Genomic DNA, 112,537 nt, shown 5'->3' with positions numbered 1-112,537 from the left:
AGGCGACATCGGTGACAGTGCCTTGGTCGCGAACCTGCTGGCCACGCACAAGCCGCGCGCCATCGTCCATTTCGCGGCCGAATCGCACGTGGACCGGTCCATTTCGGACCCCGAAGCATTCATCCAGACCAATATCGTCGGCACCTTTCGCCTGATCGAGGCCGCGCGCCAGTTCTGGGCCGGCCTGCCGGCCGGCGAGAAAAACGCGTTCCGTTTCCTGCAGGTCTCCACGGATGAGGTCTATGGTTCCTTGCGTCCCACCGACCCGGCATTCAGCGAAACCAAGCGTTATGAGCCGAACAGCCCCTATTCGGCCAGCAAGGCCGCCAGCGACCACCTGACCCGGGCCTACCACCACACCTACGGCCTGCCGGTGCTCACCACCAACTGCTCCAACAATTACGGCCCCTACCATTTTCCGGAAAAACTGATCCCGCTGATGATCGTCAACGCCCTGGCCGGCAAGCCCCTGCCGGTGTATGGCGACGGCCAGCAGGTGCGCGACTGGCTGTACGTCAAGGACCATTGCAGCGGCATTCGCCGCGTGCTGGAGGCCGGCAAACCCGGCGAGGTCTACAACATAGGCGGCAACAACGAAAAACCGAACATCGACATCGTCCATGCGGTGTGCGCGTTGCTCGATGAACTGCGCCCGCGCGCCAGCGGCAGCTACCGCGAGCAGGTGGCTTTCATCAAGGACAGGCCCGGCCATGACCGCCGCTACGCGATTGATGCCCGCAAGATGACGCAGGAGCTGGGATGGACGCCCGCTGAAACCTTTGAAACCGGCATCCGCAAGACCGTGCAGTGGTACCTGGACAACCCCGAATGGGTCACCCATGTGCAAAGCGGCGCCTACCGTGACTGGGTCCAGGCCCAGTATGCGGCGGCGCCCGCGTGATGGCGCCCATGAAAATACTGCTTTTCGGCAAGAACGGCCAGGTGGGCTGGGAGCTGCAGCGCAGCCTGGCGCCGCTGGGTGAGCTGGTGGCGCTGGATCGCCACAGCCGGGAATTTTGCGGCGACCTCGCCAACCTGGACGGTATCCGCCAGACGGTGCGGCAGGTGCGGCCCGACGCCATCGTCAATGCCGCCGCCCATACCGCGGTCGACAAAGCTGAAAGCGATGTGGACAGCGCGCGCAGCATCAATGCCGAGGCACCGGGCGTGCTCGCCGAAGCGGCCCATGCCGCCGGCGCATGGTTGCTTCACTACTCGACGGACTACGTCTTTGACGGCAGCGGCAGCAAGCCCTGGGAAGAGGCCGACCCCACCGGCCCGCTCAGCGTGTACGGCCGCACCAAGCTGGAAGGCGAGCAGCGCATCGCGGCCCGGTGCGCGCAGCACCTGATTTTGCGCACCAGTTGGGTCTATGCGGCGCGCGGCGGCAACTTCGCCAAAACCATGCTGCGCCTGGCCGCGGAACGTGAGCGCCTGACGGTCATCAACGACCAGTTCGGCGCGCCCACGGGCGCCGAACTGCTGGCCGACGTCACGGCCCACATGCTGCGCGGCGCGCTCACGGCGCCCGCCGCGCGCCTGGCCGGAACCTACCACGTGGCGGCCGCGGGCGAGACCACGTGGCACGGTTATGCGCAGTTTGTCCTCGACTGCGCCGCAAAAAGCGGCAAAGTGCTCAAGGCCTCACCGGACACCGTGGACCCTGTCGCCACGTCGGCTTTCCCGACGCCGGCGCAGCGCCCGCATAATTCGCGCTTGAACACCGCTAAACTTCGTGGCGCCTTTGGCCTGCAGCCCCCGGCCTGGCAGCAGGGCGTTGCCCGCATGCTGGCTGAACTCACCTGATCCACCCTCTATGACTCAACGCAAAGGCATCATCCTGGCCGGCGGCTCCGGCACCCGCCTGCACCCCGCCACACTGGCCATCAGCAAGCAATTGCTGCCGGTTTACGACAAACCGATGGTGTACTACCCGCTCAGCACGCTCATGATCGCCGGCATCCGCGAGGTGCTGATCATCAGCACGCCGCAGGACACGCCGCGTTTCGAGCAGCTCCTGGGAGACGGATCGCAGTGGGGTATGAACCTTCAGTACGCGGTGCAGCCCAGCCCCGACGGCCTGGCCCAGGCCTTCATCATCGGGGAGAAGTTCCTGAACGGCGCGCCCAGCGCGCTGGTGCTGGGCGACAACATTTTTTACGGCCATGACCTGCACAGGCTGCTCAGTGAAGCGGATGCCGAAGCGTCGGGGGCGACGGTGTTTGCCTACCACGTCAAGGATCCCGAGCGCTACGGCGTCGTGGCCTTCGATGCGTCCGGCCGGGCTCGCAGCATTGAGGAAAAACCCGCCGCGCCGACAAGCAATTACGCCGTCACGGGCCTGTATTTTTACGATGCCCAGGTCGTCGAGATCGCCAGGTCGATCAAGCCCAGCGCCCGCGGCGAACTTGAAATCACCACGGTCAACCAGCGCTACCTGGAGCAAGGCCAGTTGAAGGTGCAGATCATGCAGCGCGGTTATGCGTGGCTCGATACCGGCACCCACGACAGCCTGCTGGACGCCAGCCAGTTCATCGCGACGCTGGAGCATCGCCAGGGACTCAAGATCGCGTGCCCCGAGGAAATCTCCTGGCGCAACGGGTTTATCGACGACGTCCAGCTCGAGAAGCTTGCGCAGCCGCTCGCCAAAAGCGGCTACGGCCAGTACCTGCAGAACCTTCTGAAGGAGGCCGGCCGGCCATGAAAGTCACACCCACTTCGATCGCGGACGTGCTGATCATCGAGCCGCGTGTTTTCGGCGACCAGCGGGGGTTTTTCCTCGAGAGCTTCAACCAGCGCCAGTTCAATGCCGCGACCGGCACCGATTTCAACTTCGTCCAGGACAACCACAGCCGGTCGGCGAAAAACGTGCTTCGCGGCCTGCACTACCAGGTCGGGCAACCGCAAGGCAAGCTGGTGCGCGTGGTGCGTGGCGCGGTCTTCGACGTGGCGGTTGACATCCGCCCGTCCTCGCCGACTTTCGGCCAATGGTTCGGCCTGGAACTCAGCGAAGAGAACCACCGGCAGCTCTGGGTGCCGCCCGGCTTGGCGCACGGCTTCCTGGTGTTGAGCGACAGTGCCGAATTTTTGTACAAGACGACCGACTATTACGCTCCGGAGCAGGAGCGCTGCATCGTCTGGAATGACCCCACGCTGGGCATCGCCTGGCCCCTGGAGGGCGGCTCGCCCCTGCTCTCGGGCAAGGACGCCGCGGGCCTGGCGTTTGCCGCAGCCGTGTCCCTGCCTTAAAACCTGTTCTTAAAGGCTTGCCGAGCCGACGAGGTCGCTGTCCTGGGCGTCAGGGGTAAATCCGCTGACGTGTTTGAGCAGCAGTGTCCGCAAGGTGGCCGTGTCGTTGGCCTTCACGGCGCGCCGCAGCCGCTCCAGGTCGTCCTGGAACTCCGCCCAGGGCACAAATTCTTCGTGTGCTTTCAGAATGCGCGGGTGAAGCGTTTCGACGGGGTTGTCGCCGATCAGCAGCTCTTCGTATAACTTCTCGCCGGGGCGCAGGCCTGTCACCTCGATGGCGATGTCGCCGTCGGGGCGGTTTTCGTCCCGCACCGTGAAGCCCGAGAGCTTCACCATGCGGCGGGCCAGGTCGATGATGCGCACCGGCTCGCCCATGTCCAGCACATAGACTTCGCCGCCCTCGGCCATGGCGCCCGCCTGCAGCACAAGCTGGGCCGCCTCGGGAATCGTCATGAAATAGCGCGTCACGTCGGCGTGCGTCAGAGTGATGGGGCCGCCGGCTTCGATCTGGCGCCGGAACAGGGGCACGACGCTTCCGCTGCTGCCCAGAACGTTGCCGAAGCGGACCATGGCAAAGCGCGTGCGGTTGTCGACGGCGCTGCCGCCCTGCACGAAGCTGGGGGCCGGCGTGGCCGACAGCGCCTGCAAGACCATTTCGGCCAGGCGCTTGCTGGCGCCCATGACGTTGGTGGGGCGCACGGCTTTGTCGGTGGACACCAGCACGAAGTGGCTGACGCCGGTTTCTATCGCGGCGCGCGCCGTATTGAAGGTTCCCAGCACGTTGTTGGCAATCCCCTCGGCGGGGTTGTTTTCGACCAGCGGGACGTGTTTGTAGGCGGCCGCGTGGTAAATCGTGTGCGGCTGGTAAGCCCTGCAGATTTCCAGCATGCGGCCGTAGTCGCGGACGTTGGCCAGCAGCGGCGCGAGTTCCACGGCGCTTCCGTCGCGCTCGGCCATGCGCCGACAAAGGTGCCCAAGTTCCTGGTGGATGCTGTAGAGGCCGAACTCGCTGTGCTCGACCAGAATCAGGCACGCGGGCCGTTCCTGCAATATCTGGCGGCACAACTCGCTGCCGATGCTGCCGGCGGCGCCGGTGACCAGTACCACCTTGCCTTTGAGGTTGCGCGCCAGCAGGGCGCGGTCGGGCGGCACGGGGTCGCGGCCCAGCAAGTCTTCCACATCAAGGTCCTTGATGTCCGCCAGGGCCACGCGGCCGTGGGCAAGGTCGCTGAAGCCGGGAAGGGAGCGCACGTGGACCGGCAGCGGCTGCAGGTCGTTCAGGATCTCGTTGCGGCGCGCCCGGGTGATGGACGGCAGCGCCAGCAGCATGTCGGTGATGCCGTCTTTTTCAATCAGGTCCGGCAGCTCGGCTGGCGCGTAAACCGGCACATGGTTGATGGTGAGGCCTTGCAGCGCGCGGCTGTCGTCGACAAAGCCGAGCAGCTTGAACTCGTGGGAGGTGGCGATGGCGTTGGCGATCTGCACGCCGGCCGATCCCGCGCCGTAAATCAGCAGGCGGCTGACCGGCATGCCCCGGCGCTGGCCGGCTGAAAGGCTGCTCAGCCATTGCCGCGCGGCGGCCCGGCTTCCCCCCACAAGAAGTATCAATATCAGTGGCTGCAGCAGTCCGAGCGAGCGCGGCACATCGGGCCATGACATGAGCACCAGCAGGCCGAAAAACAGCACGGCGTACAGCGTCACGGCAATCACCAGCGCCCGCATGGCCGCCATGCCGCTGTGCCGGAAAACCGCCCGGTAAAGCCCGGTGCGCCAGAAAATCGGGGCTGCCAATACCGGCGCCAGCGCGTAAGGCCACCACTGGTGGACGCTGTAGGGCCAGTGCAGAGTGTCCAGCCGCAGCGAGTACGCTATCCACACGGCCACAATGCCCATGATGACGTCGGCGAGCGCCACCACGAGTTGCTTGACGCGCCGCGACTGGCCCAGCAGTTGTTGTTTGATCATTGGCTTCGCATCGTAGGTAAGGCCGGCCATGCGGCTCAGTGGGACACGCCGTCGCGGCGCAACACCTTGGCGGCGGTCAGCCACAAAATCCGGATGTCGAACCAGAGCGATCGGCGGCGCAGGTATTCCGCATCCAGCGCCACTTTTTGGGGTATCGGCAGCTCGTCACGGCCGTTGACCTGGGCCCATCCCGTGAGCCCCGGTACCAGCGCATCCACGCCTTGCGCCGTGCGCAGGGCAATCAGGTCATCCTGGTTGAACAGCGCCGGGCGCGGCCCCACAAAGCTCATGTCGCCCACCAGGATGCTCCAGAGCTGCGGGAGTTCGTCGAGGCTGCTTTTGCGCAGAAAGGGGCCGATCGGCGTAAGGTGCGCCGCCGGGTTCGCCAGCAAATGCGTGGCAACGGCCGGCGTGCCCATGCGCATGCTGCGGAACTTGGGCATCCTGAATATCCGGTTCCGGCGGCCGACGCGGTCGGACCAATACAGAGCGGGGCCGGGTGAGGTGAGGCGGACCAGGACCGCTACGATCAGGATGGGGAGAGCCAGGACGACTGACGCCACGATGGCCAGGGCCAAATCGAATAGCCGCTTCAAAGGAATGCCGCCTTTTGCTGTTTTGAACTCTTCATGAATGATCCTTTTAATACCCAGCCTCCCGGGTAGCCCTGTAGTTTCCACGTAACAGCATCTGCGACGCTAGATTCTATGCTGACGTCATTCGGGGCAAGGCAGCCCTTTCAAATAAGGAATGCAGGCTCCGCGCCACCCCGGCAGGGTTGAATATGAAGTTTCATGGAGCTATACTGTTCATCAATTGAACAAGCCCCCCCTCAGAGGGGAATGCCAACGGGTGGCCCCGGAGCGCCCCATCCTGATCCGGCCGGTCAAATCCAATTAAAGATGTCCACTGAAGAGTCCCATTTGCAGGTGCTGCGTTTGCTGCAGACGAATCCGCGGGTTAACCAGCGCGGCTTGGCGGATGCTTTGGGCATCAGCCTCGGCAAAACCAACTATTGCCTCAAGGCATTGATGAGCAAAGGTTTGATCAAGGTACAGAACTTCCGCAGCAGCGATAACAAGCTTGCATACGCCTATCTGCTGACGCCGTCGGGAATGGCGGAGAAATCGAAGCTGACCGCGGAGTTTTTGAAGCGAAAGCTGGCGGAGTATGAGTCGTTGCAAGCTGAAATCGAGCAATTAAAAACCGAGATCGACAACGAATGAACTCATCCACGATTCAAGCGCGGCCTGTAGTTCTCTGTGGCGGGTCTGGAACGAGGCTCTGGCCGCTTTCGCGAACGGGGTTTCCCAAGCAGTTCCTTTGTCTTACGGGTGAAGAGAGCCTGTTTCAACTGGCTACCAAACGATTGATGGGCGTGGGGGACGCGCAAATCAATGTTGCGCCTCTGTACATCGTCACCAATGAGGAGCACCGTTTTCTGGCGCAGGAGCAATTGCGCGAGGCGGGCATTGAGTTGGGGTGTTCGCTTCTTGAGCCCGTGGGGCGCAATACCGCGCCGGCCCTGGCTTTGGCAGCCCTTGCCGCGATGGAAAATGGGGACGATCCTGTCCTGCTGGTGACCCCCGCTGATCAAACCATCGCCGACCAGCCGGCTTTCGCTGCCGCCATGCAAGCGGCGATTCGTGAAGCTGACACCGGTGCCATCGTCATCCTTGGCATTACGCCGGATGGTCCGGAAACCGGTTATGGCTACATCAAGGCGGTACCAAACGCCGTCTCGACAGCGCCGGGTTTTACGGTGGAGCGTTTTGTCGAGAAGCCCGATGCGGCAACGGCTCAGGCTTATCTCGATGAGGGCGGGTATTACTGGAATGCCGGCATGTTCGTGCTCAAGGCCTCAGTGTGGATGGCGGCGCTGGAACGCTTCCGCCCGGATATCGCCCAAGGCAGCCGCGCCGCATGGGAAAAGCGCAGCGTCGACCAGAAATTTGTTCGGCCTGGAAAGCAGGAATTCACCGCCGTTCCGGCCGAATCCGTCGATTACGCCGTGATGGAACGCTGCCGCGGCAGCGATTTCCCGCTCAAAATGGTCGCGCTCGATGCCGGCTGGAGTGACCTGGGCGCCTGGGATGCCGTCTGGAAAGTTCTGGCCAAGGACGACAAGGGCAATGCCTGCTTTGGGGATGTCCTGACCGTCGACAGCCGCAATACCCTGGTTCACGCCACCAGCCGCCTTGTCAGCCTTGTTGGCGTCGACAACCTCATCGTCATCGAAACTCCCGATGCCGTCCTCGTGGCTGACCAATCCCGCAGCCAGGACGTCAAGCACATCGTCGCGCAGCTCACTGCGGGCGGCCGGGAAGAACTGGCGATGCACCGCAAGGTTCATCGCCCCTGGGGCTGGTACGACAGCATCGACGACGGGCAGCGCTTCAAGGTCAAGCGTATCCAGGTCAAACCCAAGGCAAGCCTCAGCCTGCAAAAACACCATCATCGGGCAGAACATTGGGTGGTGGTCAAAGGTACGGCGGAAATCACCTGCGGCGACAAGACGATCATGCTGACCGAAAACCAGTCAACGTATATCCCCTTGGGTGAGGTCCATCGCCTGACCAACCCCGGCACGATCCCGCTGGAGATTATTGAAGTGCAGTCGGGCAGCTATCTGGGTGAAGACGATATCGTCCGTTTTGAAGATCAGTACGGACGGAGTGGCCGATGAGGACCGACGCAAAGATCTATGTCGCCGGCCATCGCGGCATGGTCGGCTCGGCGATTGTCCGCCAGCTGCTGGCGGCGGGCCACCCGGCCGAGCTGTTGCTCACCCGCACCCACGCGGAGCTTGACCTCACGGACCAAGCCGCGGTGCGCCGGTTTTTCGAAACGGAAAAACCCACGCAGGTGTATCTCGCGGCCGCCAAGGTCGGCGGCATCCACGCCAACAATGCCTATCCCGCCGAGTTCATCTATGAAAACCTGATGATCGAGGCCAACGTCATCGACAGCGCTTACCGCAGCGGCGTGCAAAAACTGCTGTTCCTGGGCTCCAGCTGCATCTACCCGCGCCTGGCCGCGCAGCCCATGCGCGAAGATGCCCTGTTGACGGATACGCTGGAGCCGACCAACGAACCCTACGCGATTGCCAAGATCGCAGGCATCAAGCTCTGTGAAAGCTACAACCGCCAGTACGGCGCCAGCCATGGCCTGGATTACCGCAGCGTGATGCCGACCAACCTGTATGGCCCCGGGGACAACTACCACCCCGAGAACTCCCATGTGATTCCGGCGCTCATCCGCCGCATCCATGAGGCCAAGGTGGAAAGCGCGCCGCGGGTGGTCATCTGGGGCAGCGGAACACCGAAGCGGGAATTTCTGTATGTCGATGACATGGCCGCCGCCAGCGTCCATGTGATGAACCTGGACAAGGCGAGCTACGACCGGCACGTGTCGCCCATGCAAAGCCATATCAATGTCGGTGTCGGTAGCGACATCACCATACGTGAACTCGCCGAGTCCGTCGCCCGGGCGGTCGGGTATTCCGGCGAGTTCAGCTTCGATACCAGCAAGCCCGATGGTGCGCCGCGCAAGCTGATGGACAGCGCCAGGCTGAACGCGCTGGGCTGGCGTGCCGAGATCGGCCTTGCGCAGGGATTGGCGGCCGCGTACCAGGATTTCCTGGCGTCGCAATCGACCTCACAACCGCCCTCACATGCGGCCCAAAAATAAAGAAAGCCTCACACGATGTCCTCAAAGCAAAAGGTTGCATTCATCACCGGCGTGACCGGGCAAGACGGCTCGTACCTCGCCGAACTGCTGCTGCAGAAAGGCTATATCGTGCACGGCCTCAAGCGCCGCACGAGCCTGTTCAACACGGACCGCATCGACCACCTGTACCGCGATCGCCACGAGCGCGGCGTGCAGTTTTTCCTCCATCACGGCGACATGACCGATTCGTCCTCGCTGATCCGCATCATCCAGCAGATCCAGCCGGACGAGATCTACAACCTCGCGGCGCAAAGCCACGTGGCGGTCAGTTTCGAGGAGCCCGAGTACACGGCCAACTCGGATGCCTTGGGCGTGCTGCGCCTGCTGGAAGCGATCCGCATTCTCGGCCTGGAGAAGAAGACCCGTTTCTACCAGGCGTCCACCAGCGAGCTGTATGGCCTGGTGCAGGAAACCCCGCAAAAGGAAACGACACCCTTCTATCCGCGCAGCCCCTATGCGGTGGCCAAGCTTTACGGCTACTGGATGGTGGTCAATTACCGCGAGGCCTACGGCATCTACGCATGCAACGGCATCCTGTTCAACCACGAAAGTCCGGTGCGGGGCGAAACCTTTGTGACCCGCAAGATCACGCGCGCGCTGGCGCGCATCAAGCTCAACCTGCAGGACTGCCTCTACCTCGGCAACCTCGACGCCAAGCGCGACTGGGGCCATGCACGCGACTACGTCGAAATGCAGTGGCTGATGATGCAGCAGGAAAAACCCGAAGATTTCGTAATCGCCACCGGCGTGCAATTTTCGGTCAGGGATTTTGTCGATGCCGCGGCCAGGGAGTTGGGCATGAGCATTCGCTGGGAAGGAACAGGCGTCGATGAGAAGGGCTATGACGGCGACGGCAGGTGCATCGTCAGCGTGGACCCGCGCTACTTCCGGCCGACCGAAGTCGAGACCCTGCTGGGTGATCCGACCAAGGCCAGGGAAAAGTTGGGCTGGACGCCCACGACCACGTTCGCGGAACTCGTCGCGGAAATGGTGCGCGAAGACCTCAAGGCCGCCGAGCGTGATGAGCTGATCAAGCAGCATGGCTTCAAGACGATGGATTACCACGAGTGACCGTGCAACTTCATCAGTCGCTAGTGAAACTTTTATGCCGGCTGTGGCCTCACATCAGCCCGCGTCGCCGTATCCAGCTGGGCATCCTGTTCGTGTTGATGGTCCTCGCTTCGCTGGCGGAAGTGATCAGCATCGGGGCGGTGTTGCCGTTCCTGGGCGTGTTGACCAATCCGGAGCCGGTTTTCAGGCAGCCTTACCTGCAAGGCATGATCCAGTCGCTCGGGTTGACAGAGGCCAGGCAATTGCTGTTGCCCTTGACCGTGGTGTTCGCCGTGGCGGCCGTTGTGTCCGGTGTGATGCGTTTTATTCTTCTGTGGGCGCAGACGCGGCTGAGCCATTCCATCGGCGCGGACTTCAGCATCAGCATCTACCGCCGCACGCTCTACCAGCCCTATGCGGTACACCTGGCGCGCAACAGCAGCGAGGTCATTGCGGGCATTTCCGGCAAGGCGAACGGGCTCGTGAACGGCACCATTCTGCCCATCCTCGCCATCGTCAGTTCCCTGCTGATGCTGGGGACCATCGTGGCGGCCCTGACCGTGATCGAGCCGCTGATTCCCTTTGTCGTGCTGGTGGTCTTCGGTACAATTTATGTGTTGATTCTCCTGGCGACCAAGAAGCGGCTTGTCGAAAACAGCATATGCATCAGCCGGGAGCAGAACCAGGTCATCAAGGCGCTGCAGGAAGGCCTCAGCGGGATTCGCGACGTGTTGATCGATGGCGCACAGGCGGCCTACTGCAAGACCTACCTGAATGCAGACCAGCCGCTTCGGCGGGCAATGGCCAACGTCCAGATCACCAACAGCAGCCCGCGCTTCGGCATCGAGGCGCTCGGCATGGTGGTTATCGCCGTGCTGGCCTATGTGTTGGGCAAGCGGCCGGAAGGCATTACCACCGCGATCCCCGTGATCGGCGCCATGGTGCTGGGCGCGCAACGCCTGTTGCCCGTGATGCAACTGGTCTATTCGAGCCTGGCGCACATCCATGCCGGCCGCGCGCCCTTGCAGGACACCCTGGAACTGCTCGACCAGCCCTTGCCGGCTTATGCCAGCGAGCCCCGGCCGGAGCCAATCGCGTTCCGCCACAGCATCGATCTGAAGGGCCTGCGCTTTCGCTATACCCCGGAGGGTCCGCTGGTGTTGAATGAATTGAACCTGACGATACCCAAGGGTGCCCGCGTCGGTTTCATTGGCAAGACGGGCAGCGGCAAAAGCACGCTGCTGGACATCGTGATGGGTCTGTTGCCGCCTACGGAAGGGACCATGCAGGTCGACGGGGTGGCGATCACTCCGCAAAACCACCGTGCCTGGCAGGCGAATATCGCGCATGTGCCGCAAGCGATTTTCCTGTCCGACAGCACGATTGCCGAGAATATCGCTTTCGGGGTGCCCGCGAACCAGATCGATCGCGCTCGCCTGCGCGCGGCCGCCGAGAAGGCGCAGATCGCACAGACGATTGACACTTGGGACAAGCAGTACGAAACCATGGTCGGCGAGCGCGGCGTTCGTTTGTCCGGGGGGCAGCGCCAGCGCATCGGCATCGCCCGGGCGCTGTACAAGCAAGCCAACGTCATCGTGTTCGATGAGGCCACGAGTGCATTGGATAACGACACCGAACAGGCGGTGATGCAGGCGATCGACAGCCTCGGCGGTGAACTGACCATCCTTATCGTGGCCCACCGTTTGACGACCTTGAAGAATTGCTCTCAAATCGTCGAGCTCAGCGCCGGCGCTGTAAAACGGGTGGGCTCCTATGCCGAAATCATCAGCCATCCTTCACAAGGTATTTCCCCATGATTCCCTACGGCCGACAAGATATTTCCCAAGCCGATATCGATGCTGTGCTGGAAGTCCTGAAATCGGACTTCCTCACACAGGGACCGATGGTCCCGTTGTTCGAGCAGACCATAGCCACTCATGTGGGCGCCGGGCACGCTATCGCGGTCAACAGCGCCACCGCGGCACTGCACATCGCCTGCCTGGCGCTCGAAGTGGGAGAGGGCGACTGGTTGTGGACGTCGCCGATCACCTTTGTCGCCAGTGCCAATTGCGGCCTGTACTGCGGAGCGAAGATTGACTTTGTCGACATTGATCCCGCCACCTACAACATGAGCGTGGAAAGGCTGACCGAAAAACTGGCTTTGGCGGAGAAGGAAGGCCGGCTTCCCAAGGTCGTCGTTCCGGTGCACTTCAGCGGCCAGTCCTGCGACATGGCGGGCATTCACAAGCTCAGTCAGCAATATGGCTTCAAGGTCATCGAGGACGCCTCGCATGCCATTGGCGCCAGCTACCAGGGCCAGCCGGTCGGGAACTGCCGCTACAGCGACATCACGGTGTTCAGTTTCCATCCGGTGAAGATCATCACGACTGCCGAAGGCGGCATGGCGCTCACCAATGATCCCGCTTTGGCGAATCTGATGCAGCGCTTTCGAAGCCATGGCATCACCAGTGAGCCCAAAAAAATGCAGCCGCGGCCGGCCGATGAAATCTGGAATTACCAACAGATTTGCCTTGGTTACAACTATCGGATGACCGACATCCAGGCGGCCTTGGGCGTGAGCCAGATGAAGCGGCTGCAGGAGCTGGTTCAAACGCGCCATCGCGTCGCCCAACGCTACGACAGCGAACTGGCCCGCTTGCCCATAACGCTGCCGTGGCAGCATCCGGACTGCTACTCCAGCTATCACCTGTATCCGATTCAGGTCGATCAGCAGGCAAGTGGCATTACCCAGCGACAGGTTTACGACGCGCTGCAGGCTGCCGGAATCAATGTGAACCTGCACTACATCCCTGTCTATCGGCAGCCGTATTACGAGGCCATGGGCTTCCGTGCAGGCTATTGCCCGGCGTCTGAGCGGTACCACAAACACACCTTGAGCATCCCGATGTACCCGACGCTGACCGGCATCGAGCAAGGCAAGGTTATTCAGGTCCTGACCGAGGCATTCGCATGAAGCTTGCGTTGGGAGGGGCCCAGTTCGGCCTCGCATACGGCGTTTCGAATCGAAGTGGGCAGGTTTCCCGCGAGGCGGCGCGCGATATTGTCGGCTTGGCCCGGGCGGGCGGCGTGGATACCATAGACACCGCGATCGCCTATGGCGACAGCGAAGCCTGTCTGGGCGAAGTCGGCGTCGCTGGTTTCAGGGTGGTGACGAAGCTGCCCGCGCTTCCCGAGGATGTAGACAGCGTGGAGGCCTGGGTGCGTGGCCAGATCGAGGCTTCTTTTGCACGCCTGGGCGTGACGCGGATTCATGGCCTGCTGCTGCATCGTGCTGAACAGCTCGAAGGGCCCCATGGGCAGGCGCTTGCTCATGCTTTGCAGGCGCTCAAGCAGGAGGGGCGGGTGGCCAAGGTTGGCGTGTCTATTTACGAACCGGAGCAGTTGGCTTCGATCATGCGGGTCTGCGCGCCTGATCTGGTGCAGGCTCCATTGAACCTGCTCGACCGCCGCCTGGTGACGTCCGGCTGGTTGCAGCGCCTGCATGATGCGGGCGTGGAGGTGCACACCCGCTCCGCTTTTCTCCAGGGGTTGCTGCTCATGCCCAGGGCCGCCATCCCCGCCCGCTTTGAGCGCTGGAACCCTCTATGGGACGCATGGCACGGTTGGCTGAATGCCCATGCCGTGACCGCGACCCGTGCTTGCCTGCAATATCCGCTTTCCTTGCCCCAGGTCGACCGCGTCGTTGTCGGTGTGGCAAGCGCCGAGGAGTTCAAGAGCCTGCTGCGCGATTGCGCAGATGCGGAGGTGGCGGCCCCCCTGCCGCTGCCGGATCTTGCCTGTACCGATGCGGATCTGATCAATCCTTCAAACTGGAATCAGGCCGCATCATGAAAATCGTTGCTATCGTCCAGGCCCGCATGGGCTCGACCCGATTGCCCAATAAAGTCATGAAGACAATCGGCGGCGTGCCGATGATCGCGCTGCTGTTGGCCCGTCTTTCGCGTTCCGTCGAGTTGGACAAGATCATCGTGGCCACGTCGATCGATCCCAGGAATCGCGTCCTGGTCGATCATGTTCAAGGCTTGGGTTATGCCTGTGAACAGGGCAGCGAGAACGACGTCCTGGATCGCTTTGTCAAGGCCGCGAAGGCGCACCAGGCCGATGTGGTCGTGCGCATCACGGGCGACTGCCCGATGGTGGATCCCGCGCTGGTCGATGAATGCATTCGCCAATTCCGGCTGGCCGGGGTCGATTATTTTAATAACACGAGCCCGGCTACCTATCCCGATGGACTGGACATCGAAGTTGTGACCCTGGCCGCGCTCGAGCGGGCGCTACGGGAAAGCGACAGCCAGTTTGATCACGAACACGTGACGCCTTATGTCCGGACGTCCGGGCGTTTCGCGACGGCCGCAATGCAGAACGAACAGGACCGGTCGGGTTTGCGCTGGACCGTCGATGAGCCTGCTGATTTCGAGGTGGCGAGCAATGTCTTTGCGCACTTTGCCCCGGAAATCCATTTCGGCTGGCGCCAGGTGCTTCAACTGCAATCGGATGAACCCGCGCTGTTCGCGGCCAACCACCAGATACAACGAAACGAAGGAGCGACAATGGGTAACGGTCAAAAACTGTGGAAACGAGCCAAGCAGATCATTCCGGGCGGCAACATGCTGCTCTCCAAGCGTGCTGAGATGTTCCTGCCCGAGCAATGGCCGGCTTACTTCAGCAAGGCCAAAGGCTGCAAGGTCTGGGATCTCGACGGCAAGGAATACATCGACATGTGCATCATGGGTGTCGGCACCAACTCGCTCGGATACGGTCATCCCGAGGTGGATGAGGCGGTGCGCAAGACTGTCGACGCCGGCAACATGTCGACGTTCAATTGCCCCGAAGAGGTGTACCTCGCCGAGAAGCTGATCGAACTCCACCCTTGGGCCGACATGGTCCGCCTGGCCCGCTCCGGCGGTGAGGCGAATGCCGTGGCAATCCGCATTGCCCGTGCCGCCTCCGGGCGCGACAAAGTGGCGATCTGCGGCTATCACGGATGGCACGACTGGTATTTGTCCGCCAACCTGGGCGCCGAGAAGGGGCTGGATGGCCACCTGCTGCCGGGCCTTGAGCCGAATGGCGTCCCGCGTAATCTGGCAGGCACGGTCTTTCCGTTCAACTACAACAACTATGCCGAGCTGGAAGCCTTGGTTCAGGCCCACGACATCGGCGTGATCAAGATGGAGGTGGTGCGCAACATGGGGCCGGAAGACAACTTCCTGCAGAAGGTGCGCAAACTGGCCACCGACCGCAACATTGTGCTGATCTTTGACGAATGCACGTCGGGCTTTCGCGAGACCTTCGGCGGCCTGCACAAGAAGTATGGCGTTGAGCCCGATATGGCCATGTTCGGCAAGGCCTTGGGCAACGGTTATGGTATTACCGCAACCATCGGGCGCCGGGACATCATGGAAGCCGCCCAGAGCACCTTCATCAGCAGCACTTTCTGGACCGAACGCATCGGCCCGACGGCCGCCCTGAAGACCCTGGAAGTCATGGAGCGCGTCCAGTCATGGAACACCATTACCCAGACCGGCTTGGGAATTCGTCAGCGCTGGCAGCAACTGGCCGACCAGCATGGGCTTGAAATCTCTCACTGGGGCCTGCCGGCGCTGACCGGGTTTTCGTTCCTCAGTCCGCAGGCGTTGGCCTATAAAACCCTGATCACCCAGGAAATGCTCGACAAGGGCTACCTGGCCAGCAACAGCGTCTATGCCTGCACCGAGCACACTCCCGAGATCGTTGACGGGTATTTCGATGCGCTTGCACCGATCTTCAAATTGATCAGGGAATGTGAAGACGGGCGCGACGTCATGGCTCTGCTGAAGGGGCCGTTGTGTCATGCGGGCTTCAAGCGACTGAACTGAGCGCGATGAGAGTCATTTTCCGCGCGGATGCCTCGCTGGACATCGGCACCGGCCACGTCATGCGTTGCCTGACGCTGGCGGACGCCTTGCGTGTGCAAGGAGCGCAGTGCGTTTTCGTGTGCCGGGAGCATCCGGGGAATTTGCTCGACCTGATCCAGGCTCGCGGCCATGCGACCCACACGTTGCCACTTGTTGCCGAAGTGGGCCGGAGCGTCAGTGCCACGGGCTATGGTGGCTGGCTGGGCGCCGACTGGGCCACGGATGCAGAGCAAACCGTGGCGGCAATAGGAGGGCCTGCAGTCGATTGGCTAATCGTCGATCACTACGCGCTAGATGCGCGCTGGGAAAAATTGGCGGGCACTGCAAGTCGGCATCTGATGGTTATTGACGATCTTGCAAATAGAAGCCATGACTGCGATTTATTGCTAGACCAAAACCTCAATCGTCAGATTGACGATTACGCGGGCCTAATACCTCTGCATAGCAAGATTTTTATAGGCCCGATGTTTGCTCTCTTGCGAGAGAGATTTACGTCACTGCGTGACTACAGTATCGGACGGCGCGAACAGCACAAGCTGGCGCATATATTAGTCAGCATGGGCGGGGTAGATAAAGACAATCTTACCGGCAAAGTGTTAAATGCGCTAAGTCATCTTCCACTGCCTTCGACTTGCCAGATTACCGTTGTGCTTGGAGCAAATGCACCTTGGATATCTACAGTCCAATTGCAAGCGGCAGATATGCCTGCAACCGAAGTTTTGATTAACGTTCAAGACATGGCCCAGCTTATGGCTGACAGTGACTTGGCTATTGGGGCTGCAGGCAGCAGCGCATGGGAAAGATGTTGTCTGGGGTTGCCCACGCTAATGTTGGTCATGGCAGAGAATCAGCGCGAAGCAGCAACTTCGATTGAGAGCGCGGGTGCGGCCTTCGCCATCGACTCAGGGGAGAACTTGCAAAGTGAATTGAGTTCGCAAATTGCGGCGCTGATCAAGGACAAAAATCTGATGAAAAATTTGACAAATAATGCGCTAAACGTAACCTCCGGACACGGATGCGCGATTATGGTCAAAGCACTTATGGAATATCAAAAATGAAGAGTATGGGCCTATTGCGAGCGATCGCAGAAGAAGAGGTTGGCCTCATGCTTGCCTGGCGAAATGCTCCAAGTGTGCGCGCCAATATGTACACGCAACATGAAATTGGTGAAGAAGAGCATCGTCGTTGGTGGGGTGATGTTTCGAAATCAAAAAACCAAAGTTATTTCATGTACGAATTCCACGGCATACCAAGAGGTGTGGTTTCGTTTAGTCTCATCGACGCATTCAACCAGAACGCATTCTGGGCTTTTTACGCCGCGCCGGACTCAGAGAAGGGCACCGGCGGGAGAATGGAGTACTTGGCCTTGGAGTACGCATTTCGAGAGCTTTCACTACATAAATTGCAATGCGAGGTTCTGGCCTTCAATTCCGCGGTGATCAAGATGCACATGAAATTTGGATTTAAATCTGAAGGTGTATTTAGAGAACAGCAAAAAATTGGAGATAGCTTTATATCCGTTCATCGTCTTGGATTGCTTAGATCTGAATGGCTAGAGGCGCAGCCGAAGATGGAGGCCAAAATATCGGCCCTCAACCGAGAAATCACATGATCCAACAAATTGCTATTGATGGCCGTAAGATTGGCGCGGAATATCCCCCTTTCATCATTGCCGAGATGTCGGCCAATCACAACGGCAATCTCGACACCGCATTGCGCATCATCGAGGCCGCCAAGAAGGCCGGCGCCGATGCGGTCAAGCTGCAGACCTATACGCCCGATACCATCACCCTGGACAGCGATGCCCCCGAGTTCCACATAAGGGGTGGGTTATGGGACGGACGCACCCTGTACGACCTGTACCGCGAGGCGCATATGCCTTGGGACTGGCATGCGCCCCTGTTCGCGCACGCCAGAAAAGTCGGTATCACCATCTTCAGTTCGCCGTTCGACACTACCGCCGTCGACCTGCTGGAGGACATGAATGCGCCCGCCTACAAGATCGCTTCGTTCGAGGCTGTCGATCTGCCCTTGATCAAGTATGTCGCCGGTACCGGAAAGCCGATGATCATCTCGACCGGCATGGCGGATGCGGAAGAGATAGGCGAAGCGATAGAGGCCGCACGTGCCGGCGGCTGCCGTGAGCTGGCCATTCTTCATTGCGTCAGCGGCTATCCGGCTCCTGCCGCCGATTACAACCTTGCGACGCTCCCCGAAATGCAGCGGCGCTTCGGACTGGTCACCGGCCTGTCGGACCATACGCTGGACAATACGACTGCGATTTCCAGTGTGGCGCTGGGCGCGTCCATCATCGAGAAGCACTTCACGCTGGATCGCAGCGGCGGCGGGCCGGATGACAGCTTTTCCCTTGAACCGGGCGAACTCGCTGCACTGTGCAAAGATGCGCGCACCGCCTGGAGCGCCCTTGGCAAGGTGGACTTCGGGCGCAAGTCGAGCGAGCAGGGCAATGCGCAGTTCAGGCGCTCCCTGTATTTCGTCAAGGACCTTAAAGCCGGAGACTTGATCACCAGCGATGCGATTCGCAGCGTCAGACCCGGCTTCGGCCTCGCGCCGAAACATCTGGATGACGTGGTCGGCCGTTACCTGGGCAGTGATGTGGCGTTCGGCACTGCCGTGACCTGGGACCATCTGAAGGGGCGCTGAAGTCGCCTCCACCGCATAAGGTTTATTGAAAGAATCCGCATGAGAATCGTTGCAACCATTGAAGCACGCATGACCTCCAGCCGACTGCCGGGCAAACCGCTGCTGACTGCCGCGGGTGCGCCCATGCTTGAGCATCTGGTGCGCAGATTGAAGGCCGTGCCTTCGATCGATGCGATCGTCCTGGCAACGACGGTCAATGCCGCCGACGCGCCGCTGGTTGAACTCGCCGGGCGTCTCGGCATCTCCGTATTTCGGGGGGACGAGCAGGACGTGATGCAGCGCGTCATCGATGCCGCCGACTCGGCCGGTGCCGATGTGGTGGTCGAGATCACGGGGGATTGCCCGATCATCGACCCCGAACTCATCGAGCAGACCATCCGGATGTTCAAGGCCCATCACGCGGACTATGTGAGCAATGCCCATGTGCGAAGCTATCCCGACGGCATGGATACCCAGGTGTTCACGTTGGATACACTCAAGCGGTCAGCGCAGATGACAGACGATCCGCTCGATCATGAACATGTGACGCTGCATATCCGGAATCACCCGGAAATGTTTACACAACTGCATCTGGTCGCGCCGCCCGAGACTCACTGGCCCGAGCTGGGCCTCACGCTCGACGAGCGCAGCGATTACGAGCTACTCAAGAAAATCATCGAACATTTCGATGCGCACAATCCCTTGTTCTCCTGCCTCGATGCGGTACGCTTTCTGCGCCAATTCCCCGAGTTTGCCGAGATCAACAAGGACGTCGCGCGCAAGGGCAATACTTGATGGAACACGTTGCAGTCGTCGGCCATGATGCGGGAGGCGCCGAAATCCTGAGCAGCTGGCTGAATCGCGCGCGTTGCAGTTCCAGCGTTGTCGTTGCCGGGCCTGCTGCGGCGATATTCAGGCGGAAATGTCCCGAGGCCGAATACCTGAGCCTGGATGAGGCACTGGACAAATGCACCTGGGTGCTGTGTGGCACCGGCTGGCAGAGCAGTTTTGAGCGCGAAGCGATTGTGCTTGGCCGGGCAAGGGGAAAGAAAACGGTGGCTTTCCTGGATCACTGGGGCAACTATCGTGAACGTTTCCAGGAGGCCGGACAAAGCGTGTTGCCCGACGAGATATGGGTTGGCGACGAAGATGCGGAGCGCATTGCCCGTCCCCTCTTCCCGGAAATTCCAGTCGTGTTGCAGGCGAATCCGTATGTCGAGGATTTGCTGGCGCAGATCGCCTCGATGAGCGCCGGTAGATCCTCTCCATCGGCGACGAGTGTCTTGTATGTCTGCGAACCTGTTGCCGATCATGCCCTCGCGCAATATGGCGATGAGCGCCACTGGGGCTATACCGAACACGACGCGCTGCGCTTCTTCCTGGAGAACATCGATCGGCTGGGGCAGAAGATCGATGCCATCCACATTCGTCCCCATCCATCGGAGCAGGCGGATAAATACCATTGGGCTCGCGATTTCACGGCGCTGCCGATCAAATTCGGCGGGCAGCGGACCTTGCTTGAGGAGACCATCGAGTCCGACATCGTCGTCGGCTGTGAATCGATGGCGATGGTGGTCGGCCTGTTGGCCGGGAAACGCGTGATCAGCACCATTCCCCCGGCTGGCCGGCCTTGCCAGTTACCCCAGGGCGGGATCGAGCATATGCAAAGGCTGGCCGCAGGGGCCGCGTACCATGTCTGAGTCTTGCGTCATCATCGGTCTCGGCCAGATCGGGGTGGGATACGACCTCGACCTTCCGGCCGACGCCGCCGTTTACACGCATGCCCGCGCGATTGTTGCGCATCCCGCATTTCATCTTGTGGGCGGTGTGGATGTGTCGCCCGAGCAGCGCGCCCGCTTTGAGCAACACTATGCCGTGCCCGCTTTTGATTCTGTCGAGTCCGCACTGCGGCTGCTACAGCCGGATGTGGTGGTGATCGCGACGTCTTCCGCATCCCATGGCGCCATCCTCGCCGAAGTCGTCAGGACCTGCCGGCCCAAACTGATAGTGTGTGAGAAACCCCTGGCATACCAATTGGAGGAGGCCCGGGCCATGGTGCGGATATGCGAAGACGCCGGAATTGGCCTCTTCGTGAACTACATTCGCAGGACCGACCCTGGCGTGATCGAGATCAAGCGGCGGATCGAAAGCGGTGAGATCAGCACTCCGGTCAAGGGAAATGCCTGGTATTCGAAAGGAATACTGAACAACGGCTCGCACTTTCTCAATCTGCTCGAATTCTGGCTGGGCGATATAACAAGTACCACGGTCATAGATTCCGGCCGCCTTTGGGATGATCACGACCCTGAGCCCGACGTGGAAGTCCGTTTCGAGCGCGGTGCCGTGGTTTTCCGCGCGGCCTGGGAGGAAGCCTTTTCCTATTACGGCGTGGAATTGCTGAGCCATTCCGGGCGCCTGAGGTATGAGCGGGGCGGCGAGCTAATCGAGTGGCAGGCAGTGTATTCCGACCCGCGCTTCAAGGGCTATAAAATCCTGGGTGGCGAACGGGAAGAGATTGCCAATGGCATGGCGATCTACCAATGGCACGTTTACGACCAGATCCGCGACTATTTTGCCGGCAAGGCCACCGCGCTATGCACCGGGCTACAGGCCTTGAAGACGCTTGAAGCAATCGAATTGATCATTAAACAGAGAAAATCATGAGCACAGAAAAACTGGCGCTGTTCGGCGGGCCCAAGGCAATCACCGAACCCTTCCAACGATACAACTCGCTCGGCAAGGAAGAGGTCGAAGCGGCCCGCCGCGTGGTCGAGAGTGGCAATCTGTCTCAATTCCTGGGGTGCTGGGAGCCTGACTTTTTCGGCGGCCCCAAGGTCCGGGAATTCGAAAAGCAATGCGCCGAGTATTTCGGCGTGAAACACGCCATCACGGTCAATTCCGCGACTTCCGGCCTCATCGCCGCAATCGGCGCGGTCGGTATCGAGCCGGGCGACGAAGTGATTGTGCCGCCCTGGACGATGTGCGCGAGCGCCACCGCAATCCTGCACTGGAATGCCATCCCCGTTTTTGCCGATATCGACCCGGTGACCTTCTGCCTCGATCCCGCGTCGGTAGAGGCCAACATCACCCCCTATACAAAAGCCATCATGGCGGTCGATATCTTTGGCCACTCGGCGGATATGGATGCGCTGATGGCAATTGCCGAGAACCATGGGTTGAAGGTCATCTCGGACACTGCGCAAGCGCCTGGCGCCCTCTACAAGGGCAAGCTGGCGGGTACGTTGGCGCATGTGGGCAGTTATAGCCTGAACTACCACAAGCACATCCATACCGGCGAAGGCGGCATCCTGGTCACGAATGACGATGCGATTGCCGAAAAGCTGCAATTGATCCGCAACCATGCCGAGGCAGTCGTCGCCGACAAGGGCGTGACCGATCTGCGCAACATGCTTGGCTACAATTTTCGCCTCGGTGAAATCGAGTGCGCCATCGGCATCGAGCAACTCAAGAAGCTCAAAGGTTTTGTCGCCAGCCGGCAGCATGCCGCCGCAGGGCTGGCCGCGGGCCTGGCGGGCCTGGCCGGGCTGCGGACACCGGTTGTCCAGCCCGACTGCACGCATGTTTATTACGGCTACCCCATGCTTCTGGACGTGGCGCAACTCGGCGTGTCGCGTGCGCGCATCATTGAGGCGCTGGAGGCCGAGGGGCTGGTAGGGCTGGGGGGCGGCTACGCAAACGTGCATCTGCTGCCCATGTACCAGCAAAAGATCGCCTACGGCTCGTCGGGCTTTCCGTGGTCGTCCGATATCTGCCGCCGTGACGTGAGCTATGCGAAGGGCATCTGCCCCGTTGCGGAGGCGCTGCACGACACGACTTACCTCGGCTTCGAAATGTGCCTGCACCAGCTTACGGATCCGGAAGTGGAGGCGATGGTGCGGGCATTCAGGAAGGTCTGGGCCAATCTGGATGCACTCAGGTCCGCACTCCCCACCGACAGGGGCCATTGAGTTGATCGACGGTTTCGTCAGTCTGTCGGGACGCAAGGTGTTGCTGCGTCCCTTCGAGCAATCGGACATTACGCCCGAGTACGTCGCGTGGCTGAACGATCCCGAGACCGTGAGATACAGCAATCAGCGATTCATCGTGCACACGGAATCATCGTGCCGTGCATACCGGGAAAGCTTCCTGAATACGCCCAATCTGTTCCTGAGCGTGAGAACGCAAGGTGAGGACCTCGCCATCGGCACCATGACGGCGTATGTCTCCCCGCAGCACGGGGTTGCCGATATCGGCATCATGATAGGGCGCAAATCGGCCCGGGGGCAGGGCACCGGCCAGGATGCCTGGAATACGCTGGTGAGCTGGTTCATCGATGAGCGCCGGATCCGCAAGGTGGCGGCGGGCGCGATGGGCAGCAACAAGGCGATGATCAGGGTAATGGAGCGGTCGGGCATGCACTGCGAGGCAGTGCGCCCGAGGCACGAGCTGCTGGACGGCGAGCCCCAGGACCTGCATTTCTACGGCAAATATGCGCAGGCGGCCGATTGAGCGCGCTGATGGTTGAGGAAGAGGGACGCATGAAGGTTTTGAAGTCTATCTATTCGTGGTTAAGGCAGCGGATTCCGGAAGTCTATTTCCGGATTCGGCATGCCGGTTCGATATTCTCGAAGCGGTTCTTCACGCTGTCTGTCTCCGGCCATATCGAACTGGAGAGCGACTTTGGCCTGGATGAGAGCAAGGCAATAGACCGGGGCAATAAAGCGCCGGACGGGCGCTATTACAGCAGGTACCACACCGTCGACTGGGCCGGCCTGCCGCCCTCTATCAAACAGGCGATCAGGAATTACGACAGCGTGCTGAGGATGTTCCTCGGCGATGGATACCTCGTCAACGACGGGCTGGTGTGGCGCAACTACGCGATTCCGGAGGCGTATCGCAACACCGAACTGTTCAGCCAGAACTGGCACTACGACAAGGTGGTCGATTTCAGGAATGTCCAGCTCTTCGTGCTGGTGAGCGATGTGTCGGTCGACGACGGCCCATTCGAGTTCGTCGCCAACCCGGACGAGCATAAGCTCCTGCCATCGGTCATGGATAGAAACAACAAGGATTTAAACCTGATCGCGCGCAAGCTCACGGGCAAGCGCGGCGACACGCTGCTTTTTTCAACCGGTTCGACGCCGCATCGCGCGGGTATTCCGGCTGAAGGCCGGTATCGGGATATCTTCAGCATCGCCTTCTTTCCCGCTTACACCAACATTGGGCAAAGTTCGATTGCCCTGCTTGCGGGGCCGGATTGAAACGGCGTGACATCGCGCTCCGAAAATGCAGTCCGCAACGGTCATGACATGAGCGAAATCCTGCTTATAGAACCCTATGCATTCTTGTCGAATGAATACAGGGGCAATAACAAATACGCCATCTATGCGGAAAAGTCGATCGCCTATTGGGCGGAGGATACGCGCCTGACCGTGGCCATCGCCTATCCCGACGCGATTCCCGCCGACCTGGACATCGATGACATAAAAGCCAAAATCCACTGGACCATGCCGTTGTGGTTCCGGTGGATGGGACAAGCCGACAGATACGAGGATTTTCAGCACTCCTGCCTGTTGTTCGTCGTCTGCCTTGCGCAGGAGATGCGAGCGCTCGGGGTGAAGTCCGTGGTCTTCTTCACGGGGGTCGCCCATCACATTGAGTATTCCCTGATCGAGGCCGCTTGCCAGATTGCAGGGGCGCAGCAGATCTATCTATATCCGATGCCTTTTTGCGCATCGCCGAGCCGTTTGCTGCCTGTGGTGCAACACGCTTCGATCCGGGACCGGAGCATTCTGGCGCTGAAGGTTTCGGACAAGCAGGTTCGGGACGAGGTGATAGCCTACCGGGACAACCATCTTGCCGCCAAGCCACCGCAGCTGAACGAAAAGATCGACAGGACGGCGACAAGCTACGGTTATGCGCTTGCACGTGTCGCGATTTTCGGCGCCAAGGCCATCGCGAAAGTGATCTTGAGAAGACATGCCGGCGTCGTCCGGCATCCGATCGATGAGCGCAAAGACTACGATGCCTTGTCAATACTGAGAATCGTCCAGCACCAGAAGCGCGCGCTCGACTACTACCTCTCGGGCATGCTGGACGAGGCTGCGGTCGACCGCCTGATCGAAGTGGAAGGGGCGCTGCCCATCCTGTACGCCCACTATCAACCGGAGGCCTCGACCTTTCCGGAGGGGGGCGACTATCCGACCCATCTGGATGTGGTCATTGCCATCCGGAAACTGGGCTATCGTGGGAAAATCCTGTACAAGGAGCATCCCGGCAGCTGGATTTACTATTCCGGTATCGTTGGTTTCTCCAGGGTGGGGCTGTGCCGGTCAATCGAGTATTTCAGGCAGCTTGCGGCCCTGGGTTGCGTCTTCGTGCCGCCGACCTACAAATTGAGCGAGGCCCGGAGCCGGAAGCTGTTTCCGATCACGGTGACGGGCTCCATCGGGATAGAACGCAGCATGGTCGGACTCGCCACCTGTTGTGCGGGGCTCCCCTGGTTCAGGGGGGCGCCGGGAATTTACGATCTTGCCGGGACTTTCGGCGAAGACGGCGTCTTTTACGACCGGCAGCGCTGGCAGTTCGAGCCGATGGAAGGCGTGGAGTGGTTTGACCGGGCCCTGTCTATGAAGACGATCAACAACTACCCGGGCATAGGCACCGGCGTTTCATCGGGTTCGGCGACGGACAAGGCCGAGTTTTTGGGCGAGTTCGGCGAATTGATGAGACAGCTGGACAACCACGTCGCGGCACAGTGATGAGTTACCTTGCAAAAATAAGAAGAAGGTTGTTGGCCGAAACCGGGTCTGTATGGTTTCGCCTCGCGCACGGCTTGATGCGTGGAAAGATAAGGTCGGACTTTCCGTCGATCGCCAGGTGCCGCTTCGGGATCAACACGGTTTTTCGCGGTGCGCTCGCTTTGAGCAATAGCGTATTGATCATGGGCGATCAATGCGCCGTGGCCAACTCGGCGGAACTTGGCGCAGGTGAAAACGGCGTGATCGAGATCGGGGATGGTGTGTCGATCGGCCCCAGAAGCATGATCTCCACGAGCGGCGGGACGGTGAAAATCGGCAGCCGGACATCATTTTTTTCCGACTGCCTTGTGTCCGGCGAGGTCGCCATTGGCGAAGACTGCCTGTTTGCCAACAACGTCACGGTTCTGAGCGGTACGCATCAGATACGCGGCGGCGGCACCATACGTGAAAACGATGCGGCATTCATGAGGTCTCCGGATTACCGTCCGTGCGACCCCATTACCATCGGCGCCGACTCGTGGCTGGGAGCGAATTCGGTGATTCTTCCCGGCGTCAGCCTGGGCAGGGGTACCGTCGTCGGGGCCAACGCCGTGGTGACGAAAAGCTTCCCCGACTACTCGATCCTGGGCGGAGTGCCTGCCAGGATCATCGGGTCCCGGCTTGCCGAGACCTGAGTACCGGCCTGGTTGTCGCCAGGCACGTCGCACTCAACATGCATTGATTGGATCACCAAAGTGAATTTAATTTCCAGAGTCCGCGCCAAAATCAAATCGATCGGTGACCGTAAGCAACAGGCGCGTTACGGCGGTCAGCGCCCCGTCTATCCGAAGAGCGGAGATGGCGGCTTGAAGATACATCTGGGTGCGGGGCCCATCAATATCCAGGGTTGGGTCAGCATCGATGCGCGCCAGGCGCCGCATATCCATTTGAGGTCGGAAGGGTTCGCCCTCAACGAGTTTGCGGATGGCGCCATCAGCGAGATCTACATGTGCCATGTGCTCGAGCATTTTTCGTTCGAGGAAATCGGCGAGATTCTCCGCAATTTCCGCAAGAAGCTGAAAGTCGGCGGCGTGCTGCGGCTGTCCGTGCCCGACTTCGACCGCCTGGTGACCGTCTACCAAGCCAACGGCAACAACCTCGAACTGATCAAGTTCGCCTTGATGGGCGGGCAGGACTACGAGCACAACTTTCACAAGTCGGTGTTCAACCACGCGGCGCTGGCCGGCCTGCTGGCGTCATGCGGGTTCGAACATGCGACGGAATGGAGTACCCTGGAAGAGTTCGGCGCGCACCTCGGTGACTGGTCGGAAACAGGTTTCCAGACCCCCAAGGGAGAGTTCCCCATCAGTCTGAACATGAAGGCGATCAAGGCGCAGGCCTGAGCACGCCAAGCGCGATGCGAAACGTCGATCTACCCAATTCATGCACATAGAAAATCAATCCATCTGCATCGTGGCATCCACGCTGCCCGTCGGCTTCATCGCGGCGCAGATGGATACTTTGAAGGTCAAAAAGATCTATGTGCTGAGCAAGGCGCACGAGCTGTCCTATCAGAGCTTCACGAAAAAGAATCCGCAAGTCGGGATCGTCCGTGTCCCTTCCGGCCTGGTACTGCAATCGCTCTATTTCCTGTTGGTCCTGTTGAAGGCGCGCGCAAGCGGTACGCAGGTCGTTTTTTTTCACGAATGCTGCCTGCCCATACTCGACCTGCTGCTGACGGTCATCAAGCCGCGTGGCTACTACTTTCCGCAGGTGACCATGTCGGGCTTCCAGGAAATCGAGCCAGCGGCGTTCCCGAGAACCAGGCTGTACCGGCTGCTCGGCTTGCTGGGTGTCGTCGACCGCTTCAGGTTCTATCGTTCGCCGGCGGTGGGCGACAACGAGAGTGAATACGTGATGTCGATCCGCGGCTACCCCAGCTCGATAACGAGCAAGGACGTGGGTTTTTCGCGGGAGGTGGTGTCCAGGTGTTATTCGTGCAGCGGCCAGAAAACCAATAAAATCCTTTTTGTTGCAGGGAAAAGTTTTGTTTCCGATGCAAGCCAATCTACACTGTTCCGATCCCTGATTGACGCCGCCCATGGCCGAGGCTACGTGTGCCACGTCAAGGATCACCCCAACCCGGTTTATCGCCTGAATTTGCAGGTCGACGGCGCGGTTGTCATTGACCCCTTGTTGCCCGTCGAATTGATGGACAAGGACTATCATCTCGCCGTCGGGGTTTCATCGTCGGCGCTGCTGGGTTTCAATGAGCGCGCAGTCAGCCTGGTCCATATGTTCGACGACATGTCGCCGGACGACAAACGCTTGTGCGTCCAGCATTTCGAAGAGGCCTTCCCCGGCAACAAAATCAACTATGTCCGCTCCCTGGTGGAGTTTGGAAAACTGTTATGAGAGCCTGACAATGAATGCAGTTCTGGTTACCGGCGCCGACGGCTTTATCGGCTCCCATCTTGTGGAGCGCCTGGTGCAACTGGGCTACAAGGTCCGCGCCTTCGTCCATTACAACTCCTTCAACTCGTGGGGCTGGCTGGACCAGTGCCCGGCCGAGATGAAGGGGCAGTTCGAGGTTTTTTCCGGCGATATCCGCGACCCGCATGGCGTCAAGACCGCGATGCAGGGCTGTGACGCGGTGCTGCACCTGGCCGCCCTCATCGCCATCCCGTATTCCTATCACTCGCCCGACACCTATGTCGACACCAACATCAAGGGCACCTTGAACGTCCTGCAGGCGGCGCGCGAGCTGGGCATCAAGCGGCTGGTCCATACCTCGACCAGCGAGGTCTATGGCACCGCGCGCTTTGTCCCGATCACCGAAGCGCACCCGCTGCAGGGGCAGTCTCCTTACTCGGCGAGCAAGATCGCCGCCGACCAGATGGCGTATTCTTTCTACGCCTCGTTCGGATTGCCTGTCGTCATCGCCCGTCCATTCAATACCTATGGTCCGCGCCAGTCCGCGCGCGCGGTGATCCCAACCATCATTGCGCAGATCGCCAACGGCAAGAAGCAGATCAGTCTGGGCGCTGTATCCCCGACCCGCGACTTCAATTTCGTACAGGACACGGTGAACGGTTTCATCGCTGCCCTGGAGTCCGATCGCGGCATAGGCGAAGTCGTCAATTTCGGCAGCAACTTCGAAGTGTCGATCGGCGACACGGCCCGGCTGATCGCGGAGGCGATGAACGCGGAGGTGGAGATCGTCACGGATGAGAACCGCCTGCGTCCCGCCAATTCCGAAGTCGAGCGGCTGTGGGCTGACAACACCAAGGCGCTGGAATTGTTCGGATGGGCGCCGGCCTATGGCGGCCGCGACGGACTCAAGCGCGGGCTCGCCGAAACGGCGGCATGGTTTCTGCGCCCCGAGAACCTACGCGGTTACAAGGCCGACATTTACAACATCTGATCATTCCCACCAAAATGCAGACACCACACGATATCCCCGCGCAGGTAGTGCAGGCCCTCACGCAGGTGTGCGGCGCGGGCCCGGTCGCCTTGCACGAGCCCCGTTTCGGCGGCCAGGAGTGGACCTATCTCAAGGACTGCCTGGACTCTACCTTTGTCTCATCCGTCGGCGCCTATGTCGACCGTTTCGAGGCGGACCTGGCCAAGTTCACCGGCGCGAAACACGCCGTCGCCGTTGTCAACGGCACCGCCGCCTTGCATGTCGCGTTGCTGCTGGCTGGGGTCGTGCCCGGCGACGAGGTGCTGATCCCCGCGCTGACTTTCATCGCGACGGCTAATGCCGTGCGCTATTGCGGCGCCACGCCACACTTCGTGGACAGCAACATGGAGACCCTCGGTCTCGACCCGGCAGCCCTTCGCGAGTGGCTCAAGCATTGCAGTGAACAGCGCGGGGGCGTCTGCGTGAACAAGCAGACCGGGCGCCCGATCCGTGCCCTGCTGCCCATGCATACCTTGGGGCACCCGTGCGACCTGGCCGGCCTGCTGGCGGTGGCCGGTGAGTTCGGCCTTGCACTGGTCGAGGATGCCGCCGAGTCGCTGGGCAGTTACTACCAGGGTCGCCATACCGGAACCAGCGGCTTGGTTGGAACCCTGAGCTTCAACGGCAACAAGACCATCACCACCGGCGGCGGCGGCGCCATCCTGACCAACGACACGGCCCTGGCGCGTCGTGCGAAGCATGTGACCACTACCGCGAAACGCCCCCATAGCTGGGCGTTTGAGCACGACGAGGTTGGCTACAATTACCGCATGCCGAACATCAATGCCGCCCTCGGCTGCGCCCAGCTGGAGCAATTGCCCGGATTTCTGCAGTCGAAGCGCCGTCTCTATGCCAGGTACCTGGCCGCCTTCGCGGCGACGCCCGAGATCAGCCTGGTGGCCGAGCCCGCCGGCTGCGAAAGCAATTACTGGCTGCAGGCCATCCTGCTGAGCGAGGATGTCGCCGGGCAGCGCGACGAGGTACTGAAAGCAACCAACGATGCCGGGCTGATGACGCGGCCGGTCTGGACCTTGCTGCATCGCCTGACCCCCTATCTCGATGCCCCGCGCGCGCCTCTACCCATCGCCGAGTCACTCGAGCGTCGCCTGATCAACATTCCCAGCAGCGCGGGTTTGGCGTGAAGCCCCTGCTGCTCATCGGCGGCGGCGGCCACTGCCGCTCCTGCATCGATGTGATCGAGAGCCAGGGCCAATACACGGTTGCCGGCATCGTCGACTTCAACGAAACGGATGCGGCGGCCCGCCTGGGCTATCCCTGGTTGGGAAGAGATGACGACTTGCCGGACCTGCTCAAGAAATACCCGTCGGCGCTGGTCACGGTGGGGCAAGTCAAAAGCCCGGATACCCGAATCGCCCTGTTTGAAAAATTGCAAGCCCTGGGCGCTGATTTCCCCACTATCGTCTCGCCGCTCGCACATGTTTCGCGCCATGCCGTGGTGCTGCCGGGTACGATCGTCATGCATGGTGCGATAATCAATGCCCGCGCCAAGGTTGGCGCAAACTGCATCATCAATTCCCAGGCCTTGGTTGAGCACGATTCGGTCGTGGCAGCGCATTGCCATATCTCCACTGGCGCCAGGCTGAACGGGGATGTGCATATCGAAACGGGCTCGTTTATTGGCAGCGGTGCGGTCGTCCACCACGGCGTGCGGATCGCCAGCCGTTGCGTCGTCGGCGCAGGCGCCATAGTGGCGAAAAACTTGACCGAAGGTACTGTCTTTCGGGGTACGCGATGAAGAGTGCTCGCACGTTGATTATTGCCGAAGCCGGGGTAAACCATAACGGCGATATCGCCATGGCCAAGCGTCTCATCGAGGTTGCGGCCGAGGCGGGCGCCGACATGGTCAAGTTCCAGACCTTTTCTGCCGATCGTCTCGCCACCGGCACCGCCGGCAAAGCCGAATACCAGGCCCAATCCACCAGCGCGTCCGAGTCGCAGCACGCCATGCTGAGCCGCCTCGAGCTGAGCGCCGAAATGCACGCAGTGCTGGTCGAACATTGCCGCCAGCACGGCATCGCCTTCTTCAGCACCGGCTTCGATGTCCAGAGCCTGGATTTTCTGGTCGGACTGGGGCTTGACCGGATCAAGATCCCTTCCGGCGAAATCACCAACCTGCCCTATCTGCGCCATGCGGGCGGGCTGGGCAAGCCCTTGATCCTTTCTACGGGCATGGCCTCGCTGGGCGAGATCGAAGGCGCGCTGGCCGTGTTCGAGGCCGCCGGCGTCACTCGCGACCAGGTGACCGTGCTCCACTGCAATACCGAATATCCCACGCCCATGTCCGACGTGAACCTGCGTGCCATGCAGAACATCGGCAAGGCGTTCGACGTCGCCGTCGGCTACTCCGACCATACGCAGGGCATCGAGGTCGCGATTGCCGCGGTTGCCCTGGGCGCTTCTGTGATCGAAAAACATTTCACCCTGGATCGCAGCCTGCCCGGCCCCGATCACGGCGCGAGCCTGGAGCCTGATGAACTCAAGGCGATGGTGAGGGCTATCCGCAATATCGAAGCCGCCATGGGTGACGGCGTCAAGCGTGCCAGCCCCAGCGAAACCAAGAACAAGCCGATTGCCAGAAAGTCCCTGGTCGCCAATGCGCCGATCCGCGCGGGCGAAAAGTTCACGGCCGAAAACATCACCGCCAAGCGCCCTGGCACGGGCATATCGCCGATGCGCTGGGATGAGGTCATCGGTCGCATGGCATCACGCGACTTTGCCGCCGACGAGTTGATTTCACTGTGAAAACGATTTGCGTCGTCACCGGCACCCGGGCCGAATATGGCCTGCTGCGCTGGCTCATGGAAGGCATCCGGCAGTCGCCGAAGCTCGCGCTGCAGGTGATCGCCACCGGTGCGCACCTGTCGCCGGAGTTCGGCCTCACGTATCGCGATATCGAGGCGGATGGTTTCGTCATCGATCGCAAGGTCGAAATGCTGCTCAGTTCGGATACGCCATCCGGTGTGACCAAATCCATGGGTGTGGCGATGATCGGTTTTGCCGATGCATTCGCCGAACTTCGCCCCGATATGGTGTTGGTGCTGGGCGACCGGTACGAGATATTTTCCGCCGCCGCCGCGGCGACGATTGCACGCATTCCGGTCGCGCACCTGCATGGCGGAGAGACGACCGAAGGCGCTTTCGACGAGGCCTTGCGCCACTCCATCACCAAGATGGCTTACCTGCATTTCGTCGCGGCCGAAGCGTACCGCCGCCGCGTCATTCAATTGGGCGAGGATCCCGCTCGCGTCTTCCTGGTGGGTGGCCTGGGCATCGACAATATGCTCAAGCTGGATCTCCTCGATCGCGGGGCGCTGGAGGTGGCGCTGGATTTCAAGCTGGGCCCGAAAAACCTGCTCGTCACCTTCCACCCGGCGACGCTGGAGCCGGGCGCGGCGGCCGGGCAGATGGACGAACTGCTGGCCGCGCTGGATACCTTGCAAGACACTCACCTCATCTTCACCATGCCCAATGCCGATACGGAAGGGCGGGCCTTGAGCCGGCAGTTGGAGGCCTACGCCGCCGGCAGGCCGAATGCGAAGGTCTATGCCTCGCTCGGGCAGCTGCGTTACCTGTCGGCCATCGCCCATGTCGATGCCGTGGTCGGCAATTCCTCGAGCGGGCTCGCGGAAGTCCCCAGCTTCAGGAAGGCGACCATCAATATCGGCGACCGCCAGAAAGGCCGCCTCAAGGCGCAGAGCGTGATCGATTGCGCGCCGGACCGGGAAGGCATCAAGGCGGCGCTGGCGGAAGCTTATTCCGCAAATTTTCAGGCAAGTCTGGGGCAGGTAGTGAGTCCCTATGGAGATGGCGGCGCCAGCCAGAAAATCCTGCATACCCTGGAGAATCACGATTTTTCGGGTTCCCTCAAGAAAACATTCCATGACTTACCCGGCATTGAAGCGGCAGGACCACCATGAGCGCCTCCATTGAACTCTGGCGCCAAGGCATCCTGCCCCTCAGTGCGAATATCCAGCAGGCGATCCTGAATCTCGACGAGGTCGCGATCAAGATCGTGCTGATCGTCAACGAGAGCGGACGGCTGGAAGGCACGATCTCTGATGGCGATATCCGCCGCGGCCTGCTCAGGGGGCTGGATATGAGCAGCCCCTTGTCGGAGATTGTCCATCGCAACGCCCTGGTCGTGCCTCCGGGCTTGGGGCGGGACACTGTTTTGCAACTGATGACGGCCAACAAGATCCAGCAGATTCCCATCGTCGACGACGATCAACGTGTAGTCGGGCTGCATCTCTGGGATGAGGTCACAACTCCGGCCGCGCGTTCCAACCTGATGGTGATCATGGCAGGGGGCAAGGGAACGCGCCTGATGCCGCATACGGAAAACTGTCCCAAGCCCTTGGTGCCGGTGGCCGGCAAGCCCATGCTGGAACACATCATCGAGCGGGCCAAGTCGGAAGGCTTCAACCATTTCGTCCTGGCCATCCATTACCTGGGCCACATGATCGAGGACTATTTCGGCAACGGTGAAGAACTCGGCGTGACCATCGATTACCTGCGCGAGCCTGCGCCGTTGGGCACGGCCGGCGCGCTCGGCCTGCTCAACCCGCGGCCCGATGCGCCCTTTGTGGTGACCAACGGCGACGTGATCACCGACATCCGCTACGGCGAACTGCTCGATTTTCACAACCGCTATTCGGCAGCGGCGACCATGGCTGTGAGGCTGCATGAATGGCAGCATCCGTTTGGCGTTGTGCAGACGAACGGCATCGACATCGTCGGCTTCGAGGAAAAACCGGTTGCGCGCAGCCACATCAATGCGGGCGTGTATGCCCTCATGCCTGAAGCCCTCGACTGTCTTGTGCCTGAGGTGCCATGCGACATGCCCACATTATTCGAACGTCTGCAGGGTAAAACCATGCGCACGGTGGCCTACCCGATGCACGAGCCGTGGCTGGATGTGGGTAGGCCCGACGATTTGAAGTTTGCAGCAGATTCCATTAGCAATAGTTTGGTGAAAGAGTTGAAGCCATGAAGAGAGATTTAATCAAGCAATACAATTTGCCGCCCGAAATCAGGTTCTGCAAGAAATGCACGGTTTCCAACCAGCGTCCGCGCATCACCTTCGATGAACATGGCGTCTGTTCCGCTTGCAATTACGCCGAGTACAAACGCACGCAGATCGATTGGGCGCAGCGTGAGAAGGAACTGGTTGAGCTGTGTGACCGGTATCGCAAGAGCAATGGCGAATACGATGTCGTTGTGCCATGCAGCGGCGGCAAGGACGGCAGCTTTGTGGCTCACCAGTTGAAGTTCAAATACGGCATGAATCCATTGGCGGTGACATGGGCGCCGTTAAAGGCAACCGCCATCGGGCGCCAGAATCTTGATGCATTCATTGCCTCCGGGTTTAACCATATCCTGGGCACGCCGAACCCCCAGGTAACCAAGAAGCTCACGCACTTGTCGTTCAAGCATCTGGGTGACCCGTTTCAGCCGTTCATCTACGGGCAAACCAATTTCCCGCTGCACATGGCGGTCAAACACAACATCCAGCTCATCATGTATGGCGAGAATGGTGAGATCGAGTACGGCGGCGACATGAAGAACGCCTTCCGGCCGACGCGCGACATCCAGGATCACGACAAGCATTACTTCTCGGGCTTGCCGCCGGAATTCTGGGCGGAGCATGGCGTCTCCTTGGCGGATTTGTATCCCTTCATGGCGCCCAGCTATGAGGACACCAAGAAGAACAAGACCGAAATACATTTTCTGGGCTATTACAAATTCTGGGATCCGCAGGAGAACTACTACTACTGCAGGGAACATACTGGGTTTACACCCAACACAGAACGTTCGGAGGGTACGTACTCGAAGTACGCAAGCCTGGATGACCAGATTGACGGATTTCACTACTACCTGTCGTACATCAAGTTTGGTATTGGCCGCACCACCTCCGATGCGGCCCATGAGATTCGTGACGGGAAGATCACGCGGGAAGAGGGCGTCGCGTTGGTCAAGCGCTATGACCACGAGTTTCCGAGGAAGTATTACAAGGAATTTCTGGAGTTTTGTTCGATTACCGATGCTGAAGTGCACGAGGTCATCGACAGCTGGCGCTCGGATCACATCTGGCATCAACAGGATGGTGAGTGGAAGCTGCGCCATGCGGTTTGGCACGAAGGTGCTGAATAAGTGCATGAGCAATACCCGTCTTATTGCCCGGCTCGATATCAAGGGCCCGAACCTGATCAAGGGAGTACACCTTGAAGGCTTGCGTGTTATCGGCGATCCCGGTGAATACGCGAAGAAATACTACGAGCAGGGCGCGGACGAGCTGCTGTATATCGACATCGTCGCCAGCCTGTACGGGCGCAACAAGCTGACGGACATCATCCGCGCGGCCGCCAAGGATGTCTTCATTCCCATCACGGTGGGCGGTGGCATCCGCAGTGTCGAGGATGTCAGCGACCTGCTCGGCGCCGGTGCCGACAAGGTGGCGATCAACACCGCCGCGGTGCTCCGCCCCGAGCTGATCCATGAGGTTTCCCGGCGTTTCGGGTCGCAGTGCATGGTGCTGTCGATCGAGGCGAAACAGCAGTCCCCCGGCCACTGGGAGGTGTACACGGACACCGGGCGCGAAAGAAGCGGCATCGATGTCGTCGAGTGGGCGCGCAAGGGCGAGGCCTTGGGCGCCGGGGAAATCCTGGTGACGTCGATTGATCGCGAAGGTACTCGCCAGGGGTTCGATCTGGCGCTAACGCGGGCGATCACCGATGCTGTCGGCATTCCGGTCATCGCAAGCGGTGGCATGGGCAAGGCTGAGGACCTGGTCGCGGTGGTCAGGCAAAGCGGGGCGAACGCGGTGGCGATGGCGGATATCCTCCATTACGAGCGCGCGACCCTTGGGGAGTTGCGGCAAGCCGCGAAAGCCGGCGGAGTCCAGGTGCGTGCATATGAGCGCTGATGTTGTCGTCATCGATTACGGGGTGGGAAACCTGCTGAGCGTCAGCCGCGGCCTGGAGCATTGCGGCGCTTCTGTGCTGGTGTCAAACGACCCGGAAATCATCCTGGCCGCGCCGCGGATCGTACTGCCGGGTGTCGGTGCCTTTCGCGATGCCATGGCCGAGCTGCAACGCCGCAAACTGGATGACGTGGTGCGTGCTTTTGCCCGCCAGGGGAAACCCCTGCTGGGCATCTGCCTGGGCATGCAGCTGTTGCTCGACGAGAGTGAGGAATTCGGCGTGACCGCCGGCTTGGGACTGATTCCCGGGCGGGTGATTCCCATCCCGACCAGCACCAGCGACGGGCGCGCGCAGAAAGTGCCTCACATCGGCTGGAGCGAACTGTCCCTGCCGCCCGGCAGAAGCAGTTGGGACGGCACGCTGTTGCAGGGCATGGGCGCCAGCGAGGCGTTCTATTTCGTCCACTCCTTCATGGCCGCCCCGCAAGACCCCTCACACCGCGTGGCCGATTGCCAGTACGGCGGTGCCGCCGTGAGTGCGGTGATCGGGCGGGCGAATATTCATGGCTGCCAGTTTCATCCGGAAAAAAGCGGGACCGCCGGCCTGAAGGTGCTCAAGCATTTCCTGTCCCTATGAAGATACTCGCCCTCGTTCCCGCGCGCGGCGGCTCCAAGCGGCTTCCCGGCAAAAACACGCGGGCGTTACAGGGCAAGCCTCTGATCGAATGGAGCATCCAGGCCGCGCAGGGGATTCCCGAAATTGTCGACGTCGTGGTTTCCACGGACGATGAGGGAATTGGCGACATCGCCCGCAAAGCGGGCGCATCGGTGCCGTGGTTGCGGCCGGCGGCGTTGGCAACAGACGAGGCCTCGTCGGTGGACGTGGCCCTGCATGCGCTTGACTACTATGAAGGTCTGCATGGCCCCGTGGATGGCTTGCTGCTGTTGCAGCCGACCTCGCCCTTCCGCAGCCGGGAATCGGTATTGCGGGGGCTGGACATGTTCCGGGCGCATGCGTTCCGCTCGGTCGTCGGCGTATCGCCGGCAAGCACACATCCGCTGTGGTGTTTCCGGATCGACGGCGTGTCGATGAAGCCTTTTGTCGAGCGTAGCCAGGCGGATCTGCGTGCCCAGGCCTTGCCACCTGCCTACGCGCTCAACGGCGCGTTCTACCTTATTTCTCCCGCCGAGCTGCGGGCATCGCGCTCTTTCTGCAATGAAGGAACGGTGCCCCTGGTCATGGATTCGCCCATGGAAGGCGTCGACATCGACACGGAAACGGATTGGCAGTGGGCCGAGTATCTGCTTGGCCTTGCGCTGCCAAAGTAATGCCATGCCGGCATGGCTTTTCCTACCGGGCGGCTCGCCTGTCCCCGCCACCGGCGCTCATGACCACAGCCCTTCGATGACATGAATACAGAAAAGATTCCCGGCCGACTGGCCGTCGTGTTGCTGGTCCTCCTGTTCCTCTATGCCACGACCTACCAGTTGCCGTTCACGGCCGCCATCGATTGGGTCCAGGCAACCGACGTCTACTCTTACCTGCACATCTCGCAATCCGCACCCGGGCTTCCCGCGGAACGTATTGCCTACCACTTCTCGCAGCGGTGGATTCCGCATTACCTGGTGGGCATCGTTTCGGTTTTGTTCTCCGTCGATCTTGGCATGGTCTACACGCTGGCGGCGTTTTTCGTGACCTTCGCCATTGCATGGGTATCCTTCGGCGTCTTGCGGCGAAGTACGCCGCACGCCGGATTCGCATGCCTGCTCTTCCTCATCGTTTCGTTGTCGGCGTTCTCGTACCGGCTGATCATCTTTGTGCCGGGCCTTCTCATCGACCTGGTCTGCGTGCTTGGCCTGGCAATCACCCTGAGTGGCCTGATCGATCGCAAGATCGGCTGGATCCTGTTTGGCATGGTGGTTGCCACCCTGGGCAAGCAGCTGTCGCTGCTGCTCTTGCCCGGCGTGTTGCTCTACACCCTGGCCGTCTTCGGCCGTGCGCAGGGTAAGCGGGCGGCATTGGTGAAGTGTTTCTGGATCGGCGCCGTCACCATAGGCACCTATGCCTTGTTGATCGCGACGTCGGCACATTTTGCGTATCCGAATTCAATTACACGCACGGTCCTGTTTGCCCTTTTCCCCTGGCTGGTATCGGCTCAATTTTCCGTCCCTCGGTTAGCGGAGCATGTTTCCCGTGTCCTGGTGCCGTTGCTCCCTTTCATCGGCATGCTCGCGCTGGCATGTTGGAGGCGGATCACGGCCAGGGAGATGATGCGGCGTTTGGTGGTGCCCGAGAATGCCGCCCTGATTCTGATGGTATTGGGGCCGATGGCGTATGCCTTCCTTCCCGGCCCGCAGGTACAGATGGGCAATCAAAGCCGCTATGTCGCCCTCAGCATGCTTCCGATGGCTCTGCTGACCTTGCGCTGCCTGCCCGATGTCCGGCTCGATTTGTCCTGGGGCGACTATCTCTGGCTGGGCGTCGTCCTGTGCGGCATTTCGTATCACCACCGCTACACCGCCGTGCAGGCAACGCCCGGTATATTCATTGCCGTGCACCTTTTGAGCCTGCTGTGTTTGCTGGGCTGGTTTGCCTGGAAACTTCAGGCGGAGGGAAGGGCTCCCTTGTCCGCGGCTCAGGAAGCCTGACCGGGCTCGATCGAAAAGGGGCGCCCCAACAGCCGGATCGCCCCAAGCAGGGCGCGACCCCTGGCTGTGAGAAGCAGGCCACCATCCTGCGCCACGACCAATCCGCTACCCTGCATCATCTCCAGGCGTGTCAGCAGGCCGTCTTCCGCATTGAAGGCGGTATCGAAGGCCGCAAGCTCGAGCGAGCCTTGCGGCGCCGCGTGAAGGTAGGCCAGCATTTTCAGCGTGACCGAGTTCAGCAGGTTGATCAACACCATCAGGTAGAACAGCCAGGCCGCCGCAAACAGATACAGCTCCACCAGGTCGAGCCGAAGCGCCGAGAGTTGATAAGCCAGGAGCGCCAATGTGGCGGCGCCGCCCAGCACCACCCCCTTGGGCATGAAGCGCGCGCCTCCCGTCACGCGGCAGAGCAGTACATGCAGCATGAGGGTGACGGCAAAGAGCAGGGCGACCGTCTGCAGGACGTGCAAGAGGCTCATAGACGCTTCAAGCCGTAGATTGCCAGCACCCACGCGCCGACGGCATGGACACGCCGGCCGAGCCGGGTGATCGAATAGACCGCCGCCTGCTCCCGGGCAAATCCCAGGTGGACCATCTGCCCGAGCCTGCTGTCCCTCAGGTCCTGGATACCGACGCCACCGGCTTGCATGCGCGATTCCAGGCTTTGCGGCGTAACGGGCTGCTGCTCCGATTCCAGCGTCTGCATGGCGGCCATGATGCCCACCGAGATGCTCTTCCGGCAAATGCCGATCAGGGCGAAAACAAACACGTAGTGCAGGGAAAAGTAGATGAATGCGCCCGTCGCAATGCCCAACAGGGCGTGATGGTCGATGCCGGCGCCGGCCAGCGCGGCCACGATCGTGACGCAGAGGTAGGCAAGGAAAATTCGCGAGTGGACGCGGTTCACCCGTGTGTAGCTGTCGGTGCCGGCGGCCGTCTTGTCGATAACGATATAAACCAGGAACGCCGCAAAAAAGGCGATGGCGCCGTAGATGCTGATATTTTCGATATCGCTCGAATAACTGGGGAAGGGAAACATGCGGGATCCAATAGCCGAAATTGAAACGGTGTCCATAGCTGGTTCCGTCCGGCGCAGGGGGCGTACAGAGGAATTGCTACTTCGGGCGCATGTTAAACTACGAAGGTTTTATCCGCCAATCTTTCCATGGGTACCGCGATGGGTTCGAGTATTCGCCGATCAGTGATGTCACCTGCGTTTGAAACACCTCTTTGTGCGCGCCTCAGGCGGCTGGAACTGACATGAAAGCCGTTATTCTGGCCGGCGGGCTTGGAACACGCATCTCCGAAGAGACCGCCCTCAAGCCCAAACCGATGATCGATATCGGCGGCAAGCCCATCCTCTGGCATATCCTGAAAATCTACTCCCATTTCGGGATCAACGATTTCATCATCTGCTGCGGCTACAAGGGTTATGTCATCAAGGAGTACTTCGCCAACTACTTCCTGCACAGCTCGGATGTCACCTTCGACCTGCAGCGCAACGAAATGGAAGTGCACCACCGCTATGCCGAGCCCTGGCGTGTCACGCTGGTGGACACCGGTGAGGAAACCATGACCGGCGGACGCCTGAAGCGCATCGCCCGCTTCGTTGAGGGCGAGGAAGCATTCTGTTTTACCTATGGCGACGGCGTCAGCAATGTCAATATTGCCCAATTAATCGCCTTTCATCGCGAGCACCAGCGGCTGGCCACCCTGACGGCCGTGTTCCCGCCGGGCAGGTTCGGCGCGCTGAATATCGCGCCCGACCACAACGTCATGTCTTTCAAGGAAAAGCCCAAGGGCGACGGCGGCATGATCAATGGCGGCTTCTTCGTTCTTTCCCCCAAGGTCATAGACCTGATTGCCGGGGACCAGACCAGCTGGGAGCGCGAGCCGCTGGAGATGCTGGCCGCCTCCGCGCAACTGAAGGCCTATCCGCACGAAGGTTTCTGGCAGCCGATGGACACGCTGCGCGACAAGAATCATCTCGATGAATTGTGGGCATCGGGCAAGGCGCCGTGGAAGGTCTGGGGATGAATCCCGGGTTCTGGAAGGGTAAAAAGGTCTTGCTGACCGGCCACACCGGCTTCAAGGGCGCGTGGCTGGCGTTGTGGCTGCAGCGCCTGGGCGCCGTCGTCAGTGGCTATGCGCTGGCACCGCCCAGCTCGCCCAGCCTGTTCGAGCTTGCCGACGTGCGCAGTGGGATGCACTCGCTGGTCGGCGATGTCCGCGATGCCGCCGCTCTGGCGGAGGCCGTCGCCAACGCCGCGCCGGAAATCGTGATCCACATGGCCGCGCAGTCGCTGGTGCGTGTTTCCTACGACGCGCCCGTCGATACCTATGCCGTGAATGTCATGGGCACGGTGCACCTGCTCGAGGCCGTGCGCCAGACGGCCGGCGTCAAGGCGGTTGTGGTGGTGACGACCGACAAGTGTTACGAAAACAGGGAGTGGGCCTGGGGCTACCGTGAAAACGAAGCCATGGGCGGCTACGACCCCTACAGCAGCAGCAAGGGTTGCGCCGAGCTGGTGAGCGCGGCCTACCGGTCCTCCTACTTCAATCCCGATGCCTATGCCGCGCACGGCGTGGCCGTGGCCACCGCACGGGCCGGGAATGTGATCGGCGGAGGCGACTGGGCGCAGGACAGGCTGGTGCCGGATATCCTCGCCGCATTTGCCGGCGGCAAGGCAGTGCAGATACGGCACCCGAATGCGATACGCCCGTGGCAGCACGTGCTGGAGCCGCTATGTGGTTATCTCACCCTGGCGGAGCGCTTGTACACGCAAGGGCCCGCGTACGCGGAAGCCTGGAATTTCGGGCCGAACGATGCCGACGCCCGGCCGGTCAGCTGGGTGGCCGACGAGCTGGCGAAGGCGTGGGGCGGCGGTGCCGGATGGCAGCCCGTCGAAGGCGTGAACCCGCACGAGGCACACTATCTCAAGCTTGACATCTCCAAGGCGCGCAGCCGGCTGGATTGGCATCCGCAGTTGTCGCTCCCCCGGGCCTTGGCGCTGGTGGTGGAGTGGGCAAGGGGTCAGCAAGGCGGCGCGGATGCGCGCGCCCTGACATTGGAACAGATTGCCGCGTATCAATCGCAGGCGCAAAATTGAACAGCATGCAAAACGCAAGAACAGAATCCATACGTGAAGAGATCGCCAGGCTGGTCGACGAGTACGCCTCGATCACGTTCGCGCCCCAGCCCTTCCTTCCGGGCGCCACCGCTGTGCCCCCGTCGGGCAAGTTGCTGGGCGCGGGGGAGCTGAAGAACATGGTGGCCGCCTCGCTGGATGGATGGCTGACCACGGGCCGCTTCAATGCCGAGTTCGAAAAAAAACTGGCCGCGTTCATCGGCATCAAGCACCTGATTACCGTGAACTCCGGGTCTTCGGCGAACCTCGTGGCCTTCAGCACGCTGACCTCCCCCAAACTCGGCGACCGGGCAATCCAGCCCGGCGATGAAGTGATAGGCGTCGCCGCCGGATTCCCCACCACCGTCAATCCGATACTGCAGTTCGGCGCGGTGCCGGTTTTTGTGGATGTCGACCGCCTGACCCACAATATCGACGCGAGCAAGATAGAGGCCGCCATCTCGCCGAAAACCAAGGCCATCATGCTGGCGCATTCGCTCGGCAACCCGTTCAATCTCGACGTGGTCACCGAGCTGTGCAAGCGGCACAATCTTTGGCTGATCGAGGACTGCTGCGATGCGCTGGGTTCGACCTATCGCGGCCAGATGGTCGGTACCTTTGGCGACATCGGAACCCTGAGTTTCTATCCCGCCCACCACATCACCATGGGCGAGGGCGGCGCGGTGTTCACCCGGCACGACGAACTCAAAACCATCGCCGAAAGCTTTCGCGACTGGGGCCGGGATTGTTACTGCCCTCCGGGCAAGGACAACACCTGCGGCAAGCGGTTCTGCTGGAAGCTGGGCGACCTGCCTGAGGGGTACGACCACAAGTACACCTACAGCCACCTGGGGTACAACCTCAAGATCACCGATATGCAGGCCGCGTGCGGACTGGCGCAGCTCGAGAAGGCGCCTGCCTTCATCCAGGCGCGCAAAACGAACTTCGCGTTCCTGCACCAGCGCCTGCAGGATTGCCAGGAGTTCCTGTCCCTGCCGGTGGCGACCGAGCACTCCGACCCGTCCTGGTTCGGCTTCCCCATCACACTCACGGACGAGAGCCCGGTGAGTCGCCTCGACCTGCTGACCTACCTTGATCAGAACAAGGTCGGCACCCGGCTTCTGTTCGCCGGCAACCTGACGCGCCAGCCCTATATGGCGAATGCGAAGTACCGCGTCAGCGGCGACCTCACCAACACGGACAACGTGATGAACAACACATTCTGGATCGGCGTCCAGCCCAGCCTGGGCGAGGAGATGCTCGACTTCGCGGCGCGGAAGATAGAAACCTTCCTGGGCGTCAACTTTTGAACCATGTGACCAGCCCGCAAGAGAACATGGCCATGGACTGCAAAAACTTGCGCAAGACTGTCCTGGACATGGCCTATGCGGGCGCCACCGTGCATATCGGTTGCGCGTTCTCCATCATCGAGTTGCTGGCGGTCCTGTACCGCGATCACCTGCGCTATCCCGGCAACGCGCCCGACGCGGCCGGCCGCGACTACCTGGTCCTGAGCAAGGGGCATGGCGTCATGGCGCAGTACGCCTGCATGTACGAAAAAGGCTGGCTCCAGCAAGAGGCCATCGCCACCTACTTTTCCGACGGCAGCGACTTGAAGGGTTTGTCCGACTCGCGCATTCCAGGCCTGGAGGTCACGTCCGGCTCGCTAGGCCACGGCTTTTCCGTTGGCGTGGGCCTGGCCCTGGGCGCACAGCTCAACGGCACCGGGCAGAAGACCTACGCCATCGTGGGCGATGGCGAATTGAACGAAGGGCCGATCTGGGAGGGCGCCATGTTTGCCGCCCACCATGAGTTGAACAACTTCATGGTGATGGTGGACGAGAACGGCCTCCAGGCCATGGGTGCCACCGACGACGTGATTCGCCTGGGCTCCATCAAGGACAAGTTCCTGAGCTTCGGTTTCGATGCGCTTGAGGTCGATGGCCATGACGAAGCGGCGATCGACGCGGCGATCCGGCAACTCTGGTCGGATCCGTCGCGCCGGCCCAAGGCACTTATAGCCCGGACGGTGAAAGGCAAGGGCGTCAGCTTCATGGAGAACAACAACATCTGGCATTACACGCGGCTCGATGCCGAGACGTATGCCCTGGCCGTCGAAGAAGTGGTGCGGGGCGAATCATGAGAGCGGCGTTCAGCGAAACACTGGTCAGCCTGGCCAAGGCCGACCCGCGCATACTGCTGCTGACCGGTGATCATGGCTATGCCTTGTTCGACAGCTTTCGCAAGGCGTGCCCGCAGCAATACATCAATGCGGGGATCGCCGAGCAGAATATGGTAGGCGTCGCCGCGGGTCTGGCGCGCAGCGGTTTTCATCCCTTTGTGTATGGCCTGAGCGCCTTCATTCCGATACGCGTTGTCGAGCAGATCAAGCTCGATGTGGCGCACGACAATCTCCCTGTGGTGTTTATCGGCGACGGTGCCGGCTTCGTCTACAGCCATCTGGGGACCAGCCACCAGGCGACCGAAGACATCGCGTGCACCAGGTCCATCCCGAACCTCTCGATTTTTTCGCCGGCGGACCGCTTTGAAGTGCCGGTCTGCATGCGTTGGGCCCACGCCTCGAGATCGCCGGTGTATCTCCGCCTTGGCAAGTCCGACCGCGGCGACGTGCATGCGGCGACGCCGGGCATGGACGTGGGCGGCGTCTTTCCCGTCGTCACCGGCGGTCCATTCGCCGAGGTGGCATTGATCGCCACCGGCTCGATGGTCAGCACCGCGAAGAAAATCGCCGCGGATCGTTTTCCCGGCGCCTCGGTCTGGAGCGTGCCCAGCATCAAGCCCATCGATTCGCGGCAGGTCGCCGATATCTGCCGCCGGCATCGTGCGGTGGTCGTTCTGGAAGAGCATTCGGTCCTGGGCGGCCTGGGGGCGGCCATTGCGGAAATCGCCGGTGAATCCGCGCCCGTCCGGATACTGCGGATCGGAACGTCGGATCGCTTTTCGCACCATTGCGGCAGCTACGAATACCTCCTGCGCGAGCACGGGCTCGACCAGGCGGCGATTGAGGTGCGCATGGCCGCCTTCCTTGAGCAGGCCGACTGATGCGCATTGCCATCCTGGGCGCAACCAGCGAGGTCGCAAGAGATCTGGTCGCCCTCCTGCTCGAAACCGGTGGGGATGAGCTCTTCCTCTACGCGCGAAGGCCGGATGCCGTCCAGGCGTGGCTGGCGCCCCGCGATCTCCCTGCCCCGGCCGCGAATGCATCCCTGGATGCATTCCCCGGCGACCAGGCCTTCGATGCCATCATCAACTTCGTGGGCGTCGGAGATCCGGCCAAGGCGCTGGCGCTGGGCTCATCCATTCTCGACGTGACGCAGGCTTATGACGACATGGCGCTGCGCTATCTGAGGAAACATCCGGCCTGCCGGTATATTTTCCTGAGCAGCGGTGCCGTCTATGGCGGCGACTTCGCGGCGCCGGTCACGGGTGAGGAGCCTGCGCAAGTGGCTATCAATCGCCTGTGCCCCGGCGACTGGTACGGCGTGGCCAAGCTTCACGCCGAATGCCGCCATCGCGCCAGGCCGGAAGAGGCCATAATCGACCTGCGCGTCTTCAGCTACTTCAGCCATACTCAGGATATGTCGGCGAGCTACCTGATGGCGGATGCGATACGCGCCATCAAAAGCGGTACGCTGTTGACGGCATCGGGCAACAATATCATGCGCGACTATCTTCATCCGGCCGATTTCATGCAACTGGTCAAGGCGGTGCTGAAAGCGCCGCCGGGCAATGCGGCCGTCGATTGCTACAGCCAGGCTCCGGTAGACAAGCTTTCCCTGTTCGCGGCATTGCAGGAGCGTTTCGGATTGCAGTACAGGATGGCCGCGGACACGCCGGCTTCCGGGCGCGGCGGAAAAATCAACTATTACTCGAAAAGCCGGGCCGCCGAAGGATACGGATATCGCCCCGCTTTCGGCTCGCTGGATTGCATACTCGGAGAGTCCGAAAAAATTCTCAACGGACGCGCGACATGAAAAAACTCATCAGTATTGTGACCCCCGCCTTCAATGAAGAGGGCAATATCGAAGAGCTGATCTCGCGGGTGAGGACGGTCTTCGAGTCCCAGCTTCCCGAGTACGACTACGAGCATATCGTGATCGACAACGCCTCTGGCGACCAGACCGCAGCCATCGTGAAGCGGCTCTGCGCGGCGGACAAGCGCATCAAGCTGATCGTCAACTCACGAAATTTCGGCCATATCCGCTCACCCGTCCATGCCATGAAGCAAGCCAGGGGCGATGCCGTCTTTTCGCTTGTTGCCGACCTCCAGGATCCACCTGAATTGATTGCCGAGTTCGTGCGCATATGGGAGAAGGGCGAACACCAGATGGTGCTGGGCATCAAAAAAACGAGCGCCGAATCGCCAGTCTTCTTCTTTGTGCGGAAGATGTATTACGCGCTCGTCACCAAGCTCTCGGAAGTGCAGCTGGTCAAGAACTTCACGGGCTTTGGGCTCTACGACCGGCGCGTGATCGACGCGATCCGCTCGATCGACGATGCGTATCCCTACTGGCGCGGACTGATCTGCGAAGTCGGTTTCTCCAAGTACCTGTACCCCTACAACCAGCCGGTGCGATCGCGCGGCATTACCAAGAACAATTTCTACACCTTGTACGACATCGGCATGCTCGGGATCACCACGCATTCCAAGCTGCCGCTTCGGATATGCACCATTTTTGGTTTCATGGCATCGCTCCTGAGCCTGCTGATCGCGGTGATGTATCTGATCGTCAAGATCCTTCACTGGGACGAAATGAGCCTGGGGATTGCCCCGCTCGTCATTGGCATGTTCTTCTTCGGGTCCATTCAACTGATGGTCATCGGATTCCTCGGCGAGTATGTGGGCAACATCCATACCCAGGCATTGAAGCGGCCGCTGGTCGTCGAGCTTGAACGGGTAAATTTCGAATGAGACGGCGGCGCTTGCGACGGTCGTGGCAACGATGAACAAGCCGCTGCCGCGCTGGATTGCGTACATTCCGCACGCGGCGATTGCCGCCTTTTTCCTGGTGTGCTTCCTCCTGTTCCAGGGGGACCTGCGGAAGGTCGATCTCCGGGCATTGCCCCAAGCCTACGGGGTGTATGCCTGCGTACTCGCGCTCGCGTTCACCGGCTACGTCGTCCGCGCGGTGCGTTGGCGCATGTACCTGCAGCAGCTGGGTTACGACTTTCCACTGCTTTTCGGCGTGCTGACCTATATCGCCGGGTTTGCGTACACGCTTGCCCCGGGCAAGGTGGGCGAGTTGATGAAGGCGACCTACTATCACCGCTACGGGATTCCATTGAGCGCCGTGGCGGCTGCATTCTTCGTCGAACGCCTCGTCGACCTCGGCGTTGTTGTCTGTCTGGCACTGGTGTTCCTGGGCTTTCAGGCCAAGGGTTACGGCACCTTGCTGGCGATAGCCGGCCTGTGCGTGCCGGTGGTTGTCCTCGCGATTGCCATGCTCGATGCGGAGCAGTTGCGCAGGATAGTCCGGGTCCCCTTCGTCCGCAAGCCGCGCCTGGACGCCATCGGGGATGCAATCTTGAATGCGACGCTGTCGGCGAAGCAGCTCCTGACATTGCGCGGGCTGACCGGCGGTCTGCTGCTGGGCGCTCTCGCCTGGGGCGCGGAATGCACGACGCTTTTTGTTTTGGCACAGATCGTCCCGCAGACCTCCATAGGCTTCGGAGATTCGATCGGGATATACGCTTCCGCCATCGTCGTCGGTGCGCTTTCATTTCTGCCGGGCGGACTGGGCACCACCGAGGTCTTGCTGGTGGCGTTGCTGGTTGGCTACGGGTTCGCGATGCCCGATGCGCTTTTGCTCACGCTCGTATGCCGGTTGTTGACCCTCTGGTTCGCGGTCGGGCTGGGCTGGGCTGCAGTCGGACTGTTGCGGGTTTCGCGGCAGGGAGCCGCGCAATGACGCTGGCAGCGCGCGACATTGCGGGCTCCGCCTGTGGGTTGCCCAAGGTTTCGGTGGTGACCGTCGTCTTCAACGGGGAGATGCACCTCGAGACCACCATTCTCAGCGTGCTGGACCAGGATTATCCGCACCTCGAATACATCGTCATAGACGGTGGTTCCACCGACGGCACCCTGGACATCGTCAGGAAGTATACGCAGAGAATTTCCTGCTGGCGCAGCGAGAAGGATCAGGGTATCTACGATGCCATGAACAAGGGACTGCGGCTGGCGACCGGTGCATGGATCAATTTCATGAACGCCGGGGACGCGTTTCATTCCGCGGACACGCTGACCAGAGTTTTCTCTGTGCCGACCGGAGGCAATACGGTGATTTATGGCGGTGTGGAAATCAGGTATCCGGATTTCAAGCGGATCGAGCAACCCGGCAGGCCGGCCAGGCTCTGGCAGGGCATGCAGTTCTCGCACCAGTCTGCGTTTGCGGAGGTCGGCTACCACCGTGAGCATCCATTCAATGCCGCGAACCGGATTGCCGCCGACCTGGAATTTTTCTACCAGGCCTACCGTGCGGGCGCCGGTTTTCTGAAGACGGAGCAGATTGTCTCGAGCGTGTTGACCGGAGGCCTTTCGGAAGGCAACCGCGTCAGGACCATATTGGCGTCCCGGGATGCCGTGTGCCAGGGGCGCGCGCGCCCCTTGATCCGTCTTTACTTCTGGGGGCGTGTCATCAGTTCGATGTTCAGGTCGGCGATGAAGCGGCTCCTGCCGGCTTCGCTCGTCAAGAAGCTGATAATGCTCAAGTGATTGATGCCCGCCATGAATAACGTATCCCAAGCGGACAGAAGAAGCCAGGAACTGGTTTGTTTGCTGCTGGGTTTTCTGGTCTTCTTCGGTAGCCTGGTCCTATCCGGCCTCTATACACAGGCGGATCAGGCCAACTATCACAGCACTTACAGTATCTTGCCTGGCATGAGCTGGGAGGCAGGTCAGCTTGCCTATCAGTCGAGGATATCCGGCGCCGAGGGTATGCACTACCTGGTTTCCCTGATAGGTAGCACGCTCGAAATCGACAAGGACCTCCTGATGTCGGTATGCAACGGCATCCTGGCTGCTTACTCAATGAGGCTGTTTCTGACCTGGGGTGCCGATATCCGGATTGCCGCCGCCATCGTTGCCACGAACTTCTACGTTCTCGTTCTCTATTTTGCCGCCGAGCGCCTCAAGTTCGGTTTTCTGTTCCTGGTTCTGGCGCTGCTGAGCACCGGAAAGCCCGTCCGCATGTTCGTTTTTTCATTCATGTCGATCTGGTCCCATTTCTCGATGTTCCCCATATGGCTAGGGGTCTGGCTGTCCGGCTTTCTCGCGAAAGTGGAGAAAGGTGAATTGCATCGAAGTACTTGGCTTAAGTTCGCATTGCCCGCTGGGCTGATTGCGGTGGGTCTCGCATTCAAGTCCAACTACCTACTCTGGAAACTCAATACCTACATTGCTACGCGGGAGGCATTCAGCTTCACGTCGCTGGTGCCCGTCCTGATCCTGCTTGGATTTTCGTGTTTCTATGCGAAAAGGTTGATCGGACCGGTGCTGAGCTTCCTGCCGGTGATGATTGGCATCGTCATACTGGGCGGCTCGCGGCTGAACATGCTCGGCTACTTCATCTTCCTGTATTACGGACTGAGGGCGAATGCCGGGCTCAACGTTGGCGTCCTGGCAACCCTTGCCTATCTCGCCTACAAGTCGTTCGGTCTTGTCTCGAACATCATCGTTCACGGCCATGGGTTCCCCTAAAATTGAAATTTCCTGACCTAAAATCACGCTCGTTGGTGGATGTGGTGGCCCTGCTGTCGCTGGCGGTGCTGGTTGTCACCCACCTTCCCGCGGCGCTCGAAAGCTATCGCATACGCCGGCAGGTGGCCGCCCTATTGCCACTGGCGGCCGATGCACAGGCACTGGTGGGCGGCAATGCGCTCAAGGGGGCCGCATTCGACGCGGCATGGGTGCCGGTGGTGCTCAAGAACCAGGCGGCAGTCGAGATTGCCGCGCCGACGGGGATAATTACATTGACCTTTGCAGAGATCGGTGGCGGAGGGAAAAGCCTGAAGCTCATTCCCATGATTGAAGCGGGCGCGGGACTGTTGCCGCTCGCGCAGGCGGCTGAGGCGGGCGCCGTCTCGTCGCGGAAAATCATCTGGGTCTGCACATCGTCCCTTACACGTTCGCGTAACCCCTACGTCATGGCCAACAAGGGCACGCTGGAAAGCAAGTACGCACCTGATGCCTGCCGCCATCGAGCGGCCAGCGCGGACATCCTATGAAGATCGACGGCCGTCGCGTTGCCGAACCACAGCGTCCGCATATCGCAGACGATGCCTGGCTGCGCGCGCGGCCGCGGGAAGCGTGAACGCAGATGGCAAACCGCCTGATCATTCATGGCGCCAATATCCATGGCGGCGGCGGGAAAACGCTGCTGTCCGCGTTGTTGGGCGCTGCCCGGCCTCCGTTGAATGCCGTTGCACAGGTGGATCGCCGTATGGTGCTTCCGCCGGACATGGCCGCCGGCATCGAAGTCCGTAAGGTCCCGCCGACCATCGCCGGCAGGTTCTCCGCCGAGAAATGGCTTCAATCGAATGCGCGCGCGGAGGACGTCGTGCTGTGCTTCGGCAATCTGCCTCCGCTTTTCGCGCTGCGCTGCCCCGTGGTGGTATTTGTGCAGAACCGCTACCTGGTCGAAGCTGTCAGCCTGGGCCGGCTGCCATTTACCACCCGGCTCAGGCTGCAGTTGGAACGGCTGTGGTTCAAAAGCAGACTTGCCAATGCCGATCTGTATGTTGTGCAGACGGCGTCCATGAAGCGACTCCTGGAGCAGAAGACGCGCGGGCGAGTGCCTGTCGAGGTGATTCCGTTCGGTGCGGAGAAATCCCCGTCCCATGTCCCGGCCAGTCCCGGTTCCCAGCCGCCGGTGGATTTCGTCTACGTCGCTTCCGGCGAAGCGCACAAGAACCATGGGCGCCTGCTGGAGGCCTGGCGTCTCCTGGCGGAGGAAGGCCTTTTCCCGACATTGCGCCTGACGCTGGACGATGCCGCGTTCCCCATGCTGTGCCGGGAGCTGCGCGATCTATCCGTCCGGCACGGCTTGCAGATAACCAATATCGGCGCCGTGCCGCTATCTGATACAGGCAATCTCTACGCCGGCGCGCGTGCCCTGATCTACCCGTCGCTGCTGGAGTCTTTCGGGTTGCCCCTGATCGAGGCGGAACAGCGGGGCATGCCTATCGTGGCCGCCGAGCTCGATTACGTGCGTGATGTGGCCGCACCGCAACAGACCTTCGATCCTGCATCGGCAGTGTCGATCGCACGGGCGGTGAAGCGCTTCCTGGCCGTCTCAGACCCCGCTACGCCGCTACGCACGCCAGAGGCCTTCCTGCGGACCATTCTTGAAACGGCGAAGTCTTGAGAATACTGATCGTCAGCCAGTATTTCTGGCCTGAAAATTTCATCATCGGTGATTTCGTCCGCAAGCTTGCGGAACGCGGTCACGAGGTGGTGGTGGCCACGGGCAAACCCAATTACCCCGATGGCCGGGTGTTCCCGGGTTACCGTGCCGGCGGCATGGTGCGGGAGCGCTTCCTGGACAAAGTGGATGTGGTGCGTGTGCCGATCTGGCCCAGGGGGCGGGGCGGCGGCGTCAACCTGGCCCTGAACTACCTGTCTTTTGTCTTTTCCGGCTTGTTGTGTTTCCCCTGGCTGCTGCGCTCGCGTTCCTTTGATGCCATCGTGGTGTTTGCGCCTTCGCCGATCACCCAGGTAATCCCCGCGATCCTGCTGAAATGGCTGAAACGGGCGCACCTTGCCGTGTGGGTGCAGGACATGTGGCCCGAAAGCCTGGCGGCGACGGGGTTTGTCCGTAATGCCGGCTTGCTGAAGGCGGTGGGCGGGATGGTGCGCTGGATCTACGCTCGCTGCGACACGCTGCTGCTGCAATCCAGGGCTTTTCAGGCTCCCACGGCGCGTTATGCCGACCCCGAAAAACTGGTTTATTTCCCCAATTCCGTGGATCCCGACGTGCCGGCGGGGGGGCCGGACGCGTTGCCGGCGGAACTCTCCAGCCTTTTGGCACAGAAATTTTGTGTGGTGTTTGCCGGCAATATAGGCAAGGCACAGGCGGTCGAAACCGTGGTGCAGGCGGCCGTATTGCTGCGGGACGCGCCCGAAATCTGCCTGGTGCTGGTGGGCAGCGGCAGCATGCTGGATTGGGTCCAGGGCCAAAAAAACCTTTTAAAGCTGGATAATCTGGCCTTGCCCGGCCGTTTCCCGGCCGAATCCATGCCGGAGCTGTTCCGCAAGGCTTCGGCCTTGCTGGTGACGCTGAAAAGCGGGGGCGTGCTTGACCACACGGTGCCGAGCAAAATACAGGCTTATCTTGCCGCGGGGCGCCCGATTGTGGCGGCATTGCAGGGGGAGGGCGGCAAAGTGGTGGAAGAGGCCGGTGCGGGCATGGTGTGCGAGCCTGAAAATGCGCAGGCCCTGGCCGATTGCATGCGCAGCATGCACGCCCTGCCGCTTTCCGCGAGGGACGCCATGGGGCAAAAGGGGCGGGCTTGCTTCGATGCAAATTTTGATATGAATCGCCAGGTGGGACGGCTTGTGGACATACTGCAGGCGCGCCGCTCTGGCTTGAAAGGGTGATTACAGATGCGTGTACTGGTACTCGGCGCAAGCGGCATGCTGGGCAGTGCGGTTTTTCGGGAATTTGATGGACACGCGCCGCATGAAGCCTGGGGCCTTGTGCGTAACGAAGCCTTCCTGCACTATTTTTCAGCCGACCAGCAGCGCCGCATCCTGACCGGCGTGGACGTTCTGGATGACGCAGCCCTGCGTGCTGCCTTAGAGCGCGTGCGCCCGGACGTGGTCATCAATTGTGTCGGCCTGATCAAGCAGAAGGAGCACGCGGAAGATCCCCTGGTGGTCCTGCCTATCAACGCGATGCTGCCGCATCGCCTCGCATCGCTGTGCGCCTCCCGCAATGCCCGCTTGTTGCACATCAGCACGGACTGTGTATTTTCCGGCCGCAAGGGCATGTACACGGAGGCCGATACGTCCGATGCCGAGGATTTGTACGGCAAATCCAAATACATCGGTGAACTGCGTGACCTCGGGCATGCGGTGACCTTGAGAACTTCCATCGTCGGGCGCGAGCTCAACTCCAGCCGCGCGCTGGTGGACTGGTTTCTGGCCCAGCAAGGCGCGGTCCATGGTTTCAGGCGCAGCATTTTTTCAGGCATGACCGCGATCGAGCTGGCGCGGGTCATGCGCGATGTTGTATTGCCCGATGCTTTGCTGCATGGCCTCTACCATGTTTCATCCGCGCCCATCAGCAAGTTCGACCTCCTGAAGCTGGTGGCCGCGCAGTATGGGAAAACCATCGACGTGTTGCCGGACGACGCGATGGTGATAGACCGGTCGCTCGACTCATCGCGGTTCCGGCAGGCGACGGGCTACCGGGCGCCGTCGTGGGAAAACATGGTGCGCGTGATGCATGAGGCGGAAAAATGATATTGAAGGTTTGCAATGTTCAAAAATAAAGTACTTCTGATCACCGGCGGGACGGGTTCCTTCGGCAACGCCGTGCTCCAGCGCTTTCTGGATTCCGATTTTTCCGAAATCCGGATATTCAGCCGCGATGAGAAGAAGCAGGAAGACATGCGGATTGCGCTGAACAACGACAAAGTCAAGTTCTACATCGGCGACGTCCGCGAATACCAGAGCGTCAACGACGCCTTGCGCGGTGTGGACTATGTGTTCCACGCGGCGGCGCTCAAGCAGGTGCCATCCTGCGAGTTCTACCCGATGGAAGCGGTGAAAACCAATGTGCTGGGCACCGAAAACGTGCTCAACGCGGCCATTGCCAACAACTGCAAGCGCGTCGTGGTGTTGAGCACGGACAAGGCGGTCTACCCGATCAATGCCATGGGCATCTCCAAAGCCATGGCCGAAAAACTCACCGTGGCCAAGTCGCGCACCATTTCAGCGTCGGGCCCCGTGGTCTGTTCGACGCGCTACGGCAACGTGATGGCGTCCCGTGGGTCCGTGATCCCGCTGTTCATCAACCAGATCAAGGCCGGCAAGGCCCTGACCGTCACCGACCCCAACATGACGCGCTTCCTGATGTCCCTGGAGGATTCGGTCGACCTGGTGCTGCATGCGTTCGAACATGCCCAGCAGGGCGACCTGTTCGTGCAGAAGGCCCCGGCCTCGACGGTGGCCGACCTTGCGGCGGCTTTGCAGCAGCTGTTCGGCGACAGCAAGCCCGTGAAGATCATCGGCACGCGCCACGGCGAAAAGCTCTACGAGTCGCTGATTTCGCGCGAAGAAATGGCGAAGGCCGAGGACATGGGGCGGTATTACCGGATTCCCGCGGACAACCGCGACCTCAATTACGACAAGTATTTCGTCGAGGGCGAGGCGCACATCTCCGAGCTGGACGACTACACCTCGCACAACACGGAACGCCTGGACATCGACGGCGTCAAGGCCACCCTGATGAAGCTTTCGGAAGTGCGTGAGGCGCTTCATGCTTAAGGTCATGACGCTGGTGGGCACCCGGCCCGAGCTCATCAAGATGAGCCGGGTGATCGCCGAGCTGGACGCCCAGGTCGACCACGTGCTGGTGCACTCCGGCCAGAACTACGACTATGAACTGAACCAGGTCTTTTTTGACGACCTCGGCATCCGCAAGCCCGACCACTTCCTCGAAGTGGCCGGCGAGACGGCCGCCAAGACCATCGCTTCCGTCATTGAAAAAGCCGACGACGTGCTGGTCCTTGAGAAGCCGGACGCCATCCTGCTTTACGGTGACACCAATACCTGCCTGGCCGTCATTGCCGCCAAGCGCCGCAAGGTGCCGGTTTTCCACATGGAAGCCGGCAACCGCTGCTTCGACCAGCGTGTTCCGGAAGAGCTCAATCGCAAGGTGCTGGACCATTTAAGCGATATCAACATGGTCCTGACCGAGCATGCCCGCCGCTACCTGATCGCCGAAGGCATACGTCCCGAAACCATCATCAAGACCGGCTCGCACATGTGCGAGGTGCTGGCGCATTACATGCCCCAGATTGAAAAGTCGGACGTGATGGAGCGGCTGGGCCTGAAGGCACGGGAATTCTTTGTCGTCAGTGCGCACCGCGAAGAAAATGTCGATACCCCGGCAAACCTGCAAGACCTGGTGGACACGCTTAATGCGCTGGCCGCCAAATACAGGATGCCGGTCATCGTCTCCACGCATCCGCGCACCCGCAAACGGCTGGACCTGCTTGAAGGCGCGACGTTTGACCCGCTGATCCAGTTTTCCAAGGCCTTCGGATTTTTCGACTACATCAAGCTGCAGATGGGCGCGGCCTGCGTGATTTCCGACAGCGGCACGATCACCGAAGAAGCTTCCCTGCTGAACCTGCCGGCCGTCACCATACGCGACGCGCACGAGCGCCCCGAAGGCATGGACGTGGGCACGCTGGTCATGAGCGGCCTGCGCAAGGAACGCGTGCTTGAGGCGATCCAGGTCGTCATGTCGCAGCATGCGGCTGCCGGCCCCCGTATGCGGGTGGTGGACGACTACCAGACCGGGCCCGTGTCCAAGCAAGTGACGCGCGTCGTGCTCAGTTATGTGGACTACGTCAACCGGACGGTCTGGGGAAAATAAGCCGCAAGATTCCTGCACTAGCCAATACCGCGCGTGCGATTGCTCACGCCGTTGACCTCAAAAAAGCCATGCCATCCAGAAACCACCACCTGACCCTCTGGCTTATCGCCATCGCCTTGCTGTTTCCGCTGTTTTTCCAGCTCTCCGGCGGCATCTACTACAACGTGAACGCCATCACGGATTCAGGCGGCCTGGTCAGCAAACTGCCTTTGCCGATCTCGGTCATCGCCTGCCTGCTCGGGATGCTCGCGCTTGCCAGGAATTACCGGCAGGCCCTGCCGGCCGCAGTGTTCATTGGATCGTTTTCCGCATTGATGCTGGTTTCCCTGTTGTTTGCCGGGGCCGACCAGCCGATGCAACAGAGAAAGGCGCTGATCGCACTGCAATTCCTGTTGCCGACGATGGGGCTGGTTCTCGGCCAGCTGGTGTCCGATAAAGAAAACATCGTTCCGAAAGCCTTCATGTGGGTGCTGTTGCTGCTCGTCCCGGCGCAGCTCCTCGCCGGCTGGTGGCAGAAGACGCTGACCCTGACGCACAACCTGTACCTGTTCAGCATTTACCAGCACTTCCAGTTTGTGCCCGTCATTTTTGTGGCAGCGTTCTGTTTCGTCATGGTGCATTTGTGGGAGCAGCACAGAACGGCATTGCGCTTCCTGACCGTGGTCATGGGCATTTATGCCATTGCCAGCGCATCCTTCCTGGCCATCGGGCTTTACAGCGCGTTTGTCATCGCCTTTTTTGTCCGGAAGATGTGGCAACTGAAGACGGGGCGGCTGATTGGCTTCATCCTGTTTGGCACGGGTATCGTGGCTGCCGGATTGGTCATTGGGCTTTACTACGGCATCGCGAAGACGAACACCAGCATCATTGATGACAATGGGCAGTACCTGGGGAAATTCCAGACATTGGCCGACGGGAAGATGCCTGTCAACCTGGAGCAACGCCTGGGTGACTGGAAGCTTTTTTACGACGGCATCAGCGAGAGCCATCACACCATGCTGCTGGGCCATGCGGAACCGCTGCCGCGCGAAGTCAAAACCAGCGCCCACAACTGGTACCTGGATTTTGTCTACAGCTTCGGGCTGGTGCCCCTGATGCCGCTGTTGGCGCTGATGATGTTTACCGCCGTGCTGTTGTACCGTTCCCGGAAAACGCTGACCGGGCAGACCTGGTGGCTTGCGGCGCTGGTGGCGTTCATGGTGCTGATCGACAGCAATTTCAAGGTGACCTTGCGGCAGCCCTATCCGGGGATTTTTGCGTTCTTCATCTGGGGCCTGCTGCTGACGCGCCTGCGTTTGCCTGAGCCACCACAGCGTGGCGGCTGACGCCGGCCGCGGTCCCATGAGCACGCCTTCTCCAAGCCTGCGGGGCGGGATCCTGGTCAGCACGGCCGGCGTGTTTGGTTCGGCCTTTTTGTGGCTGCTCAGTTTCAAGGCAGTCGCCCTGTGGATGGGTCCGGAAGGCGTGGGGCTTTTCTCGCAAATGAGGCAGATGGCGCAGGCCGCCACGGTGGGGGCGACGTTTGGCGGCACGAATTCCGTGGTCCAGGGCCTGTCGGAGCGCCACGAGGAAGCCGCCCGCAGGCAATTCCGCGCGACGGCGGCGCGCCTTGTCGGCATGTCCGGCCTGATGGTGGTGCTGGCCATACTTGTCGCCGCGCCCGCGCTGACGCAGTTTTTCCTGTCATCCGGCGCGCCGGCGCTTGTGGCCACGGTGCGCTGGCTCGCGCTGGCGGTGCTGCTCAATGTCGCCGGAACCTATGCACTGGCGGTGCTCAACGGCTACCGCTCCTATCCTTATCTGGCCCTGGCGCAGATCGCCGGGCCCGCCGCGCTGGTGATGTTGCTGGCGGGCGCGTGGTGGTGGCGCCTGCCGGCCGATCCGTTTGTGCTGTCCCTGTCCTTTGTGGTGTGCTTCGGCATTACCTGCCTCGCGGGCCTGTTCGGGATGTCGCGTTTGCCCCGGCTTGCCGCCGCATTGCCGGCGCCGCGGCTGGCCAAGGCTGAAAGCCGGGTCTTTTTGCGGTTTGCGCTGTCCAACCTTGCGGCGGCGCTTTCCACCACCCTGGCATTGCTGTTGATCCGCTCCTGGGTGATCGAGGCGCGCGGCCTGGCCTTTGCCGGCCTGTTCGATGCGGGCTGGACATTGACCTTCAACTACACCACGCTGTTCCTGACCGCCTGCAGCGCGATTTACCTCCCGCTGCTGACCCGGGCCACCGACGCGCAAAGCCAGAAGGCCTGCATGCTCAAAACCGCCTACCTGGTGCTGGCCGGCGGTGTGCTGGTTTGTTACGGCATGGTCCTGTTGAAGGCTCCTCTGATCAAGCTGCTGTACAGCCCGGAGTTCCAGCCGTCCGGGGAAGTCCTCTCCGTTCTGGTGATCGCGGTGCTTTTCCGCAGCATCTCGTGGGTGTACGGGACCATGATTCTTGCCACCCGGAATTCCCGCGTGTTGCTGCTCTCCGACCTGGCGCTGAATCTCAGCCTGCTGGCGACCGTCAAGTTTGCGCTTGTGGGTTTTTCTTCCCTTTCGGCGCTGGCCTGGGCCTTTGTGCTGCCGAACTTTCTCTACCTGGTGTTTGTGGTGGAATATGCGGGATACAAAAACCCGTTGATGCGGCGCAGGCTGATCTGGCCTTTTTTGCTGGCGGCAGCCCTTCCGCTGGCGGCGCTGGTGTTGACGGGCGCGGGGGCTGCGCAGGACTGGTCCATTGAGCAATGGTGTTGCCTGCTGGTGGGACCGGCCGTGGCCGCCGCATCCCTGGTCGCTTACAAAAGGGTGGTGCTGTGAAAAATCTGCGTGCGGATATTGAGCGTTACCAGCGCTTCATGGGGAATACCGGGCCGGTTTCGACGCTCAGGCTGGTCGCAAGCTGCTTCAACCCGCGCATGGCGCCGGTGGTCCTGATCCGCCTGGCGGAATTTTTCCACGAGCGGCGGCTGGGCGTGCTGGCCAAACTGTTCACCATGGCGAATGTCGCCATTTTCGGTATTGAGTCCTCGCCTCTGGTGAGGATAGGCGGCGGGCTGTTTTTGCCGCACACCGTGGGCACCGTCCTGGGCGCCGAGAGGATTGGCGACAATGTCACCATCCTGCAGGGGGTGACCCTGGGCACGGCGGAGCCGGACAAGGGGTTCACGGTTTCGCTGCGGCCGGTCATCGGCAACCACGTGGTACTTGGTGCGGGCGCCAAAGTGATTGGCCGCGTGACCGTCGGCGACCACGCCAAAGTGGGCGCCAATGCTGTGGTCTTGCAGGACGTGCCTGCCCATGCGATTGCGGTCGGCGTGCCCGCCAGGATCATTCTCCGTGCAGAAGCAGACAACGCCCAGGAAAAAAATTGACACTTCTTTCTTTAAGCGCCTCGCTGGTGCTCTACAAACCGGATCTGGCAACGCTGGAACGCACGCTGCTGGCCTTGCAGGAAGCGGGCCGCGTGGCCAAGGAAGACGGCGAGCGTTTTCTGGAGTTGACGCTCGTCGACAATTCCTGCGACGCCGCCCTGCATGAGCGTCTGGGCCAGTGGCTTGAGGCACGCCGTGCCGCCATGCCCGACTGGACCGTGCACCTGCTGCGTTCGCCCGGCAATGTCGGCTACGGCAGGGGCAACAACCTTGTCATCGAGGCGGCCCGTTCGGATTACCACCTGGTGGTGAACCCGGATTTGTTCGTGGCGCCCGAGTCGTTGCGCGAAACATTCCGCTTTCTGGAGGACCACCCCGAAACCGGCCTCTTGACCCCGGCCGTGTTTGGCGAGGACGGTGAGCGGCACTACCTGTGCAAGCGCCATCCAACCCTGCTCATCATGTTCCTGCGCAGTTTTTCTCCCAAATGGCTGCAATCGTGGTTCAAGCCGACGCTTGCCGAATTCGAGATGCTGGATTGCGACTATGACAAGCCGATTTATGACGTGGAGTACCCGACGGGGTCCTGCATGTTTTTCCGGACCAGCGTCCTGCAGCGGATCAAGGGGTTCGATCCCGACTATTTTCTGCATTACGAAGATGCCGACATAGGCCGCAGGGCCTTGCAGGTGGCGCGGGTCGTCTATGTTCCCGACGTCAAGGTGGTGCACCAATGGGCGCGGGACACCCATCGCACCTGGGCTTCGAGGCTGGTCACCGTTCGCTCCGGCCTGCTTTACTGGCGCAAGTGGGGGGGCGTGTTCAGCAGCAATCCGGATGATGCGTTCAGCCGCAAGAGTGCCTCGATTGGCCGCGCGCAGGCCGCGAAGACAGGTGCACCGCGACCGATCGCCTTGACTGACCCGGGAAAGATCGTCCTGGTGACCGGCGCCAACGGTTTTATCGGAAAAGCGGTTTGTGCCGACCTGGCGTCAAGGGATTGCCATGTGCGCGGCGTCGTGCGGCACCAGCAGCGCATGGATTCACAAGGCAGATTCGAGTGCATGTCGATGGACGAAATCGACGCGAACACGGATTGGTCGGCGGCGCTGGACGGCGTGGACAGCGTCATTCACCTGGCCGCGCGCGTCCATTTGATGCGCGAAACCGCGGCAAACCCACTTGCCGAATTCCGCCGGACCAATGTGGCCCTGACCTTGAATCTCGCGCGCCAGGCAGCGGCCGCCGGGGTGCGGCGGTTTATTTTCATCAGCTCCATCAAGGTCAATGGCGAAGTGACGCCTGTGGGCCAGCCCTTCAACGCTGAAGATGTGCCGCATCCCACCGATCCTTACGGCATCTCCAAGCTTGAAGCCGAGCAGGGCTTGTTGGCGCTTGCGGCCGAGACCGGGCTGGAGGTCGTCATCATCCGCCCGGTGCTGGTTTACGGGCCGGGCGTGAAGGCCAATTTCCACTCGATGATGCATTGGCTGCTCAAAGGCTGGCCTTTGCCGCTGGGCGCCTTGCCCAATCGGCGCAGTTTTGTGGCCCTGGAAAACCTGGCGGACCTGATTGCGCTTTGTGTGCAGCATCCCGCCGCCGCCAACCAGATTTTCCTGGCCAGCGACGGCGAAGACCTGTCGATCTCCGGGCTGTTGCGCCGCACCGGCGCGGCATTGGGTAAGCCGGCCAGGCTGCTTCCGGTGCCGGTCATGGTGCTCAGGGGCGGGGCGCGGCTGGTGGGGCAGGAGGCCGTCATGCAGCGGCTGTGTGATTCATTGCAGGTGGACATCTCGAAGACCCGGCGTGTGCTGGGTTGGCAGCCCCCGGTGGACGTGGACGATGCGCTGAGAGAAACCGCCGAGCACTTCCGGCGTAGCGGCGCATGAGCAACAGCGCTTCCCAGGCCGTTTTTTTGACGGGGCGGACCAGCACCATCGGGTCCTTGCTGCTTCCCTTGCTGTTGCAGCGAGGCCTTCATGTGCAGGCATTGGGACGCCAGGCCCTGGCCGAAGAGGACCGTGTGCCGGGCCTGGCATGGTATTCGACGGACCTGGCGCAAGCTTCGCAGGAATTGCCCGAAATCGAAGCCGGCACCCTCATCCACACCGCAAGCCTCTGGCTGCTGCCGAGCTGGCTCGCGAAGTTCCACGCACGCGGCGTGCGGCGCGTCATCGCGTTCAGCTCGACCAGCCGGTTTACCAAGCTGGCATCGGCCAGCCCGTATGAGCTGGGCGTGGTCAACAAACTCATCGCGGCCGAAGACCACCTGGCGGCCGAGTGCGAGCGTTTGGGCATGGCCTGGACGATTTTCCGGCCCACGCTGATTTACGGCGGCGCTGGCGGGGATCGCAATGTCGCCGACATCGCGCGGCTGGTGCGCCGCTTCGGCTTTTTCCCGCGCTTCGGCCAGGCCAGCGGCCGGCGGCAGCCGGTGCATGCGCGCGACCTGGCCCTGGCCTGCGTGCAAAGCCTGGATGCGCCCGCGAGCTACAACAAGGCTTACAACCTGAGCGGCGGCGAAACCCTGGCCTATGTCGACATGGTGCGGCGCATCTTTGAAACCCTGGGCCGCAAGCCGGTGTTCATCCCCGTCCCGATCTGGGCTTTCCGCATCGCCGTGCGGCTGGCGCGCCTGCACCCGCGCTTTGCGCACCTGACGGCCGACATGGCCCTGCGCATGCAGGCCGACCTGGTGTTCGACCACCAGGACGCGGCGCGCGACTTCGGCTACCGGCCCGGCCGCTTCGACCCGTCCTACCTGCTGACGCTGCGCTGACCTGCCGGGGCCTGTCATCCGGAAATCCCCGGCGATGCTGCACAATTGCGCCATCTTCCCTTTTTAAGCCCTTTGGCCATGAGCGACACCCCCATGACTGATCCCGACCTCTCTCACGTCGGCCCGCGCGACAAGGCCGAAATCCTGGCCCAGGCGCTGCCCTACATCCGAAAGTTCCACGGCAAGACCCTGGTCATCAAGTACGGCGGCAACGCCATGACGGACCCGGCCCTGCAGGCGGACTTCGCCGAGGACGTTGTGCTGCTCAAGCTGGTGGGCATGAACCCGGTGGTGGTGCACGGCGGCGGCCCGCAGATCGAGGCGGCGCTCAACCGCCTGGGCAAAAAGGGCCAATTCATCCAGGGCATGCGCGTCACCGACGAGGAAACCATGGAAGTCGTCGAGTGGGTGCTGGCCGGCCAGGTGCAGCAGGACATCGTGGGCCTGATCAACCAGGCCGGCGGCAAGGCCGTGGGCCTGACCGGGCGCGACGGCGGCATGATCCGCGCGCAAAAACTCAAGATGCTCGACAAGGACGACCCAACCAAGGAGCACGACATCGGCTTTGTCGGCGACATCGTCAGCATCGACCCCAGCGTGGTCAAGGCCCTGCAGGACGACGCCTTCATCCCGGTGATCAGCCCCATCGGCTTCGGCGAGGCAAACGAGAGCTACAACATCAACGCCGACGTGGTGGCGGGCAAGCTGGCCACGGTGCTGAAAGCCGAGAAGCTGGTGCTGCTGACCAACACGCCCGGCGTGCTCAACAAGGCCGGCGAGCTGCTCACCGACCTGAGCGCCCGCGAGATCGACGAGCTGTTCGCCGACGGCACGATTTCGGGCGGCATGCTGCCCAAGATCGAAGGCGCGCTGGACGCGGCCAAGAGCGGCGTGAACGCGGTCCACATCATCGACGGCCGGGTGCCGCACGCCATGCTGCTGGAAATCCTGACCGACCAGGCCTACGGCACCATGATCCGATCACACTAGCCACCCAGTGATGACGCGCCCGGACTCTTCGCAAGCTGCCACCGTGGAACCGGCTTTGCCGGGCCACAGGTGGCGCCCCCTTGAGGGGGTGGCGCCAAAGGCGCCATGGGGGGAATCCAGGTGAGACTTCTGTTAGTTGAAGACGACGTGATGGTGGCCAGCGGCATCAAGCTGGGGCTTAGCGACGCCGGTTACGCGGTCGACTGGGTCGGCAGCGCCGAGCGGGCCGAGGAAGTCCTCCAGGGCGAAACCTTTGACGCCGCCATCATCGACATCGGCCTGCCGCGCATCGACGGGTTGGAACTGACCCGGCGCCTGCGCCGCGGCGGGCTGACCATGCCGGTGCTGATCCTGACCGCGCGCGACGCCCTGCAGGACCGCGTCCAGGGCCTGGACCTGGGCGCCGACGACTACATGGTCAAGCCCTTTGAGCTGCCCGAATTGCTGGCGCGCCTGCGCGCGCTGCTGCGCCGCTCGCAGGCGGCCACCAGCGCCACCCTGAGCTTCGGCGCGCTGGAACTCGACACCGCCAACCGCGAAGCGCGCGCCAACGGCCAGTTGATAGAACTCGGCCCGCGCGAGTGGACGGTGATGGAATACCTGCTGATCAACGCCCCGAAACCCGCCAGTAAAGACAAACTCTTGCAGGCCATGACAGGCTGGGACAAGGAAATCACGCCCAACGCCATCGAGGTCTACATCTCGCGCCTGCGCGGCAAGCTGGAGCCGCACGGCATCGCCGTTCGCTCGATCCGGGGTTTTGGCTATCGCCTGGAATTGACGGAAGCGGCGTCCGGCGCGGGCGCCGAATAAGCGGCGCGGCCATGGACTCCCCCGGCCAACCCCGGGCCGCCGGCCTCAAAGGCCGTCTCCGCAGCCTGGCCCTGCGCACCGGCAACAGCCGCCTGGTGCCCGCCGCCATGAAGTCCGGCCTGCAGCGCCGCCTGCTCTTGCTGTTGCTGGTGCCGCTGGGAATTTTCGCGCTGGTGAGCATTTACTTTGACTACCGCACCGCCGGCAACGTCGCCCTGCAAAAAGACCAGCAACTGCTGCGGCTGATTCCGCTGCTCGCCGATTCGGTGGTGGCGCCCGGCCCCACGCCAGGCAAGGGCCCCGTGCTGCTGCTGGCGCCCGAGGTGGAGGATTTCCTCAAGGGCCGCACCAAATCCGCCGGCTTCCGTATTTCGGGCGCCGAAGGGCAGTTCCTGGCCGGCGAGATCTGGATTCCCGAAATTCTGCCGGCCACGCACGACCCCGAGTTCCACAGCATTGAATTCAACGGCGTGATCTACCGCATCGCGGCCCAGCGCATCAAGACCGCCGCGGGCGAGCTGATCGTGGAACTGGCCGACGGCTCGGACCCGCGCCAGCAGTGGGTGCGTTCCGTGCTGCTCAAGGTGCTGCTGCCCAACATCATCCTGGTGCTGGCGGCCGGCTTTGCCGTCAACTGGGCCGTCACGCGGGCGCTCAAGCCGCTGATCGAATTGAAAGACGCGGTGGAGCGCCGCAGCCCGCGCGACCTCAGCGCCATAGACCCGCTCACCACGCCCGCCGAAGTCCAGCCGCTGGTCAGCGCGCTGAACCGCCTGTTCGGCCTGGTCAACGACCAGGCGGAAGGCCAGCGCCGTTTCGTCGCCGACGCCGCGCACCAGCTGCGCACGCCGCTGGCCGGCCTGCAGGCCCAGGTCGAAGCCTGGGCGCAGGCGGCCAAGGTGGCGCAGGCCGGCGGCTCGGACGGTGCGGTCACGCTGCCGGCCGACAAGATCATCAAGCTGCGCAACGCGACGCGGCGCACTTCCCAACTGGCCAACCAGCTGCTGGCCCTGTCGCGCGCCGACGCGTCGGCCGCCGCGGCCCAGCCCATGCAGCGGGTGGACTTGAAGGATTTGTGCGAGTCCATCCTGCCGCTGCACCTGGATGCCGCCACCCGCAAAGGCATAGACCTGGGCCTGGAAGCCCAGCCCGCCCAGGCCACCGGCTATGAATGGCTGCTGCGCGAACTGCTGGGCAACCTGGTGGACAACGCCGTCAAATACACGCCGCCCGGCGGCACGGTGACCATACGTTGCGGTCCCGGCCCGCAGGGCGTCGGTGACGCCGGGCAATCCGGCGTGTTCCTGGAAGTTGAAGACGACGGCCCGGGCATCGCGCCGCACGAGCGCGCCAAGGCCTTGCAGCGTTTTTACCGGGTGCAGGGCACGGTGGGGGAGGGCAACGGCCTGGGCCTGGCCATTGCCAGCGAAATTGCCCGTGTCCACCATTCCCAGCTGGAACTGGACGACGCCGTCGCCGACGCCCCGGGACCGCGTGGATTGCGGGTCCGCCTGAGTTTGTAGTTCCCCGGCCACAGTGAGCGCTCGCTGTTACGAAACAGAACGTTGTAGCTTCGCCTCACGCGGTAAAACCCGGGCATCGCAAGCCCTGATCCGTCACTTCCCTGTGCGAGAATCAATTGCAACGATTTCCGGTTTTTTGAAACATTCTCCATTCCATCGCCTATGTCCGACTTAGCGTCTGAATCCGAAGTGAGCCCGCAGGCCACGCCAGCATCCGCCGAGCCTGCGGTGCGCAAGCGCCCCAAACCGGGGGAGCGCAGGGTCCAGATCCTGCAGGCGCTGGCGACCATGCTGGAGCAGCCGGGCGCCGAACGCATCACCACCTCGGCCCTGGCCGCCAAGCTGGACGTGAGCGAAGCGGCCCTGTACCGCCATTTCGCCAGCAAGGCCCAGATGTTCGAAGGCTTGATCGAATTCATCGAGCAAAGCGTCTTCACCCTGATCAACCAGATCGGCGAACGCGAACCCGACCACGCTGCCCGCACCCGCAAGCTGGTCGTCATGATCCTGCAATTCGCCGAAAAGAACCCCGGCATGACCCGCGTCATGGTCGGCGATGCCCTGGTGTTTGAGAACGACCGGCTGCAGGAGCGCATGAACCAGTTCTTCGACAAACTGGAATCCAGCCTCAAACAAAGCCTGCGCGACGCCGCGGCCGCCAGCGGCGCCGCCACCCCCACGGTGGACGCCCAGGTCCGCGCCTCCGTCATCGTCGCCTTTATGGTCGGCCGCCTGCAGCGTTTTGCCCGCTCAGGCTTCAAGCGCTTGCCGTCCGAGCACCTCGAAGCCAGCCTCGCGACCATATTGGGCTAACAAGAGCCATCCCTGTCGGACGCGCACTTCGTGTCGCGCCTTTTCCCCAGGGGACGGGCGCCTTGGGGCCGGCAAAGCCGGACCCCGGCCCCCACTGATAAAGAATCACCCCCTCGCGCGGCCCGCGGGTCAACTGACGGTCTCAGTCCGTTAGGCTCATCCCCACCTTGCCGGCCGCGCCCACGATTTCCTCCCAGGTGCTGGCGTCGATCTCGATGCCGTCGCGCTCACGTTCCACGCGCGCGCGGCGCTCGGGCTCACCGGCAATCTGCACGCCGTGCACGCCGTCGGCCGGCGGGCTTTTGCGCAGCCATTCGACAAAGGCCATCGCCTCGCTTTCCATCGCCGACTGCGTGCCGAGCTTGCCCGGGTCTATCAGGATGGTCAGCATGCTGTTGTAGACGGCGCGCACGCTCACCGTCGGGTGGTGCCAGGTGCCGCCGCCGGTCAGCGCGCCGCCTAGCAATTCGCAGGCCACGGCCAGGCCGTAGCCCTTGTGTTCGCCGAACGGCATGAGCGCGCCGAAAAATCCATTGGCCTGCGGCACCACCACCACGCCCGGGTCGGTGGTCGGCTGGCCGTGCTCGTCAATCAGCAGGCCGGGCTGCACCGACTTGCCCTGGTTGTGCGCCACGCGCATCTTGCCCTGGGCCACGCGGCTGGTGGCGAAGTCCAAAATGAAATGGGCCCCCACGCTCGTCACTTCGTGTACTTCGCTGCCCCCCGAGGGGGCTGTGCTTGCTTGGGGCGGCCCGGCGCGGCGCACGTCGGCGGGCTGTTTCAAGGGTATGCCTATGCAGCAGGGGTTGGTGCCGTAGCGGCCGTCGGCGCCGCCCCAGGGCGCCACCACCGGACGCGTCATCACGTTCACGAAGTGCAGCGACACCAAGCCTTGCGCCACCGCCATCTCGGCGAAATGGCCTATGCGGCCCAGGTGGTGCGATTCGGCCAGCGCCAGGATGCAGCTGCCTTGCTCTTTGGCGCGGGCCATGCCCAGCAGCATGGCCTGCTCGCCGACCACCTGGCCGTAGCCGCGCTGGCCGTTGAGGCTCAGCAGCGCGCCGGCGTCCAGCACGGTCTTGACCTGCGCATTCGGCGTGAGGCCGCCTTCAAGCACCGCGTCCACATAACGCGGCAGCATGCCCACGCCGTGCGAGTCGTGGCCGCTGAGGTTGGCCATGACGAGGTTGGCGGCGACCTTGTCGGCTTCTTCGGGCGAGCTGCCCGCGGCAACGAGGATGCGGGCGCAGTGGGCGCGCAGATCGGGGGCTTGAAGGGTTTTTTGCATGGCCTGCGTTTACATCACCGCGCCAACTTGCCAGGGCACGAACTCGTTCTGGCCGTAGCCGTGTTTTTCGCTCTTGCTCGGCTCCCCCGAGGCCGTGGCCAGCACCATCTCGAAGATGCGCTGCCCCATCTCCTGCACCGAGACACCGCCGTCGATGATCTCGCCGCAGTTGATGTCCATGTCTTCTTCCTGCCGCTGCCACAGCGCCGAGTTGGTGGCGAGCTTGAGCGAAGGCGAGGGCGCGCAGCCGTAGGCCGAACCGCGGCCGGTGGTAAAGCAGATGATGTTGGCGCCGCCGGCCACCTGGCCCGTGGCGCTGACCGGGTCGTAGCCCGGCGTGTCCATGTAGACAAAACCGTGCGCGCCCACGGGTTCGGCGTATTCGTACACCGCCTCCAGGTTGGAAGTGCCGCCCTTGGCGACCGCGCCCAGGGATTTCTCCAGAATCGTGGTGAGCCCGCCGGCCTTGTTGCCCGGCGAGGGGTTGTTGTTCATCTCGCCTTCGTTGATCTCGGTGTAGTGCTCCCACCATTTGATGCGCGAGATCAGCTTCTCGGCGATGTCCGGGCGCACCGCGCGCCGCGTGAGCAAATGCTCGGCGCCGTAGATCTCTGGCGTCTCGCTGAGGATGGCGGTACCGCCGTGCGCCACCAGCAAGTCGACCGCCGCGCCCAGGGCAGGGTTGGCGCTGATGCCCGAATAGCCGTCGGAGCCGCCGCACTGCAGGCCTATGGTGATGTGGGCGGCGCTGCAGGGCTCGCGTTTCACGGCATTGGCTTGCGGCAGCATCTCCTTGATCATCGCGATGCCCTTGGCCACGGTCTTGGCCGTACCGCCCGTGTCCTGGATGCTGAAGACGCGCAGGGTTTCACCCTCGCGCAGGCTGCCGTGGGCCAGCCAGGCGTTGATCTGGTTGGACTCGCAGCCCAGGCCCACCACCAGCACGCCGGCGAAGTTGGGGTGCGTCGCATAACCCGTCAGCGTGCGCTGCAAAATCTGCAGGCCCAGGCCGTCCGAATCCATGCCGCAGCCCGTGCCGTGCGTGAGCGCCACCACGCCGTCGACGTTGGGAAAGTCATTGAGTGCGGAAGGATTGTTCTGCCGCGAAAAATGATCGGCAATCGCGCGCGCCGCGGTGGCCGAGCAGTTGACGCTGGACAGGATGCCGATGTAGTTGCGCGTGGCCACACGCCCGTCGGGCCGCTTGATGCCCATAAACGTCGCCTCGCGCTTCGCGGGCGCCGGCTTCACGTCGGCGCCGAAGGCATAGTCGCGCGCGAAGTCGCCCTTGTCGGGCCCCATGTCCAGGTTGTGCGTGTGCACGTGTTCACCCGGCGCGATGGGCTTGCTCGCGAAGCCGATGATCTGGTTGTAGCGCCGCACCGGCTCACCCTCGGCCAGCGCGCGCGTGGCGATCTTGTGGCCGGCGGGGATCAGGCCTCGCACAGTAATGTCTTCAACCTGGGTGCCGCCCACCAGCTGGGCGCGGGCAATCAGGACGTCGTCGGCGGGATGGAGGCGAATAAAGGGCGTCATGGTGGGGATCTCTGCGTTTTCAATCAAGTGCCATCGCGGAACCGGCTTTGCCGGGCCGCAGGTGGCGCCCCCTGAGGGGGAGGCGCCGAAGGCGCTTCGGGGGTGGGTTCATTTTAGTAAAACATCTTCGGCAGCCAGAGTACTGCCGCAGGGAAATAAGTGATGATGCCCAGGCTCAATAGCAGCGGCACCAGCCAAGGGAGGATGGCCATTGTGGTCCTCTCCACTGAAAGGTGGGCCACGCGCGCCAGCACAAACAGCACCATGCCCATGGGCGGGTGCAACAGGCCGATCATCAGGTTGAGCACCATCACCAGGCCGAAATGCACCGGGTCTATGCCCAGCTGCGCGGTGATGGGCAGCAGAATGGGCACCAGGATGGTGATGGCGGCCGTGGGCTCCAGGAAGCAGCCGACAAACAGCATCAACAGGTTGGCCAGCAGCAAAAACACCCAGGGGCTTTGGGTAAAGCCCAGCACCCACGAGGCAATTGCCGTGGTCACGCCGGTGGCCGTCAGCATCCAGCCGAAGATGGACGCGGCCGCCACGATGAAGAGCACGGTGGAAGTGGTCTCGACGGTGTCCAGGCACACCTTGACGAACATCTTGAACTTCAGCGCCTTGTACCAGAAGAAACCCAGCACCATGGCCCAGACGCAGGCCGCGATCGCGCCTTCGGTGGGCGTGAACAGGCCGGTCGTCATGCCGCCTATCAGCAGCACCGGCGTCATGATGGGCAGCACGGCCTCGAATTTGAAAATCTTGTCGAGCACAAACAGCGCGACCAGCCCGGCGATTACCGTCACCTGCGCCGGCGCGCCCGCCTTCGTGATCAGCAGCCACAGGACCAGCGGCCAGGCCGCCACCACGCCCAGCTCGATCAGGGCCTTGGCCAGCTTGCTGCCCGAGAACTTGATGTCGGCGCCCCATTTGTTCTTGTGGGCAAAGTAAGCCACCGTCAACATCATCAGCACCGCCATCAACAGGCCCGGCAGCAGACCGGCCAGGAACAGCGCGCCAATCGACACATTGGCCATCATTCCGTAGATCACAAACGGCAGGCTGGGCGGGATGATGGGGCCCAGCGTGGCCGAAGCGGCCGTGACGCCGACCGCGAATTCGGACGAGTAGCCGTGCTCTTTCATGGCCTTGATCTCGATGGTGCCCAGGCCGGCGGCGTCGGCAATCGCCGTGCCGCTCATGCCGGCGAAGATCACCGAGCCCAGCACGTTGACGTGGCCCAGGCCGCCCTTGAGCCAGCCCACCAGCGCCAGCGCGAAGTTGTAGATGCGGGTGGTGATGCCGGCGTTGTTCATCAGGTTGCCGGCCAGGATGAAGAAAGGCACGGCCAGCAGCGGAAAGCTGTCAATGCCCGACACCATGCGGTGTATGACGACAAAAGGCGGCAGGTTGCCGGTGACCAGGATGTAGACCAGCGAGGCGCCGGCCATGGCGATGGCCACCGGTATGCCGGCGCCCATGAAAATCAGGAAGAATATTTTGAGCATGATGGTGAGGTATCTCCCGCGTTCAGCGGTCTTCCATGGTGGAGTCGGGGCGTTCCAGCACGCTGTAGCCGCGCCGGTAATGGATCAGGGCCACCTGCACCGAACGAAACAGCATGGCGGCAAAGCCCAGCAGGCACAGGCCGTAGACGATGTTCATGGGCATGTCCACAATGGTCATGCGAGTCTGGTTGCCGATTTTTTCCATCATCTGGATGGTCATGAACACCGCCGCGCCGTAAAAACCTATGCGCAACACGTCCGTTACCGTCGACATCACGCGGCCCACCTTGGCAGACATGTGGCGGTAGAAAAAATCCACCTGGATGTGGTTGTTCTTGGCCACGCCTATGGCCGCGCCTATGAAGACCACGGCGATCAGTTCATAACGCGCAATCTCCTCGGTCCACGCGGCCGAGTCGTTGAAGACATAACGCGTGATGAACTGGTACAGCACCGTGGCGCCCAGCACCCAGAAAAAAGCCAGTGCCACCCAGCCTTCGACCGTGACGGTAGACAGGTCCACCGCCTCGTCCTCGGTGTGGAAGGAACCGTCGTCGCTGATGATTTTTTCGCTCATCTTGTCTCCTTGTTTTTGTCTTGCAGGCAGGGCGCCGGTAGTCGCCCGGAAAGCGTAGCGAGCGGTCCGAGGTCGCGTCGAGAAGCGCAGCCGTACTCCAGTACGGCGAGCATCACAGGTGCGAGATCGGTCCGCGCAGTAGCTTTACGGGCGGCTACCTATTTGAGATTAACGATGCGGTCGTAATCGGCCTGGCGGTAGCCTTGATCAGCCGGCGTGGTGTTCTTCAGCACCGCCGCACGGAAGGCGTTCTTGTCGACCGTGATCACGTTGTTGCCCTTTTTCTTGAACTCTTCCACCAGCCTGGCTTCCGAGGCGATGATCTCGCGGCCGGTTTTTTCGGCGGCTTCCAGCATCACGTCGCTGAAGATCTTTTTCTCGTCGGCGCTGAGCTTGCCCCACAGCTGGCCCGAGACCACGGTCAGCAGCGAGTCGACGATGTGGCCGGTCAGCGAGATGTTCTTCTGCACTTCATAGAACTTCTTGGCTTCAATGGTGGGCAGCGGGTTCTCCTGCGCGTCCACCGTGCCGTTTTGCAGCGCCAGGTAGACCTCGGCAAAGGCAATCGGCGTCGGGTTGGCGCCCAGCGATTTCGGGAATGCCATGTAGGCCGGCGCATCCGGCACGCGGATCTTCAGGCCCTTCATGTCTTCCGGCTTGGAGATTGGCCGCGCCGCGCTGGAGGTGACGTGGCGCGCGCCGTAGTAGTTGAGCGCCGTGATGTGGTTGCCGCTTTTCTGGTCGTAGCCGGCGGCCAGTTCCTTGAACACGTCGCTCTTGGCGAACTTGAGCTGGTGCTCGGCGTCGCGGAAGATGAAGGGGAAATAGCCGATCGCCAGCGGCGGGTAGGTGCGGCCGGCAAAGCTGGCACCCGTGAGGATGATGTCCACCGTCCCCAGCGTCAGGCCCTGGTTGATGTCGGCCTCTTTGCCCAGCGTGGAGGCCGGGAACACCTGGATCTCGTACTTGCCGTTGGTGCGTTTCTTGATTTCGTCGCCGGCCCAGACCGACCATTTGTGGAAGGGCTCGGAAGTCTCATAGACGTGCGCCCATTTGAGCTTGGTCTGCGCGACGGCAAGGCCGGAAAAGCCCAGCGCTCCGGCCATCAGCGCGCAGGCGGCAAGGGTTTTGACGGCGAATCGTTTGTTGTGCAATGCGTTCATGGTTGTCTCCTCGAAGGGTGTTGCTGGCATGAGGGAAGGGAAACGGCGTGCGCGCCAGTGCGCACGCCGTGAAGCCGGGGTCTAAGAGCCTGTTCAATGTCTAAACGGGGCCGCGTTGGGATGCAATCGGGATGAGTGGGCCGACCGGGCACGCTGCATGGGCTCATGCCCATGCAAGAGCTCGGGTGGCTCAATCGCCCGATTTCATCCCAACCCGAAGGGCAAGCGCCTTCTCGGGCGGTCTGCGGCGTTGCGGCGCTAGCCCATAGCTGCACTATGGGCGTCGCACCGCGCCTTGCATCCCATCCCGAGAAGGTACTTGCGCGGCCTCGTTTAGACATTGAACAGGCTCGTTGCTCAGTTCTTCAGGTTGAGCTTGTTGACGAGTTGCTTGAAGTTGTCGTTGTCATGCACCATCTGCGCCTTGAAGGCGGGGCCGTCGGCATAGGCATAACCCAGGTTGAGCTTGTCCATGACTTCGCGCATGACGGGTTCTTCGGCGGCTTTTTTGGTCATCGCGCGGATGTAATCGACCACTTCAGGCGGAGTGCCTTTGGCCACGCCCAGGCCGCGCCAGGTGCCGATGGAGAGGTCGACCTTGCGTTCCTTGAAGGTCGGCACATTCTCAAAACCCTTGACGCGCTGGTCGGCCATCACGCCGAGGATCTTCAGCTTGCCGGCCGCCACGTGCACGGCGACTTCGGCTGGGCTCACGCCCACGGCGTCCACATGGCCGCCCAGCAGGGCCAGCACGGCGGGGCCGGCGCCCTGGTAAGGGATGTGGTTGAACTTGGCGCCGGTTTTTTCTTCCAGCGAAGCGGCGGCCAGGTGCCAGATCGAGCCGTTGCCGGCGTTGCCGACCTTCACGTCGCTGCCGGTCTTTTTGGCGGCGGCAAGGAAGTCTTCAATCGTGTTGTAGGGCGAATCGGCGCGCACCGTGATGGCGGCCGGGTCGGCGTTGAGGCGGGCTATCGGGATGAAATCGTCCTGCGTGATCTTGGTGATGCCCATGTGCGGCAGGATGGTCACTTCGACAAACAGCATGGCGATCTTGTAGCCGTCGGGTTTGGCGTTGACCACGTCGGCCAGGCCGATGGCGCCGCTGGCACCCGGCTTGTTGTAGACCACCAGCGGCTGCGTGGTGTATTTTTTGGCCGCTTCCGCATAGGCGCGCGCCAGCGAATCGGTGCCGCCGCCGGGCTGGAAGGCCACCATCACTTCAATCGGCTTGTTCGGGTAGGCCTGCGCCCAGGCGCCGCCGCTGAGGCTGGTGAGCAGCAGCAGGGCCGTGGCCAGCCGCTTGGAGGTGTTCAGGAGGTTCATGCTTTTGTCTCGCTTTCTTTTCTTGTAGGAGTCAGGGGTCAGGGGTCAGGGGTCAGGGGTCAGGGGTCAGGGTTGAGGGAAGGGGAACGTTATTTTTTGGCGGCCTTCGGCTGCTTGGCCTGGCGCCAGCTCACGCTGAAGCGTTTGTGCGACTGGTCCATGTGTTCGTGCATGGCGATGCGCGCGGCGTCGGCGTCATGGTTGCGCACCGCGTCCAGGATCGCCTGGTGTTCCGCGATCGCCGAGCGCCAGGAATCCACCGTTTCAAAGTGGCCGCCCAGGCGTTCAAACAACGGGCCGCGCCGCGAGTCCCAGAAGCGCTGTATGGTTTCAATCAGCACCACGTTGCCGCAGGACTCGACGATGGCGGTGTGGAACGCGCGGTCGCCTTCCAGCGGCAGCACGCCGTGGTCGGCGTCGTGCTTCATGCTGGTGATGGCCTTGGTCATCGCGTCTATGTGTTTGCGTTTGGCCTGCGTCGCGGCCATGGCGGCGACCTCGCCTTCGACCACGCGGCGCGCGCGTATCAACTCCAGCGGCCCCCATTCGTCGGGCGAAATCTGTTCGGCCTGCCCATTTCCATGACCGTCGTGGCTGGGCGGCTTGGTGCGGTCCAGCACATAGACGCCGGAGCCGGTGCGCACTTCGACCCAGCCTTCGACTTCCATCGCGATCAGCGCTTCGCGCACCGAAGGCCGGCTCACGCCCAGCTGCCGCGCCAGGTCGCGCTCGGCTGGCAGGCGCGCGCCCACGGCCCATTCGCCGGCGGAGATCAGCGTGCGCAGCTGCTCGGCGATCTGGCGGTACAGGCGTTGCGGTTCGACGGTCTGCAGGGGCATGGAGGAGGAAGCGGTGAAGGCGGAGGGCTTAAGGGTTAGCCAGAATTGGACAAGTGGTCAGGCCAATTAATAATCCCATGAAAGCCCCGGGCCAACATCCGGCAAAACCCTGTAGGAGCATTGATGAGACTTGAAGGAAAAAAAGCACTGGTCACGGCGGCGGGCCAGGGCATAGGGCGCGCCAGCGCGCTGGCGCTCGCGGCCGAGGGCGCGCAGGTGTGGGCGACCGACGTGAATACGAAATTGCTGGAGAGCTACAAGGGCGTGGCCAACATCACCGCGCTGCCGCTGGACGTGCTCGACAAGGCCGCCATCCACCAGCTGGTGGGCGGCCTGCCGGCGCTGGACGTGCTGTTCAACTGCGCGGGTTTTGTGCACGGCGGCAACGCGCTGCAGGCCACCGATGAAGAACTCGAATTCGCCTTCCAGCTCAACGTGCGCGCGCAGTTCTGGATGATCCAGGCGGTACTGCCCAAGATGCAGGCCAAAAAAGGCGGCAGCATCATCAACATGGCCAGCGTCTGCAGCAGCATCAAGGGCCTGCCCAACCGTTTTATCTACGGCACGACCAAGGCCGCGGTGATAGGCCTGACCAAAAGCGTCGCGGCCGATTTTGTCGCCGACGGCGTGCGCTGCAATGCGATCTGCCCCGGCACGGTCGACACGCCCTCGCTGCAGGACCGCATCAACGCCAACGCCGACCCGGTGGAAGCGCGCAAGGCCTTTGTCGCGCGCCAGCCGCTGGGCCGCCTGGCCCAGGCGCATGAAATCGCGCCGCTGGTGGTCTTCCTGGCCAGCGACGAATCCGCCTTTGTGACCGGCCAGGCCTACAACATCGACGGCGGCATCACCATATGAACCAGCTAGACCTCCAAGGTCGCCACGCGGTCATCACCGGTGGCGCCGTGGGGCTGGGTTTTGCGATCGCGGAACGTTTTCTCGCCTCGGGCGGCACGGTCACGCTGTGGGACATCAACCCCGAAGCGCTGGCTAAAGCCAAAGCCGCGCTGGGCGCCGGCGCGCACCCCGTGGCCGTCGACGTCGCCAGCCATGCGAGTGTGGTCGAGGCGGTCAAACAGACCGTCGCGCACAACCCGGTAATCGACGCACTGGTCAACTCGGCCGGCATCACCGGCCCCAACGTCAAACTCTGGGACTACCCGCCCGAGCAGTGGATGCAGGTGCAGCAGGTCAACCTCAACGGCCTGTTCTTCTGCTGCCGCGAAGTCGTGCCGCACATGCGCGCGCGCAACTACGGGCGCATCGTCAACATCGCCTCGGTGGCCGGCAAGGATGGCAACCCGAACGCCAGCGCCTACAGCGCCAGCAAGGCTGCGGTGATCGCGCTGACCAAATCATTGGGCAAGGAACTCGCCGATACTGGCGTGCGCGTCAACTGCGTCACGCCGGCTGCGGTGAAGACGCCGATTTTTGAGCAGATGACACCGGAGTTCATCCAGTTCATGCTCTCGAAAATCCCCATGGGCCGCTTCGGCACGCCCGATGAGGTGGCTGCCCTGGTCGGCTGGCTGTGCACCGAAGATTGTTCTTTTTCGACAGGCGCCGTGTTTGACCTTTCCGGCGGCCGTTCAACGTATTAACTTTTAACCTGATTCATCCAAAGGAAAAACCATGAAACTCGTTCGTTATGGCAACCCCGGCAAGGAAAAGCCCGGCCTCATCGATGCCAACGGCAAGCTGCGCGACTTGAGCAGCGTCATCAAGGACATCGGCCCCGACCAGCTCGGCGACGCCGCGCTCGCCAAATTGAGCAAACTCAAGACCGACAAGCTGCCGCTGGTCAAGGGCTCACCGCGCTACGGCAGCCCGGTCACCGGCACCCGCAAGTTCATTGCCATCGGCCTCAACTACGCCGACCACGCCGCCGAATCCGGCTTGCCCATCCCGGCCGAGCCCGTCGTCTTCATGAAAGCCACCAGCTGCATCCAGGGCCCCAACGATCCCATCATGCTGCCCAAGAACTCGGTCAAGACCGACTGGGAAGTCGAGCTCGGCGTGGTCATCGGCAAGCAGGCCCGCTACGTTTCGCAAAAATCCGCGCTGGACCACGTGGCTGGCTACTGCACCATCAACGACGTCAGCGAACGCGAATTCCAGATCGAGCGCGGCGGCACCTGGGACAAGGGCAAAGGCTGCGACACCTTCGGCCCGCTCGGCCCCTGGCTGGTCACGCGCGACGAAGTGCCGAACCCGCAAAAGCTGTCGATGTGGCTGGAAGTCAACGGCAAGCGCGTGCAGAACGGCAGCACCAAGACCATGATCTTCAGCGTCGCCAAAATCATCAGCTACGTGAGCCAGTTCATGACCCTGGAACCCGGCGACGTGATCACCACCGGCACCCCGCCCGGCGTCGGCCTGGGCATGAAGCCACCGGTTTTCCTGAAGAAGGGCGACACCATGTCGCTGGGGATTGAAGGTTTGGGTGAGCAGCACCAGACTGTGGTGCCGTTCAAACTCGTAAAGTAAGAAGTAAAGCTTTAAGGCCGGCCTTTGGAATGCTGGAGGCGCGGCCCGTTTTAGCTGCGGGCAAATTTGAAGAGTCCTTCAAATTGGCCTGCATCGGCGGCTCTTAGCGCGTCTATGTATTGACGGCGGGTGTCTCCATCAGGCCCGAGGTCCGCATTCGCACCCCACGAAAAGCGCTCGGCGCCCAGACTTTTGACCAGAACGTCGGCCATCATGCGGGCGTGACGTCCGTTGCCGTTCGGGAATGGATGGATCAGCACCAGGCTGTGATGAAAGCGCACAGCGATTTCATCGGCTTCAAAAGCTTTCTCCGCGACTTGATAACCTGTGTTGTCCAGCAACTGGCGCAGCTTCACGCTGACCTGTTCCCAGGCTATGCCGATGCTCTTGTCGGTTGACCGGAACGTTCCCGCCCAACGCCAGGTCTTGTCGAACATGCGCTTATGCAGCGTGCGTACAAAGCCTTCATTCAGCAACTCTTTGCCACGCTGGCGTGGGCCGAAGGCCCAGCGCTGGCCAGCGAGGATGTTGGCTTGTTCGTATTCATTGAGCTCGGCTTGAGTCGTGATGTGCCTGGGAATCAACCCGCCCATTTCGTCTGGATCAATCGGCGTCTGGCCGGGCGCGTAGTCCAGCTTGATCACCATAGGGCACGCCTGGATTTTTGCGCCAGCAGCATTTTGGCCAGGGCATCAATTTGCCGTTGCCGGTTTGCGCCTTGCACGGTCTGGTCTTCGAGCGCCATGGTGTGCTCAACGGGTTTCATTTCCTCTGAAATAACTTCTCGTGCGCGGTCCAATAGCATCTGTTCCAAGGGTTGCCGGGGCACCAGCGCATAGCGAAGCTCGCAATTGAGGGCGTCGGCCATTTTTTGCAGGCTCGCCAGGGTGATGGTTTTATCGGCCTCGGCTTTCTCCAGCTTTCGAAGCCCCGACGCAGTCATCTTCAGGCGGCGCGCCAGGGCCGTTGCACTCATGCCAAGTGCGGTGCGGATGGTCGCCGCCCAGCCATGCGGAGGCCTTGATGGCAGATCTGCTTCACGCCACCTGGAAAGGGCTGTCTCCACCTGAAGCAGCCTTAAGGCGTCAAAATTTGAGGTACTCATAGGTTTGTATTTTATCAATAAAAATATACCTATAGGTATATAAATATATATAAAAAGAGAACCTAAAGGTATCGAAATAAGGGGAGGCCGCATACCCGTGAACCGTAGAATTGTGCGATTCGCAGGGTTAACCCGTGCTCGTCCTAGGCCAGATGCCCTAGAAACTCCCCTGGTCTTTGCAATGTCATCAAAGTGTTGCAAAATAGAACGACCGTTCGTTTTATTTTGTAGCACCCATGCCCGTCACAGAACTTCCCGCCAAAGCCTCCCGCGCCCCCGTTGTGGGCAGCGCTGTGGCCAAAAGCCAGCAAAAAGGCCAGCAGACCAAGGCGGCCATTGTGGATGCGGCCCTGGGCCTGGCCACGCAGATCGGGCTGGAAGGCCTGAGCATAGGCGCGCTGGCCGAGGTCATGCGCATGAGCAAGTCGGGCGTGTTCGCCCATTTCGGCTCGCGCGAGGAACTGCAGATCTCGGTGATCCGCGAATACCACGTGCGCTTTGAGGAAGAGGTCTTCTTCCCGGCCCTGCAGCAGCCGCGCGGCCTGCCGCGCCTGGCGGCGCTGTTCCACAACTGGATGAAACGCACCTCGCTGGAGATCGATTCGGGCTGCCTTTACATCAGCGGCGCCGTTGAGTTCGACGACAGGCCGGGCCCGGTGCGCGACGCGCTCGCGGGTTCTGTGCGCACCTGGCTGGCCGCCATGTACCGCGCCGTGGTGCAGGCCAAGGAGGCCGGCCACCTGCGCCCCGATGCCGACGAGCACCAGATGGCCTTTGAAATCCACGGCCTGATCCTGGCGCTGCATTACGAAGCCCGCTTCCTCAAGACGCCCGGTTCCATGGACCGCGCCAACACGGGTTTTGCCAACATCCTGGCGCGTTACGGCGATGGCGCCGCAACGGCCGCTTCCTCCACTCCTTCTTCCGCTTCGCCCAAAAAAGCTTCGGGCAAAGCCTCCCCTTCCAAACCGGTTTAACGCTAAAGGACCCACCCACCATGCCACAGTACAGCCCGCCCCTGCGCGACATGCAATTCGTCATGCACGAAGTGCTCAAGGTCACCGACGAATTCAAGGCCATCCCCAAGCATGCGGACGTCGACGTTGACACCATCAACGCGGTGCTCGAGGAAGCCGGAAAGTTCGCCGCCGAGGTGACCTTCCCGCTGAACATCAGCGGCGACGAAGAGGGCTGCAAGCTCGACAAGACCACGCACGAAGTCACGCCGCCCAAGGGCTTCAAGGAAGCCTACGCGCAGTACGTCGAAGGCGGCTGGGCCGCGCTCAGCTGCGACCCGGAATACGGCGGCCAGGGCCTGCCCTTTGTGCTGAACCAGTGCCTGTACGAGATGCTGAATTCGGCCAACCAGGCCTGGACCATGTACCCGGGCCTGTCGCACGGCGCTTATGAAGCCCTGCACGCCCACGGCACCGACGAGCAGAAAAAACTCTACCTGCCCAAGCTCACCAGCGGCGAATGGACCGGCACCATGTGCCTGACCGAGCCGCATTGCGGCACCGACCTGGGCCTCTTGCGCACCAAGGCCGAGCCGCAGCCCGACGGCACCTACCGCCTGACCGGCAACAAGATCTTCATCAGCGCCGGCGAGCACGACATGGCCGCCAACATCGTGCACCTGGTGCTGGCCCGCCTGCCGGACGCGCCCCAGGGCAGCAAGGGCATCAGCCTGTTCGCCGTGCCCAAGTTCAACGTCGGCAAGGACGGCGCCATCGGTTCGCGCAACGGCATTTACTGCGGCGGCCTGGAGCACAAGATGGGCATCCACGGCAACGCCACCGCGCAGATGGTGCTCGACGATGCCGTCGGCACCATGGTGGGCGCGCCCAATAAGGGCCTGGCCGCGATGTTCGTGATGATGAACGCCGCGCGCCTGGGCGTGGGCAACCAGTCGCTGGGCCTGACCGAAGTGGCCTACCAGAACGCGCTGGCCTACGCCAAGGACCGCATCCAGATGCGCTCGCTCTCGGGCGTCAAGGCCAAGGACAAGCCGGCCGACCCCATCATCGTGCACCCCGACGTGCGCAAGATGCTGCTGACGGCCAAGGCCTATGCCGAAGGCGGCCGGGCGCTGGCGATCTACTGCACGCTGCTGCTCGACAAGGAACTGCACCACCCCGACGAGAAGGTGCGCAAGGACTCCGGCGAAATCGTGGCCCTGCTCACGCCCATCGTCAAGGCCTTCCTGACCGACAACGGCCATATTTCCACCAACGCCTGCATGCAGGTCTTCGGCGGCCACGGCTTCATCAAGGAATGGGGCATGGAGCAGTTCGTGCGCGACAACCGCATCAACATGATTTACGAAGGCACCAACACCATCCAGTCGCTGGACCTGCTGGGCCGCAAGGTGCTGGGCAACAACGGCGCCACACTGAAGAAATTCGGCAAGGTCATTGGCGCGCTGATCGCCGAAGAGGGCGTCAACGAGAAGATGGCCGAGTTCATCAACCCGCTGGCTTACCTGGCCGACCAGATGACCAAGTTCACCACCGAACTGGGCTTCAAGGGCTTCCAGAACCCCGACGAAGTGGGCGCGGCTGCCGTCGACTACCTGCGCGTGGCCGGCCACCTGGTGTTCGGCTACTTCTGGGCGCTGATGGCGCAGACCGCGCTGCGTGAAATCGCCGCCGCGGAATCACAAGGCAAGCCGACCGACAAGTTCTACACGGGCAAGCTGCAGACCGCGCGTTTTTACTTCGCCAAGCTGTTTCCGGAAACCGCCACGCTGATGCGCACGGCGCGCGCCGGCAGCAAATCGCTGATGGAAACCGACGACGCACTGGCCTGAAGTTTTTCAACGAGCAACACACTCAAAGGGGACAAGCATGAAACACGAATTTCTCGCAGCGATTCTGGGCGCAACATCCTTCTGCGCACTGGCGCAGTCCACACCCGTGGGCTTGTGGCGCAGCTTTGACGACAAGACCGGCGAGCCCAAGGCCGAGGTGCGTGTCACCGACAACGCGGGGGTGTTGAGCGGAAAAATCGAAAAACGCCTGCTGCCCGGCGTCAAGCCCGAGGACCTGTGCACCGAGTGCACCGACGACCGCAAGGACAAGCCCAAGCTCGGCCTGGAAGTCATTCGCGGCGCGAAGAAATCACCCGATGCCGAGGTGTGGGTTGACGGCAAGATTCTGGACCCCGAGAACGGCAAAAGCTACAACCTCAAGATGACGCCCATTGAAGGCGGCAAGAAGATGGAAGTGCGCGGCTCCTTCGGGCCTTTCGGCCGCACCCAGGTCTGGCAGCGCTTGCAGTAAACGCGGCGGCTCTCACGCAATTCAGATTCAGAGAAAGAAAACCATGTCACGATTCCAAGTCAAAAAAGTCGCCGTGCTGGGCGCCGGCGTCATGGGCGCGCAGATCGCCGCCCACCTGGCCAACGTCAAGGTGCCGGTGATCCTGTTCGACCTGCCGGCCAAGGAAGGCCCCAAGAACGGCATCGTCATCAAGGCGGTCGAGGGCCTCAAGAAGCTCAAGCCGGCACCCTTGGGCGTGCCCGAGGACGCGGCGCTGATCCAGCAGGCCAACTATGAAGAGAACATGGAGCTGCTCAAGGAATGCGACCTCATCATCGAGGCGATTGCCGAGCGCATGGACTGGAAGACCGACCTGTACCACAAGATCGCACCCTTCATCGCCGAAGGCGCCATCGTCGCGAGCAATACCTCGGGCCTGTCCATCACCAAGCTCAGCGAGGCGCTGCCCGAATCCATCAAGCCGCGGTTTTGCGGCATCCACTTCTTCAACCCGCCGCGCTACATGACGCTGGTCGAGCTGATCAACACGCCGACCACCGAACCCAAGGTGCTGGACGACCTGGAAGCCTTTGTCACCAGCGCGCTCGGCAAGGGCGTGATACGCGCCCACGACACACCCAACTTCATCGCCAACCGCGTCGGCATCGCCAGCATGCTGGCCACCATCAAGGAGGCCGAGGCCTTCAAGCTCACCTACGACGTGGTCGACGACCTGACCGGCAAGAAGCTGGGCCGCGCAAGTTCGGGCACCTTCCGCACCGCCGACGTGGTGGGCCTGGACACCATGGCCCACGTCATCAAGACGCTGCAGGACAACCTCGGCCCCGGCAAGGTGGAAGACCCGTTCTCCGACATTTACGGCACGCCGCCCGTGCTGGCCAGGTTGCTGGAATCGAAAAGCCTGGGCCAGAAGACCGGCGCCGGCTTCTACAAAAAACAGGGCCGCGACATCCTGCGCCTGGACCCGGAAAGCATGGAATACGTGCCGGCCGGCGCCAAGGCCGATGAGGTCGTGGGCCGCATGCTCAAGAAGCCCGCGGGCGAGCGCCTGAAGCTGCTGCGCGAAGCCGAGGGCGCCGAAGCGCGTTTCCTCTGGGCCATCCTGCGCGACCAGTTCCACTACGCCGCCGTGCACCTCGAAAGCATTGCCGAAACCGCGCGCGACATCGACTTCGCGATGCGTTGGGGCTTTGGTTCCAAGCAAGGCCCGTTCGAGCTGTGGCAACAAGCCGGCTGGAAACAGGTCGCCACCTGGATCCAGGAAGACATTGATGCCGGCAAGGCGCTGTCCAAGGCGCCGCTGCCCGAATGGGTGTTCAAGGGCCCGGTGGCCGATGCCGGCGGCGTGCATACCGAGCAGGGATCGTGGAGCGCCTCCGCCAAAAAATTCATCCCGCGCCGCAAGTTGCCGGTGTACGAGCGCCAGTTCTTCCCCGAAGACGTGCTGGGCTCGAAAGCGCCCGCCTTTGAGACGGCCGGCACCACGCTGCATGAAGACGACGCGATCCGCCTCTGGACGCTGGGCGGCGCGAACGATGACGTGCTGATCGCCAGCATCAAGACCAAGATGCACGCCATCAGCCCCGACGTGGCCGAAGGCCTGGCCATGGGCGTGGACCTGGCCGAGAAAAGCTACAAGGGCATGGTCATCTGGTCCAACGACGAGATGTTCTCGGCCGGCGCCGACCTGCAGGCCATGCTGCCCGCCTTCATGATGGGCGGCGCCAAGGCGATCGAGGGGGCCGAGGCCGAACTGCAGAACGTGATGCTCAAGCTGCGTTATGCGGCCGTACCCGTGGTGTCGGCGATTCGCGGTATTGCGCTGGGCGGCGGCTGCGAAATGGCGGTGTATTCGGCCAAACGCGTGGCCGCGATGGAAAGCTACATCGGCCTGGTCGAAGTCGGCGTGGGCCTGGTGCCCGGCGCCGGCGGCCTGACCTACATCGCGCGCCGCGCCGCGGAGAACGCGAGCACCTCGACCAACAAGGACATCCTGCCCTTCCTGACCGAAGGTTTCACCGCCGCAGCGATGGCCAAGGTCGGCACCAGTGCGATTGAAAGCCGCAAGATCGGCTACCTGCTCGACAGCGACGTGATCGTGCCGAACAAGGACGAGCTGCTGTTCGTCGCGCTCAACGAGGCGCGCGCGCTGTTCAACTCGGGCTACCGCGCGCCGCACAAGCGCCAGTTCCCGGTGGTCGGCCGCAACGGCTGGGCCACCATCAAGGGCCAGCTGGTCAACATGCGCGACGGCGGCTTCATCAGCGCCCACGACTTCCACATCGCCGGCCTGATCGCCGGTGTGGTCTGCGGTGGTGACGTGGATGCGGGCACGCTGGTGACGGAAGAGTATTTGATGACCTTGGAGCGCAAGGCTTTCTGCTCCTTGCTCGAACACCCCAAGACCCAGGAACGAATCATGGGAATGATGAGCACGGGCAAACCCGTCCGTAACTGATGTCTGACCACAAACCCAACCGCCTGGAGCGGCAGCTGGAACGGCTCACCGAAGTGCCGGCCTTTGCGCGCCCCTGGTTCCGCAACGTGGTGCTGCGCCGCGCCGTGCCCTTTACCGGAACCGCCGGCCTGGACTTCCTCGAGATGGGCGCGGGCCGGGTCGAGATCGGCATCAAAAACGAGAAGAAAGTGCAGAACCACATAGGCGGCGTGCACGCCTCGGCCATGAACCTGCTGGCGGAAACCGCCACCGGCATGGTGGTGGGCATGAATGTGCGCGACGACTGCATCCCGCTGGCCAAGGAATTGAAGATGGCGTTCAAGAAGCGCGCCACCGGCGCCCTGCGCGCCGTGGCCACGCTGAGCGACGAGCAGCGCGCGGCCATGCTGGCCAGCGACAAGGGTGAAGTCACCGTGCCGGTCACCGTGACCGATGAAGCTGGCGTGAACCCGGTGGAGTGCGAATTTGTCTGGGCCTGGATTCCCTCCGGCCCGCGAAAGTAAGCCTGCGCATGAAGACGGTGGACACCCTCACCCCAACCCTCTCCCGCCCGCGGGAGAGGGAGCAAGAGCGGGAAGCCTCTGTGTCTGGCTCCCTCTCCCGCGAGCGGGAGAGGGCAGGGGTGAGGGTGCGTTCCCGTTCCCTGCGCCAGGGGCAGACCGATGCGGAGGCCCTTTTGTGGGCCAAGCTGAGAAGCCGGCAACTCAAGGACTTGAAGTTTCGGCGCCAGCATCCGATAGGCCCTTACTTCGCCGATTTCGCATGTATTGAGATAGGTTTGGTATTGAATTGGATGGCGGCCAGCATGCAGAGGAAGCCGCTGGCAGCCATGACGAGAAACGTGGCAGCGACATGGCCGCCTTGGGTTTTCAAACTTTACGTTTTTGGAACAACGACGTCTTGAGCAAGACAGAGGCTGTACTTGAAAAGATATTGCAAACAGCCGAGACCCTCACCCTCACCCCCGCCCTCTCCCGCAAGCGGGAGAGGGAGCAAGAAAACAGCAAAGGAACATCATGAGCAAACAAGTCCAGGAAGCCTACATCGTCGCCGCCACGCGCACGCCCATCGGGCGCTCGCACAGGGGCTATTTCCGCAACACGCGGCCCGACGACCTGCTGGTCAAGGCGCTGCAGGCCGTGCTGGCGCAAGTGCCTTCGCTGGATCCCAAGGCGATTGAGGACATCATCTGCGGCTGCGCGATTCCCGAAGGCCCGCAAGGCCTGAACGTGGCGCGCATAGGCGCTGTGCTGGCAGGCCTGCCGACCAGCGTGGGCGGCATCACCGTCAACCGTTTCTGCGCATCCGGCCTGTCGGCCATCCAGATGGCGGCCGACCGCATCCGCGTGGGCGAGGCCGACGTGATGCTCGCCGCCGGCACCGAGAGCATGAGCATGGTGCCCATGTCGGGCAACTCGCCTTCGCTGTCGCCCAATATGTTCCTCAACGACGAGAACGTCGGCATCGCCTACGGCATGGGCCTGACGGCCGAGAAGGTGGCCCAGCAGTGGAAGGTCTCGCGCGAGGCGCAGGACCAGTTCGCGCTCGAGTCGCACCTCAAGGCCATCAAGGCCCAGCAGGCCGGCGAGTTCAGCATGGAAATCACGCCGGTCGAGGTGACCGACCGCACGGCCAACCTGGAAACCGGCGAAGTGATCAGCAAGACCCGCACCGTGAGCCTGGACGAAGGCCCGCGCCCCGACACCTCGCTCGAAGGCCTGGCCAAGCTCAAGACGGTGTTCGCCGCGCGCGGCTCGGTCACCGCCGGCAACAGCTCGCAGACTTCCGACGGCGCCGGCGCGCTGGTGCTGGCCAGTGAAAAAGCGGTCAAGCAGTTCGGCCTCAAGCCGCTGGCGCGTTTTGTGAGTTACGCCGCCAAGGGCGTGCCGCCCGAAATCATGGGCATTGGCCCCATCGAGGCGATTCCCGCGGCCTTGCGTTACGCCGGCCTCAAGCAGGAAGACATGGACTGGATCGAGTTGAACGAGGCCTTTGCCGCGCAGTCGCTGGCCGTCATCAACACGCTCAAGCTGGACCCGGCCAAGGTCAACCGCATGGGCGGCGCGATCGCGCTGGGCCATCCGCTGGGGGCTACCGGTGCGATCCGGGCGGCTACCGTGATTCATGCGCTGCATCGCCATCAGCTGAAGTACGGCATGGTGACCATGTGCGTCGGCATGGGACAAGGCGCGGCAGGTATCTTTGAGCGCGTCTAAGGTTTCAACGGATTTTCTTCGGCTGCCATCAAAAGCATGGCGAGCAGTTGTCAGTGATGGGAGCCGGCAAAGACCGGCAAGGGTATCAACAGGAGACCATCATGCAGATCCAGAATCTCGACACGGGCACATCGCAGCTCTCACTGCGGGTTTACGACGTCACGCAGGCCGCCCACACCAGCGTGGTCATAGGCGGCGCGATGGGCGTGCGGCAGCACTTCTATGCACCGTTCGCGCAGTGGCTGTCCAGCCAGGGTTTTCGCGTCACCACCTTTGATTACCGCGGCTCGGGCGATTCCTTGCCGGCTACGGCCAAGGGCAGCTTGCGCGGCTTCAAGGCCGACCTGCTCGACTGGGCCAGCGACTATGAAGCCGTGGTCGATGCCGCCAAGGCGGCTTTGCCGGATGCGCCGCTGTATTTGCTGGGCCACAGCCTGGGTGCGCAGCTGCCGGGTTTCCTCAAGAACCAGGACAAGGTCGCCGGCCTCGTCAGCATCGCGGCGGGCAGCGGCTACTGGCGTGACAACGCGCCGCAGCTTCGGCGCATGATTTTGTATTTCTGGTACGTGCTGGTGCCGCCGGCCACGCGGCTCTTCGGCTATTTCCCCGGGCGCACGCTGCGCAAGGTCGGCGACCTGCCGGCCGGCGTGATGATGCAGTGGCGCAAATGGTGTTTGAACCCGCAGTACAGCGTGGACGCCGAGGGCGAAAGCGCGCGCCTGAGTTACGGCAAGGTCAGCTTCCCGGTCACGGCGCTGTCCATCACCGACGACGAGCTGATGACCTGGCGCGGCACGCAAAACCTCATCAACCTGTATGCCAACGCGCCGCGCACCTTTGAGCGCATCGCCCCGGCCGACCTCCAGGTCAAGCGCATAGGCCATTTCGGTTTCTTCCGCGAGCAGTTCAACCACACCCTCTGGCCGCACGTCCAGAAAATCATCGAAGGCATGGCCGGCGTCGCGAAGACGACGGCCTGAACCCGCACCTATGGCGACCCTGCATCCCTTTGACGAAGCGCTGCGGCTTGAAGCTGCTGGCAGCGACAGGCCCGATACCTGGCTGGGCCACAGCAGCCCCGGCTACTGGAACATGGTGGGGCCCTTTGGCGGCACCACGGCGGCCACCGCGCTGCGCGCCATCCTGCTGCACCCGGCCCTGCTGGGCGAGCCGGTGGCGCTGACGGTGAACTACGCCGCCGCCATGGCCGAGGGCGCATTCACCGTGACGGCCAGGCCCGCGCGCACCAATCGTTCGACCCAGCACTGGACGGTGGAGCTGTCGCAGGACGGCGATGCCGGCGGCGCCGTGATGACGGCCACCGCCGTCACCGCTGCGCGCCGCGAGACCTGGAGCCAGAACGACACGCCCATGCCCGCGGTGACCCTGGACGATGCCTCGGGCCGTCTGCGCTTTGCCACATCCGAGTGGACCAACCGCTACGACATGCGCGCGGTGCGCGGCATCATCCCGCAGGTGTGGGACGGCAGCGGTGTGGACAGCCTCACGCAGCTGTGGGTGCGGGACGATCCGCCGCGCCCGCTGGATTTCCCGGCGCTGGCGGCCCTGGCCGACGTGTTCTACCCGCGCGTCTGGCTGCGCCGCGCCACGCGCGTGCCGGCCGGCACGGTCTCCATCACGACCTACTTCCATGCCGACAGCCGGCAGCTCGCGGAATGCGGCAAGGGGTTTTTGCTGGGCCAGGCGAAGGCCCAGGCCTTTCGCAACGGATTCTTCGACCAGGCCGCGCAGCTGTGGAGCGAAGCCGGCGTGCTGCTGGCCACGAGCACGCAGCTCGTCTATTACAAGGAATGAGACACTTGGCGTCTCAACGGAAAACACCATGAACACTCCCACCCCCATTTCCACCGGCAGCATCCCTGAAATCCTGAGCCATGTCGACGCCGGCGTGATGACCATCACGCTCAATCGCCTGGACAAGAAGAACTCCATCACCTCCGCCATGTACGGCGCCCTGGCCGATGCGCTGGAGTCAGCCAACCACGACGCGGCCGTGCGTGCCGTGGTGATCCAGGGCCATGAAACGATTTTTTCGGCCGGGAACGACATTGCCGATTTCCTGGACAAACCACCCGCCACGCCCGACGCACCGGTGTTCCGTTTCCTGCGCGGCATCAGCAGCTTTCCCAAACCGCTGGTCGCCTCGGTGTGCGGCCCGGCCGTCGGCATAGGCACCACGCTGCTGCTGCACTGCGACCTGGTTTACGCGGGCGACAACGCCGCGTTCTCCATGCCCTTCGTCAACCTGGGCCTGTGCCCCGAGGCGGCGTCCAGCTTCCTGGTGCCGCAGCTGATGGGCTACCCGCGCGCAGCCGAGGCGCTGCTGCTGGGCGAGCCCTTCATGGCCGAGACCGCATTGGAAATCGGCATGATCAACCGCATCGTGCCGCCCAGCGAGGCCAATGCGCTGGCACAACGCCAGGCGCAAAAACTCGTGACCAAACCACTCAGCGCGCTGATGGAAACCAAGCGCCTCATGAAAAAAGGCAACGCCACCCTCGTGGCCGAGCGCATGTCCGAAGAGGCCACGAGTTTTGGACGCATGCTGGGCGAGCCCGCCGCGCGGGAAGCTTTTACGGCGTTTATGGAAAAGCGCCGGCCAGACTTCAGCGCAGTCTGAAGTCTGCGTCCGAAGGACGACCGCGCAGCGGGCCGGCGGTTTCGCTAAAAGCGCCGGCCAGATTTCAGCGCAGTCTGAAGTCTGAGTCCGAAGGACGTTGAGCCTCTTGCTCCTTCCCCCTCTGGGGGAAGGCTGGGATGGGGGCTTCGGCCTGAAGTGGGGCCGCGATGAATCGCGCGCCGCGAGCCCCCATCCCTACCTTCCCCCAGCGGGGGAAGGAGTAACACCAATCTGCACCGGCGCACCGGCCCGCTTAAATCTCGAACCGTATCCCCTGCGCCAGCGGCAGGCTCGATCCGTAGTTGACGGTGTTGGTCGCGCGGCGCATATACGCCTTCCACGCATCCGACCCCGACTCGCGCCCGCCGCCGGTTTCTTTCTCGCCGCCGAACGCACCGCCGATTTCCGCGCCGCTGGTGCCGATGTTGACGTTGGCGATGCCGCAGTCGGAGCCGCGCGCCGAGGTGAAGATCTCGGCCTCGCGCAGGTCCTGCGTGAAGACGGCTGAAGACAAGCCGTGCGCCACGGCGTTGTTCATGGCGATGGCGTCGTCAAAGTTGTCGTAAGGCACAACGTAGAGGATGGGCGCGAAGGTCTCGTGCAGCATGGGGCCGGCTTGCTCCTTCAATTCCACGATGGCGGGGCGCACATAGTGGGCCGAGCCTTCGCCCGTTTGCTTGTCGCCGAAGTGCACGGTGGCGCCCAGCTTCTTCGCTTCGCCCAGCGCGGCCTGCATGGCCTCAAACGCGCGGCCGTCGATCAGCGGGCCGACCAGCGTGCCGTCTTTCAGCGGGTTGCCGATGGGCAGGCGCGCGAAGACAGCGACCAGGCGCTTCACCAGCTCCGGGTAGATGGAGCGGTGCACGACCAGGCGGCGCAGGCTGGTGCAGCGCTGGCCGGCGGTGCCGGCCGCCGCGAAAGCCGCGCCGCGCACCACGAGTTCCAGGTTGGCCGAGGGGCAGACGATGGCCGCGTTGTTGCCGCCCAGTTCCAGCAGCGAGCGCTTGAACAGGCCGGCGCAGGCGATGGCCACGTTCCTGCCCATGGCGGTCGAGCCGGTGGCACTGACCAGCTTGACCTGCGGGTGCTTCACCAGCGCTTCGCCGGTGGCGCGTTCGCCGACCAGCAACTCGCTCAGGCCTTGCGTCGCCAGGCCCAGCTCTTTGGCGGTCTGCAGCAGCAGGCCGTTGAGTGCGATGGCCGACAGCGGTGTTTTCTCGGAAGGCTTCCAGGCCAGCGTGTTGCCGCAGACCAGCGCCAGCGCGGCGTTCCAGGCGAACACCGCCATCGGGAAGTTGAAAGCCGAGATGATGCCGACCACGCCCACCGGGTGCCAGGTTTCCAGCAGCTTGTGGTCGGGGCGTTCGCTCGCAATCGTCAGGCCGTACAACTGGCGCGACAGGCCGACCGCGAATTCGCAGATGTCGATGACCTCCTGCACTTCACCCAAGCCTTCCTGCAAAATTTTGCCGGTCTCCAGCGAGATCAGCTGGCCCAGTTCGGCCTTGTGGCGGCGCACGGTTTCGCCGAAGGCGCGCACCAGTTCGCCGCGCTTGGGCGCGGGCACGTTGCGCCATTCAAGAAAGCGCTGGTGCGCGGCGTTGAGGGCACCGTCAACGTCTGCGGCGCTGTGCACGGCCACGCGGGCCAGGCGGCTGCCGTCAATCGGCGTGAACACGTCGATGGCCGTGCTCGCCTTGCTGTCCAGCTCGGCGCTGAGGCCCAAGGCCTTGAAGAGGGATGAAGCGTCGTTCGCGTGACTCATGATGAAGTCCTTTCGTGGTGTGTCTCTGGAAGAAATCAGGCTGTGGTGGCGAGCTTGCGCAGGCCGCGGCCCAGGCGTTCTGCGCCTTGCCGCAGCGCCTCCGCTGCGGGATTGGCAAAACTCAGGCGCAGCCAGGGCTGTGCGGCGCCGCTGATGCTGAAGGCGGCGCCCGGCACCACCAGCACCTGGTGTTCGAGGCCGAAGTCCACCCAGGCCTGCGTCGGCAGCAGGGGCAGGGCGTTGCTGAGCTTCGCCCAGATGAACATGCCGCCCAGCGGCTCATCGAATTCGAGCAGGTCGCCGCAGTGCATGCGCAGCGCCTCGGCCAGCACCGCGCCCTTGGCGGCATAGGCCGGACGCAGCGAATCCAGATGCGAATGGAGCCGGCCGGAGGTCAGCATGGCGGCCAGCGTCAGCTGCTCCAGCGAGCCGCTGTGCACGTCCGCCGCCTGCTTGGCCAGCACCACGCCGCGCGCGATGCCGGCCGGCGCAAGCAGCACGCCCAGGCGCAGCGCCGGGGCAACCACCTTGGAATAGCTGATCATGTAGGCGACCTGCGCGGGCGAGCCGGCCTGCTGGTTCAGCTGCGCGAGTGGTGGCGGCGGTGCTTCGCCAAACCAGAGTTCGCCATAGGGGTCGTCCTCGATCAGCGTGACGCCGTAGTGCGCGGCCAGTTCCAGCAGGCGCAGGCGGCGCGCCAGCGGCATCACGGCGCCGGTGGGGTTGGCGAAGTTTGGCACGACGTAAAGCACACGCGGGCCTTCAGCTTGCAAGATGGGTTCCAGTTTTTCCACGTCCATGCCTTGCGCTTCGGTCGGTACTTCGACCAGGCGCGCGCCCGCGAAGCGAAAAGCCTGCAGCGCCGCCGGATAGTTGAAGGATTCCACCGCCACACCTTCGCCGGGCTCGACCAGCACGCGCGCGAGCAAATCAATGGCCTGCTGCGAGCCCGTGGTGATCAGCACATCCTCCGCCTGCGCCGCCAGGCCGCGCTGGTGCAGCAGCGCCGCGCTGGCTTCACGCAGCGCGGGCAGGCCCTCGGTGGCGCCGTACTGCAGGCTGCGGCCTTGCAGCTGGCCGGCCACTTCCAGCAGCGACTCGCGCAGCCATTCGGCCGGCAGCAGTGCCGGGTCGGGGTGGCCGCCGGCGAGGGACACCATGCCTTCGCGGCCGGCCAGCGCCAGCATGGCGCGTATCGGCGAGCCGCTGGCCTGCGCATACAGCGGGCGCAGCGGCCCGCGCGCGGGCGTCATGCGCGGGCGGCCGTCATGCCGAAAATGCCGGTGGCGTTGCCGGCGTCGAAGGCCAGGTCCAGGCGCGGCTGCACGGGATCGTTGGCCGCGTTGTTGGTTTGCAGTTCGTCGCGTGTGATGAATTCGTAAAACGAGCCCGGCACTTCGCGCCAGACGCGGCCTTGCGCGGTGATGAAGTCGCGCTGCACGTCGGCTGCGCGAAACGCAGTCTGGCGCACGCGGCCGCTGGCCGAGACTTCGACCTTGTCCTTGATGGGCCGGCCCAGCGCGCGCTGGCGCTCGGCCACCGCATCGACGTCGTCCACGCGGTCGGTCGCGTGGTTGAAGGCATTGCCTTCGGTGGAAATCCAGGCCATCTCGGCCGATTCGGCCAGTAGCAGCTCGTAGTCGTCCATCGCGAACACGCCGTGCTGGCGGTCAAAACACTGCAACAGCTGCGGCAGCAGGCGCAGCGCCTGCGCCAGGGGCAGCACGCCATCGCGCGTGAGCTGCTCCAGGTCGGCGACGTCCTGCGGGCCCAGCGGGTCGCGCGAGGTCGACAGCACGCGCGTGACGGCCGACTGGAAGGGCGCGGAGAACTGCTCGGGGTGCAGCTCGGAGACAAAGAACTGCGCGATCTCTTCGGGGAAATCGCGGTGGCTGTAGGCCCGGCCCGTCATCTTCAGCCGCGGCAGCGGGTAGGTGCCCTGCAGTTCAAACCCCAGCGGGCGCAGCACGCGCGTGAAGGCCGCCTCGCCGGCCGGCAGGGCGCCGCTGGGCCAGCGCACGGTGCGCAGCGCGCCGTGGTCGAACACCACCTTGCGCTGCTGGCCCACCACGTCGCTCGCGATGTAGTCCTGCCCGGCAGGCACACGCTGCACCAGGCCGTGGAACAGCGCCATGTTGAGCGCCTGGGCCAGTTCCGCGCGGCTGACGGTGCCCGAGGCGGCTTGCTGCAGGGCAGGGTGGACGTACATCTGTTCATGGATGGTTTGGACGGCTTCGGGTGGAAGGCAGGCGGCGAGCAGCTTCTGGAGGTGGGTCATTTCAGGCTTGTTGTTGGCGGGGAAAGCCGGATTTTCGGCAGTTTCAACCATGCGCACAAAGGATCAATTTCGATGGATGCATGAGATATATTCATGCGATGCGCCGAAAAATCCCCTCCACCCAGGCCCTGCTGGCTTTTGAAGCGGCCGCCCACCGCGGCAGTTTCACGCTGGCCGCGCAAGACCTGTCGGTGAGCCAGAGCGCCGTCAGCCATCAGGTGCTGGGGCTGGAGCAGGAGCTGGATGTGAGCCTGTTCCGCCGCCTGCCGCGCCAGCTCGAATTGACCGACGCCGGCCGCTCGCTGCTCGCGCGCGTCAGCCCGGCGCTGGATGCGCTGGAGGCCGCGATGCTGGACCTGGTCTCGTCCAAAGGCGAGGGCGGCACGCTGGAGTTGGGCGTGGTGCCGACGTTTGCCACCAAGTGGTTGATCCCGCGCATGCCGTCTTTTTTGAAAGCGCACCCGCACGTCACGCTGAACCTGGCGACGCGCCTGCAGCCTTTTGATTTTTCATTGACGGGGCTGGACGCGGCCATCCACTACGGCCGGCCCGACTGGCCGGGCACGGAATCGGAATACCTGATGGGCGAGGACAGCGTGGTGGTGTGCAGCCCGGCCCTCATCAAAAAGCGCCAGCTGCGCAAGCCGGCCGACGTGATGAAGTTCACCCTGATCCACCAGAGCACGCGGCCGAACGCCTGGCGCGACTGGTTCCAGCTGGCCGGCATCGCCGACACCCAGAGCGCCGGCACCGGCCCCAAGTACGAGCTGTTTTCGATGATCGCGCAGGCCGTCAAGGCCGGCCTGGGGCTGGCCGTGCTGCCGCGCTTCCTGGTGGCCGACGACATCGCCGACGGCACGCTGGCCGTGCCCTTTGAGCTCTCGCTGAGTTCGGACTTCGCCTACTACCTGGTCTGGCCCTCGCAGAAAACCAGTTGGCGGCCGCTGGTGCAGTTGCGTGAGTGGCTGCGTGAGCAGGCGGCCGCGCCCTGAACCGCGAGCCGCTCAAAGATCCTCGTGGCGTTGTTGCGCTCTATGCCTTTGTGGTGAGGGGGGTAGCCATGGTCACAGATGCCTTGTTTTCAATCTGCGTTCATCTGCGAAATCTGCGGATAAATTCAAGTTTTGTCCGCCGCCGCCAGGCTTTGCGCGGGCCTGCGCAGCGTGCTGTCAAACGGGTTGATCTGCGCGCCTATGGCCGCGGCTTCGCGCTTGAGCAGCTCCACCACCGTGGGCAGGCGGTCCGGGCTCAGGCGTGAGGAAATCGTGCCGACGCTGAGCGCGGCGACGGCGCGGCCTTCGCGGTCCAGCACCGGCACGCCGACACCGGCCATGCCGTCCAGCAGGTTGGTGTTGCGCCCCGCGTAGCCGAGCTCGCGCACGCGCGCGATCTCGGTGCGCAGGTAGACCTCGTCATAGACACCGAACTCGCGCACGCGCGGCAGGTTGTAGCGGATGACTTCCTCGCGCTCGGTCTCGGGCAGGAAAGCCAGGATGGCCAGGCTGCCCTGGCCCATGCCCAGCGCCACGCGCCCGCCAATGTCGCCGGTGAAGGAGCGTATCGGGAAGGGCCCTTCGCTGCGGTCCAGGCAGACCGCGTCAAAACCGCTGCGCACCAGCAAAAAGATGGTGTCGCCCAGGCTGGCGCACAGGCGCAGCATGGACGGCCGGCACAGTCCGCGCAGGTCCATGGTGTTGCCGGCCTGGGCGGCCAGCGCGAAAAAATCGATGCTCAGCCGGTACAGCCTGGAGGCCGCTTCCTGCTCCACCACCCGCTCGGCCACCAGGCTTTGCAGGATGCGGTGGGTGGTGGCCTGCGTCAGGCCCGTGGCCCGGGCGAGGTCGGTGATGCGCCCGCCTTTGGCCTGGGTGGCAGCCAGCGCCCGGATGATGGAAAAGGCGCGCTGCACGCTGCTCGAGCTATTGTCTTCATCTTTCACGGCGTCTCCTTTGGCGGAATCGGTATGCCATGAAGTGTATATAAATTCCATTCAACGGAATAAATCAAATAAAGATATCTCTATACGGAATAACCTATTGACGATTTTTTATGGGATGCCCTAGCATGAAGTCATCAGGGTGTCATCGTTTTGCACGTCGTTTTGTCTGTGCGGCGCTGTCCGTCCCCTTGTTGCAGAGGTGCTTCCCATGTCCTTTTTGACCTTGTCGAACGTGAACAAGTCTTACGGCGCCACCCGCGCCGTGGCCGACATGAACCTGTCGGTGGACAAGGGCGAATTCGTGTCGCTGCTGGGCCCTTCGGGCTGCGGCAAGACCACCACCTTGCAGATGATTGCGGGCTTTTGTGAGGTCACGTCGGGGCAGGTCACGCTGGACGGCCGCGACATCACCCATGCCAAACCCAACTCGCGCGGCCTGGGCATCGTGTTCCAGAGTTATGCGCTGTTTCCGCACATGAGCGTCTACGACAACGTGAGCTTCGGCCTGGAGATGCGGCGCGTGGACAAGCAGGAGCGCGCGGAACGCGTGAAGGCCGCGCTCGGGCTGGTGCACCTGGAGGCGCATGCCGGCCGCTACCCGCGTGAACTCTCCGGCGGCCAGCGCCAGCGCGTGGCTTTGGCGCGCGCCCTGGTGATTGAGCCGCCCGTGCTGCTGCTGGACGAGCCGCTGTCCAACCTGGACGCCAAGCTGCGCGAGGAAATGCAGTTCGAGCTGCGGCAGATCCAGCGCAAGGTCGGCACCACCACGGTGATGGTCACGCACGACCAGACCGAGGCCATGTCCATCAGCGACCGCGTGGTCGTCATGGAAGCCGGCCGCGTCACGCAGATCGACCAGCCGCACCGGCTCTATGAACACCCGCAGACCCGCTTCATCTCCAGTTTTGTCGGCAAGGCCAACCTGCTGGAAGGCCGCGTGACGGCCGGCGGCCCCTGGGCCACGGTGAACGTGGGCGGCAACGTGCCGGTCGAAGTCGAAGCCACCGGCATATCGCAAGGCGACGCGGTGGTGCTGAGCCTGCGCCCCGAAAAAATACGCCTGGTGCCCGAGGCCCAGGGCCGCATAGGCGGCACGGTCAACGAGCGCTTCTTCCTCGGCAGCCAGTGGCTCTACCAGGTGTCGACCGCCGCCGGCCTGCTCGCCGTGGTCTGCCCCAATGACGGCACGGCGCCCGCCGAAGAGGGTTCCAACGTGGGCCTGGACTGGGCATCGCAGCAGGTGCGCCTGCTGCCCGGCGCCTTGGCGGTGCCGGCATGAACACGGCAACGCGCTTTTGTTCCCTCTCCCTCTGGGAGAGGGCTAGGGTGAGGGTCTTCGCCACGACCGAAGCCCTCACCCCCACCCTCTCCCAGAGGGAGAGGGAGAAAGAGGGGCAGCCATGAACAGGCCCAGCGCCGCACGCGCGCCCTGGCTGCTGTCGGCGCCGGCTTTCACGCTGTTCGCCTGCCTGCTGCTGGTGCCGCTGGCACTCACGGCCGTGCTGTCCTTCCAGGTCTTCGACCACGCCACAGGCGTCAAGAACAGTTTCACGCTGGCGCATTACGCCGCCGTGCTGACGGACGACTACTACCACGGCATCTTCTGGCGCACGCTGTGGATCTCGGCGCTCACCACGCTGATCTGCATCGTCATAGGCGCGCCCGAGGCCTATGTGCTGAGCCGCATGCGCAGCCCCTGGCGCTCCATTTTGCTGCTGGTGGTGCTGGCGCCGCTGCTGGTGTCGGTGGTGGTGCGCGCTTTCGGCTGGAGCATGCTGCTGGGCCCCGAGGGCGTGGTCAACCAGGCCATGCGCGCCGTGGGCCTGCCGTCCATGCGCATCCTCTATACCGAGGCGGCCGTGGTCATCGCGCTGGTGCACGTCATGCTGCCCTTTATGGTGATCCCGGTGTGGACCTCGCTGCAAAAGCTGGACCCGGGCGTGGAAGACGCGGCGCTGTCGCTGCAGGCCTCGCACTTCACCACCTTGCGCCGCATCATCTTTCCGCAGGTGCTGCCGGGTATTTTGTCGGGCAGCCTGATCGTCTTCGGCCTGAGCGCGAGCGCCTTCGCGATTCCCGGCTTGCTGGGCGGCAGGCGCCTCAAGATGGTCGCCACCGTGGTCTATGACGAATACCTGCACGAGCTCAACTGGCCGCTGGGCGCGGCGATTGCGCTGACCCTGCTCCTGGCCAACCTGGCCATCATGCTGAGCTACAACCGCGTGCTGGAACGCTCCTACAAAAAATCACTCGGATAGGGAGCGCGCAGCATGTCCAAGAACGGTCCCCTCGCGCTGCTTTTCAACGCGCTCGTCATCACCTTCATGCTGGCGCCGCTGGTCATCGTCTGCGTGGTGGCCTTCACGCCCGGCAACACGCTGGCCATCCCGACCACGGAATTTTCCCTGCGCTGGTTTCGCGCGGTGTTCAGGCATTCCGACTTTGTGCAGTCCTTCAAGAACAGCCTCTGGCTGGCGGCGATTTCGGCCACACTGGCCACGGTGCTGGCCGTGCCGGCCGGGCTGGCGATTGCGCGCCACACCTTTCCCGGCCGCGATTTCCTCAACGGCCTGTTTTTGTCGCCGCTGATCATTCCGCACCTGGTGCTGGGCGTGGCCTTGCTGCGCACCTTCTCGCTGATAGGCGCGACCGGCAGCTTCTTCTGGCTGGCGCTCGCCCACGTGGTCATCATCACGCCCTATGTGCTGCGCCTGGTGCTGGCCTCGGTGGAGGGCAGCGACCGCAGCGCCGAGCAGGCGGCCCTGTCGCTGGGCGCGAGCCAGGCGACCGTGTTCGTGCGCGTCACGCTGCCCATGATTTTGCCCGGCGTCACCGGCGGCTGGCTGCTGGCCTTTATCAACAGCTTCGACGAAGTCACCATGTCGATCTTCGTCACCGCGCCCTCGACGGTGACCTTGCCGGTGCGCATGTACATGTACGCGACCGAATCGATAGACCCGCTGATGGCGGCGGTCTCCGCGCTCATGGTGGCGCTCACGGCGGTCGCCATGCTGGTGCTGGACCGCATCTACGGCCTCGACAAGATTCTGGTGGGACATAAATGAAGCCATTCGTCGCAAGCCCGGGCCAAGGCACGGCGCTGCTCCATCGCGTGGCCGAAGCCGGCCGCAAGCCCGTGGGCTTTGTGCTCAACGGCCGGGCCCTCACGGCGCTGGCCGGCGACACCGTGCTGACGGCGGTGCTCACCCATGGTGCGCAGCTGCGCTTCAGCGAATTCAGCGGCGAGCCTCGCGCCGGCTTTTGCCTGATGGGCGCCTGCCAGGACTGCTGGGTCGCCACCGAATCGGGCCAGCGCCTGCGCGCCTGCGGCACTTTTATTGAAGAAGGCATGCGGCTGGTAACGGGCGCGGAGGGGCCGGTATGAGCGTGCAGCCCGTCATCGTGGGCGCAGGGCCGGCCGGCGTGCGCGCGGCCCAGGCACTGGTGGCGCACGGCGTGCGCCCGGTGGTGGTGGATGAAGCGCCGCGCTGGGGCGGGCAGATTTACCGCCAGCCGCCCGCCGGTTTCACGCGGCCCAAAGAAACGCTCTATGGGTTTGAAGCCGGGCGCGCCGACGCGCTGCACGGCGCCATGGCGGGCATGCTGGACAAGGTCGACTACCGGCCCGACACCCTGGTCTGGAGCGCCGAAGGCGGCAAGCTCGACTTGCTTCACCACGGCGCCATGAGCACCCTGGCCTACAGCCAGCTCATCGTCGCCACCGGCGCGACGGACCGCGTGCTGCCTTTTCCGGGCTGGACGCTGCCCGGTGTCTACACGCTGGGCGCCGCGCAGGTGGCGCTCAAATTCCAGGGCTGCGCGATCGGCTCGCGTGTGGTGTTCGCCGGCACCGGGCCCTTGCTGTATCTGATCGCCTACCAATATGCGAAGGCCGGCGCCCAAGTGGCGGCGGTGTTGGACACCGCCGGCTTCGCGGGCAAGGCCGCCGCCGTGCCCGCCATGCTGCGCCAGCCCGCGCTGCTGGCCAAGGGCATGTATTACCTGGGCTGGCTGCGCGCGCACGGCATCGCGGTGCACCAGGGTGTGGAGCTGGTGAAAGCCACCGGCGGCGAGCGCGTGAATGCCATGCACTGGCGCAAGGGTGGCCGCGAGCACCAGGTCGATTGCGACGGTGTGGGCTTCGGCTACGCGCTGCGCTCCGAGACACAGCTGGCCGACTTGCTGGGCTGCCGTTTTCGTTATGACGCGCTGCAGCGCGGTGCGCTGCCCGAGCGCGACGCCGTGGGCCGTTCCAGCGTGCCGGGCGTCTACCTGGCCGGCGACGGCGCCGGCATCATGGGCGCCGATGCGGCCGAGTGGGCCGGCGAGCGCGCGGCGCTGGCGCTGCTCACGGACACCGGCCACCGCATAGACCTGGGGCGCGCGGCCCTGCTGGAGCGGCAACTGGCGCGCACGGCCGAATTTCGCCAGGGGCTGGAGCGCGCCTTCCCCTTCCCGGTCCAGTGGGCCGCGAAGGCCCCGGATGAGCTGGTGGTCTGCCGCTGCGAAGAAATCACCGCCGGCGAGTTGCGCCGCTGCGTGGCCGACACCGGTGCGCGCGAGATGAACCGCCTGAAAGCGCTGACGCGGGTCGGCATGGGCCGTTGCCAGGGCCGGACCTGCGGCGTGGCGGCGGCCGAAATCCTCGCGCAGGCCTGCGCCGCCGCGCCCGACGCCGTGGGCCGGCTGCGCGGGCAGTCGCCGATCAAGCCCCTGCCGTTTTCGGCTATCGCTACACCGGCGATGAAGCAGGAGGCCGCATGATCGAACGCATCACGGCCGACGTCGCCATTGTGGGCGGCGGCATCATGGGATCGTCGGCCGCGCTGTTTTTGCGCCGCATGGGCTTTTCGGTCGTGCTGCTGGAGCGCGACCTCTGCGGCTCGCGCTCCAGCGGCGTCAACTACGGCGGCGTGCGCCGCCAGGGCCGGCCGCTCAGCCAGCTGCCGCTGTCGCAGCGCGCGCAGACGCTGTGGGCACGGCTCCCCGAGCTGATAGGCATGGACGGCGAATACGTGCGCTCGGGCCATCTCAAGATCGCGCGCAGCGAGGCCGACGTCGCCTCGCTCGAAAGCTACCGCGAGCGCACGCAAGGCTTCGGCATGGATTTGCAGATGCTGTCCACGCGCGCCCTGCGCGAGCGCTGCCCCTGGCTGGGCAAGGCCGCCGTCGGCGCCTCGCTGTGCCCCGGCGACGGGCAGGCGAACCCTCGCCTGGTGTCACCGGCCTTCGCGCTGGCCGCGCGGCGCCTGGGCGCCGACGTGCGCGAGCAGACCCGCGTGGACGAGGTCGCGCTGGACGGATCGCAGTTTGTGCTGCGCTCGGGCGACGCGCTGGAAGTGCGCGCCAAGCATCTGCTCAATTGCGCAGGCGCCTGGTCGGACGCCATCGCCGCGCAGTTCGGCGAGGCCGTGCCCATGGAGGCCGGCCACCCTGAAATGGCAGTGACCGAACCGCTGCCGGTTTTCATGAACCTCAGCCTCGGCGTGGAAGGCGGCGGTGTGTACGCCCGCCAGGTGGCGCGCGGCAACTGCGTCATAGGCGGCGGCCGCGGTTATGCGCTGGACGGCGAGCGCGCCCGCGCGCAGCGCAGCGGCATGGCCGGCCTGATGCAGCAGACCGTCGAGCTGCTGCCGGCGCTGAAGAACGCCCACATCATCCGCACCTGGAGCGGCACCGAAGGCTACCTGCCCGACCGCCTGCCGGTGATAGGCCCCAGCGCCACCACACCGGGCCTGATTCATGCATTCGGTTTTGCCGGCGGCGGCTTCCAGCTGGGACCCGGCGTGGGCGCGGTGCTGGCCGACCTGGTCAGCGAAGGCCGCAGCGCCACGCCGATAGACGCTTTTTCGATTGAACGCTTTTCCACAAGCCCGCGCGTGACAACCGCCGGGCTTGTTGCTTCCACTGTTGTCTGAGCCTGCCTTGATCCACTTTTCACTTCACCAACGCCACCAGGAGCTTTCCATGAACATCTCCCCACGCTTTCCGACCGCCCGCGCCACCGCGGTGTCGCTCGCCGTTCTTGCTGCCGGCCTGGCCGGCGGCAGTGCCATGGCCCAGACCAAGACGCTGTACATCGGCATGAACGGCGGCACCATGGAAAAAACCTACACCGAGCACGTCTTCGGCGCCTTCGAGAAGGCCAACAACGTCAAGGTTGTGGTCGTGCCCGGCACCTCTTCGGACATCCTGGCCAAGGCCCAGGCCAACAAGGACAACCCGCAGATGCATGTGATGTTCCTGGACGACGGCATCATGTACCGCGCCATCGGCATGGGCCTGTGCGAAAAAATGCAGGCCACCCCCGCGCTGAACGACCTGTTCCCGACCGCGCGCTTCAAGGGCGACATGGCCGCCGGCGTCAACATCGGCATGACCGGCATCGCTTACAACAAGAAGATGTTCACCGAAAAAGGCTGGACGCCGCCGACCTCGTGGATGGACATGGCCAACCCCAAGTACAAGGGCAAGGTGGTGTTCCAGTCGCTGTCCTCGTCGACCTTCGGCCTGCACGGCTTCCTGCTGTTCAACCGCATCCAGGGCGGCAGCGACAAGAACGTGGAGCCCGGCTTCAAGGCCTGGCCCACCACCATAGGCCCCAACGTGCTGGAGTACATCCCGAGCTCGGCCAAGCTCTCTGAAATGGTGCAGACCGGCGAAGCCGCGATGTTCCCGCTCACGCCCACGGCGGTCGGCGTGCTCAAGGAAAAAGGCCTGCCCGTCGAATACGTGCAGCCCAAGGAAGGCTCGGCCGTGCTGACCGTCGGTGAATGTGTGATCGCCAAAAACAGCGAACCCGCGCTGGCCCACAAGCTGGCCCAGTACCTGCTGTCCCCCGAAGCCCAGGCGGCGGCGCTGGAGTTCGGCGACCAGATCCCGTCCAACCCGAAAACCAAGGCCAGCGGCAAGGCCGCGGCGCTGGTGACGCAAATGAACGAGTACATGAAAACCGCGATTGCCGTGGACTGGGACGTGATCAACGAAAACCGCCCGGCGTGGAATGCGCGCTGGAACAAGACCGTCGAGCGCTGATTCTTTACGGTGCAAGCGGAGCCGCTCAAAAACCCTCCTGGCGTTGTTGTGGCCGCCTTGCCGTGCTGTAGCACTGTCTGCGGCGTCACGCCTAGCCAGGACCGCTTCGCTGGGTTTTGTGAGCAGCTCTCGTCAATGTTCTCGTAGCCCAAAACATCACGCCGTTCGGGCTGAGCTTGTCGAAGCCCTTCGACAGGCTCAGGACGAACGGTGGTGAGATAGGTCGAGGCTATGAAACCGCGTCTTGTCCGGCGCACACTTCGCGCACGCAGCCACGCAACCAGCGGTGCGCCGGGTCCGCATCCAGCCGCGGGTGCCACAGCAGCGACACCGTGAATTGCGGCGTGGCGACGGGCAGCGCAAAGCTGTGCATGCCGTCGCGCAGGTTTCCGGTATGCCTCTCGGGCACGGTGGCGACCAGGTCACTGGCGCGGGCCAGGGCCAGCGCGGTGGAAAAGCCGCCGACCAGCGTGGCGATGTCCCGTTCCAGCGCGAGGGATGCCAGCGCCTCATCGACCGGCTCCGCGCCCAGGCCGCGCCGCGAGACGCCTATATGCCTGGCGGCGGCGTAACGTTCCGGCGTGAGCTTGCCTTTGCCCAGCGGGTGGCCCATGCGCACCACGCCGATGAAACGGTCGCGGAACAGGGCCTGCACGCGCAACTCGGGCGCGGCCGTCTTGCCGACGACACCTGTTTCCAGGTCGACGATGCCGTCGCGCAGCGGCGCGCTGTCCTTGTCGAGTTTCTGCACAAAGCACAGGCGCACGCCGGGCGCTTCGGCGGCGATGCGGGCCATCAGCGCGGGCCCGAAGTTTTCCACAAAGCCTTCGCGCGTGCGCAGCGTGAAGGTGCGCGACAGTTGTTTGAGCCTGAGTTTTTTGGCCGGGCGCAGCACGGCTTCCGCGTCCTGCACCAGTTGGCCGACCTGTTCGCGCAGTTCCATCGCGCGTGGCGTGGGCACCAGGCCGCGCCCGGCCCTGACCAGCAGCGGGTCACCGGTGGTCTCGCGCAAGCGCGCCAGGGCGCGGCTCATGGCCGAAGGACTCAAGCGCAAACGCCGGGCCGCGCGCGCGACGCTGCCTTCCGCGAGCAGAACGTCCAGGGTGAGCAGCAGGTTGAAATCGGGTGTTGACATACCGGCACCATAGCGTAATTCGCCATGGCATGGCGTCAAACGCACTAACAAGCTGCAAATGCTGCGCCTTCCGCTATTTCAGGCAAGGAACTACGCTTGAAGCAGCTCCATTCCGGGAGCCGCCAGACAAGGAAAGTTCATGTTGAAGCCACCCATTTCAAACCCAGATCAAGCCGCCGCCGGCGAAAAACTCACCCCCGCTGCCCGCTGGGCGCTTGCCGGCCTGTCGCTGTCCATGCTGCTGTCCTCGCTGGGCACCAGCATCGCCAACGTGGGCCTGCCCACGCTGGCGCAGGCCTTCAACGCCTCCTTCCAGCAGGTGCAGTGGGTCGTGCTGGCCTACCTGCTGGCCATCACCACGCTGATCGTCAGCGCCGGGCGCCTGGGCGACATTGTGGGCCGCAGGCGCCGGGCCGCGCGCGCCACGCTGCCTTCGGCGAGCAGCACATCGAGGGTGACCAGCAGGTTGAAATCGGGTGTAGCCATGCCGCCACCATAGCGCAATCCGGCTGTGGCATGGCGTTTGGCGCATCAATAAAGTGCAAATGCTGCGCCTTCCGCTATTCCAGGCAAAGAACTACGCTTGAAGCAGCTCCATGTCGGGAGCCGCCAGACAAGGAAAGTTCATGTTGAAACCGCCTATTGCCAATCCAGACGCGCTTGCCGACGCAAGCCTGAAACTCCCACCCGCCGCCCGCTGGGCGCTCGCCGGCCTGTCGCTGTCCATGCTGCTGTCCTCGCTGGGCACCAGCATCGCCAACGTGGGCCTGCCCACCCTGGCGCAGGCCTTCAACGCTTCCTTCCAGCAGGTGCAGTGGGTGGTCCTCGCCTACCTGCTCGCCATCACCACGCTGATCGTCAGCGCCGGGCGCCTGGGCGACATCGTGGGCCGCAGGCGTTTGCTGCTGGCCGGCATCGCCCTGTTCACCGCCGCCTCGGCCTTGTGCGGCGCGGCACCCACACTGTGGCTGCTGGTTGCCGCGCGGGCGGCGCAGGGCCTGGGGGCCGCCGTGATGATGGCGCTCACCATGGCCTTTGTCGGTGAGACGGTCAGCAAGGCCAGGACCGGCAGCGCCATGGGCCTGCTGGGCACCATGTCGGCGGTGGGCACCGCCCTCGGCCCTTCGCTGGGCGGCGTGTTGATTGCCGGGTTCGGCTGGCGGGCGCTCTTTTTTGTCAATGTGCCGCTGGGGTTGTTGGCGCTGTTTTTCGCGTACCGCTACCTTCCCGTCGACAAGCCAGACGCCAATGCGCAGCGCGCGCGCTTCGACAGCCTGGGCACGCTGCTGCTGGCCTTGACGCTTGGCGCGTATGCGCTTTCCATGACTTTGGGGCGCGGCCGTTTCGCATCGCTCAACCTGGCCTTGCTGTTGGCCGCTGCGCTTGGCACAGGGCTCTTCGTGTTCGTCCAGTCGAGATCTACATCCCCCTTGATCCGGCCGGCAATGTTCCGTGACTGGAACCTGAGCGCCAGCCTTGCCATGAGCGCGCTGGTCGCGACGGTGATGATGGCGACGCTGGTGGTCGGGCCTTTTTACCTGGCGCGCGCGCTGGGGCTGGAGGCGGCCGTGGTGGGGCTGGTGCTGTCGGCCGGCCCGTTTGCGGCCGCGCTGGCCGGTGTGCCGGCCGGCCGCATGGCTGACCGTTTCGGCGCGCAGCGCATGACCCTCGCCGGGCTTGTTGCAATGGCGGCCGGCGCCGTGCTGCTCTCCATGCTGCCCGCAAGCTTGGGTATCGCCGGTTATGTCGCGCCGCTTGTCGTGGTGACCGTCGGCTACGCGCTGTTCCAGACGGCGAACAACACCGCCGTCATGGCAAACGTGCGCGCGGACCAGCGCGGCGCGGTGTCCGGCCTGCTCAGCCTGTCGCGCAACCTCGGGCTCATCACCGGCGCCTCCGCGATGGGCGCCGTGTTCGCGTTTGCATCGGCGGCGGCTGACATCAGCACGGCAAGTCCCGACGCGGTCGCCGCGGGCATGCGTGTCACCTTCGCGGTCGCCGCAGCCCTGGTCCTCATCGCGCTCGCCATCGCGCTGGGGAGCCGCGCCTTCGCGGCACGGCGGCCGGTACCCGCGGATGCATGATCACCCAGCGGGGTTCATCTGCTCAAGAATGTCGCGCACCCGGTCCAGCGAGGGATCGATGTCGGCGGTTTCGATGACGCCGTAGCCCAGCATCAAGCCTTGCCGCACCGGTGTGAAGTGGTAGAACACGTCGAGCCCGTAGAGGCCGACTTCCGCGCGGCGTGCCAGCCTGAGCAGCATGTCCATGTCGAGCTCGCGCCGGCACAGGGCCGCAAGGTGGATGCCGGTGGTGGCGGGTATCAGTTCAAACCAGGGCGACAGGTCGCCGTTGAAGCGCGCCATGATTTTTTCACGGCGCTCGGCATAGACCGTATGGCAGCGGCGTATGTGTTTGAGCAGGTCGCCGTTTTCCATGAGTTTGACCAGCGCCCACTGCGCCGGCATGGAGGTGTGCCAGTCGGTCAGGTGTTTGGCCGTGCCCACGGCCTGCAGCAGGGCGGGCGGCGCGATCAGGTAGCCCAGGCGCAGCTCGGGCGACAGCGTCTTGGAAAAGGTGCCGACAAACGCCACGTTGCCGTGGCTGTCCATGCTTTGCAGCGAGTCGGTGGGCCGGCCTTCGTAGCGGAATTCGCCGTCGTAGTCGTCCTCGATGATGACGGCGCCGAGCGCCTGGGCCCGGGCCAGCAGTGCCTTGCGGCGGCGCTCGCTCATGGGCATGCCCAGCGGGAACTGGTGCGCGGGCGTGACGTAAATCAGGCGCGTGCCGTCCGGGATTTTTTCCACCTGCATGCCTTCGGCATCGACCGGTATGCCGACGACGTTCGCGCCCTGGGCGACAAGCAGTTGCCGCGCCGGCGGGTAGCCGGGCTCTTCAAAGGCCACCGTGCAGCCCGGCTCAAGCAGCACGCGCGCGACCAGGTCCAGCGCCTGCTGCGCGCCGGTGGTCACGATGACGTCTTCCAGGGTGCAGCGCACCCCGCGTGAAAAGGCCACGTGCCGCGCGATCAGGTCGCGCAGCGCCGGCAAGCCTTCGGTTTCGCCGTAGGTGCCGCGCGAGGTGGCCGCCACCCGCAGCGCATGCATCACGCAGCGGCGCCAGTCGTCCAGCGGAAACAGCGCTCGCGAAGGCGCGCCGCCTATGTATTCGTAGCGCGCGGTGCCCGCGGGGGTGGGATGGCGCAGCGGCGTCGGCATGCTGCGCCAGCGCTCCACCACGGCGGAGCCGGCGAAATCCGCCAGGCCCAGCGGCTTGCGCGCCGGGACGCTGCTGCTGACAAAGGTGCCGCTGCCGACCCTGCCCTCCACCAGGCTTTCATAGGTCAGCCGGGCGTAAGCCTCGTTGACGGTTTTGCGTGACAGCGAAAGCCGTTCCGCCAGCAGGCGCGAAGGCGGCAGCTTCTCGCCCGCGGCCAGCCGGCCCGAGCGGATCGCCTCCTTGAGCTGGCGGTACAGCTGCCCGGTCAAATCCTTGTCGCCCTCGATCACCACGTGCAGTTCCATGAATTGGACTCCTCTAAATACCCCGGATTGGCCGCCTTGGGCTGAGGGTAGCACCCCTAGCATTGAGGCACTGACAAAGAAACAACCAAGCAAGCAACCAACCAAGGAATCGACATGGAACAGATGAAGCAACGACTGGATTTTTACAAGGCCTCGCCCGAGGCCATCAAGGCCATGGTGGCACTGGAGGTCGCGGTGTCCAAACTCGGCATCGATCCCGCGCTGCAGGAGCTCCTCAGGCTGCGCGCCTCGCAGATCAACGGCTGCGCCTACTGCGTGGACCTGCACAGCGGCGACGCCCGCAAGAAGGGCGAAACCGAGCGGCGCCTGTACGCCGTGTCGGTCTGGCGCGAAACGCCGTTTTTCACGCCGCGCGAACGCGCCGCCCTGGGCTGGACGGAAGCCATCACGCGCATTGCCGACACGCATGCGCCCGATGAGGCCTACGAGGCGTTGCGCGCCGAGTTCAGCGAGGCGGAGTGTGTCAACCTGACGCTGGCCATTGGCCTCATCAACAGCTGGAACCGCCTGGCCATCGGTTTTCGCAAGATGCCCACGGCGTGAGGGGATGTGATGAAAACGAATCCCCAACACGCGCTGGCGCTGCTCAAAGCGCTGCTTGTCTCCGTGGCATTTTCGGCCGCACCCTGGGCCATGGCCCATGACGCCGCAGGCGAGGAAAAAGTGACGCCCATCCAGATGCAGAAACTGCCGGACGTCCCCGGCAAGCAGGTGGCCATGGCCGTGGTCAGCTATGAACCCGGCCAGGCTTCCACGCCGCACTTCCATTCGGGCTCGGTGTTCGCCTATGTGCTGGAAGGCGAAGTCGTCTCGCAGCTCGAAGGCCAGCCGCCGGTGACCTACAAGACCGGCGAATCCTGGTACGAGCCGCCGCGCGCGGCGCACCTGGTGTCGCGCAATGCCAGCGGCACACGTCCCGCCAAACTGCTGGCCTGGCTGCTGATGGACGAGGGCGGGCAGATCAAGCAGCCCTTGCCCGCCAGGCCATGAACCCCGCCGCTTCGTCCGCCTTGCCGAAACCGCAGGCCAAGCACCTGCTGTACGGCCTGATCGCCAGCCTGCCCTTCAGCGACTTCCTGCAGACCGGCATCGTGGCCTTCAGCGCCGCGCCCATCATGGGCGACATCGCGGCCAGCCCTGAGGAATACAGCATGGTGGCCACGCTGTATGCGGTGGTCGCCATCGGCATGATCGCGCTGCAGCGCCGGCTGGTCGAGCAACTGGGCTGGCGGCGCCTGGTGCAGGCGGCCGGCCTGTTGTTCGGGCTGGGGGCCGTGGCGTGCGGGCTCTCGGGCAGCCTGGCCGGCTTTACCGCGGGGCGGCTCGTCATGGCGATGGGCTGCGCCTCCTTCATGACGGCGGCGCGCATGCTGGTCAACCACATCCCGCCGTCGCCGCGCCGCTTCACCGGCATCCGCTTCCTGGCCGGCGGCCTGGCCTGGGGCCTGGCGGCCGGCCCCTTGCTGGCGTCCTGGGCGCTTGCCTCGCAGAACTGGCGCGCCGCTTTTTTCCTGATGGCCGTGCCGGCGGCGCTGATCGCCGTGCTCGCGCAATGGGCGCCCATGGACGAGGTGGTTCAGCCGCGGGCGCGCTCCCGCTCCCGTTCCATGAGCCTGCTCGCGGTGATGGCCCTGATGGCCGGCAGCTTCGCGGCGCTGCATGCGCTGCAGCGCTCGGGCTTCGACTTTTTCAGCGAGCCGCAGCGGCTGCTCGCCTGGGGCGCGCTGGCCTTGCCGGTGCTGTGGCTGTTTGTGCGGCTGAACCGGCAGGGCGGCGGCGCGCTGATCGCCTTTGGCTCGCTGGCGCAGCGGCGCTATCTGGTGGGCATGGGCATCTTCGCCACGGCCTACCTGGTGCTGGGCGCCAACAGCATCATGCTGCCGACGCTGCTTCAGCGGGTGCTGGGCCTGCCGCTGGAAATCGTCGGCCGTTACCTGGGCTGCGGCGCGCTGGCCGGTGTCGCCACCCTGATCGTGGTGACGCGGCTGCTGCCGCGGCGGCCCGGCCCCACGCCGTATTACCTGGCCGGTTTCAGTGCGCTGCTGCTGTGCGCATGGCAATTGAGCCGGCTCAGCGAAGGGGCCGACCCGTTTCGCAGCGTGCTGCCGGCGCTGCTGTGCAACGGCGCTTTTATGCTCGCCGTGCTGCCCGTCACCGCCATGCAGACCTTCATGAAACTGCAGCACGACGAGGAGACCTTCTCGCACGCCAACCAGCTCAAGAACATGCTCGCGCAGTTCGGCATCGCGGCGGGCATGGCGCTGGCGACCCTGCTCATGCAGTGGCGCAGCAATGTGCACTACACCCGGCTCGCCGAAAGCCTGTCGCCGTCCAACCTCGCGCTGGGCCCCGCGTTGGAGCAGCTCACGCAGTGGTTCTCTTCCACCCAAGGCGCCTCGGTGGCGCCGCGCATGGCGCTGGCCCAGCTCGCCGCCTGGGTGACGCAGGAGGCCACGCTGATGGGCGCGCTCGATTATTTTGTGGCGCTGTCCTGGTTCGCGGCCCTGTGCCTGGGGCTGGTGATGGCTGAGGGCACCTGGCGCAGGTTCGCCTCCCGCTGAGGCTGTTGTGCGTTTATTTGCGCAGCAGCCGCAAGCCGTTGGCGACCACCAGCAGGCTGGCGCCCATGTCGGCGAACACCGCCATCCACATCGTGGCGGTGCCGAAGACGGCCAGCACCAGGAAGACGCTCTTGATGCCCAGGGCCAGGCTGATGTTCTGCCACAGGATGGCATGCGTGCGCTGTGACAGGCGCACGGTTTCGGCCACGCGCTCCAGGTTGTCGTTCATGATGACCACGTCGGCCGCTTCCATGGCCGTGTCGGCGCCGGCCCCGCCCATGGCAAAGCCGATGTCGGCCTGGGCCAGCGCGGGCGCGTCGTTGATGCCATCGCCCGTCATGCCGGTGGCGCCGTAGCGCTGCTGCATTTCGCGGATCGCCTCGAGCTTGGCTTCGGGCAGCAGGTCGCCGCGCGCGTCATCAATGCCGGCCTGGCTGGCGATGGCGCGCGCCGTGGCGGCGTTATCGCCGGTCAGCATCACGGGCGTGACGCCCAGCGCCTTGAGGTCGGTGATGGCCTGGCGCGAGGTCTGCTTGATGGTGTCGGCCACGGCGAACAAGGCCAGCACGCGGGTCTCGTCGGCCAGCAGGGTCACGGTGCGGCCTTGCTGCTCGTGCTGGGCCAGCTCGGCCTCCAGCTCCGCGCCGCACAGGCCCCGTTCGTGGATCAGGCGGTGGTTGCCCAGCACCAGGCGTTGGCCTTTGGCCACGCCCTCGGTGCCGCGCCCGGGCAGGGCCTTGAAGTCCTGCACTTCGGCGGCTTCGGTCTTCAAGCCCGCCGCGATGGCTTTGGACACGGGATGGTCGGAGCGCGAGGCCATGCCCGCGGCCAGCTGCGCGGCGGACGCGGCATCCGCGCCGCCCCAGACGCGCCAGTCCACCAGTTGCGGTTTGCCTTCGGTGATGGTGCCGGTCTTGTCGAGCGCAACGGCCTTGAGCAGGCGCGCGCTTTCCAGGTAGGTGCCGCCCTTGATCAGGATGCCGCGCCGCGCGGCGGCCGACAGGCCGCTGACGACGGTGACCGGCGTGGAAATCACCAGCGCGCAGGGGCAGGCGATCACCAGCAGCACCAGCGCCTTGTACAGCGACTCCTGCCACGTGAGGCCGGCCAGCAGCGGCATCAGCACCGCGACCGCGACGGCGATGGCGAACACCGCCGGCGTGTAGACGGCGGCAAAGCGGTCGACAAAACGCTGCGTGGGCGCGCGCGTGCCCTGGGCCTGCTCGACGGCGTGGATGATGCGCGCCAGCGTGGTGTTGCCGGCCGCCGCCGTGACGCGGATTTCGATCTCGCCGGTTTCATTGATGGTGCCGGCAAAAACGGCGTCGCCGGTTTCCTTGTCGACCGGGATGCTCTCGCCGGTGATGGGCGCCTGGTTGATGGCGCTGCAGCCCTGGGTGATGAGGCCGTCCAGCGGCACGCGCTCGCCGGGGCGTATGCGCACGATCGCCTGCAGCGGCACGGCGGCCACCGGCGTCGCAGTCCACGCGCCGCCCTCACCGCGCACCAGCGCCTGCTCGGGCGCCATGTCCAGCAGGCCCTTGATGGCGTTGCGGGCGCGGTCCACGGCGCGCGCTTCAATCAGTTCGGCAATCGCATACAGCGCCATCACCATCGCGGCTTCCGGCCACTGGCCGATCAGGAAGGCGCCGGTGACGGCCACCGACATCAGCGCGTTGATGTTGAGCTTGCCGCGCAGCAGGGCGGCCATGCCTTTTTTGTAGGTGTCCAGGCCCGCGAGCCAGATCGCCACGGCCGCCACCGCCATGCCGGCGATTTTCCAGGCCATCAGGTCGGGTGCAAAAAAAGACACAGCCTCGGCGGCCACGGCCAGCACCAGCGCCGCGACCAGGCGGGTGGCGCCGCTGCCGAAGCCGCCTTCATGGCTATGGTCGCTGTGATCGTGGTCATGCCCCTCATGGCCTTGCGTTTGCGCGGCACCGGCCTGCGCCGGCTGCGGGTCAAACCCGGCTTTGCGGATGGCCTCCAGCGCCGGCGCATAAGCCTCTTCGCCGGCGTCAATCCGCAGCGTGCGCGCCCCCAGCTGGAAGCCGAGCGAACGTATGCCGGCAATCGGCTCCAGCGCGCGGCGTATGTCCGATTCCTCGGCGCTGCAGTCCATGGTGGCGATGCGGAATGTCCGGCCTGCGGCGCCTGTCACCGGGGGCATGGGAACGGCGGCCGCATGGGGGGCGCCGCAGCAGTCGCCGGTAGGGGAATCGGTGCCGGAAGCGAGGGTGTTTTCAGGTTTCATGGCTTAATTGGAAACCCTGTAGCGGCCTTAGGGTCAAGCGGGGGTGTGAAGTGACCCTACAGCAATGTGGGACGGTATTCAAGGAGTCGCCATGAAAATCGGGGAACTGGCCAAAACCGCGCAGACGCAGACGGAAACCATTCGCTACTACGAGCGCGAGGGCTTGCTGCCCGAAGCGGCGCGCACCGATGCCAATTACCGCATCTACGATGAAAGCCACGTGCAGCGCCTGGCTTTCATACGCCACTGCCGCTCGCTGGACATGACGCTGGCCGAGATCCGCACCCTGCTGGAATTCAAGGACGCGCCCGCCGGCAGCTGCGCCGACGTCAACACCCTGCTGGACGAACACATCAGCCACGTCGCCACGCGCATCCGCGAACTCAAGGCGCTGGAAAAAGACCTCAAGCTGCTGCGCGAGCAGTGCGCCAGCGGCGGTGCCGGCGACTGCGGCATCCTCAGCGGGCTTGAAAAAGCCGCGCTGCAGCAAAGCCGGCATCGCACCCCGGTGAGCAAGGGCCATGCGGCGCACATCCACGGCACGCATCCCCAGGTGGGTGGGCCCGCCAAAGAGGGCGGGACCCAACCTGCGAAGAAAGCTTAGCCATCATCCGGAGCTGGGAGTCATATTTTTGCCAAGCGCTTGCTTGTTAAAAATCCCGGCTTTTGCTAAGGTCCATGCTTATGGACACATCTTCCGCGCGTTCGCGCCCCGTCGCACGCGCTTCCGCTGCTTCAAAAACCGCCGCCGCCGGCGCTGAAAAACGCCCACGCGGCCGCCCGCGCAAAACCCTGGACGAACGCGATGACGGCAACCGCCGCGTCGAGCTCATCAACACCGCCGCCCGGCTGTTCCGCCAAAAGGGTTTTGACGCCACCAGCACGCGCGACATTGCGGCCGCTGTCGGCATGCACAGCGGCTCGCCCTTCTACCACTTCAAAAGCAAGGGCGCGCTGCTCTACGCGGTGATGGACGAAGGCATGCGCTCGGCAATCCAGCGCCAGGCCGCGGCCCTGCAGGCGGTGAAGCCCGCTACCGCCGCAACCGCGCAGCTGCGGCTGCTGGTGCGCAACCACTTCGATGTGCTGCTGGGCCCAGGCAGCGACTTCATTCCGGTCATGCTGTACGAGTCGCGCGCCATCACGGCCCGGCAGCGCGCGCTGCTGGCCAGGCTGCAAGGCGACTACGAAGCCGTCTGGGAGCCGGTGCTCGAGGCCCTGGCCAAGGCGGGGCAGCTCAAGGGGCCGGTGAAGCTGGCGCGCCTGTTGATGTTCGGCGCGCTCAACTGGTCGGTGCAGTGGTTTGACGCGAAGAAGCCGGCCACGCTGGACGACCTCACCGACGCGGCCATGGCGCTTTTTATCCACACGCCCGCGCGCGGCAAAGCCTCCGGGAAGGCGGCATGAGCCATCCCCGCCCGACCTGACTGGCATGCACCGCGTGACGCCTGCGACACAACAATGAGAACCATGACCCAATCACCAAAACCCACCCCCGCCGGTGCAATCGCGTTCGAGCCCGAATTCATCGCCGGCCTCAAAGACCTCTTTGAGGAAAAAATCGTTTTCAACAAGCTGCTGGGACTGAAGATCACCTCGGTGACCGCCGAACGCGTAACGGCCCGCATAGCCATGCGTAACGAGCTGATAGGCCACTACGCCCACAACCGCATCCATGGCGGCGTCATCAGCGCCGGGCTGGACGCCATGGGCGGGTTGGCGGTGATGGCGGCCATAGGCGCGCGGCATATGGACGAAGCGCCGCTGCAGCGCTTGCACCGCTTTGCCAAGCTGGGGACGATTGATTTGCGCATTGACTATTTGCGGCCGGGGATCAGTGATTGGTTTGAGTTGCGGGCGGAGGTGATGCGGCTGGGGTCGCGTGTTGCCAGCACGCGGATGGAGTTTTTGGGCGCCGACGGAAAATTGTTTTCGACTGGCGCTGGGGCTTATATCGTTTCTTAGCCGGGTCTTGCGCCGGCGGCGCGCCTCTTGCTGAGGCTTGCTGGCCGGGGATTGCCCGGCGGCAACTCACTTTTCTTTTGCTTCGCGGCGTGTGTCAAGGTAGTTGTCGCCTCGGGTGAACTTATGCGGCGAGATTTTGCCTTTGCGCTTGTTCGCGTTCCGGATTGAGGTACACGGCGTCTGCCAGGTGCCAGTTCCTGATCTGTGCGGACCAGCGTTGCGGATGGCGGTCCCGGGCTGCCTGGTAGAGTTGCCTGCGCTCTTGCAACAAGGCTTT

The 112,537-nt window shown here is 63.2% G+C and carries 108 protein-coding genes and 3 pseudogenes (1 of these 111 cut by a window edge); 90 read left to right on the top strand and 21 right to left on the bottom strand.

Annotation, left to right across the window (positions count from 1 at the left end; translation table 11 throughout):
- The 4 genes in view from rfbB to rfbC are tightly spaced (at most 10 nt apart) and all read left to right on the top strand, a layout consistent with a single transcriptional unit that may run on beyond the window.
- Nucleotides 1-901 carry the 3' portion of a dTDP-glucose 4,6-dehydratase gene (rfbB, locus tag ACLV8F_RS03270; protein ID WP_411882813.1) on the top strand. Its footprint begins 164 nt before the window's first position, so 901 of the gene's 1,065 nt are visible here — the last part of the coding sequence; its start codon lies beyond the left edge, outside the window; the stop codon is at nucleotides 899-901.
- A gap of 8 nt (nucleotides 902-909) precedes the next feature.
- Entirely contained in the window at nucleotides 910-1,806 is an 897-nt protein-coding gene (gene rfbD, locus ACLV8F_RS03265; protein WP_411882812.1) for a dTDP-4-dehydrorhamnose reductase, read from the top strand.
- Between the two features lie 10 nt (nucleotides 1,807-1,816).
- Complete coding sequence (gene rfbA / locus ACLV8F_RS03260) at nucleotides 1,817-2,704, top strand: glucose-1-phosphate thymidylyltransferase RfbA (RefSeq protein ID WP_411882811.1); 888 nt, start codon at nucleotides 1,817-1,819, stop codon at nucleotides 2,702-2,704.
- Nucleotides 2,701-3,249: a dTDP-4-dehydrorhamnose 3,5-epimerase gene (rfbC, locus tag ACLV8F_RS03255; RefSeq protein WP_411882810.1), complete on the top strand. Its 549-nt coding sequence runs from the start codon at nucleotides 2,701-2,703 to the stop codon at nucleotides 3,247-3,249. Before rfbA ends, rfbC begins: the two co-directional genes overlap by 4 nt.
- Nucleotides 3,250-3,258: 9 nt before the next feature.
- Here rfbC and ACLV8F_RS03250 read toward each other — a convergent pair whose 3' ends face one another.
- Together ACLV8F_RS03250 and ACLV8F_RS03245 are read right to left on the bottom strand one after the other, a co-directional pair.
- On the bottom strand, nucleotides 3,259-5,214 hold the full coding sequence (locus ACLV8F_RS03250) for a polysaccharide biosynthesis protein (RefSeq protein ID WP_411882809.1): 1,956 nt from the start codon (nucleotides 5,212-5,214) through the stop codon (nucleotides 3,259-3,261).
- 35 nt (nucleotides 5,215-5,249) lie between these two features.
- Nucleotides 5,250-5,810 (bottom strand): sugar transferase, encoded by a 561-nt coding sequence (locus ACLV8F_RS03245; protein ID WP_411882808.1) that lies wholly within the window; start codon nucleotides 5,808-5,810, stop codon nucleotides 5,250-5,252.
- 306 nt (nucleotides 5,811-6,116) lie between these two features.
- Between ACLV8F_RS03245 and ACLV8F_RS03240 the strand changes: the two genes are divergently transcribed.
- From ACLV8F_RS03240 to ACLV8F_RS03085, 32 genes are all read left to right on the top strand, one after another.
- Nucleotides 6,117-6,440: a MarR family EPS-associated transcriptional regulator gene (locus ACLV8F_RS03240; protein WP_411882807.1), complete on the top strand. Its 324-nt coding sequence runs from the start codon at nucleotides 6,117-6,119 to the stop codon at nucleotides 6,438-6,440.
- A complete protein-coding gene (locus tag ACLV8F_RS03235; RefSeq protein ID WP_411882806.1) occupies nucleotides 6,437-7,900 on the top strand; it encodes a mannose-1-phosphate guanylyltransferase/mannose-6-phosphate isomerase in 1,464 nt (487 codons plus the stop codon). The genes ACLV8F_RS03240 and ACLV8F_RS03235 overlap by 4 nt, the downstream gene beginning before the upstream one ends.
- Nucleotides 7,897-8,904 (top strand): GDP-L-fucose synthase, encoded by a 1,008-nt coding sequence (fcl, locus tag ACLV8F_RS03230; protein ID WP_411882805.1) that lies wholly within the window; start codon nucleotides 7,897-7,899, stop codon nucleotides 8,902-8,904. The genes ACLV8F_RS03235 and fcl overlap by 4 nt, the downstream gene beginning before the upstream one ends.
- 15 nt (nucleotides 8,905-8,919) lie before the next feature.
- Complete coding sequence (gene gmd / locus ACLV8F_RS03225) at nucleotides 8,920-10,014, top strand: GDP-mannose 4,6-dehydratase (RefSeq protein ID WP_411882804.1); 1,095 nt, start codon at nucleotides 8,920-8,922, stop codon at nucleotides 10,012-10,014.
- Nucleotides 10,011-11,810, top strand: coding sequence for an ABC transporter ATP-binding protein (locus ACLV8F_RS03220; protein ID WP_411882803.1), 1,800 nt, complete (start codon nucleotides 10,011-10,013; stop codon nucleotides 11,808-11,810). Before gmd ends, ACLV8F_RS03220 begins: the two co-directional genes overlap by 4 nt.
- A complete protein-coding gene (gene pseC, locus ACLV8F_RS03215) occupies nucleotides 11,807-12,967 on the top strand; it encodes a UDP-4-amino-4,6-dideoxy-N-acetyl-beta-L-altrosamine transaminase (protein WP_411882802.1) in 1,161 nt (386 codons plus the stop codon). Before ACLV8F_RS03220 ends, pseC begins: the two co-directional genes overlap by 4 nt.
- Nucleotides 12,964-13,845, top strand: coding sequence for an aldo/keto reductase (locus ACLV8F_RS03210; RefSeq protein WP_411882801.1), 882 nt, complete (start codon nucleotides 12,964-12,966; stop codon nucleotides 13,843-13,845). Before pseC ends, ACLV8F_RS03210 begins: the two co-directional genes overlap by 4 nt.
- A complete protein-coding gene (locus tag ACLV8F_RS03205; RefSeq protein WP_411882800.1) occupies nucleotides 13,842-15,869 on the top strand; it encodes an aminotransferase class III-fold pyridoxal phosphate-dependent enzyme in 2,028 nt (675 codons plus the stop codon). Before ACLV8F_RS03210 ends, ACLV8F_RS03205 begins: the two co-directional genes overlap by 4 nt.
- A gap of 5 nt (nucleotides 15,870-15,874) precedes the next feature.
- Nucleotides 15,875-16,966, top strand: coding sequence for a UDP-2,4-diacetamido-2,4,6-trideoxy-beta-L-altropyranose hydrolase (pseG, locus tag ACLV8F_RS03200; RefSeq protein ID WP_411882799.1), 1,092 nt, complete (start codon nucleotides 15,875-15,877; stop codon nucleotides 16,964-16,966).
- On the top strand, nucleotides 16,963-17,520 hold the full coding sequence (gene pseH / locus ACLV8F_RS03195) for a UDP-4-amino-4,6-dideoxy-N-acetyl-beta-L-altrosamine N-acetyltransferase (protein WP_411882798.1): 558 nt from the start codon (nucleotides 16,963-16,965) through the stop codon (nucleotides 17,518-17,520). The genes pseG and pseH overlap by 4 nt, the downstream gene beginning before the upstream one ends.
- The gene (pseI, locus tag ACLV8F_RS03190; RefSeq protein ID WP_411882797.1) at nucleotides 17,517-18,572 is read left to right on the top strand and encodes a pseudaminic acid synthase; all 1,056 of its coding nucleotides are present in this window, start codon (nucleotides 17,517-17,519) and stop codon (nucleotides 18,570-18,572) included. Before pseH ends, pseI begins: the two co-directional genes overlap by 4 nt.
- A 39-nt stretch (nucleotides 18,573-18,611) precedes the next feature.
- Nucleotides 18,612-19,346 carry a cytidylyltransferase domain-containing protein gene (locus tag ACLV8F_RS03185; protein WP_411882796.1) on the top strand — a complete coding sequence of 245 codons (735 nt, stop codon included), beginning with the start codon at nucleotides 18,612-18,614 and terminating at the stop codon, nucleotides 19,344-19,346.
- Nucleotides 19,346-20,251: a hypothetical protein gene (locus ACLV8F_RS03180; protein ID WP_411882795.1), complete on the top strand. Its 906-nt coding sequence runs from the start codon at nucleotides 19,346-19,348 to the stop codon at nucleotides 20,249-20,251. Before ACLV8F_RS03185 ends, ACLV8F_RS03180 begins: the two co-directional genes overlap by 1 nt.
- Nucleotides 20,244-21,215, top strand: a complete 972-nt coding sequence (locus ACLV8F_RS03175) for a Gfo/Idh/MocA family protein (RefSeq protein ID WP_411882794.1) — start codon at nucleotides 20,244-20,246, stop codon at nucleotides 21,213-21,215. Before ACLV8F_RS03180 ends, ACLV8F_RS03175 begins: the two co-directional genes overlap by 8 nt.
- The gene (locus ACLV8F_RS03170; protein ID WP_411882793.1) at nucleotides 21,212-22,519 is read left to right on the top strand and encodes a DegT/DnrJ/EryC1/StrS family aminotransferase; all 1,308 of its coding nucleotides are present in this window, start codon (nucleotides 21,212-21,214) and stop codon (nucleotides 22,517-22,519) included. The genes ACLV8F_RS03175 and ACLV8F_RS03170 overlap by 4 nt, the downstream gene beginning before the upstream one ends.
- Before the next feature lies 1 nt (nucleotide 22,520).
- The gene (locus ACLV8F_RS03165) at nucleotides 22,521-23,060 is read left to right on the top strand and encodes a GNAT family N-acetyltransferase (protein ID WP_411882792.1); all 540 of its coding nucleotides are present in this window, start codon (nucleotides 22,521-22,523) and stop codon (nucleotides 23,058-23,060) included.
- Nucleotides 23,057-23,812, top strand: coding sequence for a hypothetical protein (locus tag ACLV8F_RS03160; RefSeq protein WP_411882791.1), 756 nt, complete (start codon nucleotides 23,057-23,059; stop codon nucleotides 23,810-23,812). The genes ACLV8F_RS03165 and ACLV8F_RS03160 overlap by 4 nt, the downstream gene beginning before the upstream one ends.
- 48 nt (nucleotides 23,813-23,860) lie before the next feature.
- Entirely contained in the window at nucleotides 23,861-25,312 is a 1,452-nt protein-coding gene (locus ACLV8F_RS03155) for a hypothetical protein (RefSeq protein ID WP_411882790.1), read from the top strand.
- Entirely contained in the window at nucleotides 25,312-25,986 is a 675-nt protein-coding gene (locus ACLV8F_RS03150) for an acyltransferase (RefSeq protein WP_411882789.1), read from the top strand. Before ACLV8F_RS03155 ends, ACLV8F_RS03150 begins: the two co-directional genes overlap by 1 nt.
- 60 nt (nucleotides 25,987-26,046) lie before the next feature.
- Nucleotides 26,047-26,694, top strand: coding sequence for a class I SAM-dependent methyltransferase (locus ACLV8F_RS03145; protein WP_411882788.1), 648 nt, complete (start codon nucleotides 26,047-26,049; stop codon nucleotides 26,692-26,694).
- Nucleotides 26,695-26,764: 70 nt separating this feature from the next.
- Nucleotides 26,765-27,706 carry a hypothetical protein gene (locus tag ACLV8F_RS03140; protein WP_411882787.1) on the top strand — a complete coding sequence of 314 codons (942 nt, stop codon included), beginning with the start codon at nucleotides 26,765-26,767 and terminating at the stop codon, nucleotides 27,704-27,706.
- A gap of 10 nt (nucleotides 27,707-27,716) precedes the next feature.
- On the top strand, nucleotides 27,717-28,715 hold the full coding sequence (locus ACLV8F_RS03135; protein ID WP_411882786.1) for an NAD-dependent 4,6-dehydratase LegB: 999 nt from the start codon (nucleotides 27,717-27,719) through the stop codon (nucleotides 28,713-28,715).
- A gap of 14 nt (nucleotides 28,716-28,729) precedes the next feature.
- Entirely contained in the window at nucleotides 28,730-29,896 is a 1,167-nt protein-coding gene (locus tag ACLV8F_RS03130; RefSeq protein ID WP_411882785.1) for a LegC family aminotransferase, read from the top strand.
- A complete protein-coding gene (locus ACLV8F_RS03125; protein ID WP_411882784.1) occupies nucleotides 29,893-30,510 on the top strand; it encodes an acetyltransferase in 618 nt (205 codons plus the stop codon). Before ACLV8F_RS03130 ends, ACLV8F_RS03125 begins: the two co-directional genes overlap by 4 nt.
- 14 nt (nucleotides 30,511-30,524) lie before the next feature.
- Nucleotides 30,525-31,517, top strand: a complete 993-nt coding sequence (gene neuB / locus ACLV8F_RS03120; protein WP_411882783.1) for an N-acetylneuraminate synthase — start codon at nucleotides 30,525-30,527, stop codon at nucleotides 31,515-31,517.
- Entirely contained in the window at nucleotides 31,514-32,692 is a 1,179-nt protein-coding gene (gene neuC / locus ACLV8F_RS03115) for a UDP-N-acetylglucosamine 2-epimerase (protein WP_411882782.1), read from the top strand. Before neuB ends, neuC begins: the two co-directional genes overlap by 4 nt.
- Nucleotides 32,689-33,765, top strand: a complete 1,077-nt coding sequence (locus ACLV8F_RS03110; RefSeq protein WP_411882781.1) for a nucleotidyltransferase family protein — start codon at nucleotides 32,689-32,691, stop codon at nucleotides 33,763-33,765. The genes neuC and ACLV8F_RS03110 overlap by 4 nt, the downstream gene beginning before the upstream one ends.
- Complete coding sequence (locus ACLV8F_RS03105; RefSeq protein WP_411882780.1) at nucleotides 33,762-34,925, top strand: N-acetyl sugar amidotransferase; 1,164 nt, start codon at nucleotides 33,762-33,764, stop codon at nucleotides 34,923-34,925. The genes ACLV8F_RS03110 and ACLV8F_RS03105 overlap by 4 nt, the downstream gene beginning before the upstream one ends.
- A 4-nt stretch (nucleotides 34,926-34,929) precedes the next feature.
- Complete coding sequence (gene hisF / locus ACLV8F_RS03100; protein WP_411882779.1) at nucleotides 34,930-35,697, top strand: imidazole glycerol phosphate synthase subunit HisF; 768 nt, start codon at nucleotides 34,930-34,932, stop codon at nucleotides 35,695-35,697.
- Nucleotides 35,687-36,331, top strand: coding sequence for an imidazole glycerol phosphate synthase subunit HisH (gene hisH, locus ACLV8F_RS03095; RefSeq protein WP_411882778.1), 645 nt, complete (start codon nucleotides 35,687-35,689; stop codon nucleotides 36,329-36,331). The genes hisF and hisH overlap by 11 nt, the downstream gene beginning before the upstream one ends.
- Nucleotides 36,328-37,023, top strand: coding sequence for a cytidylyltransferase domain-containing protein (locus ACLV8F_RS03090; RefSeq protein WP_411882777.1), 696 nt, complete (start codon nucleotides 36,328-36,330; stop codon nucleotides 37,021-37,023). Before hisH ends, ACLV8F_RS03090 begins: the two co-directional genes overlap by 4 nt.
- 81 nt (nucleotides 37,024-37,104) lie before the next feature.
- A complete protein-coding gene (locus ACLV8F_RS03085) occupies nucleotides 37,105-38,343 on the top strand; it encodes a hypothetical protein (RefSeq protein ID WP_411882776.1) in 1,239 nt (412 codons plus the stop codon).
- Here ACLV8F_RS03085 and ACLV8F_RS03080 read toward each other — a convergent pair.
- Together ACLV8F_RS03080 and ACLV8F_RS03075 are read right to left on the bottom strand one after the other, a co-directional pair.
- Nucleotides 38,331-38,822 (bottom strand): hypothetical protein, encoded by a 492-nt coding sequence (locus ACLV8F_RS03080; protein ID WP_411882775.1) that lies wholly within the window; start codon nucleotides 38,820-38,822, stop codon nucleotides 38,331-38,333. The genes ACLV8F_RS03085 and ACLV8F_RS03080 overlap by 13 nt on opposite strands.
- Nucleotides 38,819-39,418, bottom strand: a complete 600-nt coding sequence (locus ACLV8F_RS03075) for a hypothetical protein (protein WP_411882774.1) — start codon at nucleotides 39,416-39,418, stop codon at nucleotides 38,819-38,821. The genes ACLV8F_RS03080 and ACLV8F_RS03075 overlap by 4 nt, the downstream gene beginning before the upstream one ends.
- Before the next feature lie 185 nt (nucleotides 39,419-39,603).
- Between ACLV8F_RS03075 and rfbF the strand changes: the two genes are divergently transcribed.
- From rfbF to slmA, 25 genes are all read left to right on the top strand, one after another.
- Nucleotides 39,604-40,380 (top strand): glucose-1-phosphate cytidylyltransferase, encoded by a 777-nt coding sequence (gene rfbF, locus ACLV8F_RS03070; RefSeq protein ID WP_411882773.1) that lies wholly within the window; start codon nucleotides 39,604-39,606, stop codon nucleotides 40,378-40,380.
- Nucleotides 40,377-41,453 (top strand): CDP-glucose 4,6-dehydratase, encoded by a 1,077-nt coding sequence (gene rfbG, locus ACLV8F_RS03065; RefSeq protein ID WP_411882772.1) that lies wholly within the window; start codon nucleotides 40,377-40,379, stop codon nucleotides 41,451-41,453. Before rfbF ends, rfbG begins: the two co-directional genes overlap by 4 nt.
- Before the next feature lie 5 nt (nucleotides 41,454-41,458).
- On the top strand, nucleotides 41,459-42,781 hold the full coding sequence (gene rfbH / locus ACLV8F_RS03060; protein ID WP_411882771.1) for a lipopolysaccharide biosynthesis protein RfbH: 1,323 nt from the start codon (nucleotides 41,459-41,461) through the stop codon (nucleotides 42,779-42,781).
- 32 nt (nucleotides 42,782-42,813) lie between these two features.
- A complete protein-coding gene (locus ACLV8F_RS03055) occupies nucleotides 42,814-43,614 on the top strand; it encodes a transketolase (RefSeq protein ID WP_411882770.1) in 801 nt (266 codons plus the stop codon).
- Nucleotides 43,611-44,534: a transketolase family protein gene (locus ACLV8F_RS03050; protein WP_411882769.1), complete on the top strand. Its 924-nt coding sequence runs from the start codon at nucleotides 43,611-43,613 to the stop codon at nucleotides 44,532-44,534. The genes ACLV8F_RS03055 and ACLV8F_RS03050 overlap by 4 nt, the downstream gene beginning before the upstream one ends.
- Entirely contained in the window at nucleotides 44,534-45,466 is a 933-nt protein-coding gene (locus ACLV8F_RS03045; protein ID WP_411882768.1) for an NAD-dependent epimerase/dehydratase family protein, read from the top strand. The genes ACLV8F_RS03050 and ACLV8F_RS03045 overlap by 1 nt, the downstream gene beginning before the upstream one ends.
- A complete protein-coding gene (locus tag ACLV8F_RS03040; protein WP_411882767.1) occupies nucleotides 45,463-46,404 on the top strand; it encodes a glycosyltransferase family 2 protein in 942 nt (313 codons plus the stop codon). The genes ACLV8F_RS03045 and ACLV8F_RS03040 overlap by 4 nt, the downstream gene beginning before the upstream one ends.
- Nucleotides 46,405-46,435: 31 nt before the next feature.
- The gene (locus ACLV8F_RS03035; protein ID WP_411882766.1) at nucleotides 46,436-47,401 is read left to right on the top strand and encodes a lysylphosphatidylglycerol synthase transmembrane domain-containing protein; all 966 of its coding nucleotides are present in this window, start codon (nucleotides 46,436-46,438) and stop codon (nucleotides 47,399-47,401) included.
- Entirely contained in the window at nucleotides 47,398-48,204 is an 807-nt protein-coding gene (locus tag ACLV8F_RS03030) for a glycosyltransferase family 2 protein (RefSeq protein WP_411882765.1), read from the top strand. Before ACLV8F_RS03035 ends, ACLV8F_RS03030 begins: the two co-directional genes overlap by 4 nt.
- Before the next feature lie 12 nt (nucleotides 48,205-48,216).
- Nucleotides 48,217-49,188, top strand: a complete 972-nt coding sequence (locus tag ACLV8F_RS03025) for a hypothetical protein (protein WP_411882764.1) — start codon at nucleotides 48,217-48,219, stop codon at nucleotides 49,186-49,188.
- Nucleotides 49,189-49,190: 2 nt separating this feature from the next.
- Nucleotides 49,191-49,715, top strand: coding sequence for a hypothetical protein (locus ACLV8F_RS03020; RefSeq protein WP_411882763.1), 525 nt, complete (start codon nucleotides 49,191-49,193; stop codon nucleotides 49,713-49,715).
- Between the two features lie 92 nt (nucleotides 49,716-49,807).
- Entirely contained in the window at nucleotides 49,808-50,854 is a 1,047-nt protein-coding gene (locus ACLV8F_RS03015) for a glycosyltransferase (RefSeq protein WP_411882762.1), read from the top strand.
- Complete coding sequence (locus tag ACLV8F_RS03010) at nucleotides 50,851-52,086, top strand: glycosyltransferase family 4 protein (RefSeq protein ID WP_411882761.1); 1,236 nt, start codon at nucleotides 50,851-50,853, stop codon at nucleotides 52,084-52,086. The genes ACLV8F_RS03015 and ACLV8F_RS03010 overlap by 4 nt, the downstream gene beginning before the upstream one ends.
- A gap of 6 nt (nucleotides 52,087-52,092) precedes the next feature.
- Nucleotides 52,093-52,953, top strand: a complete 861-nt coding sequence (locus ACLV8F_RS03005; RefSeq protein ID WP_411882760.1) for a dTDP-4-dehydrorhamnose reductase family protein — start codon at nucleotides 52,093-52,095, stop codon at nucleotides 52,951-52,953.
- A gap of 15 nt (nucleotides 52,954-52,968) precedes the next feature.
- Nucleotides 52,969-53,979 (top strand): polysaccharide biosynthesis protein, encoded by a 1,011-nt coding sequence (locus ACLV8F_RS03000; protein ID WP_411882759.1) that lies wholly within the window; start codon nucleotides 52,969-52,971, stop codon nucleotides 53,977-53,979.
- Entirely contained in the window at nucleotides 53,972-55,096 is a 1,125-nt protein-coding gene (gene wecB, locus ACLV8F_RS02995) for a non-hydrolyzing UDP-N-acetylglucosamine 2-epimerase (RefSeq protein ID WP_411882758.1), read from the top strand. Before ACLV8F_RS03000 ends, wecB begins: the two co-directional genes overlap by 8 nt.
- A gap of 116 nt (nucleotides 55,097-55,212) precedes the next feature.
- A complete protein-coding gene (locus tag ACLV8F_RS02990; protein ID WP_411882757.1) occupies nucleotides 55,213-56,421 on the top strand; it encodes a hypothetical protein in 1,209 nt (402 codons plus the stop codon).
- A 16-nt stretch (nucleotides 56,422-56,437) separates the two neighbouring features.
- Complete coding sequence (locus ACLV8F_RS02985) at nucleotides 56,438-57,889, top strand: hypothetical protein (protein WP_411882756.1); 1,452 nt, start codon at nucleotides 56,438-56,440, stop codon at nucleotides 57,887-57,889.
- Nucleotides 57,886-58,443, top strand: coding sequence for a serine O-acetyltransferase (locus ACLV8F_RS02980; protein WP_411882755.1), 558 nt, complete (start codon nucleotides 57,886-57,888; stop codon nucleotides 58,441-58,443). Before ACLV8F_RS02985 ends, ACLV8F_RS02980 begins: the two co-directional genes overlap by 4 nt.
- Nucleotides 58,444-58,469: 26 nt before the next feature.
- Entirely contained in the window at nucleotides 58,470-60,332 is a 1,863-nt protein-coding gene (locus ACLV8F_RS02975; RefSeq protein ID WP_411882866.1) for an NAD-dependent epimerase/dehydratase family protein, read from the top strand.
- Nucleotides 60,329-61,222 carry an NAD-dependent epimerase/dehydratase family protein gene (locus tag ACLV8F_RS02970; protein WP_411882754.1) on the top strand — a complete coding sequence of 298 codons (894 nt, stop codon included), beginning with the start codon at nucleotides 60,329-60,331 and terminating at the stop codon, nucleotides 61,220-61,222. Before ACLV8F_RS02975 ends, ACLV8F_RS02970 begins: the two co-directional genes overlap by 4 nt.
- Before the next feature lie 93 nt (nucleotides 61,223-61,315).
- Complete coding sequence (gene argB, locus ACLV8F_RS02965) at nucleotides 61,316-62,212, top strand: acetylglutamate kinase (protein ID WP_411882753.1); 897 nt, start codon at nucleotides 61,316-61,318, stop codon at nucleotides 62,210-62,212.
- Between the two features lie 120 nt (nucleotides 62,213-62,332).
- A complete protein-coding gene (locus tag ACLV8F_RS02960) occupies nucleotides 62,333-63,025 on the top strand; it encodes a response regulator (protein WP_411882752.1) in 693 nt (230 codons plus the stop codon).
- A gap of 107 nt (nucleotides 63,026-63,132) precedes the next feature.
- Nucleotides 63,133-64,548 carry an ATP-binding protein gene (locus ACLV8F_RS02955; RefSeq protein WP_411882865.1) on the top strand — a complete coding sequence of 472 codons (1,416 nt, stop codon included), beginning with the start codon at nucleotides 63,133-63,135 and terminating at the stop codon, nucleotides 64,546-64,548.
- A 162-nt stretch (nucleotides 64,549-64,710) separates the two neighbouring features.
- On the top strand, nucleotides 64,711-65,361 hold the full coding sequence (gene slmA, locus ACLV8F_RS02950) for a nucleoid occlusion factor SlmA (protein ID WP_411882751.1): 651 nt from the start codon (nucleotides 64,711-64,713) through the stop codon (nucleotides 65,359-65,361).
- A gap of 142 nt (nucleotides 65,362-65,503) precedes the next feature.
- On the opposite strand, the gene ACLV8F_RS02945 is transcribed toward slmA, so the two are convergent.
- The 7 genes from ACLV8F_RS02945 to ACLV8F_RS02915 form a co-directional block, all read right to left on the bottom strand.
- Entirely contained in the window at nucleotides 65,504-66,649 is a 1,146-nt protein-coding gene (locus ACLV8F_RS02945) for an Ldh family oxidoreductase (RefSeq protein WP_411882750.1), read from the bottom strand.
- A 9-nt stretch (nucleotides 66,650-66,658) separates the two neighbouring features.
- Nucleotides 66,659-68,185, bottom strand: coding sequence for a UxaA family hydrolase (locus tag ACLV8F_RS02940; protein ID WP_411882749.1), 1,527 nt, complete (start codon nucleotides 68,183-68,185; stop codon nucleotides 66,659-66,661).
- A gap of 113 nt (nucleotides 68,186-68,298) precedes the next feature.
- The gene (locus ACLV8F_RS02935; RefSeq protein WP_411882748.1) at nucleotides 68,299-69,693 is read right to left on the bottom strand and encodes a TRAP transporter large permease; all 1,395 of its coding nucleotides are present in this window, start codon (nucleotides 69,691-69,693) and stop codon (nucleotides 68,299-68,301) included.
- Nucleotides 69,694-69,715: 22 nt separating this feature from the next.
- Nucleotides 69,716-70,270: a TRAP transporter small permease gene (locus ACLV8F_RS02930; protein WP_411882747.1), complete on the bottom strand. Its 555-nt coding sequence runs from the start codon at nucleotides 70,268-70,270 to the stop codon at nucleotides 69,716-69,718.
- Between the two features lie 158 nt (nucleotides 70,271-70,428).
- Nucleotides 70,429-71,433, bottom strand: coding sequence for a sialic acid TRAP transporter substrate-binding protein SiaP (locus ACLV8F_RS02925; RefSeq protein ID WP_411882746.1), 1,005 nt, complete (start codon nucleotides 71,431-71,433; stop codon nucleotides 70,429-70,431).
- Nucleotides 71,434-71,790: 357 nt separating this feature from the next.
- Nucleotides 71,791-72,756, bottom strand: a complete 966-nt coding sequence (locus tag ACLV8F_RS02920) for a tripartite tricarboxylate transporter substrate binding protein (RefSeq protein ID WP_411882745.1) — start codon at nucleotides 72,754-72,756, stop codon at nucleotides 71,791-71,793.
- An 89-nt stretch (nucleotides 72,757-72,845) separates the two neighbouring features.
- Complete coding sequence (locus tag ACLV8F_RS02915; protein WP_411882744.1) at nucleotides 72,846-73,595, bottom strand: FadR/GntR family transcriptional regulator; 750 nt, start codon at nucleotides 73,593-73,595, stop codon at nucleotides 72,846-72,848.
- Nucleotides 73,596-73,718: 123 nt separating this feature from the next.
- On the opposite strand from ACLV8F_RS02915, the gene ACLV8F_RS02910 reads away from it, so the two are divergent.
- Genes ACLV8F_RS02910 through ACLV8F_RS02900 form a run of 3 tightly spaced genes read left to right on the top strand, consistent with a single transcriptional unit; the run spans nucleotide 73,719 to nucleotide 76,082 of the window.
- Nucleotides 73,719-74,453, top strand: coding sequence for an SDR family oxidoreductase (locus tag ACLV8F_RS02910; RefSeq protein ID WP_411882743.1), 735 nt, complete (start codon nucleotides 73,719-73,721; stop codon nucleotides 74,451-74,453).
- Nucleotides 74,450-75,196, top strand: a complete 747-nt coding sequence (locus ACLV8F_RS02905; protein ID WP_411882742.1) for an SDR family NAD(P)-dependent oxidoreductase — start codon at nucleotides 74,450-74,452, stop codon at nucleotides 75,194-75,196. The genes ACLV8F_RS02910 and ACLV8F_RS02905 overlap by 4 nt, the downstream gene beginning before the upstream one ends.
- 31 nt (nucleotides 75,197-75,227) lie before the next feature.
- Nucleotides 75,228-76,082: a fumarylacetoacetate hydrolase family protein gene (locus ACLV8F_RS02900; protein WP_411882741.1), complete on the top strand. Its 855-nt coding sequence runs from the start codon at nucleotides 75,228-75,230 to the stop codon at nucleotides 76,080-76,082.
- A 50-nt stretch (nucleotides 76,083-76,132) separates the two neighbouring features.
- Here ACLV8F_RS02900 and ACLV8F_RS02895 read toward each other — a convergent pair whose 3' ends face one another.
- On the bottom strand, nucleotides 76,133-76,729 hold the full coding sequence (locus ACLV8F_RS02895) for a mobile mystery protein B (RefSeq protein WP_411882740.1): 597 nt from the start codon (nucleotides 76,727-76,729) through the stop codon (nucleotides 76,133-76,135).
- Entirely contained in the window at nucleotides 76,723-77,187 is a 465-nt protein-coding gene (locus ACLV8F_RS02890; RefSeq protein WP_411882739.1) for a mobile mystery protein A, read from the bottom strand. The genes ACLV8F_RS02895 and ACLV8F_RS02890 overlap by 7 nt, the downstream gene beginning before the upstream one ends.
- A 236-nt stretch (nucleotides 77,188-77,423) precedes the next feature.
- On the opposite strand from ACLV8F_RS02890, the gene ACLV8F_RS02885 reads away from it, so the two are divergent.
- The 10 genes and pseudogenes from ACLV8F_RS02885 (at nucleotide 77,424) to ACLV8F_RS02840 (ending at nucleotide 87,783) form a co-directional block, all read left to right on the top strand.
- The gene (locus ACLV8F_RS02885; protein WP_411882738.1) at nucleotides 77,424-78,164 is read left to right on the top strand and encodes a TetR/AcrR family transcriptional regulator; all 741 of its coding nucleotides are present in this window, start codon (nucleotides 77,424-77,426) and stop codon (nucleotides 78,162-78,164) included.
- A 20-nt stretch (nucleotides 78,165-78,184) separates the two neighbouring features.
- A complete protein-coding gene (locus ACLV8F_RS02880) occupies nucleotides 78,185-79,996 on the top strand; it encodes an acyl-CoA dehydrogenase C-terminal domain-containing protein (RefSeq protein WP_411882737.1) in 1,812 nt (603 codons plus the stop codon).
- Nucleotides 79,997-80,033: 37 nt separating this feature from the next.
- Nucleotides 80,034-80,468, top strand: coding sequence for a DUF2147 domain-containing protein (locus ACLV8F_RS02875; protein ID WP_411882736.1), 435 nt, complete (start codon nucleotides 80,034-80,036; stop codon nucleotides 80,466-80,468).
- 43 nt (nucleotides 80,469-80,511) lie between these two features.
- A complete protein-coding gene (locus tag ACLV8F_RS02870; protein WP_411882735.1) occupies nucleotides 80,512-82,926 on the top strand; it encodes a 3-hydroxyacyl-CoA dehydrogenase/enoyl-CoA hydratase family protein in 2,415 nt (804 codons plus the stop codon).
- Entirely contained in the window at nucleotides 82,926-83,429 is a 504-nt protein-coding gene (locus ACLV8F_RS02865; RefSeq protein WP_411882734.1) for a DUF4442 domain-containing protein, read from the top strand. Before ACLV8F_RS02870 ends, ACLV8F_RS02865 begins: the two co-directional genes overlap by 1 nt.
- Before the next feature lie 8 nt (nucleotides 83,430-83,437).
- Nucleotides 83,438-83,946: pseudogene (locus ACLV8F_RS02860) on the top strand (endonuclease domain-containing protein).
- A complete protein-coding gene (locus ACLV8F_RS02855) occupies nucleotides 83,943-85,142 on the top strand; it encodes an acetyl-CoA C-acyltransferase (RefSeq protein WP_411882733.1) in 1,200 nt (399 codons plus the stop codon). Before ACLV8F_RS02860 ends, ACLV8F_RS02855 begins: the two are co-directional and overlap by 4 nt.
- A 101-nt stretch (nucleotides 85,143-85,243) precedes the next feature.
- The gene (locus tag ACLV8F_RS02850) at nucleotides 85,244-86,122 is read left to right on the top strand and encodes an alpha/beta fold hydrolase (RefSeq protein WP_411882732.1); all 879 of its coding nucleotides are present in this window, start codon (nucleotides 85,244-85,246) and stop codon (nucleotides 86,120-86,122) included.
- Nucleotides 86,123-86,132: 10 nt separating this feature from the next.
- Nucleotides 86,133-86,957: an acyl-CoA thioesterase gene (locus ACLV8F_RS02845; RefSeq protein WP_411882731.1), complete on the top strand. Its 825-nt coding sequence runs from the start codon at nucleotides 86,133-86,135 to the stop codon at nucleotides 86,955-86,957.
- A gap of 28 nt (nucleotides 86,958-86,985) precedes the next feature.
- Nucleotides 86,986-87,783: an enoyl-CoA hydratase gene (locus ACLV8F_RS02840; RefSeq protein ID WP_411882730.1), complete on the top strand. Its 798-nt coding sequence runs from the start codon at nucleotides 86,986-86,988 to the stop codon at nucleotides 87,781-87,783.
- Nucleotides 87,784-88,036: 253 nt separating this feature from the next.
- On the opposite strand, the gene ACLV8F_RS02835 is transcribed toward ACLV8F_RS02840, so the two are convergent.
- Genes ACLV8F_RS02835 through ACLV8F_RS02825 form a run of 3 tightly spaced genes read right to left on the bottom strand, consistent with a single transcriptional unit; the run spans nucleotide 88,037 to nucleotide 91,826 of the window.
- Entirely contained in the window at nucleotides 88,037-89,548 is a 1,512-nt protein-coding gene (locus tag ACLV8F_RS02835) for an aldehyde dehydrogenase family protein (protein WP_411882729.1), read from the bottom strand.
- 35 nt (nucleotides 89,549-89,583) lie between these two features.
- Complete coding sequence (locus ACLV8F_RS02830; RefSeq protein ID WP_411882728.1) at nucleotides 89,584-90,801, bottom strand: PLP-dependent aminotransferase family protein; 1,218 nt, start codon at nucleotides 90,799-90,801, stop codon at nucleotides 89,584-89,586.
- Nucleotides 90,798-91,826 carry a DUF1338 domain-containing protein gene (locus ACLV8F_RS02825; protein ID WP_411882727.1) on the bottom strand — a complete coding sequence of 343 codons (1,029 nt, stop codon included), beginning with the start codon at nucleotides 91,824-91,826 and terminating at the stop codon, nucleotides 90,798-90,800. The genes ACLV8F_RS02830 and ACLV8F_RS02825 overlap by 4 nt, the downstream gene beginning before the upstream one ends.
- Before the next feature lie 98 nt (nucleotides 91,827-91,924).
- Here ACLV8F_RS02825 and ACLV8F_RS02820 point away from each other — a divergent pair, with 98 nt between their 5' ends.
- On the top strand, nucleotides 91,925-92,818 hold the full coding sequence (locus tag ACLV8F_RS02820; RefSeq protein WP_411882726.1) for a LysR family transcriptional regulator: 894 nt from the start codon (nucleotides 91,925-91,927) through the stop codon (nucleotides 92,816-92,818).
- A gap of 125 nt (nucleotides 92,819-92,943) precedes the next feature.
- Here ACLV8F_RS02820 and ACLV8F_RS02815 read toward each other — a convergent pair whose 3' ends face one another.
- Complete coding sequence (locus ACLV8F_RS02815; protein ID WP_411882725.1) at nucleotides 92,944-93,765, bottom strand: IclR family transcriptional regulator; 822 nt, start codon at nucleotides 93,763-93,765, stop codon at nucleotides 92,944-92,946.
- A gap of 208 nt (nucleotides 93,766-93,973) precedes the next feature.
- Here ACLV8F_RS02815 and ACLV8F_RS02810 point away from each other — a divergent pair, with 208 nt between their 5' ends.
- The 7 genes from ACLV8F_RS02810 (at nucleotide 93,974) to ACLV8F_RS02780 (ending at nucleotide 100,800) form a co-directional block, all read left to right on the top strand.
- Nucleotides 93,974-95,044 (top strand): ABC transporter ATP-binding protein, encoded by a 1,071-nt coding sequence (locus ACLV8F_RS02810; protein WP_411882724.1) that lies wholly within the window; start codon nucleotides 93,974-93,976, stop codon nucleotides 95,042-95,044.
- 121 nt (nucleotides 95,045-95,165) lie between these two features.
- Nucleotides 95,166-96,023, top strand: coding sequence for an ABC transporter permease (locus ACLV8F_RS02805; protein ID WP_411882723.1), 858 nt, complete (start codon nucleotides 95,166-95,168; stop codon nucleotides 96,021-96,023).
- Nucleotides 96,024-96,035: 12 nt separating this feature from the next.
- Entirely contained in the window at nucleotides 96,036-96,830 is a 795-nt protein-coding gene (locus ACLV8F_RS02800; protein ID WP_411882722.1) for an ABC transporter permease, read from the top strand.
- Nucleotides 96,827-97,150: a (2Fe-2S)-binding protein gene (locus ACLV8F_RS02795; protein WP_411882721.1), complete on the top strand. Its 324-nt coding sequence runs from the start codon at nucleotides 96,827-96,829 to the stop codon at nucleotides 97,148-97,150. Before ACLV8F_RS02800 ends, ACLV8F_RS02795 begins: the two co-directional genes overlap by 4 nt.
- Nucleotides 97,147-98,529, top strand: coding sequence for an FAD-dependent oxidoreductase (locus ACLV8F_RS02790; protein ID WP_411882720.1), 1,383 nt, complete (start codon nucleotides 97,147-97,149; stop codon nucleotides 98,527-98,529). Before ACLV8F_RS02795 ends, ACLV8F_RS02790 begins: the two co-directional genes overlap by 4 nt.
- On the top strand, nucleotides 98,526-99,683 hold the full coding sequence (locus tag ACLV8F_RS02785) for an NAD(P)/FAD-dependent oxidoreductase (protein ID WP_411882719.1): 1,158 nt from the start codon (nucleotides 98,526-98,528) through the stop codon (nucleotides 99,681-99,683). The genes ACLV8F_RS02790 and ACLV8F_RS02785 overlap by 4 nt, the downstream gene beginning before the upstream one ends.
- 49 nt (nucleotides 99,684-99,732) lie before the next feature.
- The gene (locus tag ACLV8F_RS02780; RefSeq protein WP_411882718.1) at nucleotides 99,733-100,800 is read left to right on the top strand and encodes an ABC transporter substrate-binding protein; all 1,068 of its coding nucleotides are present in this window, start codon (nucleotides 99,733-99,735) and stop codon (nucleotides 100,798-100,800) included.
- A gap of 229 nt (nucleotides 100,801-101,029) precedes the next feature.
- Here ACLV8F_RS02780 and ACLV8F_RS02775 read toward each other — a convergent pair whose 3' ends face one another.
- A complete protein-coding gene (locus tag ACLV8F_RS02775; RefSeq protein ID WP_411882717.1) occupies nucleotides 101,030-101,935 on the bottom strand; it encodes a LysR family transcriptional regulator in 906 nt (301 codons plus the stop codon).
- A 75-nt stretch (nucleotides 101,936-102,010) separates the two neighbouring features.
- Here ACLV8F_RS02775 and ACLV8F_RS02770 point away from each other — a divergent pair.
- A pseudogene (locus ACLV8F_RS02770) lies at nucleotides 102,011-102,344 on the top strand (MFS transporter); the annotation flags it as partial.
- Here the strand turns inward: ACLV8F_RS02770 and ACLV8F_RS02765 are convergent.
- Nucleotides 102,305-102,421: pseudogene (locus ACLV8F_RS02765) on the bottom strand (LysR family transcriptional regulator); the annotation flags it as partial. The pseudogenes ACLV8F_RS02770 and ACLV8F_RS02765 sit on opposite strands and share 40 nt — an antisense overlap.
- A gap of 140 nt (nucleotides 102,422-102,561) precedes the next feature.
- On the opposite strand from ACLV8F_RS02765, the gene ACLV8F_RS02760 reads away from it, so the two are divergent.
- Nucleotides 102,562-104,019: an MFS transporter gene (locus tag ACLV8F_RS02760; RefSeq protein ID WP_411882716.1), complete on the top strand. Its 1,458-nt coding sequence runs from the start codon at nucleotides 102,562-102,564 to the stop codon at nucleotides 104,017-104,019.
- Here ACLV8F_RS02760 and ACLV8F_RS02755 read toward each other — a convergent pair whose 3' ends face one another.
- Nucleotides 104,020-105,459, bottom strand: coding sequence for a PLP-dependent aminotransferase family protein (locus ACLV8F_RS02755; protein ID WP_411882715.1), 1,440 nt, complete (start codon nucleotides 105,457-105,459; stop codon nucleotides 104,020-104,022). It lies immediately after the preceding gene.
- A gap of 123 nt (nucleotides 105,460-105,582) precedes the next feature.
- On the opposite strand from ACLV8F_RS02755, the gene ACLV8F_RS02750 reads away from it, so the two are divergent.
- Genes ACLV8F_RS02750 through ACLV8F_RS02740 form a run of 3 tightly spaced genes read left to right on the top strand, consistent with a single transcriptional unit; the run spans nucleotide 105,583 to nucleotide 108,041 of the window.
- A complete protein-coding gene (locus ACLV8F_RS02750; RefSeq protein WP_411882864.1) occupies nucleotides 105,583-106,023 on the top strand; it encodes a carboxymuconolactone decarboxylase family protein in 441 nt (146 codons plus the stop codon).
- 9 nt (nucleotides 106,024-106,032) lie between these two features.
- Nucleotides 106,033-106,470 carry a cupin domain-containing protein gene (locus ACLV8F_RS02745; protein ID WP_411882714.1) on the top strand — a complete coding sequence of 146 codons (438 nt, stop codon included), beginning with the start codon at nucleotides 106,033-106,035 and terminating at the stop codon, nucleotides 106,468-106,470.
- Nucleotides 106,467-108,041, top strand: coding sequence for an MFS transporter (locus ACLV8F_RS02740; RefSeq protein ID WP_411882713.1), 1,575 nt, complete (start codon nucleotides 106,467-106,469; stop codon nucleotides 108,039-108,041). The genes ACLV8F_RS02745 and ACLV8F_RS02740 overlap by 4 nt, the downstream gene beginning before the upstream one ends.
- A 13-nt stretch (nucleotides 108,042-108,054) precedes the next feature.
- Here the strand turns inward: ACLV8F_RS02740 and ACLV8F_RS02735 are convergent, their stop codons facing one another.
- Nucleotides 108,055-110,295 (bottom strand): heavy metal translocating P-type ATPase, encoded by a 2,241-nt coding sequence (locus tag ACLV8F_RS02735; protein WP_411882712.1) that lies wholly within the window; start codon nucleotides 110,293-110,295, stop codon nucleotides 108,055-108,057.
- 91 nt (nucleotides 110,296-110,386) lie between these two features.
- On the opposite strand from ACLV8F_RS02735, the gene cadR reads away from it, so the two are divergent.
- The 3 genes from cadR to ACLV8F_RS02720 all read left to right on the top strand — a co-directional run bounded on the left by cadR (nucleotide 110,387) and on the right by ACLV8F_RS02720 (nucleotide 112,260).
- Nucleotides 110,387-110,899 (top strand): Cd(II)/Pb(II)-responsive transcriptional regulator, encoded by a 513-nt coding sequence (gene cadR / locus ACLV8F_RS02730; RefSeq protein ID WP_411882711.1) that lies wholly within the window; start codon nucleotides 110,387-110,389, stop codon nucleotides 110,897-110,899.
- An 80-nt stretch (nucleotides 110,900-110,979) separates the two neighbouring features.
- Entirely contained in the window at nucleotides 110,980-111,702 is a 723-nt protein-coding gene (locus tag ACLV8F_RS02725; RefSeq protein ID WP_411882710.1) for a TetR/AcrR family transcriptional regulator, read from the top strand.
- A gap of 63 nt (nucleotides 111,703-111,765) precedes the next feature.
- Nucleotides 111,766-112,260: a thioesterase family protein gene (locus ACLV8F_RS02720; protein ID WP_411882709.1), complete on the top strand. Its 495-nt coding sequence runs from the start codon at nucleotides 111,766-111,768 to the stop codon at nucleotides 112,258-112,260.
- The last annotated feature ends 277 nt before the right edge of the window (nucleotides 112,261-112,537 follow it).

This window comes from Polaromonas sp. YR568, from assembly GCF_943369675.1.
Classification (GTDB): domain Bacteria; phylum Pseudomonadota; class Gammaproteobacteria; order Burkholderiales; family Burkholderiaceae_C; genus Polaromonas.
This window is presented reverse-complemented; position numbering and strand designations above follow the sequence as displayed.

Bases quoted from the DNA above. Each gene is read 5' to 3' on its own strand.
- rfbD (WP_411882812.1), top strand. From the start codon at position 910: ATGAAAATACTGCTTTTCGGCAAGAACGGCCAGGTGGGCTGGGAGCTG.
- rfbA (WP_411882811.1), top strand. From the start codon at position 1,817: ATGACTCAACGCAAAGGCATCATCCTGGCCGGCGGCTCCGGCACCCGC.
- rfbC (WP_411882810.1), top strand. From the start codon at position 2,701: ATGAAAGTCACACCCACTTCGATCGCGGACGTGCTGATCATCGAGCCG.
- ACLV8F_RS03250 (WP_411882809.1), bottom strand. From the start codon at position 5,214: ATGATCAAACAACAACTGCTGGGCCAGTCGCGGCGCGTCAAGCAACTC.
- ACLV8F_RS03240 (WP_411882807.1), top strand. From the start codon at position 6,117: ATGTCCACTGAAGAGTCCCATTTGCAGGTGCTGCGTTTGCTGCAGACG.
- ACLV8F_RS03235 (WP_411882806.1), top strand. From the start codon at position 6,437: ATGAACTCATCCACGATTCAAGCGCGGCCTGTAGTTCTCTGTGGCGGG.
- fcl (WP_411882805.1), top strand. From the start codon at position 7,897: ATGAGGACCGACGCAAAGATCTATGTCGCCGGCCATCGCGGCATGGTC.
- gmd (WP_411882804.1), top strand. From the start codon at position 8,920: ATGTCCTCAAAGCAAAAGGTTGCATTCATCACCGGCGTGACCGGGCAA.
- pseC (WP_411882802.1), top strand. From the start codon at position 11,807: ATGATTCCCTACGGCCGACAAGATATTTCCCAAGCCGATATCGATGCT.
- ACLV8F_RS03210 (WP_411882801.1), top strand. From the start codon at position 12,964: ATGAAGCTTGCGTTGGGAGGGGCCCAGTTCGGCCTCGCATACGGCGTT.
- ACLV8F_RS03205 (WP_411882800.1), top strand. From the start codon at position 13,842: ATGAAAATCGTTGCTATCGTCCAGGCCCGCATGGGCTCGACCCGATTG.
- pseG (WP_411882799.1), top strand. From the start codon at position 15,875: ATGAGAGTCATTTTCCGCGCGGATGCCTCGCTGGACATCGGCACCGGC.
- pseH (WP_411882798.1), top strand. From the start codon at position 16,963: ATGAAGAGTATGGGCCTATTGCGAGCGATCGCAGAAGAAGAGGTTGGC.
- pseI (WP_411882797.1), top strand. From the start codon at position 17,517: ATGATCCAACAAATTGCTATTGATGGCCGTAAGATTGGCGCGGAATAT.
- ACLV8F_RS03185 (WP_411882796.1), top strand. From the start codon at position 18,612: ATGAGAATCGTTGCAACCATTGAAGCACGCATGACCTCCAGCCGACTG.
- ACLV8F_RS03180 (WP_411882795.1), top strand. From the start codon at position 19,346: ATGGAACACGTTGCAGTCGTCGGCCATGATGCGGGAGGCGCCGAAATC.
- ACLV8F_RS03175 (WP_411882794.1), top strand. From the start codon at position 20,244: ATGTCTGAGTCTTGCGTCATCATCGGTCTCGGCCAGATCGGGGTGGGA.
- ACLV8F_RS03170 (WP_411882793.1), top strand. From the start codon at position 21,212: ATGAGCACAGAAAAACTGGCGCTGTTCGGCGGGCCCAAGGCAATCACC.
- ACLV8F_RS03155 (WP_411882790.1), top strand. From the start codon at position 23,861: ATGAGCGAAATCCTGCTTATAGAACCCTATGCATTCTTGTCGAATGAA.
- ACLV8F_RS03150 (WP_411882789.1), top strand. From the start codon at position 25,312: ATGAGTTACCTTGCAAAAATAAGAAGAAGGTTGTTGGCCGAAACCGGG.
- ACLV8F_RS03135 (WP_411882786.1), top strand. From the start codon at position 27,717: ATGAATGCAGTTCTGGTTACCGGCGCCGACGGCTTTATCGGCTCCCAT.
- ACLV8F_RS03130 (WP_411882785.1), top strand. From the start codon at position 28,730: ATGCAGACACCACACGATATCCCCGCGCAGGTAGTGCAGGCCCTCACG.
- ACLV8F_RS03110 (WP_411882781.1), top strand. From the start codon at position 32,689: ATGAGCGCCTCCATTGAACTCTGGCGCCAAGGCATCCTGCCCCTCAGT.
- ACLV8F_RS03105 (WP_411882780.1), top strand. From the start codon at position 33,762: ATGAAGAGAGATTTAATCAAGCAATACAATTTGCCGCCCGAAATCAGG.
- hisF (WP_411882779.1), top strand. From the start codon at position 34,930: ATGAGCAATACCCGTCTTATTGCCCGGCTCGATATCAAGGGCCCGAAC.
- hisH (WP_411882778.1), top strand. From the start codon at position 35,687: ATGAGCGCTGATGTTGTCGTCATCGATTACGGGGTGGGAAACCTGCTG.
- ACLV8F_RS03090 (WP_411882777.1), top strand. From the start codon at position 36,328: ATGAAGATACTCGCCCTCGTTCCCGCGCGCGGCGGCTCCAAGCGGCTT.
- ACLV8F_RS03085 (WP_411882776.1), top strand. From the start codon at position 37,105: ATGAATACAGAAAAGATTCCCGGCCGACTGGCCGTCGTGTTGCTGGTC.
- ACLV8F_RS03080 (WP_411882775.1), bottom strand. From the start codon at position 38,822: ATGAGCCTCTTGCACGTCCTGCAGACGGTCGCCCTGCTCTTTGCCGTC.
- ACLV8F_RS03075 (WP_411882774.1), bottom strand. From the start codon at position 39,418: ATGGACACCGTTTCAATTTCGGCTATTGGATCCCGCATGTTTCCCTTC.
- rfbF (WP_411882773.1), top strand. From the start codon at position 39,604: ATGAAAGCCGTTATTCTGGCCGGCGGGCTTGGAACACGCATCTCCGAA.
- rfbG (WP_411882772.1), top strand. From the start codon at position 40,377: ATGAATCCCGGGTTCTGGAAGGGTAAAAAGGTCTTGCTGACCGGCCAC.
- rfbH (WP_411882771.1), top strand. From the start codon at position 41,459: ATGCAAAACGCAAGAACAGAATCCATACGTGAAGAGATCGCCAGGCTG.
- ACLV8F_RS03055 (WP_411882770.1), top strand. From the start codon at position 42,814: ATGGACTGCAAAAACTTGCGCAAGACTGTCCTGGACATGGCCTATGCG.
- ACLV8F_RS03050 (WP_411882769.1), top strand. From the start codon at position 43,611: ATGAGAGCGGCGTTCAGCGAAACACTGGTCAGCCTGGCCAAGGCCGAC.
- ACLV8F_RS03045 (WP_411882768.1), top strand. From the start codon at position 44,534: ATGCGCATTGCCATCCTGGGCGCAACCAGCGAGGTCGCAAGAGATCTG.
- ACLV8F_RS03040 (WP_411882767.1), top strand. From the start codon at position 45,463: ATGAAAAAACTCATCAGTATTGTGACCCCCGCCTTCAATGAAGAGGGC.
- ACLV8F_RS03035 (WP_411882766.1), top strand. From the start codon at position 46,436: ATGAACAAGCCGCTGCCGCGCTGGATTGCGTACATTCCGCACGCGGCG.
- ACLV8F_RS03030 (WP_411882765.1), top strand. From the start codon at position 47,398: ATGACGCTGGCAGCGCGCGACATTGCGGGCTCCGCCTGTGGGTTGCCC.
- ACLV8F_RS03025 (WP_411882764.1), top strand. From the start codon at position 48,217: ATGAATAACGTATCCCAAGCGGACAGAAGAAGCCAGGAACTGGTTTGT.
- ACLV8F_RS03015 (WP_411882762.1), top strand. From the start codon at position 49,808: ATGGCAAACCGCCTGATCATTCATGGCGCCAATATCCATGGCGGCGGC.
- ACLV8F_RS03005 (WP_411882760.1), top strand. From the start codon at position 52,093: ATGCGTGTACTGGTACTCGGCGCAAGCGGCATGCTGGGCAGTGCGGTT.
- ACLV8F_RS03000 (WP_411882759.1), top strand. From the start codon at position 52,969: ATGTTCAAAAATAAAGTACTTCTGATCACCGGCGGGACGGGTTCCTTC.
- wecB (WP_411882758.1), top strand. From the start codon at position 53,972: ATGCTTAAGGTCATGACGCTGGTGGGCACCCGGCCCGAGCTCATCAAG.
- ACLV8F_RS02985 (WP_411882756.1), top strand. From the start codon at position 56,438: ATGAGCACGCCTTCTCCAAGCCTGCGGGGCGGGATCCTGGTCAGCACG.
- ACLV8F_RS02970 (WP_411882754.1), top strand. From the start codon at position 60,329: ATGAGCAACAGCGCTTCCCAGGCCGTTTTTTTGACGGGGCGGACCAGC.
- argB (WP_411882753.1), top strand. From the start codon at position 61,316: ATGACTGATCCCGACCTCTCTCACGTCGGCCCGCGCGACAAGGCCGAA.
- ACLV8F_RS02955 (WP_411882865.1), top strand. From the start codon at position 63,133: ATGAAGTCCGGCCTGCAGCGCCGCCTGCTCTTGCTGTTGCTGGTGCCG.
- slmA (WP_411882751.1), top strand. From the start codon at position 64,711: ATGTCCGACTTAGCGTCTGAATCCGAAGTGAGCCCGCAGGCCACGCCA.
- ACLV8F_RS02945 (WP_411882750.1), bottom strand. From the start codon at position 66,649: ATGCAAAAAACCCTTCAAGCCCCCGATCTGCGCGCCCACTGCGCCCGC.
- ACLV8F_RS02940 (WP_411882749.1), bottom strand. From the start codon at position 68,185: ATGACGCCCTTTATTCGCCTCCATCCCGCCGACGACGTCCTGATTGCC.
- ACLV8F_RS02935 (WP_411882748.1), bottom strand. From the start codon at position 69,693: ATGCTCAAAATATTCTTCCTGATTTTCATGGGCGCCGGCATACCGGTG.
- ACLV8F_RS02930 (WP_411882747.1), bottom strand. From the start codon at position 70,270: ATGAGCGAAAAAATCATCAGCGACGACGGTTCCTTCCACACCGAGGAC.
- ACLV8F_RS02925 (WP_411882746.1), bottom strand. From the start codon at position 71,433: ATGAACGCATTGCACAACAAACGATTCGCCGTCAAAACCCTTGCCGCC.
- ACLV8F_RS02920 (WP_411882745.1), bottom strand. From the start codon at position 72,756: ATGAACCTCCTGAACACCTCCAAGCGGCTGGCCACGGCCCTGCTGCTG.
- ACLV8F_RS02915 (WP_411882744.1), bottom strand. From the start codon at position 73,595: ATGCCCCTGCAGACCGTCGAACCGCAACGCCTGTACCGCCAGATCGCC.
- ACLV8F_RS02910 (WP_411882743.1), top strand. From the start codon at position 73,719: ATGAGACTTGAAGGAAAAAAAGCACTGGTCACGGCGGCGGGCCAGGGC.
- ACLV8F_RS02905 (WP_411882742.1), top strand. From the start codon at position 74,450: ATGAACCAGCTAGACCTCCAAGGTCGCCACGCGGTCATCACCGGTGGC.
- ACLV8F_RS02900 (WP_411882741.1), top strand. From the start codon at position 75,228: ATGAAACTCGTTCGTTATGGCAACCCCGGCAAGGAAAAGCCCGGCCTC.
- ACLV8F_RS02895 (WP_411882740.1), bottom strand. From the start codon at position 76,729: ATGGTGATCAAGCTGGACTACGCGCCCGGCCAGACGCCGATTGATCCA.
- ACLV8F_RS02890 (WP_411882739.1), bottom strand. From the start codon at position 77,187: ATGAGTACCTCAAATTTTGACGCCTTAAGGCTGCTTCAGGTGGAGACA.
- ACLV8F_RS02885 (WP_411882738.1), top strand. From the start codon at position 77,424: ATGCCCGTCACAGAACTTCCCGCCAAAGCCTCCCGCGCCCCCGTTGTG.
- ACLV8F_RS02880 (WP_411882737.1), top strand. From the start codon at position 78,185: ATGCCACAGTACAGCCCGCCCCTGCGCGACATGCAATTCGTCATGCAC.
- ACLV8F_RS02875 (WP_411882736.1), top strand. From the start codon at position 80,034: ATGAAACACGAATTTCTCGCAGCGATTCTGGGCGCAACATCCTTCTGC.
- ACLV8F_RS02870 (WP_411882735.1), top strand. From the start codon at position 80,512: ATGTCACGATTCCAAGTCAAAAAAGTCGCCGTGCTGGGCGCCGGCGTC.
- ACLV8F_RS02865 (WP_411882734.1), top strand. From the start codon at position 82,926: ATGTCTGACCACAAACCCAACCGCCTGGAGCGGCAGCTGGAACGGCTC.
- ACLV8F_RS02855 (WP_411882733.1), top strand. From the start codon at position 83,943: ATGAGCAAACAAGTCCAGGAAGCCTACATCGTCGCCGCCACGCGCACG.
- ACLV8F_RS02850 (WP_411882732.1), top strand. From the start codon at position 85,244: ATGCAGATCCAGAATCTCGACACGGGCACATCGCAGCTCTCACTGCGG.
- ACLV8F_RS02845 (WP_411882731.1), top strand. From the start codon at position 86,133: ATGGCGACCCTGCATCCCTTTGACGAAGCGCTGCGGCTTGAAGCTGCT.
- ACLV8F_RS02840 (WP_411882730.1), top strand. From the start codon at position 86,986: ATGAACACTCCCACCCCCATTTCCACCGGCAGCATCCCTGAAATCCTG.
- ACLV8F_RS02835 (WP_411882729.1), bottom strand. From the start codon at position 89,548: ATGAGTCACGCGAACGACGCTTCATCCCTCTTCAAGGCCTTGGGCCTC.
- ACLV8F_RS02830 (WP_411882728.1), bottom strand. From the start codon at position 90,801: ATGACGCCCGCGCGCGGGCCGCTGCGCCCGCTGTATGCGCAGGCCAGC.
- ACLV8F_RS02825 (WP_411882727.1), bottom strand. From the start codon at position 91,826: ATGACCCACCTCCAGAAGCTGCTCGCCGCCTGCCTTCCACCCGAAGCC.
- ACLV8F_RS02820 (WP_411882726.1), top strand. From the start codon at position 91,925: ATGCGCCGAAAAATCCCCTCCACCCAGGCCCTGCTGGCTTTTGAAGCG.
- ACLV8F_RS02810 (WP_411882724.1), top strand. From the start codon at position 93,974: ATGTCCTTTTTGACCTTGTCGAACGTGAACAAGTCTTACGGCGCCACC.
- ACLV8F_RS02805 (WP_411882723.1), top strand. From the start codon at position 95,166: ATGAACAGGCCCAGCGCCGCACGCGCGCCCTGGCTGCTGTCGGCGCCG.
- ACLV8F_RS02800 (WP_411882722.1), top strand. From the start codon at position 96,036: ATGTCCAAGAACGGTCCCCTCGCGCTGCTTTTCAACGCGCTCGTCATC.
- ACLV8F_RS02795 (WP_411882721.1), top strand. From the start codon at position 96,827: ATGAAGCCATTCGTCGCAAGCCCGGGCCAAGGCACGGCGCTGCTCCAT.
- ACLV8F_RS02790 (WP_411882720.1), top strand. From the start codon at position 97,147: ATGAGCGTGCAGCCCGTCATCGTGGGCGCAGGGCCGGCCGGCGTGCGC.
- ACLV8F_RS02785 (WP_411882719.1), top strand. From the start codon at position 98,526: ATGATCGAACGCATCACGGCCGACGTCGCCATTGTGGGCGGCGGCATC.
- ACLV8F_RS02780 (WP_411882718.1), top strand. From the start codon at position 99,733: ATGAACATCTCCCCACGCTTTCCGACCGCCCGCGCCACCGCGGTGTCG.
- ACLV8F_RS02775 (WP_411882717.1), bottom strand. From the start codon at position 101,935: ATGTCAACACCCGATTTCAACCTGCTGCTCACCCTGGACGTTCTGCTC.
- ACLV8F_RS02760 (WP_411882716.1), top strand. From the start codon at position 102,562: ATGTTGAAACCGCCTATTGCCAATCCAGACGCGCTTGCCGACGCAAGC.
- ACLV8F_RS02755 (WP_411882715.1), bottom strand. From the start codon at position 105,459: ATGGAACTGCACGTGGTGATCGAGGGCGACAAGGATTTGACCGGGCAG.
- ACLV8F_RS02750 (WP_411882864.1), top strand. From the start codon at position 105,583: ATGAAGCAACGACTGGATTTTTACAAGGCCTCGCCCGAGGCCATCAAG.
- ACLV8F_RS02745 (WP_411882714.1), top strand. From the start codon at position 106,033: ATGAAAACGAATCCCCAACACGCGCTGGCGCTGCTCAAAGCGCTGCTT.
- ACLV8F_RS02740 (WP_411882713.1), top strand. From the start codon at position 106,467: ATGAACCCCGCCGCTTCGTCCGCCTTGCCGAAACCGCAGGCCAAGCAC.
- ACLV8F_RS02735 (WP_411882712.1), bottom strand. From the start codon at position 110,295: ATGAAACCTGAAAACACCCTCGCTTCCGGCACCGATTCCCCTACCGGC.
- cadR (WP_411882711.1), top strand. From the start codon at position 110,387: ATGAAAATCGGGGAACTGGCCAAAACCGCGCAGACGCAGACGGAAACC.
- ACLV8F_RS02725 (WP_411882710.1), top strand. From the start codon at position 110,980: ATGGACACATCTTCCGCGCGTTCGCGCCCCGTCGCACGCGCTTCCGCT.
- ACLV8F_RS02720 (WP_411882709.1), top strand. From the start codon at position 111,766: ATGACCCAATCACCAAAACCCACCCCCGCCGGTGCAATCGCGTTCGAG.